Below are 115,343 nucleotides of genomic sequence, written 5' to 3' on the forward strand. Positions count from 1 at the left end.
CATCGTTACGCACGATTCTTTCAATACGATCAATGCGATGATCGTCATTAAATATAAACTTAGCCTCTTCGGTCTCGAATGCAATACTACCACGTCTTGCTCGAGCTTGATCCAGCACCTTGTAAAGTTTAAACAATTCTTCTAACGGATTGACTAATACACTATATTGCTGGCGCAGTTTCTTATCACCTTTAAGGATATTAGCTACTTGCGTATAGGTAAGACGAGCATGCGAGCACATTACAGCCTCATAGAATTTAAAAGAGGTCAATCGTCCGGTTGCAGATAATGTCATTTCGCATGCTATACATAGACGATCCACATGTTCTTTTAGGGAGCATAGATCATTAGATAATACTTCAGGTAACATAGGAATGACTTGCGATGGGAAATAAACCGAGTTACCACGGATACGAGCGTCATTATCTAGAGCAGTATTTGGGCGAACATAATAGCTTACGTCGGCAATAGCTACCCACAGACGCCATCCTCCTCCCCGTTTTTTTTGACAGTAAACTGCATCATCAAAATCACGGGCATCTTCCCCATCAATAGTGATCAGTAACAAGTCACGAAGATTATAACGCTCCTCCTGCGACTTTTCGGTGCACTGCCCTTGCTGGCGAATCGATTGTTCTTCAGCATCCTTAGACCAGGAATGCGGAATATCATGTGTGCGTAATGCAATATCAACCGCAATGCTACTACCCATCGTCTCTCCCAAGACCTCAATGATTTTACCTACAGCCTTGATATGACGTGTTGGGCGCTGTGTTAATTCAATGACAACTATTGATCCTATACGAATACTAGTAATAGATTCTGGCGATATCAGGATATCAAAATTTAACCTACTATCATCTGGCACAACAAATCCGATACCTGCGTCAGTAAAGTAACGGCCAACAATTTTACTATACTTAGGCTCAAGTACGCGTACAATACGGGCTTCACGACGCCCTCTCCGATCTATGCCAACAAACTGAGCGAGCACAACGTCGCCGTGGATGCAAAACTTCATTTGTTCTGAAGAGAGAGAAAGATCGTCACGATCTTTGCTTCCCTCAATACGTACGAACCCGTAACCGTCCCGATGCCCAATAACGGTTCCTTTTTTCAACTCAAGACGTTCTGGTAGGGCATAACACTGACGTCTTGTAAAGATTAACTGTCCGTCTCGTTCCATGGCTTTCAGACGGCGTCGCAATGCTTCTAGATCTTCTTCTCTTCTAAGTTTTAGTTCAGAACCTATTTTCTCTCGGCTTACAGGTGTTTTTTGCCGCGATAGATGCATTAGGATAAACTCACGGCTTGGGATAGGTACTGGGTACTTTTCTGCTTCGAGTTCTCGAAAAGGATCTTCTAACATTGTGGTTCCTCCGTAATCATCAGCAATTTTTGCTGAATTGATTATTAAAAGAGATAAAACTAGTCAAGCGGTGAATTTTCTAAATTAAACCTCAAAAGAACATTTAAATTGACTAAACTAAACCAGATAATCGCAGGTTTGAAGAACATATTACAATCAGCATCACCTTATAATAGGACATATTCATTAGGCAGAAATTAGAAGAAGTTCCTATTAAATATCTATTCAACTTGTTAACAACACGTAAATACTCCTGTTTTTATCTAGTATTTCTAGATATTTATTTTATTGCTGAAATATAGGTATCTTATACAACATCATTTAACAAATAAATAATTAATACTGTATAGTCATAAAAGATGCACTATATAATTAAATGATAATAGCAATCTTATTTTAAATTAAGAATATTCATTTGAATGACTGTACATAAAATAAAATTAGCAAATGCATAAAATACACGACGTTATATAAGTATATCTAATATTTTGACAACCAAGCATACAGAAAAGTTGTTCTTAGATATTAAGACAGTATTTTCTCTAAAATATACTGCCTATCTATATCCAAAATTTTAGAGATTGGAAAATACTCAAAATTTCTTAAGAAGAGTCTATTTTTAGTTCGTTATATCTGAGATACCTATTATTTTCGTAGAAAATATCGTTGAGTAAGAAAATAATTAAAACTAAATCTCCTTTGATCAGCAGTATGCAATTTGATTTATTGTGAGATACTTAATCTTATTGATAACAAGATAGACAAAGCAAAGATCATTGTCTCCTTGAAATCCGCAGCTGAGATTATCTATCTTTTCATATACTTAAAATAAAAGGACTGCAAAATGGGATTATAGAAGAGCGTAATAAATATTATTTTCACACTATATATTAGTAAAAATAATTTTTAATAAATACTGAATAGGTGTAACTAACTAATTAAAACTTAATAAATGATTGCAAAAAGAGATCATATTATCTACTATATCATTGCGTACCTATATAGTAGCAGATATTATATTAGTTAAATCATAAATAGCACGTCTTAGAAATAAAGTGCGAGATTAATTCTTCTCATAAAAATAAACCTTTATCTAGAGATAAATAGTTCTATAAAAATAGAAATGTTGTTTAATTATAGTAAAACCATTCTGCTAGTATAAAATGTAAATAGCCTTAAAGAAGCTACAAAATAAAGATGAAGATTTTTTGCAATCTCATCAATCATTTGTTATTACTTCTACTATATTTATGATCTCCTATCTCTCTCTTAATTAACTGATAGTAAGTCATATGGTTTAAGCAAAAGAGGAAACATCATTTACTAAAAGACTCTACTTTATTTTACTAGATCAAAGGTACTTTGATCTCTAAACAAGATAAATTTAGGTGTAAACTATTTGTCTTAAAATACATTTTAGTCTTCCGTAACATGATTTTATCAATAAAATATGCATATCAATTTGCATCCTACTTTTATAAGTTCTGGCAATGTTCAATCATAGTGCAAAAAAGGTCATCGTCGGCATGTCAGGAGGAGTGGATTCCTCCGTATCTGCCTATCTGCTACAACAACAAGGCTATGAGGTTTCTGGCCTATTTATGAAAAACTGGGAGGAAGACGACACAAGGACATACTGCGCAGCTGCGCTAGATCTAGAAGATGCCCAACAAGTATGCAATCAATTGGGTATAGAACTACATACCGTTAACTTTGCCACAGAATATTGGGATAAAGTATTTAAGCTTTTTTTAACTGCATACAAGACTGGCTTTACGCCAAATCCAGATATCATGTGCAACAAAGAAATCAAATTCAAAGCATTTCTGGATTTTGCAATTAAACAATTATGTGCAGATTATATTGCTACGGGTCATTATGTACGATTGCGGCATCAAGCAACAGAAGGCACTACACAGCTTTTACGCGGGATAGATACTAATAAAGATCAAAGCTATTTCCTGCACACTCTAAGCCATAGTCAAATTGAGCAAAGTTTATTTCCATTAGGTGAATTAACAAAACAAGAGGTACGTCAAATTGCTGAGAGATTGAATATGATTACAGCTAAGAAAAAAGATTCAACAGGTCTTTGCTTTATAGGCAAACGTAAATTCCGTGATTTTCTTGCCCGCTATATTCCAGCCCAACCAGGAAATATTATAACAGTTGATGGTTATAATATCGGACAACATCAAGGACTGATGTATCATACTCTGGGCCAGAGAAAAGGTTTAGCAATAGGTGGTACTAAAAACGGCACTACAGAACCATGGTATGTAGTTGATAAGGATTTGAAGCATAACATTATATTTGTTGCGCAAGGCCAAAACCATCCAAGTCTTTATTCCAAAGGTTTGATTGCTCAACAACTGCATTGGATCGATCGTAAAAGTTTAATTAAACAGTTTCACTGCACTGTAAAAACCCGTTATCGACAGCAAGACATTGCTTGCACCGTAACGCCAATTGATGATCAAAAAGTTAAGGTTTTTTTCGAATCGCCAGTAATGGCAGTTACCCCAGGGCAATCTGCAGTCTTCTATAGTAAAGAAGTGTGTCTTGGGGGAGGTATTATCAAACGGCGTCTTATCTAATAAAACCAAACAGAGTATTAAGATTTAGTCATTCTATTTTCTTGCAGGCAAGTTATCTTAGTTATAAATATATTTTGTATTCTAGTTTTTATTGCTTGACATAGAGCCAATGTTATCAATAATTTGTAATTATATCATTTAAAATAACTATTTTGCTAAAATGGATTAATATATAGCTGTGATTAATGTCTTCATATAGAGTCTAGTAAAAATGTTATATCTGGATCAGATTAATAGATTTGTGATGGTTATATTTAAATAATATCATAACATTAATTATTATCTATCAATAATAACTATAGCTCTAAAACTGAATATCATCGTTACATAAATTCTTGTGTAGTTATTTCTATGAAAATTACATTTATTAGAATATTCTTTTCTCCAGTAAAACTACCTGCAACGCTGATCATAATTTTATAAGTGTGACGCAGTCCGTAGTATTTGTGTAGTTATAATTAGCTATGATACATTATGGAGTAAATTACTAAATTATTTTGAAAGTATCCCGTTTATATGAGTTTATAGCAACAAGCAATTTACTTAACTTGGTAGTGCCTTGCTATTAATTTTAGAAAAGTATTTGCATTATAGATCTTACAGTTAACAGTAATAACGAAAAGATTACTATCTCATCATGCTTGGAGTAGATATTATCAATACCCAATGATTATATGACGGATTATTCTAATCTAATAACTAGTCACAAGAATCAATATTCTTGTATTAATATCAGACATTAAATTAATATAATAATATTTTTAATAAATAGATATGTTTTTTATTCAGATAGGATACTGATAAACTTGCGATTTTTTGCACCTTTGACTTCAAAAGAGACTGTGCCATTAATCAACGCAAATAGTGTATGATCACGACCGCAACCTACATTATTTCCAGCATGAAATTTAGTACCTCGTTGACGAACAATAATACTACCTGCTAATACAGATTCTCCGCCAAAATGTTTTACACCTAACCGTTTTGATTCTGAATCTCGACCGTTACGAGTCGACCCACCTGCTTTTTTATGTGCCATTAATATGCTCTCCCTAATAAATTACATTCTGATTGCAGTGATCTTAACATCGGTGAACCATTGACGATGCCCTTGTTGTTTTCGATAATGCTTGCGGCGACGGAACTTAATAATGGATATTTTCTGAGCACGACCGTGTGCAATAATTTTAGCTTCAACTTGACAGCCAGGAACAAATGGACAGCCTATCTTTACAGTGTCTCCATTAGAGACCATCAAGATTTCGTTAAATTGAATCGTTTCACCCATTGCAATATTAAGTTTTTCCACACGAATCGTTTGACTTTCTCTGACTCGATGTTGTTTACTACCACTTAGGAAAACCGCGTACATATATACTCCGAATGACAGCACTCTTGGTATTTTTCCAAGATACGTTATAAACCCCTGCAATGAAGGGCGGTTGATTATACGCAAATATAATTTATAAAACAAATCATCTTTACGGTAGAAAATAATAAAACAAGTTCGATTAATTCTATTTCTGATAGACGTAATGATTGATTATAATTTAATTTTGTAGATTATTTATATTATAATTATTAATTTATAATGTTAGTTATATATAAAAATAATTTCTAGGTAAATTAAATGAAATATGCTTACCGTATTTTAGTAATTAAATATACTTAATATTCAGCATACTGATTAATATCAGTGGATTAAGTGTTTATTCTGATCTCTTGATAAATGTTAAAACAACTGAGGGCAATGAACACTAGTGATATTCATATTTATCCATTTTGATTATTATCTATTAAATGTTTTTTCATAGGTTTTTGTTAATCTTTTAGTATCTATTCAGTTGATATTTCGCTCATAATTTGTAGCATAATAAATGCTTTTGTTCTTTTTAGGCTTGGTGATTTGTGGTCAAATAAAGACTATATATTATTATCCCGTTTAAACATCCGAAAGAAATTAGATCTACCCAAAAACAAAAAGAGAAGAACTAAATGAATTTTTTATATATTTAAGATCTAAAAACATACGATAATAACGGTCATTACATGCATAACAATAAAAGATACTCTATGGATCAAATAGGATTAAAATAAATCTTATTATACATGAATACTAGACTTTTTGTAAAGTTTCTCGGATCATTACGAGGTCTAGTCCTTAACTATCTAGTATTACTCAGAATATTCTAGATTCGGTTTAACTAAAATATTTAGTAAGATATTTTTAAAAAATTGAAAATTAGACTATAATGTTCATTAAGATCTAATCCAGCAGCTCAAAAACACCAAATAAAAAGATACGTACTGTCTGCCATTTGCTTATTTTAGGGTTGTCTTGCATGAAAAGTGCTTTTAGGAGCATAATCTGTAATACATGCATAAATATCATGAAAAATAATGCAATATTCATAAAAATATTGAGCGGACGTACATATGGATGAAAAGTATTAAATAACATAAAACCCCATAAGACCGACATGAGCAAACGGCCAAGATTAATTCTCATTCTACTTTCCTTGTATCAGAGCACCACGCTTATATAAGCTATAGGAAACTTGGCCAGATACTTTTTTGCGATAAACATTCCAGTGCAGAGGAATATTTTTGGGAGAATTTTCAGTTTCACTCTCAACATATATATAAGCATGTTCAGTTAACCAACCATTATTTTCTAACAGCATCACAGTTTCAGGTAATAATCCTTTGCGGAACGGAGGATCTAGGAAAGCTACATGATACGGTATTCCAGGACATAACAACCATTTGAGGGCGTCAGTATGTTGTACTGTAACTTTATCAGTATTAATCAACGCTACGTTCTTTTTTAATTGAGCCGCAATTATGTGATTATATTCTAATAATGTTGCATGAGCAGCATGGCGAGATAAAGCCTCAAAACCTAAAGATCCGCTACCGGCAAAACAATCTAGACAGCGAGTTCCCTTAATAACTGGAGCTAACCAATTAAATAGGGTTTCACGAATTCGATCTTTAGTTGGTCTAAGGCCAGGCATATCTGGTGTAGAAAACTTTCGACCACGCCATAAGCCACTAATTATGCGTATTTTCCTGCTATTTTGGGATACATATCTCTTTTTCATAATTACAGCATTAAAAAAATTATATAAAAACTTTAATTTATAATTGGATAATTTTATTAAATATATTTAGTTTTTATAGGATGTTACCATTAAATTAGTTGAGTGACCTACAAAAGATAGATATCTCCAAGATACCAGTAGGGATTTCATATCAATTTACTATCTCTTATTGATTGCTTAAAACCACTGAACTGAGGTTTGGCTGCATAAGTTATGTCATTCAAAATTATAGACAATAACTTTCATTTCATTGAACGCAATAGAATACTATTCTAGATCAAAAATATTCATAATATAAACTTGTAAAATTATGTAGACTATATAAAATATCACCCAAATCTTACATACGTAAGATTAGCCTCCTAATTATTATACTGATTTTTATTCTATAAAATGACTAGATAAAAATAAATCTCAGTACACAAAAATTATGGCAATAAGTCATTTTGATCTTTTTTATGCTTTCATATTCTAACTTGTTAGAAACGAATAAAGATAAGACAATATGCTATTTACATACATAAAGTATGCATGAAAAACATCTTATTAGGTTAATAACTGACGCATCTTATATATATCTGATGATATAATTACATCACCATTCTAATACCAATAATTTTGAGTATAATACCGTATTTAAAATAAGTTAGACTATATATTTATCATGATGTAAGTAGTAGGCGTTTTAGCACTTCTAATGTCTTATGTATCTATACATCAATATAAAATATATTAATGCTCTTCTAGGCAGACAAAAAAATTAAATAATACTTAGCCAATTTTCTATCTAACATAAGACTGATATTAACTGTATGTACTCATCTGTCATCATAATTATTCTTAAAAGTATCTTGATATTTAGATTATAAAACTTTTAGAGGTATTTAACTAATTCAGAATACATGAATAATACAACCTATTGGTAATATACGATCTAGGAAAATAAATAAGACAAATAATGCCGAGTATATTTGGAAAAAAATACTCTAAAATAGTATTTTTTATCTTTTTGATCTTAGAAAATAAAATTATACTAAGATATTGCTATTTTAAACATGCTTGCTGTCTTGTGAGACAGCATCTGCTAAATTTAAGAATATCAATATCTTATTCACATCATAATACATTATTAATAACCATTAATATGGTGCCCGGGCTCGGAATTGAACCAAGGACACGGGGATCTTCAATCCCCTGCTCTACCTACTGAGCTACCCGGGCAACTAGATTAGTGTCTTTAATTACAGAGCAATTGTCAACATATATTAGCTACTAACTAAAGTCAGTAGCTAATATATGTTGATTAAGAATCAATTAATCTATAGAGCGCTTAAACTTAATCAGAAATATTATTTTAATAAAATCAGTATTTCACATAATCTTTAAAATCAGACGTTATGATAAATCAGGATATTAAAGATTTTTATAATTAAGAATGAAATATTGCTAAATTGATAATTTAAATTTGACGAAAATATCACACCTAAAAGTATTATGTAGTTCATGACTTGATAGCAAGGACGAGCTGATGTAACCTACATATATTATACGCTATAATAATCTTTATTATTAACAATATTTTCCGACTATCAGCATGATACTATAGATAGTCAATATGTTATAACGAACATCAGGGAATATAATAAATCATATTTATAATCTTTAATCTAAAGAGATCATAAGTATGCAGATTGACCGTCATTATTCTGTCTAAGAATCCAAATATTGGAGCCTACTTATATTCATCAAAGATACCTAAAATATACTATAATAGTATTAATTTGGCTATGCCCTGAATATATAATAGAATTAATATTACAAGCTATTATAGCTGTTTAGAGATTTATTGAGATCATAAAAAGAGTATGCCATTGATATTAAAATAATTAAAAATATTTTGAATATAAAAACTGAAGATTGTAATTTACAAATCAGATCATCAAATAGAATCAATTTATAGTTAGAAGCATGCTTTAATTAAGCTTTTACTTAAATTATATAATATGTCAAGGAGTATCTGGTAGTAAATACTAGTGATGAATAACTGCTTATAATTTGATTTGATCTCTCTCATAAAGACTGATAAGTTCTTTAAAATCTTGCAATCATTCTCGTAACAGAAAAGTCATTTACTATCCATTAAAAATAAATTTACAGAAAACTCTGTAAAATATGCTATAATCCTCTTTATGCGCCTATCTATTTTTATAAAAGAGATGCATGTTTTGAACTATCTAACTCATAATTATCATGTTACTCGTTTCTTAAAAAGTACTCCTAATATTTATGCATTACTTCAGGGCGTTGGTATAGAAGTAGCGTTTATAGGACGATCGAACGCTGGTAAATCTAGCGCTATAAATACACTATCTAACCAGAAGAGCTTAGCACGTACTAGCAAAAATCCTGGTAGCACTAGGCTTATCAACCAATTTGAAGTAACCGATGGAGCACGCCTTATTGACTTACCTGGCTATGGTTACACACTAGCACCAAAACCAAGAAAGAACCAATGGCTTAGAGAACTAGGTGAATACTTAAAAAACAGTCAATGTTTGAAAGGAATAGTTTTGTTGATGGATATCCGACACCCCTTGCAAGGTCTTGATCAGCAAATTATTCAATGGGCCTCTGATTTTGAACGACCACTTATATTACTACTGACTAAAGCTGATAAATTAACTTATACCGCAAGTCGAGATCAAGTAAATATCGTACGCAAAGCCATGTTACCCATACTAGGAGATGCTCCAATTGAAGCATTTTCTTCTCTGAAAAAATTAGGCATAGATAAATTAACAGAAAGACTAAATATGTGGTTTAGCGGACTTATGTTATAAAAAGTATATTGCAAGAAGATATAAAAGAAGATAAAGAACAATACGAATATAGATATACATATGGAGTGATATCAGCGTATTCTAGAATTCTACTGACTGCAACGGATGTAATTTTATAAATCCCAAAATAATATTTTAATTTTATAATATACTATCTTAATAAGATTATGCATTTTACCTCTAACCTCGATAAATATATTTATTTCTCTTGATTTCTCTTGATGATTTTTATTGAAAAACGGCAATAAATATAATTAATATATTGATTAATAGTTTAAAACTCGGATTAAGAGTGAGGTCAGTTATGTTAGCTGCTAACAGCAATATTAAGAGATTTCTATGAGAAAAATAAAAACAAGTATAAATAAAAAATTACATTATATATCAAGGATATATCTAATTTCTATGATTTTCTGTAGAAAACTGATAATTCTATAAATGTCACGTTCAAGATATATCAGTCTAACAACAGCACTTAGTATTACTTCAATAAGTATAAACGAGGTTTAAAAAGGGTAATAATATTCATTTCTACTATAAGCTTCTATTAATATCCAGAAAACAACTTAAATTGAGAGCGGTTAAGTTTTATTTAATTTTTTCCAAAATATTGAGAGGTCTTGCGAGTAATAAAGTTACTATTACGAGGTTACAATAAAAAAGTATTGAATAATTTTAAATTAGTTAGCATGTTATCTTCTAATAAAGAGATATTCATAATCAAAATTCTGAACATAAGAAATGCTGTATTAAATATGTAAGGAGTATGAAGTTATTACATGTTATATATTTTTATAAAATAGCCGTATACTAAGTTATAAGCAGTCTGGATTCTATAACAAGATAATTCAATTGAATTAGCATGACTCATGATTTATTTTACGTAATACAAAGATCATATAATTTCTTATAAATAAAATATATTGCCAAAGTATATGCCTGCCCTTAAGATTTTTAGTCTAAATTACTCTCCTCAATCAATCAAATGATTAATTATCATATCGCATATGCTCAAAGAACTAGTTACGAAATTTACCCTTATATACTTATTACAGTAAAATCTATTTTAGGCTACTAGTATTTCCCGATTAAAATAAGATCAAATATACATAATGCTCACTACTAATCTTATTTTTTCTTATTAGAACATTATCACCTTGATGAATATTTTAATATAGACAGAAAAAGAATCAGTTTTATATACGATTCTCTGGTTTATTAAAGTTAAGAAAATTATCATGGTTCATGCTTTTAAACTATAAAATATTATATATCATTTTATATATAAAAACATATAGAGTTCTAATTTTGGAATGCAGCATAATACACCTTTATTAAAAATATATTATATGCTAAAATTCTATTAATATTCATGAAAGGCTCAGGATATAGAGCATCAATAATATAAGTATATTATCACCCTTAAATTTTGTATTGTATAATATTATTTATCCCTTGCTAACGAATAAACTAATCAGTCATTGATAACAGCAGTTATAAAGTTTAAATTTTAATAAAATTAATTGTTATCCTGCCTAAATTAAGGGGATCAACCCAAGTACATCATATAAATTCACAGCATATATGATGAGCAATTAGCGTTTCTTTATTTAGTAGAGTTATCATTGATAACCCCGCTATTTAACTAATGAAATTAATACTGGTTAGCCAGTATTAAGCTATAATAATTTTATTACTGCTTAGCGCATTAACGTATCATCTTAATTATGAACACAAGTGCAAAGTCACCAACCATAGAACGTTAAAATATGTCATATAATAAATATTATAACGAAATAGTAAAACGCCGCAATTTTGCAATCATTTCTCATCCTGATGCCGGTAAAACTACTATAACTGAAAAAATTCTATTATTTGGAGGAGCCATTCAGAAAGCAGGAACAGTAAAAGGCCGGGGATCAAAACAACACGCAAAGTCAGACTGGATGGAAATAGAAAAACAACGGGGCATTTCTGTTACTACATCAGTCATGCAATTCCCTTATAATAACTGTTTAATCAATTTGCTTGATACACCAGGGCATGAAGATTTTTCAGAAGATACTTACCGCACACTCACTGCTGTTGATAGCTGTTTGATGATCATAGATGCTGCAAAAGGTGTTGAAGACCGCACACGCAAACTAATAGAAATTACACGTATGCGTGATACGCCAATAATAACTTTCATGAATAAATTAGATCGTGAAACTCTAAATTCGATCGAGTTAATTGATGCAGTAGAAAAAGAGCTGCGTATTTTATGTACCCCTATTACATGGCCGATAGGCTGTGGTAAATCTTTTAAAGGTGTTTATCACCTTTATCAAGATACAACCTATCTCTATAAAACAGGTCAAGGACATACTATTCAAGAAGTTTTGATAATCAAAGGTCTAGATAATACAATTTTAGAAAAAACCGTAGGAGAAGATTTTGCTAAACAACTACGGAGTGAATTAGACCTCATAAAAGCCGCATTCGCCCAATTTGATAAAGATTCATTTTTAAATGGTTCACTAACGCCGCTATTTTTTGGTACTGCATTAGGAAATTTTGGTATAGACCATATGCTAGATTCTTTAGTAGAGTGGGCTCCAGCGCCAATGTCGCGTAAAACGGATACTCGCAAAGTTAAGGCTTCAGAAGAGCAATTTACTGGCTTTGTATTTAAGATCCAAGCTAATATGGATCCTAAGCATCGTGACCGTATAGCTTTTATGCGTGTTGTATCAGGACATTATGAAAAAAACATGAAACTTTATCACGTTCGTGCTAGGAAAAAAGTTGTTATAGCTAATGCGCTTACTTTTATGGCAGGAGATCGTACAAATCTGCAAGAAGCATATGCAGGAGATATTATTGGCTTATATAATCACGGTAATATTCAAATCGGTGACACCTTTACTCAGGGTGAGAATATAAATTTTATCGGTATTCCTAACTTTGCTCCGGAATTGTTTCGTAAAATTAGCTTATGTGATCCCCTAAAACAAAAACAACTATTGAAAGGCTTAATACAACTTTCAGAGGAGGGTGCAGTACAAGTATTTCGGCCAATTCATAACAATAATTTAATAGTTGGTGCAATTGGTATGCTTCAATTTGAAGTTGTAGTCTCACGTCTAAAAAGTGAATACAACGTTGAAGCGATCTACGAATTCATCAATATCTCAACAGCCCGTTGGATTGAATGTAATGATGCAAAAAAATTAGAATTATTTAAACGTAAGCATGAACTGCATCTAGCATTAGATGAAAGTGGTAATTTAACATATATCGCACCAACTATAATCAACCTTAATATGATGATTGAACGCTATCCTGAAATAAAATTTAGCAAAAATCGTGAACATTAATTATTTTCGTAAATCATTTTCTATTCAACGTAATATTTGTTAACTTCAGAAGATTGACAATACTATATTTATAAATAGGGAACGAGCGCCTACAAATTATAATCGATACTAGATATATAGCAAAATTACTGTATTGTATCTTTCAGATATCTAATAAAGATGTCATAATCAAAGCCAAAATATAGTCTTGATATATAAGTAAATTATGTATAAAATTAATTAATTTTATACATATCAACTTTATTAAAAGTATATAAGATATATGATAATATCAAGTATATTTATTAATAAACTTGATATTATAGCCTACTCTAAATTCAATATACGGCAACAATAATCGCATGAGATAGCCTAGCTACTTTCTGTGATATTTAACTTAATTAATAAAAGATTGATAATATTTTTATATTTACTGAAAATTATACACTTACCACTTATTAAGAAATATTAAAAAATTAATATTATAATCCCTAAATACATAGATTAGATTTATATGTAAATGCGCGGATTTGCTCTGTATGATGCACAGTGTTATACCATCAAGGAGAGGGGATCCTAAAAATATAATAACCTGTAATTCCGGATCAGATGCATCCCTATTGCAATACATTGGACTTTATGCACAATATAAGATCTTTTATAAATCTTGTGAAGACTTAAGTACAACGCAAAAAAATTACCTTTATTTCTAATATTATATAAAAAAGGAAAAGTAATCAATAATTGGAGTATCTGTAGAGAAATGTATAAACATAAGATAATAATTTCTGTGTAAACAAAACTATATAAGTTTTATATAGTCTATCTTTAGATATGATTAGTTGCTATTAGATAAGCAATAAGTTAAGCGGAAATATGATCTTTTCTTTAGGTGTCACATAATAAATTGCCAAACTATTGAAATAAATAATACTAAATCGTATGCCAGGTATGATAGAAAAGATGCTTCTTCAAGCATTAAATAGATTGTTATCTTTTGTAGAAGATAGGCAAAGTCAAATTTATTTACTAAATGATAGTATTTTTATTTTTAAAAATATTCAATACTAAAAAATATACATCTTATAAATAAAACATGTAATTAAAATTTTTTAATATCAATTAACAAATTTCTATAATAACGATACTTTTATTCTAAATCCATATACTTTACTTTTATACTGTATCATTGAAATCAGATTTGTCACTAAGGTAATTAAGCATATCTTGTAATATACATATACTTTATTGTAGCATACTACTTGTAATTAAAAGCATCAATAAAATTAGTAAATCTCATAATCTTATCCATATCGCACAAATAACTGCTAATAGATATAATCTAGATTTATACGCAGTTCTTGCGGTATTCCAAAAAAAATATTTTCTTCACGACCTAGCAACTCAACTGGAGATCCACCTCCAAACATCTGAAGATGCTTAATAACATCTTGCACCAATACTTCAGGAGCAGAAGCTCCTGCAGTTACACCAATACAGTTTATACCTTCAAGCCATTCATTACGAATGTCTTGGGAAGAGTCAATCAAAAACGACAGTATTCCAGTGCTTCTTGCAAGTTCAGCTAGACGGTTTGAGTTAGATGAATTTTTAGAACCAACTACTAGAACTACTTCAGATGCAGCAGCCAAATTAAGTACAGCTTCCTGACGATTAATAGTTGCATAGCAAATATCATCTTTGCGTGGACCTATAATACTTGGAAAACGTTTTCGTAAAACATTAATAATTTCTTGAGTTTTGCTAACAGATAGAGTAGTTTGGGTCATAAAATAGAGATGATCTTGGTTTTTAACCTGCAGATTCCAGACGTCCTCTTGAGATTCTACTAGATATATCCCCCCTTCCTTATTACTATACTGACCCATAGTACCTTTGACTTCTGGATGTCCCATATGCCCAATAAAAATGACTTCAGTACCGTTACGACTGGCGCGGACTACTTCCATATGAACTTTGGTTACCAATGGACACGTAGCATCAAATAGCATCGTTAAATTTCGTGATTTAGCTTCTGCGCGCACTTTTTGAGAAACACCATGAGCAGAAAAAATTAGAATGTTATTATCAGGAACATCACTAATATTTTCAATAAAAACAGCCCCGAGATTACGCAGACTATTTCCTACATACTCGTTATGCACTACTTCATGACAAACATAAATTGGCGAACCGTAAAGTTCTAGTGCGCGTTTTACAATACTAATCGCTCGATCAACACCAGCACAGAAACCGCGAGGATTAGCTAATAGGATTTGCATTAAATACCTCTTTTTGTCAAGATTAAAATTCCTGAGTTAAAGATTAAAACATTTCATAAAATGATGATGGTTACCATGATTATTTATATAAATAGCATTTAACATACTCTAAACCAGTGCTTGCTATATTCTCTGTCCTTTGGCTACTAGTACCTGTACATTAGTAAAATTACGGCTAGTAAATACCTGGGATACGTGAGTCTTATTATGGAAAATCATTGTGTAACAGATTGCATAGTAACTTGAGGAATTATTGTCCTCTAGAATACTAAAATGAATTTATAGCAATTCATAATCTGTTTTATCCTAAGAGGACTTAGAAACTAGTACAGCAATAAATGTATCAATAGTTATAAGAATCACCATCTGTGGTAAGGTGTATCGAGGATATATAGGGGATATATTATTGTTCTGCATTTTTTGTATGGGTACTAGTAATTTATTGACTTAAACGGCCTCTTTCTTTCAAAAATCATTAATATAGCACCAAAACAAATTGTACAATCTGCAAAATTAAATGTAGCAAAATGCCACACGCCAGTATAAAAGTCGATCATATCAATGATAAATCCATGATAGATACGATCATATAGATTACCTAGTGCACCCCCTATAATTAGTGAACAAGCGATATTTTTTATTTTTTTCTTAGCACTCATTCGATACATCATCAGCAATAATAATCCGCAAACCCCAATGCTAATGCTGGCAAAAACCCATCTTTGCCAGCCACTACAATCTCCAAATAAGCTAAAAGCTGCACCATAGTTACGGACATAATGTAAATTTAAGCATGGCAGCAGTGCTTTAGTTTTACCTAAAGAAAAATTTTGCAGAATACAATATTTGCTAAATAAATCTATTATTAACACAAGCATTACTAACCAGAGCCATCGTAAACCCGTAGACATAATTAATGTTTTCATAGCACTTTCCTCATTACGCAAATTTACGTTTTTCTCCCTTACCTATTACATTAGTCTCACATCTTGGACATAAATCTGGATGTATAGGATTACATCGAATTTTAGTATAAAAATGCCAACAACGTGGGCATTTATAGCCATCAGCCTTTATACAAAAAATCTTTAGTCTTTGAAACATATTGCTTTCCACTGCATCAGCGGGTGCATTTTCTAATGGCTCAACCTGAGCGCTAGACGTGAGCATAACAAAGCGCAATTCATCTTCTAGGCTATTCAGCTGATATAGCAAATTATTATCTACATACAATATAACTCTAGCTTCTAGAGAACTGCCTACACGTTTTTCTTGACGGGCTTGTTCAATCACCTTGTTTACTTCTGCACGCACCTCTATTATATTCGTCCAGAATTCATTATTCATTAACTCCGCATCCATCAACCCAAACAACCCTTGATACCATTCTTCAGTAAAGACAAAATCGGCACGTTCGCCCGGAATATACCGCCATAACTCATCAGAAGTAAAAGATAAAATTGGGGCAATCCATCTCACCAACGCTTCAATAATATGGAATAATGCCGTTTGACAGCTGCGGCGCGAAATACTATCTCTTTTCGTAGTGTACTGACGGTCTTTAATAATATCTAGATAAAAAGCACCCATCTCAACTGAACAAAATTGCAAAACACGTTGAATAACTTTATGAAACTCGTACTTCTCGTAAGAATCCACAATCTCTTTCTGTGCATGCATAGCACGCTCAACTGCCCAGCGATCAAGCACCACCATGTCTTCCGGCTGCACTATATGCAGTTGTGGATCAAAACTATTTAGGTTTGCTAGCAAAAAGCGCGCGGTGTTACGAATACGTCGATAGGAATCGGAGGAATTTTTTAAAACATCATTTGATACTATAATTTCACCGGTATAATCAGTAGAAGCAGCCCAAAGACGCAGAATATCACCACCAAAATTATTCACTACATCCTGGGGGCTTACTGTATTACCAAGAGATTTGGACATTTTCCGTCCTTTAGGATCTACCGTGAAGCCATGAGTAAGCACCTGACGATAAGGAGCCTTACCTTTAATTGCAGTAGATATTATAAGAGATGACATAAACCAACCGCGATGTTGATCAGATCCTTCGAGGTATATGTCTACGATATTGCCATTAAACTCAGGGCGCATATCAACTACTGATACACTAGTTGAGCCAGAATCAAACCATACATCTAAGGTATCAGGTATTTTTTCGTACTGATCGGCTTCTACACCCAGGATATCTTGAATATCTACATCCCACCATGCCTGAATACCTTGTTTTTCTACAAGATTAGCTACTTTTTGCATTAATTCTATAGTCTGAGGATGAAGTTTATGTGTATCTTTATGAATAAACATAGACATTGGCACACCCCAAGTGCGCTGACGTGATATACACCAATCAGGTCGGTTCAATAACATACTTTCTATACGAGCTTTCCCCCATGAGGGGATCCAGCCGCTAAACCCTGTTGTTTTCAGATTAATGCGCTCTATCTTGTCAATTTCCGCAAGAGCCTTCTCTCGAAGTCCTTTCTGATCCATGCTGATAAACCACTGCGGAGTAGCACGAAAGAAAATTGGTTTTTTATGACGCCAACAGCATGGATAGCTATGGCTTATTTTTTCAACATGTAGTAGTGCATCATGCTCTCTAAGAAGTTTTATCACTACATCATTACCCTTAAATATAAAACAACCATCGAGGCTATTTATGCCAGAATACGTACCACTGAGGTAACAACCGTTCGATCCGACAAGATTTGCAGTTTCTAAGCTATATTTCTGACCTATAATATAGTCATCAGGACCATGAGCAGGAGCAATGTGTACAGCACCTGTACCTACTTCAATTGTAATCCCTTCATGTAGAACAATGGGCACACTGAAATCCATAAAAGGATGTTGACATTGTTGTAATTCTAGATCAGCACCCTTACAACAACCTAGTACGGTCCACGAAAGGATACCTAATAGCTTCATAACACTTTCAACCCGATTAGTAGCTAATATTAAACATTCACCTTCAATATTAATCAGTTGGTACTCAAATTCAGGATGAAGAGAAACTGCACGATTTGCTGGCATTGTCCAAGGCGTTGTAGTCCAAATTAGCACGTAACATTTGCCTTCAAAATTTTTTACTCCTAATTTAGTTAAAATTGCTTCTTTATTTATCAAAGAAAAGCGCACGTACATAGATAACGAAGTTGTGTCATAGTATTCAACTTCGGCTTCAGCCAGTGAAGATTCACATTCGGGGCACCAGTGCACTGGCTTGGCACCTTTTATGAGATGACCATTCTCTGCTATTTTAGCTAATGTACGAATTATGTTAGCTTCAGTTTTAAAATCCATTGTCAGATATGCATGATCCCAATCACCAAGGACTCCAAGGCGTTTGAAATCAGCTTTTTGGTCTTCAACTTGCTCGATAGCATATTCTCGACATTTAGCACGGAATTCAGAAGCAGTGCACTTATCTCCTGGCTTACCAATTAATTTCTCAACTTTTAATTCAATAGGTTGACCATGACAATCCCAACCAGGAATATAAGGTGCGTCAAATCCGCTCAGCCCTTTAGATTTAATAACAATATCTTTCAGAATCTTATTTAGTGAGTGACCAATATGAATACTACCGTTTGCATAAGGAGGGCCGTCATGCAAAATAAAATTTTTTTTCCCCTTTTTTGCTTTACGTATCATTCCGTATAGATCACGCTCATACCAATGTTGCAGTATAAAAGGTTCAAACCTGACAAGATTGCCCCGCATAGGAAAACCTGTTTCTGGCAAGTTTAACGTATTCTTATAATCATTCATTAGATCCTCAATTCTGTTTTAAGACGTATTATTATTCAAGAAAAGTTCTCACCTAATATCAATATGTTTAATATGAACATATGATAGCAATTATACTGAACTAGCCAATCCAAAAAATTTACGGGTAGTCAAAACATCATTCGCTATTTGCTGCTTTAATGCCTTAAGAGAAACAAAGCGCTGCTCATTACGCAATTTTGCGCGCAGCACCACATCTAAATGATATCCATAAAGATCCATCATCTTATCTAATAAATGGACTTCTAACTGCTGACTTATGCCTGAAAATGTTGGGCGTATTCCAATGTTTGCAACTCCTGGTAATGGTTCCGGGGCAATACCATAAACATCAACAACATAGACACCTTGCACTGGTGCGACCAACCATCTCAGTCGCATATTAGCTGTTGGAAAACCAATTGTTCTACCAATTTTATCACCGTGCACAACACGCCCAGAGATGCTATATGGGCGACCTAACATGCTTTCAGCCAAAGAAAAATTGTCTTCCCGTAATGCGTGTCGAATGGCAGTGCTGCTAATACGCTTGTTACCTTCCCGGAAACTACTAGATGTTATAACCGTGAATCCTAACTTATCTCCCGACTTTTTCAATAAATCATAGTTACCTTGTCGCTCTGCACCAAAACGAAAATCATCACCTACCATTAGGTATTTTACGCCAAGCTGTTCAACTAGTAACTTTTCGAGGAAGTGATGAGGTAAGGTAGCTGCAAAATCTAGATTAAAGCGAATGCATAGAAGATAATCGACTCCCGCATGTGCTAGATGCTGACATTTATCGCGTAACTGGGTTAGCCGCGCCGGCGCTTTGTCTATTCCGAGTACCTCTAATGTCTGGGGTTCGAAGATCATTACCATAACTGGTAATCCTAAACGATTACCTTCATATTTTAACTGGGCAAGCAGTCCTTGGTGACCGCGGTGCACGCCATCGAAATTACCAATTGTTAAAATACAGCTATAATGACGTGCCCGTAGATTATAAATGCCACGAATTAGCTCCATATCCAGCTCAACATTATAAATCAGCCAATTTATGACTGATACATAAACTAAAATTACCTAGGGATTATAAATATATAGTAACTAGCCACCATAAGTTCAATAGGTTCTGGTTAGTATGATATTATGTCTGCTTTTATACTCTTTATGCATTTAAAAGAGAGATTAAAACGAATATTTCATTCGTATACTGTAAAAATATTCTCTTTAGAAAAAAGTTTATGTCATAATATATGATGTTACGTAAGCATTAAATCAATTTAGAGGGTTTTATGATGAATTGTACTAAAATATTACTACTTAGTTCCCTAAGTCTAGCATCTACTATGCTGGTTGGATGTGCTAGTAATGCTAAAATAGACCAACTGTATACTAATATTCAAAATTTAGACAATAAATGCGCTCAGCTCAGTGACGACATTAACTCAATGCGTAGTGATGTTCAAACTGCTAAAGAAGATTCAGTAAGAGCGAACCAGCGCTTAGATAATATGGCTCTTAAGCACAAGAAATAATATGTAGTGTAACATGGTAAAGCAAGTAGCTAACAAGTGCGACTTGCTTTACTATCTCTTATTACTGACAATTGCCCATAATCAAAATATTATACTACATATAGTAAACCGTTCATATACATGGCGGCGATTATACTACTATGAAAGCTTAAAGAATAGACATTAAAAGAAGAATAAAAGAAGTCACACTAGAATAATAAACTCATAAAAAGCATTTAAATGGTTCAGTGTGTTTTATTAAATAAATGATCCATAACAACTAACCTGCATTTAATCTACCTTATAACATGCAAATAAAATATTATTACTTTTTGAAAGATATTATTTTTATAACGACAATATCTCTTTAGTTATTATCTTAAGTAATAGCTAAATTATAATAAAATCTAGCATAAATATTAGGAAGTATAAGAATACGATCATAGTCTATCATCATTTAATATAAATAATATATTAAAGCAGCGATCTACCTTAGATCTTTAGCAGTTATCTGCATCCTGCAGAAGAAAAATAGTAAGTACTAATTAAGTATAACTATAAAAATAGTGTATTTTCTTGAAATATTGCTTAATTTTTTTTAAAGATTTAATATCAAATAAAATGCATAGTTAAAGGTAGCAGAGATTTACATTTATATGAGATGATATAAACCTATCACTATTATAGTATTTTGTTCTAGAATTACAGAAAATTATAAATATCAGTGAATTTCTTAATAGATTCAAGGGTAGACATATTAAGATTATTACTACTAGTGCTCCCAGAAAAACCGCAGTTATCTCATAAAGACATTCAGATTTAGGTCTCTTTTCGATTATGAGGACTAATAAAACTCACTGATGGTTCTATTGATTAATTATATTTACCGCTTAACTACCGAGTCTGCTTATATTATTACCTACGTTAGGAATAAGCATATTTAATACACATAATGATTTTATTTTAGAACTATCCTTTTGTGTGACTCCGCTTTATATTTCAATACATCCCGTTAAAATTCTATACAAAAATTATGTTAGACAGTAGCAAGTTATACTAAATATATAATATTATGAGGTACAACAATGTAATCATTGATACAATAGCATAAATTCATTACCAAAGATAAATAACCGTTATAATATATCCATATTGACAGATAAAACATTTTTCTATTATGTAAGGCAATAAGAAATTTTCTGTTAGCTAACCTAATGGTCATAATCACTATTTTAGGTACAACTTTCATCATGATGACAGATATTCAGGCAATTCAGATCAAAAATCTATGTGAGTTAATTGATGATATACAAACATTTACGACTTTAGCTTTTGAGATATAATGAGGGTATACACTACATAAAATAACCATAGATATCTCATTAGATTATACTTTTGAGATATAATGAGGGTATACACTACATAAAATAACCATAGATATCTCATTAGATTATAGATGACTACTCTACAGATAAAATTTTTTAGTATTCTTTTCTGATTTTGATGAAGCTAATATTTGTAATAATGATATAAAATTATTCATATGATATTAGATATACTCAAGAGCGAGTGATATGTTACATATTTAAAATTAAAAATCGATATATCCGCTAAACATTGCATAGATTTATTATGTTCTGAAAGTTTTTAGAATGTATTATTCAATTATATTATGAAAATAATAAAACTTTTCAAAAAGTAGTGATAGAATTCATTTTAATAAAGTGGTGAGAATTGTAATGGGTAAGAATATCGTCGTACTAGGAGCGCAATGGGGTGATGAAGGAAAAGGTAAGATAGTAGATTTATTAACCGAAAGGGCTAAATATGTTGTGCGCTACCAAGGAGGACACAACGCAGGTCATACTATAGTCATTAACGGCAAAAAAACTATTCTTCATTTGATTCCATCTGGGATTCTGCGTAAAAACGTAACGAGTATTATTGCAAACGGCGTTGTGTTGGCTCCTGATGCTTTAATCCGTGAAATTACAGAACTTGAATCACATGATATTCCTGTTCGTGAACGTCTTTTAATATCCGAGTTATGTCCGCTGATCCTACCATATCATGTAGCACTAGATAAGGCTCGCGAAAAAGAGCGTGGTATAAAAGCTATCGGGACAACAGGTAGAGGTATAGGACCTGCATATGAAGATAAAATTGCTCGTCGCGGTCTGCGGGTTGGTGATTTATTTGATAAAAAAAACTTTGCAATCAAGCTAAAAACTATTATAGACTACCATAACTTTCAATTAGTTAACTACTATAATGTGCTGCCTATTAACTACCAAATAGTTCTGGATGAAGTGATGTCTGTCGCTGACATCATCACCGCTATGGTGGTTGATGTTTCGGATCTTCTGAACACAGCAAACAAGCAAGGTGCTTCTATAATATTTGAGGGTGCACAAGGAACTCTACTAGACATAGACCATGGAACTTATCCATATGTAACTTCCTCCAATACTACTGCAGGCGGTGTATCTACCGGTACCGGGGTAGGACCATGCTGCATTGATTACGTGCTAGGTATTTTTAAGGCTTACGCCACTCGAGTGGGTTCAGGTCCATTTCCAACTGAGTTATTAGATGAAAAAGGAGAACTCCTGTTTACTAAAGGCAAAGAATACGGCGCAACTACTGGACGTCGCCGCCGCACCGGATGGTTAGACGCTGTTATTCTACGTCGCGCTGTAACGCTTAACTCTCTTTCTGGCTTGTGCATAACTAAAATAGACGTTTTAGATGATTTAGAAAGCATAAAAATATGTATCGGTTATCGCATGCCTAATGGCCATACAATTGACACCACTCCACTGCACTCTGTAAATTGGAAAGGAATACAACCAATATATAAAACTTTGCCAGGTTGGGAAAAGCCTACATTTGGATTAAACGAATACAGTCAATTACCGCAAGCTGCAATAAACTATATTAGGTGTATAGAAGCAGAAACAGGAGTACCAGTTGATATTATTTCTACTGGTCCTGACCGTGCAGAGACTATCATTATAGAAGATCCTTTTAAGACTCAATAATTTATTTCTCTTATTTGTTGCTGAACTATGCAAAATAAAAATAGTTTATTATCATGCATAAATTTTGCTAGAAATATAAAGTATAATTTTAAGAAAGCTCTGATAACTTTTTAGATAAAAATAGTATGAATAAATAGTTATTAAAAAGTATAAATAATTTATTAATAAAATAGCACAATAGTATTATACATCCTTATCCTTTGCTTGAATCATTACAGCAAACGACATCTTTAATTCATATGTTCATCAAGAACGTCATCAAAGACAACGAAAGACTTTAATTTCAATAACCATTAAATAAGGTTTAAACATAAGCCCTGCTATAATTTAGTTGCGATCTAAAATATTATTATAAATATCAACGAACTAGTCTACTCAAAGTATAAAAAATTTTTTAAACATGTAAAATATTCGTATATCCATAACTATTCATGCAAGATAATGTCATCGGTATATTTCAATATATGCGAGCATACTCTAAGAAAAGTATTGCTATCTATGCACATCACGCATAAGAGTAGAGTAAATTGATTGAATTCATATACATAAATGTTTATCATAAAAGAATCATTAGACTCCCTTCAACTAATATTTATCTCATATATGCATCTTATCTTAATATGGCATTATTAGCTTTTCAAATGACTCTAACAGAGCGGGTTAAATAGATAATAAGTGGGAGTGGACAAGCATTAACCACTAAAACTTAGCAATCGCTTACAGAGAGCCAGTTCCTGATTAGAAAAAGATCAATGCCAACAACATGATCTTTTTCTAATTGTCAGTTTAAAGCAATTATCTTCTAAAATAATAATTCTACTGATAGCATTTATTTGTCTGAATATATTTATGAGTGGATAAAAAGTGTACAAAAATTAGAGAACACATAGCATAACAAATAGCGCAGAAAAATATGATACTACATAATTTTACGCTAGGATAACCGTAAGTCTTATATATATCTGGTTAGATCAAGCAAGTGTAGATTTTCAGATCAGTCAACACTAATATTATTAGTCGCAGGATATAGTATGTACAGAGCATTCTATATCTTTAATAAGTTCACGACTTATTACTCAACAGTGATTTCATAAATTGAGAGCACTGATCAAGTTCATGTTAGTGCTATTAGATCTAACATGAAAGATATTCTTGTTGAATGATACTCAATTCAAAAATAATTTAATAGATAAAGTATAAGATTAGGATTGCCTAGAGCATATTTTTGAATTAATTAATAAATTATACTCAATAATAAAGTTAGAAAATGCTTTGCATAAAGTATAAGTTTTTAAATAAAACAAAGATCTTTTGATAAAGAAGTACTACTTCTAAGTATCGCATTATTATTTGTACGATCTTCTTATTTTTAGAAGATTCTAAAAGAAATAAAAATATCTACTGTTAGATATAGCTAGTTTTTAAAATAAATTACCTATAATCCCATATATGTAAATAGTCATAACTTATTTATAAATATGATAATTGTAAAATTACCTAGCTCAGGTACAGATCAATTATTTAAATGAAAAAATCTAATATTAAATGATGATCATCAAAATTATTTTTTCATATCTTTCTATCGATAATATATAATATAATATTTAGTGATATAAGATGCTTATAAATTACTGATCCTAATAAAATATTATTATTTTAACAATTTACGTTATTAAATTACTATATAATATTTTATATTGCGAGGATCCACTGATCTTATAAAAAGAAATATAATAGTAATTAATTTTAATATTAATACATGAAGAAATAATTATATAATATATCATATTATGATCGGTCAAATGTAGAGCTATATAATTACCTAAATTTATCAAAAATATTTTTACTATTATATTTATTAGCAAAATTAATATTTTATTCTACTTATTAACAAATCAAACAATATATCGTTATATAATGTTCATTATAATTCTTAACTTATTTACTACAATAATGATCCTATTCAGGCAAATCAAGAAGAAAAAATTATTAGTTCAATCTTTAAGATAGAAGTCTGTATATAATTATTGTGCAATAGGTTAAAATAATTAGAAGTCATCATAATCTTAGCTTAAAATAGTAATATAAGGCAGGCAATATTCGATAAAGAAGAATCATATAGATTCATATAGATTCATAGATAATGCCACCGCATAATATAATTTTAAATAGCTGATGATAATTTTTCTCTAATTATTATTTTATCGCATCTTAGACAAAGATTCTTAATGTTTACGGACTTAATCAACTTCTGAAGAATTTTTATTATTTTCTTCAATTCACTTATAGACTTCATCTAGATGCATTAAATCATAAGCATATATTATGCTTAGTACTCGAACATTGCAGAAATAGATTCTTCATTGCTTATGCGCCGGATAGCTTCTGCTAGCATACCCGATAGAGTTAGAGTACGAACTTTTTTTAGTGCTTTTATTTCTGCGGAAAGAGGAATGGTATCGCATACTATGATTTTATCGATAACAGAACTTTGAATATTACTTATCGCATTACCGGAGAAGATTGGATGAGTTGCATAGGCAAAAACACTTTTAGCACCACGTTCTTTTAATGCTTCAGCAGCCTTACACAGAGTACCCCCAGTATCTATCATGTCGTCAACTAGCACGCAGTCACGACCAGAAACGTCACCAATAATATGCATAATTTGAGATACGTTAGCGCGAGGACGACGTTTATCAATTATTGCCATATCAGTATCGTTAAGCAGTTTAGCAATAGCACGAGCACGAACCACACCACCTATATCTGGAGAAACTACCATTGGTTTATTCATATTTTTTTGGAGCATGTCGTCTAACAGAATAGGACTGCCAAATACGTTGTCTACGGGAACGTCGAAAAAACCTTGAATCTGTTCCGCATGCAGATCTACAGTAAGAACACGATCTACGCCTACACTTGATAAAAAATCAGCTACAATCTTAGCAGTGATGGGTACACGGGCAGAACGAACACGGCGATCTTGACGAGCATATCCAAAATAGGGTATTACAGCAGTGATACGTCCTGCAGAGGCACGGCGCAATGCATCTACCATGACTACTAGTTCAATCAAGTTATCATTGGTTGGAGCACAAGTAGACTGGATAATAAAAACATCACCGCCTCGTACATTCTCATTTATTTGCACACTGACTTCGCCGTCACTAAAACGTCCTACAGCAGCATCGCCCAGACTAGTGTAGAGACGGCTGGCAATCCGCCGTGCTAATTCCGGAGTAGCATTACCAGAAAAAAGCTTCATGTCAGGCACGAAAACCTCTATATGATTTCTAAAAAATCATTACGGATACATTGAATAAAGGGATATAAAGGTTATTTTATTTACCCTCATAGTAAATTACTTTAGAATAGTATTCAAAGTATAAAGTAAGGTAAATGTCAACTATGAGCACTATGATAAATAGTATATACTATCATAATTATGCTCATTAAAGATAATTCAGTTTAATTATCCTTCCGGTGATCATCATAACTTTATATATAATAGCATTGAAGTAAGAATACTACTATATCAACTAATATACTCTGCAGTATTATATCCAATTTATTTGTTTTGTTTTAACTATTTACCTAGTTTTTATAGAATAATTTTCTACGTAATGATTATAATTATAGTGTTATTAAATAATAACCTATCTGTTTTATTTTAAAATATATAATATCTTTATACTAGTATAATTTACATGGGTTATATTTGCATTATAATAAAGTTTTTTGAATATATGATATTACGTTTATAATCATATTCAAAAACTAACATAGTTCTATATTAATTACATGCTGTTAGTATACTTCTCTGATCTTTCTGTAAATTCTTTTAACATATGTCTGTACAAAAAAATATATTATTAATTTCCCAACATCTTATTTGCTTGCAAGTATACACCTTCTATTTTGTTATTGAGTAATTTATATCTTTATACAGAACTATATAATTTTTACTAAATTTATCTCATATCTTTATGAGAGGTACTGTACAATTAATTTTTCTATTATTAGTAATATGCTAATCATATTTCTGTAGTCAAAATAACCTAGAGTGGTTAGCACAAAAGTTAACTATCCCCCCTGAATATATACTTATACTTACTGATTAATCAAGCGAGGCAATAGATAGGTTAGTAACCTGCTGGTTTTAAACTCTCTTAATAATAAGGAACTAACAAGTGAGAAACGATTAATAATATTGTATCATAGTAACGTTGAAAGATAATATATTCTTCTAAGAAGAACTTGCTTCTCTTAAATCGAGAGTGATCAAAAGAATTATAGAACTATAATCGTCAGCATCATTAATACTTTTATGTATTACCCTAATCATCATTAATACTTTTATGTATTACCCTAATATTGACAGTATGGAATATATTTTAATGATATGAGTTATTCTTTAACTAAGTAAAGAAGATCCAGAAAATATTTAAACTCAAGTACCAAATAAAAATTATTTTGCAGAGTTCATAAAATCTGATCTAAAAATTTGTAGCGGTGAACTATTAACTCCGCGCGCAACAAAAGACGTGATCCAATCTGGTATCTTGCGCTGCACCTCAAGAGCAGAAAACTCAGTCTCAAATTCAGCAAATACACAAGCACCTGTACCAGTTAAACGAGAAGGTGAATATTGTGACAGCGATGAAATAACCCGATCAACATCATAGAAACGTTTTCTAACTATAAGCTCACAATCATTTGTATGCGGGATGCTCATCAGATCCTCGAAACTGCGCACAGGAGAGTTTCTGGTCAATTCCGGATCAGTAAATATCTTTGATGTGGGAATATTTAGACCAGGATGTGCAATAAGATACCATTTTTCTTTAGGATACGCTGGATGTATCAATCTTCCAACACCGTTTGAAAAACATGCAAAACCATTCACAAAAAAAGGTACATCCGCACCAAGCTCGATACTCATCTTGACTAATTCATGATCATTAAAATTAGTCTGCCATAATGTATTAAGAGCTACCAATGCTGTAGCAGCATTAGAAGAACCTCCACCGAGACCTCCGCCTATCGGAATTATTTTTTTAAGTTCAATATCTGCGCCACAATAATCAAAACATTTAGGCAAATTATTACGCAGTAATTTAGCAGCACGTATAATTAGATTCTGGTCATTAGATAAACCGTTAATTTTAGTGAGCAAATTTAGTTTACCGTCACTACGTGGTGTAATAATTAATTCATCGCTATACTCTAAAAATTGGAATAAAGTTTGCAAGTTATGGTAGCCATCATAACGACGATTAATAATATATAAAAATAAATTTATCTTAGCTGGGGAAGGCCACGTACTGCTGCTAGAAATCATTTTTTAAGACCCAAGTATCAATTTTAAGTTTTACGAGTTTATCGTCTTGTATAATATCTAACTGAGTGGGCATTTCAGGATAAGTATCAGAGTTATATTTTAAATATTTTACTTTCCACGTTACACCATCTTTAATCTCAGTAATATTTTGCAACTTATCTTGATTATTGAGCTTAACATAAACAGCATTACCGGGTAATCCTAATATCCATAAACGCAATATTTGTAGAGGTATACGTATACCGGTAAGCTTTTGGATTATTTCATCTGCGCTTTTGCTAAAGTAACTCTTACCTTTGTGATCGGTCAGCCAAATAATTCCTCGAATACTATAAAGAGATATTGCATTACTGAACATTGGATTACTAATTACTATGTAGTAATAATCAGGCGCGCTCTGTTGCCAAAAAAAACGAGCATATAGTCTCTGATGATTCGAAAAATAAGCCAAAGATCCACTAGTTTGGTATTTGACAATTTTTTGTACCTGATTCTTATGCTCGCGCCAGCGCAAGCACTGATAATTGCTGCCTGTAATATTTTTATGTTGTATAATATTACAGGCAGTTAATGAGAAAAAACTAAAGGCTAGCACTATAATAAAAGTTATTTTTTGCACATACTTGTCCGTTCTTACTCTAAGAAATAATTACAAAATTATCCATTATAAATAATAGTATTTTTTATAAAACAGCCTGAGTAATCTCCACATCCCCATCAAGTTCATTAAAAGTTATCCCTTTAATATCACTCTTCTCTAACAATATTATGTCATAATCAAAATGATTCACTATATAACTTAACATCTAGGAAGGGCATTTTAGAATGATAGACTACTATGTCTTAAGAAAGACACAGTAGTCTATCATATAAATAACTATGATAATTATATTAATAATATATTCTACCAATTGCTTATACCAATATTTAGTGCAAAAATCCTATTTTACAAACGCATGTCTTCGCCTTTAATGATTTCTTATTCTTTCTTTTTATAAAAGTAATAAAGATTACAAATAATAACAATTTTTATACTAAGAACGAAACCTATTAATTAACAACTATCATCTTCAAATCATTGGTATAATGATATAGCATGAAATGAGACGTATTCGAAAAGTAGGGAACGATATCAATAATGTTTTATATTGATCTTTTGATCTTTACCAAAGATTATCACTCAGTTAATAATCTATAAGATCTGATAAAATATAAAACCTATACCAATATTCAAGCAGCATGTAAATGCACGACCTTCTTTATTGGGATAAACAATTTTATAAATCATATACAAATGTACTATACAAAACTATAACTAGACTAAGAACAAAAATATAAAGCAGAAAAGATCTAAATGAAATAACCATCATATTATATGATCAATCAAGTTATATTACGGCTCTTGTTCACTTACAATATCAATATTTCTCATTAAAAAACTAGATAAACCTGAGAATACAAAAACTGTAGTGTTCTAGTATTTATAGTTATTACAATCTTCGTGAAATGAACCGATAAAACTATGGATATAACCAAAGAATATCTAGCCGCATACAATTAATTTAGACTATAGTCAACAATGCTAACTTACTTAATAAATAATATTTTAACATATTAAATAAGATTTATATGTACAGTTAGATGGCCTCATCAGGCATCAGAAAGTGAATAACTGTGATACAAAAAATATTTTAGTCTTTAAATATAGTGAACAAGATATTACTATATTAATCTTGCAAAGAATCTTGCTGTTTCACTTACTATATTTCAAAGCATTACTTTAAAAGAATTTTTTCATTTCCTTAGCTATATAATATGAAGCAGACTTCCCTGTATGTCAGACTTATTAATTGCTTAATGTAGAAAACATCAAAATGACCGCAGTATTGCTTATATTACCTTATGGAAAGCAAGACATCTATACTCTAAAATTTTTTCATTAGCATGCTAATAATTCATTAAATAGCATTTCTCATGTACTAGAATTTGAGAATACTTTATCCAAAACTATAAAACACATTATATGAAAGATTCTGTAAAATACATGTAAGCAAGCTAAAATTATGCCTTATTAATCTTCGGATCATAAAATATTACAAAATGTAACAACTTTCAGTTTATTATAACAAGATCTCTATTTCTAGAGAATCAGTGCCCATGTTTATTAAACATAATTTTATCTTCTGGCATTAGTGTGAGGTAATCCATATTATCTAATTCTAAATATCGAGTATATGCAGTTCTTTTCTTTTGTGTGCACGTTATTTTCATCTAAAGATCTTATACAGTCTTTCAAATTTGGTTACAATGATGGATGATTTTGAATGTATGTTAAAAAACTTATCTATGGAATAATTTTTTGCGTACTTCCCATTTATATTGGCGCTAGTTATCTCTTATTCAATTTCTTAGTCATTAGCGGGAGTAAAGAGATCTTTGAGTAATCCTCTAAAGTAAATCTAAAATTAATTATTTAACAAATGTGCAACCATCTCTTTACGTAAATGTTATATGCGTGTATGAAAATTACAACATGTAATCATTTTCAACTTGTAGCATTACAACTAGTAAAATATTAAGAGGTACGTTATATAAAATTAGATATAATTCAAATTAAAAAATTATTTAGAATCCTTAGAAGAGTAAACTCATCATTAGTTTCATCGCTAATCCTGTAGAAATTTTAATAAAAGAGAGGAAGCATGTTTTAAAATTGTTGAATAAATAATTTTATGAATCTTGATGATTCTCATGCTATCAAGATATATTTATAATAAATCAGAGACCTTATTAATCTTAACTGAAATATTTATACAAAATTATTTAAATATCTGACAAGAAAAGCTAAGGACACATCACTAGTATTCATATGATATAGAATAATTGTTACATAACATTTTAACTGAGATAGTATCTTTAAGAATAAACTGCAAATAATTTATTGTGTTATACAAAATAATCAATCTAGCGCTTAATATAAATATGACGCATACGCTACGAGAGCTACAATGCAATAGAAATACTAAAGAATATAACGATACATGGATAAATCCCTGAAGACACACGAAAAGAGGATCTCTCAAGAATTATTCCTATGTAATAAGGTGTTACAATACAAGTATTACAGGGTTCCCCTATAATGGGTGATAATTAGCTTTTCTGAATGAGATAAGATCGTTAAAGGTTAATACATCTAGAGATGAAATCTTCTATAATTGCTAAACTAGAAACTCTACAAGAACGTTATATAGAGTTGCAGGAGCACCTTGCAGATCCCGCTATGATGAAGGATCAGGAACTCTTTCGCGTACTGTCTTGCGAGTACGCACAGTTAAGCGATCTTACTCATTGCTTCCAGAAGTGGCAAAAAGCAAAAGAGAATGTCTACACAGCAGAAACAATGCTTAATGATCCTGAAATGCATAAAATAGCACAGGAAGAAATTTCTGAAAATAATAAAAAAATTATTGATATAGAAAAACAGCTAAGAACCTTAATGTTACCTAAAGATTCTAATGATGAAAGCAACTGCTATTTAGAAATTAGGGCCGGAACCGGTGGAGACGAAGCTGCTTTATTTGCTGGTAAGATGTTCCGCATGTATAGCCGTTACGCAGAATCAAATTATTGGAAAATAGAAGTTATTAATTCTAACGCAGGTGAACATGGAGGATTTAAAGAGATCATTGCCAGAGTTATTGGGTGCAGCGCGTATGGTCACTTGAAGTTTGAATCCGGAGGTCACCGTGTTCAGCGTATTCCTGCTACTGAAAATCAAGGACGCATTCATACATCATCCTGTACTGTAGCTGTCATGCCTGAGATACCGAAACATGCATTGCCAGATATAAATCCTGATGATTTACGAATTGATACCTTCCGCTCATCCGGAGCAGGTGGGCAGCATGTAAATACCACTGATTCGGCAGTGCGGATTACACACCTGCCAACCAGAGTTGTTGTTGAGTGTCAGGATGAACGTTCGCAACATAAGAACAAAGCAAAAGCTTTATCAGTATTGGCTGCCCGAATCCGGGCAGCCGAAATAGCAAAACAAAATGAACAAGAATCCTTCAAGCGCCGTAATTTACTCGGCAGTGGTGACCGTTCGGATCGCAATCGTACTTATAATTTTATACGTGGTCGGGTTACAGATCATCGCATTAACCTTACACTTTATCGTTTAGATGAAATAATGGAAGGTAATCTAGACTTACTCATAGAATCTATCGTTCAAGAATATCAGGCAGATCAGCTAGCATTACTTTGCGAAAAAGACTCATCATGAGATTTGATCAATGGCGTAAGAGGGCTATAGAAAGGCTGTGCTTATATAAAAGAGCCGAATACGACGTTGATGCTCTACTATCTTTTATTACCGGTAAAAACCGTAGCTATATTTTGGCATTTAGTGAGACAGAGCTACGCCTGGAACAAGAAGAACAATTAGAACAACTATTGAGAAAGCGTGAATCTTATGAGCCATTAGCATATTTAATTGGTAAGAGTGAATTTTGGTCATTAAATATAGAAGTATCGCCAGTAACCCTCATTCCACGTAATGATACAGAGTGTCTAGTTGAAAAAGCTCTTGAACTACTTCCAAATCATGCATGCACAGTTCTAGATCTGGGAACCGGTACTGGTGCTATTGCTCTAGCACTAGCCAGTGAGCGACCTGATTGCCAGTTCATTGGGGTTGATTATCTTGTAGATGCCATAGAATTGGCATCACGCAACGCTTCGCGTTTAAAAATTGCCAATACTTCATTCATTAGAGGAAATTGGTTCGAACCTATACAAGGACATAAATTTATGCTAATTATTAGTAATCCTCCTTATATTGACGAACTAGATCCCCATTTATTAGAAAAAGATATTCGTTACGAACCCTTAAGTGCTCTCGTTGCGCCAGAGAAGGGACTCGCATATTTACGCCACATTATAGCATGTGCTCCCGATTATTTGATTGATAATGGCTGGCTTTTGATAGAACATGGCTGGAAGCAAGGCACTACTGTTAGAAACATGCTTAGTGCAAGCGGATTTAACCATATTAGTACAAAAAAAGATTATGGTAATAATGAACGCTGCTCTCTAGGACAAAGACTTAGAATATTAAACACAAAAAATACATAAAATAATCTGCGATACTAAAAATTCAAATGTACAATACTTAAGATATTATTCTTTTTAAGAATCATCTGATTAATCTTGAGTAACTAATAATCAAAGTTTCCTGTAATATTAGACTGAAGAACGAGTATATTCAGCATTAAATCCAATAATTTTAAATCACACTGATAGAACAGCACACTGTAAATAAATAGTTTAAAAATAGATTATAGTACAATATATCACACACTCTAATAGACGGTAGTAATTTAAAATACTGTTCATACAGCACGGAGTTAATGCTTGCTAGAGCGTTATTTATAAATAGTTATATGGATATTTTAAATCTTGTGTTCTTGTAAGTACCATATTTGGATGAATTGCAAATACTCATTGATATGATTTAATCAAAAGTTATTATGATCACTGAAGCGCGCTTAGTTTATGAAACTATTATAATTGCATATAAAATTTAAATACATATTATTATAACGCACTTTTATCATATACTTCGCTAAAAAGTAAGAGTGTTTTGAGTAAAATTCTCTGGTTAATGACAATCTCATACCGAAAATTATACTATAATATTTGCTTGATTTTGAAATTTTATTGTGATTATAGCACGCTATAACAAATAAAAATTGCATCTCTTAGGCCTAAATACCTATATATTATTCTTAGATGTGATGCTTTTGAAAAGCAGTATAGCAATTGTAAGTCAAACCATAATTACTACTAAATATCGGTAATTATACCTCTTACTTGCGAGAGGCAATGAAGTTGAGCTTTTCATAATTATCAAGATTATAATAATTATTTACCTAAAAAGTTTCAAAGATCACCATGAACTAGTTGAGCGTGTGTAGTAGTAAGAGAATAACTACTTTATAGTAGAGATGCATTATATATTGCTTATATCGAGGATCTCATATAGCTATTTTTAGAGATAAAAGTAATCAAAAACTGGTAATAATTTAACTTTGCTTTATATGATCAATCAGCATCTAGATCAGAGATTACCAAACGGATACTTGAATAAAATATTGGATAAAGATCTAGCACTATATCGACTTCCGCAATCTATATTCATATTTCTACTCTGATCCATATATCATTTGCCTATACTGTAGAATGGTAATCCCTACTTTTAAACATTTACGCGGTCGTGGTTATCTGATGAATGCTTTCTTATATGATTGATATTTTTAAAATTAGTATATATATCATTCTATCTTTAATACTTATGCTATTTATTAAATTACTGTGTTTAATGACAAAGCTACTTACCTGGAATAACTTGCCTATCAAATATTTGAACTATGAAAATATCCTTGAGAAGCAATTGTATTATCAGACAAAAATATAGAAGATTATCTTCTGAGGTTGTCATAAAGTAAACCATACTCTTCACGAATTAACAACCCATGAGAAGTGAATCCTGCTAGAAATAAAGATAAAATGCTTTTCAATCACAGACAAGAGATATGCATATAATAAGTAAACTGATAAAACCACCTCATAAAGTAGAAGTACTGAAACAGTAAAGTATCATTTAATTTAAACCCTGAAGATATTACTGATGAAAATGACGAAGACAATTTTTAAGATCGCCTAGTTTGACACCCAGCAGACCGCAATATAATCATATGAATCTGATTTGTAACCGATCAATATTGCTACTGCTGCTCTCTATAATACTAATTATTATAGTTATTAATATTAATCTTAATTTTTTAGAATATAATATTCTGATACAATTTACTCATAAAAATTTTTTCAATATTACTCACGACAATTTTAATAAAAAAAATACGGTATTAAAACTTTATTAACAGAATATTTTATTGCTAATAATATTTTAAGATACATGAAACATAAAGTACAGATCATTGATAAAACATAGAGGGCTTTATCTTGTTATAGCCAGGAATTAACTTTTCTTGAATACCTTAAAATTGCAGCTATACTCATGCGTTTTCGATATGTATAATTAGGATGAGCTGTGTGCCGCATAGATACAAAAGCATATCTTCTTAATCACATATTATTAATAATATACTGGAATTATTACAGAATCAACACAGCACTGCTCTGGAGAGAATACTTTCAGGGTAGATAATCTTATAAGAATAACAGAACAGAAAATACTACATGTATAGCTTATAGCTTAACAAGAAGATATATACTAAAATAATTAATATGTCTGTTCATTAGCTAATATTTAGTAGCTAATCAGCATTTGAGATTGTATTTGAAGGAATTATACATAATTATCCTCGCTAATAATAGAGCAAATTGTAATAATTTAGCCGTGAGGGGATACTATAAAAACAACAATTCAAGTAAACAATAAGGCTTTGCATAGTTCCGTAATTATTCTAAAGTATTGATAAAATAAATAAACTTGTTTTTTAACAGTACTTTACAGAGTTATCTAGTCAAGAGTTGTAAATATCCACAAAAGGCAGGGTAAAAAATGAATTTATATAGGTACGGTCCTAAGTATAACACTTTGAATGTTATTTGATAGACGTAACTTTGTGATAAAAAATTCCCCTATCCTTCAGTAATATAGAGAAATAAAACAATCTATTTTAAGAGCTCTCCTGCAAAAAGAATTACTATAGAAAATGAGATTAGTGCGTCAAGAAGTAAGACATATTTTATGTAAAAGTAATACATTTGATCAAAGTCAATCTATTTTGCCAAATTTGTTATAAAGAAATGAAATATATGCGGAGCTATGCCAATAACTACTCTCTAAGGCAGCTACAACGATAGCATTAGCATCATAAGATCAGATATATACAATATCTATTGCGTGTCAATAGTTATAAGGTCAAACAGATCTCAGAATGTTGTGAGCAAAAGCTGACTTCTTACTGAGTATATGCTGTAATTAATAGATCTCTTATAATTTCATTCTCAATACAATTCAGAATCACATAAACAGTAGTTGCTTGCAATGATGCCTGTAAATTAGAATTTATAACAACATCCTTATAGAAAAACAATTTAGCAGAATAAATGATATAATATCTACAGAATAATCTATATTTTATCTATCTACTATTATAAAAGATATTAGGAATTTTGTATTAAATCATAATACTCTTTTATCTCTCTGAGAATAACATAAGAGAGCGTTAAAAACAAGATTCATGCAGTTTTAAGATATCAGTAAAGTATTCCGCGCTAAATAATTGCGAATAATACTGCACAATATCTATACCACACATAATAAAAAGACATAAAAAAGGTAAATTAACTACTATATTTCCGATATTTATGGACTAAATGCACAAAATATAATCTTATCTATAATTGCCTCACATAACTCCACATATTATATAAAAACCGTATTCCCTTAAATATCTTAATGTTTTTCCCATGTCATAAAGAAGCATAGTGCGGTTACTCAGATACAAATTTATAGAAAATCATGAGTCAAATAAGATCATAAATATGATATTCATGCTTCTTCATTTGATTCCTACTAGAGATAATGACTCCTAAATAATATGAATAAATTGATCGTGATATTATTAGCGTGTTAGTATAATTATGATATTCAAGATCAATAAATTTGATAATAAGAAAAATATGTTATCTTCCTTTATTACTTATATTATCCTGAGGTAATATCATGAGCCTGGCAGTTGTAGTATTTAGTGGAGGACAGGATTCCGGCACTTGTCTAGTACACGCAATAGAAGAATATAATAAAGTGCATTGTATTACTTTTGATTATAACCAACGCCATCATGCAGAAATAGAGGTTGCGCGCAAGCTTGCAGTAAAGCTAGGATCTTCTGTGCATAAAGTGCTAGACCTTCATTTACTCAATCAGCTAAGCATCAGTAGCCTTACTCGTACAAACATTCCTCTACCAAGTTCACAAGAAGATGGTATTCCTAATACTTTTGTACCGGGTAGAAACATTTTATTCCTAACTTTAGCCTCAATTTACGCTTATCAGGTACAGGCCGATGCTGTCATCACGGGAGTATGCGAAACCGATTTCTCTGGTTATCCAGATTGCCGAGATAAGTTTATAAAGTCATTAAATAAAGCGATCACAATAGGTATGGCACGCGAAATAAGCTTTAAAACTCCTCTAATGTGGCTCAATAAAGCTGAAACGTGGGCTTTATCAGACCATTATGAGAAACTCAATATAATAAGAGAAGAAACGCTTACTTGTTATAATGGTATTCAGGGTGACGGTTGCGGTCAATGCGCAGCTTGTAATTTACGTTCGCGTGGCTTGGAATATTATTTAGAAAATAGATCTTTAGTATCCGCTAAAATGAAGGAAAAAATGAGCTTATGATAAGCAATTATATCGAAAAAGAAAAATATTATGTTTGATAATATTTAAAAATATTATTTTTTAAATTAAGATTTGGTATCTATAAATGCAAGCATGTTAAATACATAAATATTTTTATATTAAGGTCTTGCAGCTTCATATAAGCTACTTTTTAAAGAACAGAGTATATTTAAACATATTTAAATATGAAAATAAGTATCATATCTGCTTACGTATGAATACTCAAAAAATTTTATGGTAGTAGACATAGCTGTCTAAGCAGACAATTCTTTTTACCTATTACATTATGCTAAGAAAATAAATATTAATTGATATATCGGCTGATTTATTCCCTGTAAAACATATACTCTAATAATTTTATTTAACTATAAAATAATTCTTTATAAACATATTTAGATTCAATATCATTTCGATAGAAGTATTTTAAATATTTGTGCAGAAGAACCATCAGAGGTTGCTACTTGCTCTATTCAAGAATAATACTTTTTCCAATTAAAAAGAGAATGATCTGCTCATACAATACTAAATGATTTTTTTATCATCCACTTTAATTCTTTTCATAATTTTGGTTAAAATCTAATCACACTTTAATTAATAAAGCAACATGTTGTACAGAAAACAAGTCATGCATTTCTGTACATAATCAATAATACCTATCACACATAATATATTGTCAAGCAGTTGAAAGTCATAATGCATTATCAAGTTCTAGATTAGAATAGACATTCATGAACTCATGGCTCTAGTTACAAATAAACCTCTGAGTCAATAATATAAAAAATCTATTAATACTCAGGTATATAAACTGATAGAAATATACATTTTAAGACGTACGAGATCTTATTTTAACGTGAGATCAGAAGGTATCATTAGCAATTTAAAAGATTAGAGAGCAGCTCTTTTTGGTTAAAAATTATTAAGTCTTTAGCTATGATTATTAAAAATACTGCAGATATAACTTGTTCTGTATTATTGAGTAATATATTAATTTTATTTAATGATATAATCATCCTATATAAACGAGCTACTTACTAATCATATCACGAAATTTAAATTCTCTGGAGAGAGATTATACATAATGAATTTAGTCAGCCTAAAAAGATAAGCATAGTATAATATCTTAAAAAATTATCTGATAATATGACATCTCTTATACATATTTTAAATAGCATTATACTTTAACTACATATTTAATAAAAGATATTATCAAGCAAGCACATAGATATTAGTTAGAAAATAAGATATCGTTAGTTAATAAATAACATTAAACAATGTACAAGTTTCTATGACACCTTAATGGTTCACAATAATGATTCTTATATAATATAATTTATAAGTTGCATACTAGTATTTCTAGTGTCCAAAGAAATAACAAAGTATTCGCAGACAATCAATGCTGTATACTATAACTGTAGCTATTAAAAATAGAAACAAATATCATGGTAATAATACTATCAAACCCTAAAATATATGAATATCAAACATATAACTCTACTGATATATATTAATATCCTTCTGAGGAATCAAAATAATAATTTAACATTATATATTAATATAATATGATAAGTGTCCTAGATTAAAAGAATTGTACTCCCATGATTATCAAGATCATAATAGTTCCAGATACCTACTCGTACACGATCAATAATCAGTTCAACTTACTCATATAATAATCATACTTCTATATAATCACACTAGACAACTATATTTATATAACATCTTCTCAGCCTAAATAATACATGAACTTACTCGTAAGCTAATTAAAAAATCACTTTTTATATTCAACATCTTATCGCGGAAATACTGGTTTTAATTTTATATTATATTCTACCATATGGATAAAAATTATAAAGAGAAGTATCAATATGAATAAAAGATCTTTATAAATACACTGGATTCCAAAGAATCCTAGGTTATTTTATACATTAGAGTGCTGCAATAGGAATAATTTTTAATTTATCGTTTAATATGCTAAATCATTAAGAATGGTGATACTTGGCTACAAATAACCCATTATTTTAATATCTCAAAAATCTTTAGGTAAAATATCTAAAAGACATTTACCTAAGCTATTTCTTCAACTTAGGGGGAAAATCATTAATGAGTAGATCTATCTCTATTGCACTAGCGCAGCTCAATTGGCTAGTAGGTGATATTACAGGAAATGCTGAGCGAATGCTTTATACTCTCGAAGAGCAGCGAAAAGCCGGAGCAGATTTAGTAATGTTTTCTGAACTAGCGCTCTCGGGATACCCACCTGAAGATTTAATCTATCGTGATGATTTTTATATGCTTTGTAAAAAACAGCTAGATTGTCTAAAAGAGGCATCGATAGGTATAGCAGTTCTAGTCGGTCATCCCTGGCGCGAAGGAGAAAATTTATATAATGCGCTTTCTGTATTTTCTGAAGGTCAATTAATTGCTCGCTACTTCAAACAGCACATCCCAAACTATGGGGTTTTTGATGAGAAACGATATTTTTCTCCTGGTCATGATACTTGTGTAGTAAAACTTAGAGGCTATAATCTAGGTCTACTGATTTGCGAAGATCTATGGTTTCATGGACCAGTTAATGATGCCGTTATAGCAGGGGCTGAAATTATTTTATCGATAAATGCTTCTCCGTATAATCAAGAAAAATCTAAAATCCGCGATGCCTTATTAATCAGACACTGTAAATATACCGGATTACCGTTAGTCTATTTGAATCAGATTGGTGGTCAGGACGAGCTTATTTTTGATGGTAGCTCTAAAGTGTTAGATGCATTAGGTAATATCACTCACAGTTTATTAAGTTTTGCTGAACAGACGACCCTCTTTAAAATGCATAATATGCGGGTTGAACCAATGATTAATTTAACTACCCCCCAGTCTGAAGTAGGACAGGTTTATAACGCCCTGGTATTGGCAGTACATGACTACGTCATTAAAAATGGTTTCCAGGGCGCACTTATAGGACTATCTGGAGGAATTGATTCTGCATTAACTCTAGCTATTGCTGTGGATGCATTGGGCAAAGATAAAGTAGAAGCAATAATGATGCCATTCCACTATACTGCAGATATTAGTATCGCCGATGCTACAGAAGAAGCACAAATTCTTGGAGTTGAGTTTAATATAGTCCCTATACATCCGATATTTGATGCCTTTATAAAGCAAATAAGTCCTCTGCATCTCGGTAGCACTGAATGCAACAGTATGGAAGAGAATCTACAGGCGAGATGCCGCGGAGTAGTACTAATGGCATTATCTAACCAAGGTGGCCGTATCGTGCTTAATACGAGTAATAAAAGTGAAATAGCCGTGGGCTATTCTACTCTCTATGGAGATATGGTAGGTGGTTTTGATGTGTTGAAAGATGTAACTAAAACTATGGTATTCAAGCTCTGCGAGTATCGCAATACATTATCTCATGTGATTCCAAAGCGTGTGCTTGAGCGTCCTCCATCAGCAGAACTATCCTGCAATCAGTTAGATCAGGATAGCTTACCTCCGTACGATATTCTAGATGCAATTTTAGAAGGTTATGTTGAACAGGACAAGTCACTGGCTAATTTAGTAGCCGATGGTTTTGAGGAAACAGTTGTACATAAAATCATTCGATTAGTCGATATGAATGAATATAAACGCCGTCAAGCTCCTATTGGACCAAGAATTACGGCTCGTAGCTTTAGTAAAGATCGTCGTTATCCGATAACATCGGGATTTAGGCATAAAATAATCAATAGATAAATTAATTTAAAAAGGGCAAGCGTTCATTCGATAATGAATAATAATAAAGTTTAAATATTCGGTCTAGTTAAATTAAAATCATTGGGATTAATACAAAATCAGGTCATCCAAGAATAACGATATATAAATGTCTAGAGAAAGGTAAATGGCAAACAAATTAGCATTATCATTAGAAGGTATTGAGATGTGGTGCTGCGGATTTATTAATTGGTTCTCTGAATTACTTAAGAAAGATTAAGGTTATATCTTTTAACTATTCCTCAATAGCGAACTATCATCTAAAGACCAGATGACTGTTAGGAAATAAAATATTAAGAAGCACGAATAGTTTCGATGATAATATTATTATATTATATTGATCGAATACAATTGTGCAGATTAATAGAGAAGAAAAATAAACAGAGGAAGATCTAAATCATCATATTATATATCAAAACTTAATTTATTACTTAATTTATTAATACTTATCTTGAATTAGCTGTTGTGAGCCGTATAATCTGTATATTTTCCAGATTAATCATGCCTCACGAGAGTATAATAAAGTAATCTCAATAATCATAGATTACGAGGGAGCATTAGAGATGATAACGTAATTGTAAATACTTGCAGTTGATTATAAACTGCAAATTACTGCTTGATACAATCACTAATGCCATCCTACATCAACTTTTAATATAAAACTGTAATTTAATATTTATTTATTCTTGAAAGTCTATAAGATTAATTGACTAAAGTTATTTCTATGCTATTTACTACAACTAATAAATTAACAATTTATTAAGCAGAAATAGTAGCTTACCTGTAATGAGTAAAAAATGAAAATATTAAAGCAATTTTATTTAATTATTTTGTCATTATGAGATTTGCGCTAATCTCATTTACCTTAAAATGATTAATACTAAGGAACTAGTTTTTCTAATTATAGCAATTTTATTACAGAACATCTATCGTAGAGATTCTCATAAAAGATCTGAATAACGCATTTATCCATGTAAAGACCCAAAATAGCTAAGAGAGGAATACATGTCTGGAGAGGAAATATCCACGACACAAGAGTATATTAGTCATCATCTCACACAGCTCCGGATAGGAACAGGATTCTGGTCAATAAATATTGACTCAATTTTTTTCTCAGTTATGCTTGGCGTAATCTTCCTGGTACTCTTCCGTAAAGTAGCTAAAAATGTAACCAAAGGAGTTCCAGGTAAATTACAATGTGCAGTGGAACTTGTTATCGACTTTGTCGATAGCAGCGTACGAGACATGTATCATCGTGAAAGCAAAGTTATAGCCCCTCTAGCTTTAACTGTATTTATCTGGGTTTTTCTAATGAATTTCATGGACCTGCTCCCGATAGATTTTTTGCCTTATATAGGTCAGCATATTTTTAGATTAAAAGCACTGCGTGTAGTTCCGACAGCTGATTTAAATATAACATTGTCTATGGCCCTAGGCATATTTATATTGATAGTGTTCTACAGCATTAAAGTTAAAGGTTTATTTGGTTTTTTGAAGTCTTTAACTAGAGAGCCCTTTAATCATCCGTCATTGATCCCAATAAATTTCATTCTAGAGGGAGTTAGTCTATGCTCTAAACCACTTTCATTAGGTTTAAGACTATTCGGTAATATGTATGCCGGAGAGCTAATTTTTACCCTTATTGCTGGTCTATTACCGTGGTGGTTACAGTGGGTTCTCAATGTTCCATGGGCTATTTTCCACATCCTTATTATTACGTTACAAGCCTTTATCTTCATGGTTCTAACAATTATCTATCTATCTATGGCATCTGAAGAACACTAACTTTAAATAACAAATACATTTATAATAAAAATGGAGAATCTCATGGAAAACCTGAGTATGGATCTACTATACGTAGCTGCAGCAATAATGATGGGTTTAGCGGCAATAGGTGCTGCGATTGGTATTGGTATTTTAGGTGGTAAATTCCTAGAAGGAGCTGCGCGCCAGCCTGAACTCATTCCTTTGCTACGTACACAGTTCTTTATCGTTATGGGTCTGGTGGATGCTATACCTATGATCGCTGTTGGTATGGGTATGTACCTTATGTTTGCCATCTCATAGCATATCATCTATTATCTTTTAACCTTAGTACCGCATACTAATCAATTATTAAGAGGGTATGTGCTTTGAATCTTAACGCAACAATCCTCGGGCAAGCAGCCGCGTTTATTTTATTTGTATGGTTCTGCATGAATTATGTATGGCCCCCAATTATGGAGGCTATTAAGAAACGTCAAAAAGAAATTCATGAGAGCATTTCAAAAGCAGAACATATACAGAAAGATTTAGAATTAGCACAAATTGACGCGAATAAACAGCTCAGGAAAGCCAAAACAAATGCTCGTTTGATCATTGAACAAGCAAACAAACGCAAGGCTCAAATCATCGATGAAGCTAAAGCAGAAGGTCGGATAGAATTTAATAAAATAATCACTCAAGCTCAGGCTAAAATCTGTGCTGAAAATAAACGCACTCGTGAAGAACTGCGAAAGGAAATAGCTCTATTGGCTATTGCGGGTGCTGAGAAAATTATTGAACGTTCCGTGCATAAAGCTGGTGACAGTGATATTTTTGATAAACTAATTGCTAAGCTTTAGGATAGGAGGAACTGATGTCTGCTTTGATAACAGTGGCGCGCCCCTACGCCAGAGCAGCTTTTAACTTTGCCGTTGAACATCAGAATTTAAATAGTTGGCAGCAAATGCTATTCTTTTGCTCTGAAGTCACCCGCGAAAAAAATGTGGCTCACATTCTTGCTAGAACTTTAACAACAGGAAAATTATCAGATTTCTTTATAAAATTATGTGGGGATCAGCTAGATAAATTTGGCCATAATTTTATTAAAATAATGTCTGAGCAAAGACGATTAATGCTTCTTCCTGAAGTGTTTCGGCAGTTTAATATTCTGCGGGATGTTTTTGAAGATACTATTAAAATAGAAGTGATTTCAGTATCAACCTTGAGTGCAAAACAGATAAGTAAAATCAAGGAAGCCATGGAGAGAAGGTTATCATCTCGAGTGAAAATAAATTGCAAAATTGATGAATCAATTATAGCCGGCGTGATTATTCGCATTGGAGATTTAGTGATCGATGGCAGTATTCGCAATCGTCTGCAGCTCTTAGCAGACTATTTGCAGTATTAAAAGGAGGTCTGGTCATGCAACTGAATGCTAATGAGATAAGCGCACTTATTAAAGAACGTATAGCTCACTTTAATGTTGTTAGCGAAGCTCACAATGAAGGTACTATTGTATCTGTGAGTGATGGTATTATTCGTATTTATGGTCTAGCGGATGTTATGCAAGGGGAGATGATCGCGCTACCAAATAACCGCTATGCTATTGCACTAAACCTAGAACGCGACTCCGTAGGTGCAGTAGTAATGGGTCCTTATACTGATTTAACAGAAGGCATAAAAGTCAAATGTACCGGCCGTATCCTAGAAGTACCAGTTGGTCCTGGTCTATTAAGCCGCGTAGTTAACACAATGGGTGAACCTATAGATGGTAAAGGTTCTATAGAAAATGACGGTTTCTCTGCAGTTGAATCTCTGGCACCTACTGTGATTGAACGTAAATCAGTTGATCAACCCTTGCAAACTGGTTATAAGTCTATAGATGCTATGATTCCAATAGGTCGTGGTCAGCGTGAATTAATAATAGGTGATCGCCAAACGGGAAAAACTGCGCTAGCTGTTGACACTATTATTAACCAACGTGATTCCGGTATTAAATGTATTTATGTTGCCATAGGTCAGAAAGCATCTACTACCGCAAAAGTAGTACGTACTCTTGAAGAACACAGCGCACTGGAGAATACAATTATTGTTATTGCATCGGCCTCTGATTCTGCAGTACTACAATATCTGGCACCATATTCTGGCTGCGCAATGGGCGAATACTTCCGTGATCGTGGTGAAGACGCGCTAATAGTTTATGACGATCTATCCAAACAAGCAGTTGCTTACCGCCAGATCTCTCTTCTGCTCCGTCGTCCGCCAGGACGTGAGGCATTTCCTGGCGATATTTTTTACCTCCATTCCCGTCTACTCGAGCGTGCAGCACGAGTTAACACAAAATACGTAGAAACTTTTACACATGGAAGAGTAAAAGGCATGACCGGTTCATTAACAGCTATACCGATTATTGAAACGCAGGCCGGTGACGTTTCTGCGTTTGTTCCAACAAACGTCATCTCAATTACTGATGGTCAGATTTTCTTGGAATCCAATCTATTTAATGCAGGTATTCGTCCCGCGGTAAATCCAGGAATCTCTGTCTCTAGAGTTGGTAGTGCTGCACATACTAATATCATGAAAAAATTATCCGGTGGTATTCGTACTGCTTTAGCGCAATATCGAGAACTAGCTGCTTTTTCTCAGTTTGCTTCTGATCTTGATGCTGCAACCCGTAAACAACTAAACTACGGGGAAAAAATAACAGAGTTATTAAAGCAAAAACAGTATAATCCTATGTCGATTGCTGAACAGTCTCTAATGCTATTTGCAGCTGAATTTGGCTACCTAGAAGAAATTGAGATAGATAAGATTAATATTTTTGAGGCAGCTTTAATGGATTATTTTAAAAGAGAGCACATTAATCTGATACAGCAGATTAATAAAGTTGGTTCTTACAATTCTCACACAGAAGATCAATTCAAGAATATCTTAAATACCTTTAAAGCAATCCAATCTTGGTAATATCTATTACAGATAATGGCAAGGTTTATTAAACCTTGCCGTCCTAAGGAAAATCATAGATGTCCGGTGCAAAAGAGATACGCAGTAAGATCAAGAGCATCCAGAATACTCAAAAGATCACTCAAGCCATGGAAATGGTAGCCGCATCTAAAATGCGCAAAACGCAAGATCGCATGGCAGCTAGTCGGCCTTATGCAGCAAGCATGCGCAAAGTGATCAGTAACCTTGCGCATGCTTGTGTATACTATAAAAACTACTATTTAGAAGAACATGCAGTAAAACGCATCGGATATCTAGTCATTTCTACAGACCGTGGTCTTTGTGGCGGTTTGAATATTAACCTGTTTAAAAAATTGCTAAGAGAGATCAATGCTTGGAGAAAAAAAAATGTTGAGTGCGATCTTTCTCTGATTGGCTCTAAAGCGATATCATTCTTTTCCTCAATGGATATGAATATAGTTTCCGAAGTGACGGGTATTGGAGATAACCCTTCACTATCTGCGTTAGTTGAACCCGTAGAATTTATGCTAAAAGATTATGATAACAGGCAGTTAGATAAACTATTCCTAGTAGGAAATCATTTTATTAATACTATGTCTTATAAACCGATCATCCTTCAATTATTGCCTTTAATACCGTCGAATGATTGTGATTTAAAGAAAAAAACATGGGATTACCTTTACGAACCAGAACCTAAGGAGCTCCTAGATCTCTTGATCCGTCGTTATGTAGAGTCCCAAGTTTATCAGGTAGCAGTTGAGAATCTAGCCAGTGAGCAGGCTGCTAGAATGGTTGCAATGAAAGCTGCAACAGAAAATGGTGGTGCTTTGATAGAGGAGCTGCAGTTAGTGTATAATAAGGCTCGTCAGGCCGGAATTACACGAGAGCTTACCGAAATAGTAGGTGGTGCTTCCGCGGTTTAAAAAGAAATTTGATGAATTACTTATAGGATGCAATATGGCGACTGGAAACATTATTCAGGTTATTGGCTCTGTTGTGGACGTAGAGTTCCCACAGGATGCCATGCCTAAAGTATACAATGCACTTCAAGTAAAAAACACTACGAGGCTGGTACTAGAAGTTCAGCAGCTCCTTGGAGGTTTTGTGCGTTGTATTGCCATGGGTACTTCTGAAGGTCTACATCGCGGCCTTGAAGTAGTAGACCTAGAACACCCGATTGAAGTACCAGTAGGCAGGGCAACTTTAGGGCGCATGATGAACGTACTTGGTGAGCCAATTGATATGAAAGGTAAGATTGGCGAAGAAGAACGCTGGGCTATTCACCGCTCGGCTCCAGTATACTCGGAATTATCTGATTCACAAGAACTACTTGAAACTGGCATTAAAGTTATGGACCTAATATGTCCTTTAGCAAAAGGTGGAAAAGTTGGCCTTTTCGGTGGCGCAGGTGTTGGCAAAACAGTTAACATGATGGAACTAATTCGCAATATAGCAATAGAGCATTCAGGTTACTCTGTATTTGCCGGTGTAGGTGAACGTACTCGTGAAGGAAACGATTTCTACAATGAAATGACCGAATCTAAAGTATTAGATAAAGTATCACTTGTATATGGACAAATGAATGAACCAGCTGGAAACCGTCTACGTGTTGCTTTAACCGGCCTCACAATAGCCGAAAAATTCCGTGAAGAAGGACGTGATGTGCTTCTCTTTATAGATAACATATACCGTTATACTCTAGCCGGTACCGAGGTATCAGCACTACTAGGTCGCATGCCTTCTGCAGTAGGTTATCAACCAACACTTGCTGAAGAGATGGGTATTCTACAAGAACGCATTACTTCCACCAAAACAGGTTCAATAACTTCCGTGCAAGCAGTATACGTACCTGCTGATGACTTAACAGACCCATCACCAGCAACTACCTTTGCTCACTTGGATTCAACAGTCGTATTGAGCCGTCATATTGCTTCTCTGGGTATATACCCAGCTATTGATCCACTAGATTCAACCAGCCGTCAGCTGGATCCATTAATTGTCGGTCAGGAACACTACGACGTAACGTGTGGTGTGCAGTCTATTTTACAACGTTATCAGGAACTAAAAGATATCATAGCTATTTTAGGTATGGATGAACTTTCTGAAAACGATAAATTAATCGTTTCTCGTGCCCGTAAGATTCAACGGTTTCTATCACAGCCATTCTTTGTAGCTGAAGTATTTACCGGCCAACCTGGTAAGTTTGTATCTATTAAAGAGACCATCCAAGGATTCAAGGGCATCATCAACGGTACGTATGATCACCTACCAGAACAGGCATTCTACATGGTAGGGACAATTGAAGAGGCAATAAAAAAAGCCAATAGAATATAGCTACCTAAGGGGAAGACCAGTATGATTCTTGCTTATACACTCAACGTTATCAGCGCAGAAGAACAATTTTTTTCTGGGCTAGCAAGAAAAATCCAAATTACAGGCAGTGAAGGAGAATTAGGGATTTTACCTGGTCATGCACCATTGCTGACTACTATCAAGACTGGATGGGTGCAGATCCTTAAGGAAGACGGCAAGGTAGAGTGTATATACCTATCTGGTGGTATCCTTGAGGTACAACCTAGATCAGTAACTATATTAGCTGACACCGCTATTCGTGGACAGGATCTCAATGAAAAGCAAGTCATGGAATCTAAGTTGCAAGCGGAGAAAGACATAAATAGCTCACAAAGTGATGTCGACTATATGAAATCATCGATAGACTTGTCCAGAGCAATTGCAAAACTCAAGGTTATAGAATTGACTAAGAAAGAGATATAAAAGACTAAATGAATATACTAAAATTTTAATGTGTCCCTATTACTACAAACAGAAATATTATAAATAATTAATGCTTCAGAGATATCATATATGTTTATACTATTGATGAGATAGCGAGGATTATTATTTATTAGAGATCTTTTGCTCATGATCTAAGTTCATAAAAAATAATCTTTTTCTGGTGATTAAAAGATGATTATAGCAAAATACTTTACCGAACAACGTACTTTTTATATGTCAGAAAGGTAAAAGAACACCCTTATTAATAAAAATATTTTAATAGATTTTATCTAGGTTTTTATGGTTAGATTTGCTGTACCATTAAGAGGATTACACCTGAGAGCTGGTTCATCATCTATTCCTTATGCTATTATACTTATCTGGCTCTTGTCAGGTCTTAAATTTTAGTAACTAGCATGTAAAGCAATACAATTATTATTTTTATTCATTACTGAGTTAATAGTTTCCTCTGCTTGAAGAGTTGGCTGCTTGATTAGAATTAACGTCTTCTCGCTCTTGAGCTTGCTGTTGCTATTTTGATTCAATCAATCAAAAAATTTGGCGGAAGGATAGAGATTCGAACTCTAGGAGCTGTTACACTCGACGGTTTTCAAGACCGCTGCCTTAAACCGCTCAGCCATCCTTCCGATACCTCTTATGTTACTGATCATTAAAATTTATAAGGAGAACTTTATGCAAATTTTGCCTTATAAATGTTAATGATCATAAGGAACATGTCGTATATAATAGCATAAGCCAACTAAATACTTTTAATAAAAAATACAATTTATATGCATAAATATATATAAAATAAATAAGGTTAATGCTGTTTTATTAATCTAATCTTTAAGATAAATGAATTATGATCAGATTATCTAGGTCTTTAAGTAATTCCATTAAAATTATATACAGAATTTTTAAATATTTATATAATTTATAAAAATATTTTATAGATCATGATAGTATTTGTGTCAAAATTAACAGGTATAACTGGTAATTTTACGCGTATTTTCTGCATAAGATTATTTATAAAAAGATACTAATACTCTGCATAGTTGTATTGATTTAGATGGTATATCGAGATCTTACTCATACGAAATAGATGCTATACATTGATTATAAATATCTATTAATATATTTTCTAGATTAGATTAAATTAATTAATAGGTCAAGCAGAGATAATGATCATCTTTACGCCATGTCTTTCTAAGACTATAAATTTTATAAGCGTATCTTTGAAGTCATCCGCTTCTTAAACAAATTATTCATATAAAAGCTTTCCTCATAAAGACTCGGAATAATCATCCTATCGGGATAACATAAAGATTGCAGAAAATATAATCTTAAAAGGTTAGTAGATATCAAATATTTTTATTATACTATTTTAGGCATCTATATCTTTGTAATATCAAAAAATAAATAATATTAAAGCATTATCTGCAAAATAATTCGCGCAGAATAGCGCGATACTTATTACCATAATAACAACAAAATTCGCAAAAACTAGATATATCAATTATAATAATTATTTAAAATAATCACAATCTTGACTACTACTAGCTATCATTACACTAATATTAGGAATACTTAATGACATTTTTTTTAAATAAAATAAGCATACTAAAAATATTAACATATGCACTTTAATTGATAAATTAGAGTTTTAATTAAAATAATTCTTCAACAATAAGAATCGCACTATAAGAAATGATCCAGACTGAGAATATAAACATCATTATACCATCGCTTTAATGATCGATTTTTCTTATAGAAAATAAAAATAAAAAACAAATCGGTAATTCCGTAAAATATTTTATGATTTATAGAAAGAATATGCTAATTATAAATTCAAGATATATAAAAGAAGAAATATATTCTAAAATATTCTTCCTAACAACAATCTTAAGAAAGGGGGTATACAAAACATTAGCTATAAAACAAAATTAATCGGATTATCTTAATAAGATCCTTAAATATCAATTAGGGTGAAAGAAGATATAAAATACACCTGCAAAATAAATAGAGCATATAACATTAAATGAGTTCTTGTATGAGAATAGATGAACTAGGCAGTAAATTTATATTTTGTAGATAAAGAAAAAGACATATGAATCATACAGTAAGATAATGCATGCTTTTACGCATAGAAAAATAATATTGCAGTTTTGAATAAACCATTCAAAATGTCTCAACACTTACGACTGGATACTATAATAACGTGATTTTATATTACTCATAAATTGCTATGAGAATAAAGAGAATAGTAAATTATGGAAAAGATTATACAAGAATTATGATGCTAATTTTAATCTAAAAGATAAACCTTAATTAAAATATAGAAACACGAAATCCCGGGTTTAGAAAGAATTGCGCCGGAGTGTAATCTAGAGATTTTCCCTGCCAATCGTGGACTTTAGCTCCAGCAGCACAAGCAATGGCATGCCCTGCAGCAGTATCCCAAATATTCGTTTGACCAAAGCGGGGATACAGCTGAGCCATCCCTTCAGCAACTAAACAAAATTTCAAAGACGAACCAACGGCAACCGTCTGGTGATCCCCAAGTTGAGATAAATAATCCCTTAATTCATCATCGAGATGAGATCGGCTAACAACTACTAACGGTGGTCTAGCATCTCTAACGTGTATCTTTTCTATTGATCCGTTATTTTTTTTCCATGCTATATTGCGCTCTGCATAATATAATACGTCACTCGAAGGAGCATAAACCACTCCCATTATAGGAATACCATCTTCAATTAGAGCGATATTAACAGTGAATTCACCATTTCTGCTCAGAAATTCTTTGGTTCCATCTAAGGGATCAACTAGCCAATAACGATACCAATGCCGGCGCATTTCCCAATCTGGAGGGTCTTCTTCAGATAGGATTGGAATCTCAGGTGTTATTTTTAACAAACCATCTCTAATGATTTTATGGGCTTGAAGATCAGCTGTTGTTACTGGTGATAAATCATGATCTTTGTGTTTAACATAAAATGGTTGATTGTTTTGATAAATATCTATTATTGCCAATCCAGCTGCTCGTGCTAGTAGAGAAATTTGTTCTAACATATACATCTCTTTAAATAATGAATTATGTGAGGTAGCTACTATCCGATGGATGATGAATTAGACCATATGAACAAAATAAGCAACAAGATAAAATAATAAAAATTACAAAATCTTTAATTTTCTCTGCTTGATGTCTATATTGTTCATTATAATTAAATAAAATACAAATAAATTTCATAATATATCCATATTTTATAAATATATTCTCTTAAGTAATATTATAATGCTAGCAACATAATGCACATACTGCAATTCCCATATTTGCTAAACTGAATATTACAGGCATAATAAGCATGCTAATTATTATATGAACTTTAAAATTCATTTATGAGAATCTTATAAACTTGTATTATAAGTAGTGATCATTTTATGATTTAACTGCATTTATCAAAAATAAAGAGAGGATTTTAAGACTTTCTTAAACAAATAGCTAACATGTATACTAATTTCTTGGATTAAAAATAGTTATCTATCATTAGGATGGATAAATATAAAAATATTATTTTCTATTATAAAAAAATTATTTTACTACTAAACTTATAGTGATCCAGTATATAGCACCAGAAAGCATCATTGCTACTGGAAGAGTGATCATCCAAACTAAAAAAATGTTTTTAATAGTTTTGCCCCGTACTCCTCCACCATCTATAATCATACTTCCAGCAATTGCAGAAGATAGCACTAGAGTGGTAGAAACCGGCATTCCAGTATAACTCGCTACTCCAATTGATATTGCAGTAGTCATCTGTGCTGAAATGCCTTGTGCATAAGTCATATCTTTTTTGCCAATCTTCTCTCCTACAGTAGTTGCTACACGACGCCACCCTACCATAGTACCTAAGGAAAGTGCTATCGCAATAGCAAATATAACAGCAATAGGTGCATACTCTACAGTCTTGAGTATATCTTTGCGTAAATTATGTAGAAAAATCTTATCCTGATCATCAGTTTCATGCATCTCAGCAACCTTACCAACGTTTTCTGCAATGCACATTAATGAGCGACGCATTTCAGTACGCTGATTTATATTTAGTGCATTATAACATTGTAAGTTTTTTAAAATATTTTTGCTATGCTGTACAACGAGAAGTCTATCGGATACATCGCAATGAAAATCATTACTGTTAATTCTTGAACTGCCTGATTGATGTCGATCCATACGAATAATCTTCAACAAAGTTTTCTGATGATTTTTGTAATACTGTTCTAAATGTGCTATTGCATCGTAGGTGCGGACTATCTCATATCCGGTTGCATCCATATTTACCACAAATCCAGCTGGAGCTATGCCAATTAATACCAACATCAAAAGACCAATTCCTTTCTGGCCATCATTAGCACCATGAGAGAAGCTTACACCAATAGCCGATATACCCAAACCAATACGTGTCCAAAACGGTGGTTTACGTTTGCCATCAATTTTTTCACGCTCAATAGGAGTCATGTGAATACGACGGCGTTTTTTAGTTTTGCTCCAATAGTGTCGTAGCAAAAATACAATGATACCAGATAATGCTAAACCGATAAGTGGTGATAGCACTAATGACATGAATATTTCTATAATCTTCTGGATGTTTAGCTCATCTACAGCAGAAGTACCAGTTATCAGCGCATGAGTAATTACAACACCTATGATAGCGCCAATTATTGTATGAGAGCTAGAGGCTGGCAAACTAAAATACCAAGTGCCAAGATTCCATATGATCGCTGCTAAAAGCATAGAAAACATCATTGCCAACCCATGATGGGTGCTTATGTTTAGCAATAAATCTGTTGGCAATAAGTGCACAATCGTATATGCAACACTTAGGCCTCCTAATATCACTCCTAAGAAGTTAAAAAAACCAGATAAAAAAATTGCAACCTGCAGTCGCATTGCGCGAGTATAGATAACTATCGCAACTGCATTTGCTGTATCATGAAAACCATTTATAGCTTCATAAAACAGAACAAAAATCAGCGCAAATATTAACATTAAACTAGTTATCAAGTCCAGTTCTGTGAGCCCATTTAGCATAATAGTCCAGCAATTTCATGATATGAATGTGGCATGTTATCTGTAAAAGTATTAAAGGAAAAGAAAAAATCTATTTATTATTTTTATCATATCAATGATATTGATGCATATTATAGAGTTATCACCTAATAACTATATTGAATCCTTAAAATACTAAAGGATTTTAGCTCCAATCATAACTCGTATGATAATATATATCTATCATTTAGCTTTTGTTGTAACATTAAGTAGAAAAGTTAAATTTTTATTTAAAGAATATTTTGTCTTTAACTAGAACATATTTTTATCTGTTAAAAATGATATTGAATAATATAAGAAAAAATATTTTTTAAGCTATCATGATAGGTATATCATATTTTTTACAGCAACATCCTAACAGGATATTGCTTTTCGATACTCATAAATATCGAGTTTATTTAACTCTCTAACCCCTTACAGTATTCTTATCATTAGTGATATATTTCGATTATTATATTCAGATTTATAATTATTGAAGATGACTTTATGTGTATAAAAGATCATTATGATATTATTATGAAATTTATTCTTATTAAGAAATTGGAAAGGAATAAGAATTATTACATTACAACAATGAAGATCGTATACATTATATTATGTTTTTAACATATTCTTATTAAGCCAAAAATAATCTAGTAAACTAGATTGAATACATAAATATGCAAATGACAAGATTTTATTCTTATTAAAACTATATAAATAAATAAACTATACGTTGCTTAAATATATGGTAAATAATACTTAACAAAAAACTAAAGTCATATGTAATATCAGGAAAAATAATATATCCAAAATATTACTTCTCTCCTCTTTTTACAGATCAATAGAATAATGCACCGTGCTCACCTAAGTTATAGAAAGCATGTAGTATAATCTAGTAAATTAGTGAATAGATGCAGAAATATTTTTGACAAAACATAGAATCATGATTTTCTGCTTATCTTAGTATGTGAAGATCCATAGCAGAGTTGTTAAGAAACAAAAAAGCTATAAAAAACACAAAGTGCGATCATAAAGTCTTTATCTTGGTAGTAGTTAACCAAGACTTTAACATTATATTGTTTTGCTGGTAAAAAGAATGGAGCAGAGTCAGTAATCCTGTTTCTAAATAATTATAAGAATAATACACAACTACATATTACTAGATATATCAATAGCGAAAATAGAGTGGACTAGGCTTTTATGAATATTTTATGATCTTTCTATGTTAAAAGCGTTATCTGCTTCTAATTCGCGGAAATACTTAACTGTTTTAACTTTAAGGTTCATTGTAGATTCTTCATCACAAACAATGATAGCTTTCCGATGTAGCTGCAGAGCACTGATAGGCCACATGTGATTAATATTTCCTTCAACAGCAGCTTGTAATGATAAAGACTTATCATAACCTGTAACTAAAATCATAACTTCTTCAGCATCAAGTAGCGTTCCCAAACCAACAGTTAATGCGTATTTTGGCACTTTATTTTTATCACCATAAAAAAAACGAGAATTAGAAATACGAGTTTCTTCTGTAAGACTTTTGATCCTTGTGCGAGAAGCCAGAGAGGATCCTGGTTCGTTGAATGCAATATGACCATCGTTGCCTACGCCACCCATAAACAAGTTAATTCTACCGTAATTTTTAATTTTTTCTTCATAACCTTGACATTCAAACTCTAGATGAGGAGCCTTACCATTTAGCAAGTGAATATTTATAGGCTGAATATCTACGTAATTTAAGAAATTATTGTATATAAAACTATTATAGCTTTCTGGATCTTCTTCCGAAAATCCTATGTACTCATCCATATTAAAAACAACAACATGTTTAAAGCTAATCTCACCTTTTCGATATAACCTAATTAAATACTTGTAGGTCTGCAATGGCGTGCCCCCAGTGGGCAAACCGAGCAAAAATGGACGTTCTTTAGTTGGCTGAAAAGTATTTATACGGTCTATAATATGACGAGCAGACCATAAGCCAACTTCTTTAGTATTGCTTAACGGAATAAGCCTCATAAAAGATACCTGTCAATAAAATATAACCATCTATATACTTTTAACATATAGATAGGTTTACTAAAATATCATACTATAACAATTCAACAATGATCAGTGTATAAGTATTTTCAGGTCTCATATTTCTAGGTATTAAATTTTTTATTTTTGCAAATACTTATTTCTGAAAGCACTATACATTTTACGTCATACTAATTATTATACAGATATCACTTAATATTAACTAATAATCAGTAATAATATGATAGGAAAGTATTTGATCACTTGAACAGAAATATCTTGAAATGTCTAGCCATATAATAATTATATTATTCGCCTTAATACAGGCAGTTAAATAATGTACTAATGCAATAAGAGGAAACATAAAGAAGGATCATAGTCAAAGAGGATGAATATAAAATGTTTTATTATAGAAAGAATCATGGTAAGAATCAGAGAAGAAAGCATTGATGATTGAATAATGCATTAATTAAGTATTAGGATATTAAAGTATTTTAAAATTATATAACTCATCAATCAAAACATGATCGTGTGTAATTAGAGTAAAATGTCAAAATATTTATATATACAGACTATAAGATCAAATCAAGCATGCTTTATGACAGGCCTATAATTTGCTCTAAAATTATCTAATTAAATTAAATTAATTCGCGTAATTGCTGAAATAAGGCATTTTATAAGAATATTAAAATGCTTCTCGATATAATATCTTTCATAGCATAAAAAAATAAAAATTTACAATCATCTTTTAAAGATAATGTCATGCACATTAAAACTTGTCGATAAAGTTTATTTTAATTAATAATTAATGAAACTAGAAATATTCAAATAACTATATCTAGATAGGAAACACTATTATGACATTATATATTCTCTAATATAATCACTTATCTAAAGAAAAGATAAATAATACGTAGATACAACGAGAAGGATTTATATATCGTTAGATTCGTTACACTACTTGGTAGTCATGGTTTTCTGTAATCAAATTATCTTTATTTCATAATAAGCATCATTTTTATAAGATAAATGAAAAACAAGAATGATATGATAGCAGAAATATATCAAGAGATAATATACTGTAATAAATCCATATACAATTTCTTAATGAAAGCAGATATGCTATCAGGGTCTTACGCAATATCATTACATTAATGGGTGATCTATACGCGTGATCTAATGGATCCTTTTAGTATTATAACTTATACAACTCAATATAGTAATTTTAATAAGGCATTACCTTAAAATATTTTTATACTATAATTGCACACGTGATAAGATATTAATATTTTTTGTTGCCCTATCTATTCATAATAATATCAATAGGTAATATCATTCATTATTGTGACTTTCTAACAAGAACTAATTATATTTATTATTAGAATTAGATTATAGATATTGTTAGTTAGAAGGAAATTGTTCATAAACTAATACAAATACAACAGCTTATTCGCAAAAATTTTATCTCTTTATTAATAAATTCACGATTCTATTAGCACGGCTAATACTCATGAAAAAATAAAAATAAGTCACTTGATACTTGATATCGTTCAGGAATGCTAAGTAAGGTATTAAGTATCCCCCTCTCTTTCGAATGATTATACTTCTTGCTTACTATGTATTATAATTATGAAAAAGAATGTAGCTTAAATAATCTAGCAATATCAGCATATGGCACCACATACTTATTCTTTATATAGATATTATTGATGTTTCAAGCTCAATAATTCTGTTAATAATAGGGATTAAAACTATAATTTTTATTTAGGATACATTCTACAGAGAGTCGCTGTACAGGGATCAGTCTAACTAAATATTTTATTAAAGATTGTTAAAGATCAATCAAGATATAGTAAACCCCCTAAGAAAATAATTTGTGTTAATATTTATTATCCTTATATCAATGATATTAACATCCTTAAAAAATTAACAAGAGCAATTATAATTAATGATTATACATATTTTTGAAAAGTAATATAGTAAAGGCTATATTAACCTGTATAGCAAAAGAGTCAAAAGAAGCAAAAACCAAATAAAAGCATCTTACTACATAAGATATGTAATGTGTAGTTCAAGTATCATAAAATAATTATTTACTGATATTATTATGTGATAATCTTATATCATTTCTAATGAAACTCATAATAATTCTATAAACAAACTACTAAAAATATTGTCTGAATATTAAGTTATAAGTATCACTTGCTATACGTCCAACATGAGATGCTTTATCTAGAGGTATGAAAATCTATAACCTGCTATAATAAGATTAAGATACAAGATGAATAAAATGCTTACCTGTCCCTTAATACTAGTTGATGGATCATCATACTTATATCGTGCATATCATACTCTTCCCTTATTAATTAACTCTGCTGGTGAACCTACCGGAGCAATATATGGGGTGTTAAACATGCTACGCAGTCTCATACTATGCCATCAACCAACCCATATAGCTATTATATTTGACGCTAAAGGCAAGACCTTCCGTGATAAGCTATTCTCATCATATAAATCTCATCGTAGACCAATGCCAGATAATTTACGTGATCAAATAGAGCCGCTACACAAAATAATAAAAGCTCTTGGCTTGCCACTGATGACAATTTCTGGTGTTGAAGCAGATGACGTCATCGGAACTCTTGCGCGTTCCGCAGAAAAATCTGGTCATCATGTACTCATAAGCACTATTGATAAAGATATGGCTCAATTAGTAACCCCTAATATCACACTAATAAATACTATTAACAATAGGAGACTAGGGCCGAAAGAGGTGTATGATAAATACGGAGTACCTCCAGAGTTAATTATTGATCTACTCGCACTCATGGGTGACTCTTCAGATAACATTCCTGGCGTGCCAAATATAGGAGAGAAGACAGCACATGCAATATTAAAAGGTATCGGAAACTTAAAACAAATATACAGAAATTTAGACAAAGTTGCTACATTAAGTTTTCGTGGCGCTAAAAATATTGCTGAAAAATTAAAATTACATAAAGACAAAGCAGAACTCTCGTATCTGCTAGCAACTATTAAAACAGACGTTAAACTCAATACTACTTATGATGATCTTAGAATTAAACCAATAGAGACTACAACATTATATGACCTTTTTAGCCAGTATGAATTTAAAAGATGGCTCGAAAATGCTAAAAATGGATCTTGGTTAAGAGATAAAAAAAAAATAATACAAGCACACCAATCAGAGAAAAATAATAATAAAAATATGCTTGACATTGCTCAAAAAGCTACAGATTTTTTAACGACGCAGAACTATAAAATTATTATAGATGATGTTACACTCTGTGCTTTAATTGCAAGTTTGAAGACAGCTAAGATTTTTGCCTTCAACACTCATACTGACTCTCTAGACGAGATTACTGGCAATCTAGTAGGCTTATCGTTTGCTATTACTCCTGGTTTAGCAACATATATTCCAGTTAGCCTCGATTCTCTTTATGTGCCCGATATTGTAGAACGAGTTAATTATTATAATGCATTAGAAAAATTAAAGCCATTACTAGAGGATATTTACCTCCTAAAGATAGGACAAAACCTAAAATATGATCAGAGCTTGCTGGCGCGCTATGGCATTAAACTGCAGGGTATAGCTTTTGACACAATGATAGAGTCATATAATCTTGATAGTAGCCATGGGTCTTATGATTTAGCTCATTTGTCTGCACGTTACCTCAATAGGACAGCTATATTTTTAAAAAATATTAAGAGAAACAAAGAATATCAGGAGATATCTCATAAGATAACTTTTAAGCAGGATCCTATTTGCAATCTAGAGGCTGTTGATCTGATATTGCAGCTGCATCTTAAGCTCTGGCCAGAAATAAAAAAGATAGCCATTCTTAAAAAAGTATTTACTGAGATTGACATGCCATGTGTTCCAGTACTCTCGCGTATGGAACGCACAGGTGTACTGATAAATCGCAATATCTTAAGCAAAGAATCAAAGAATCTAGGGGATCGGTTATATGAGCTAGAGAAAAGGGCGCATAAAGACGCGGGTGAACTCTTTAATCTTTATTCTACAAAACAGCTACAATGTATTCTCTTTAAAAAACAAAAATTACCCGTTATAAGAAAAAACCTAGGAGGAGCCCCCTCAGCCGATAAAGAGGTGTTAACCAAACTAGCTGCAAAAGGATTTCAGTTACCCAGTATCATTTTAGAGCATCGCAGTTTAGCAAAGTTAAAAGGTAGTTACAGCGATAAATTACCACAAATGATCAACCCAAATACCGGTCGCATACATACTTCGTATCACCAAGCAGTTACTACAACCGGACGCATTTCTTCTAGCAATCCAAATTTGCAGAATATTCCCATACGGAGTGCGGAAGGGCGAAGGATTCGCCATGCATTCATTGCGCCGCAAAACTATAAAATTCTTGCTGCTGACTACTCACAGATTGAGCTACGTGTCATGGCTCATTTATCTGGTGATAAAATGTTGATAGCTGAATTTAATGCGGGAAAAGATATTCACTGTGCAACAGCAGCAGACATGTTCGGAATAAAATTAGAGGAAGTTAGTACAGTACAAAGACGAGATGCAAAAGCTATCAATTTTGGATTGATGTATGGCATGAGTGCATTTGGATTAGCGCGTCAGCTAAATATTACGCATGTTGCAGCACAAAGTCATATAGATATATATTTCGCGCGCTACCCTCAAGTCCTTGAATATACAAAACGCATGCATCAATATGCATTTCATAAGGGTTATGTTGAGACCATAGAAGGACGACGTATGTATCTACCAGATATATATTCTCGTAACCTTGTCCGTCGCAAGGCTGCAGAGCGCTCGGCCATCAATGCCCCAATACAGGGCACTGCAGCTGATATAATCAAACGTGCTATGATTTCTATAGATACTTGGTTAATGCAGCAAAAAACTATATTAGTTCGCATGATTATGCAGGTGCACGATGAATTAGTATTTGAAGTTCATGAGTCAGCAATAGAACAAAGTACAAAAAAAGTTCGTGAAATCATGGAAGCAGATCTACGATTAACCGTTCCAATTGTAGTAGAGATTGGTACCGGCAGAAACTGGGAGCAAGCACACTAGTCTAGTCTTGCTCATAAGGCAAACAGAAAAATGAAAAACAATATATTATAAATCCTTATAAAGCTCTAGTAAGATAGAGCTATACGTTTAGTTTCTTCATGCTATTCAATTTATGACCTATGAATATAATTCATATAAACTTTTTAAGTGCATTAATCAAGAAGATAGTAATATTTACTCTATTTTAGTAATTTTATATACAAAAAATACTAAGAAAGGATCTTAATTAGCTAATTCAATTATTATAATTCTTTGCGTAATATGAGCCCCATAATACGCAAAATCAGATGCCCATAAAATAACAATATTTTTCTCTAAATAATGCTGTAGTTCATTAAATAACTTCGAATATCATATTTTCTTTTCTACAAACTAATTACGCGCTTGCTATATACTTATTGAGTAGTTCATCGTAAAGATAGCTGGAATTTATAGCTAGTATTTATCATTATCGAAGGGTCATGTAAGATCATATTTGTCTGTAAGATGCATCAAAGATGCAATAAAATTTAATACCACCTAATTCTAGAATAGATATGTTGGTCAGCTATACCGCAAGAATATAATATTTTAGATTTCTTTTATAAGCCAATCAACTCGTTAGCATATCTTTATATCATAATGAAATTAGTAGAAAGATGATATACATAGATATACAATGTACAAACAGAATAATTTGTATTTATAAGTATTAAAATCTTAGGTTAGGCGAATAATCTAAAAGATAAATTATTCATTTTTATATTAAGATATCCATGAAAAATCTTTGTCATGACCTTCCTATTGAATATCATGATAGCAATACTCCTTACTATATTTTTATCTGTCTGAAAATAGAAAAACCAAAAATCTTCGATGACAACATAATTAAGAGATGAAACACAATTTGTATCAAAATCTTTTTTGAAAGGAATCTTTTGATGAATTATTGTTAAAATATACACTATTTATCTTAGCTTAACATTATCATTATTAATCTAAAATTTTTGTTAAAATACAGATAAGCAGTCAAAATATTTATTAATTATAAGTAATTCTTAATCAGCTGAATTTATTCAAAAAAATAATACGGAAAGATTTTATTGTTCATTATTCTTGTTGTAGAATATAATATATATCATCTTTTATTATATAAAGGAATTGTTTAGAACAATAGACAATATTTTTCCCGTTACATGCCCTTGCTAGGCAAGAGTATGTAACTTCTATGGAATAAAATTAGCTATTGCAACAATCAAAATAATATAATTCTTTATATTTCCTTGGCAGGATGTCTATAGAGTGCAGAAGAAGAATGCGTGTTTCTGATTTTTTATTCGAACTCCCACAGAATCTCATTGCTCAATATCCAAAGAAAAATCGCAGCTCGTGCCGTTTATTATCTATGGATGGCGTAACCGGAGAATTAGAGCATGGAATATTTACCGATATTTTAGATAAAATAAAATCGGGCGATCTGCTTATCTTGAACAATACTCGCGTAATTCCTGCGCGTTTATTTGGGCACAAAGCCAGTGGTGGCAAGATTGAAGTATTAATAGAACGCCTTTTAGATCAGACTAGGGTATTAGCTCATGTGCGCGCATCTCAACCACCTAAGCCAGGATCTAAAATTATTCTAAGGGATCAACGAGATGAAATTAGCGCAATCATGGTTGCACGCCATAATACACTATTCGAACTTAAATTTGAAGATGATCGTGATGTTCTTACTATTCTGAAATCTGCTGGTCATATTCCTTTACCGCCTTATATAAACCGTCCTGATGAAAACATAGATCGTGAACTTTATCAAACAGTATATAGCACACGACCTGGTGCGATTGCTGCTCCTACCGCAGGTTTACACTTTGATAAATCGCTCATACAAAAACTGCGAGCTAAAGGGGTAAAAATAGTGTTTCTAACGCTACATATTGGCGCTGGCACTTTCCAGCCAGTACGTACAGAAATCATTGAAAAGCATGCTATGCAATCTGAGTATGTGGAGGTTCCGCAAGAAGTGGTAGAGGCTGTGTTAGCCTGTAAAGAGAGAGGGAATAGAATTGTAGCAGTTGGTAGCACATCTGTACGCTCTCTTGAGAGTGCTGCTTCAGCAGTAAACAATCAATTTATTGCACCTTTTTTAAATGAGACTAAACTGTTTATTCATCCCGGATATCAATATAAAGTGATAGATGCTATGATAACTAATTTTCATTTGCCTGGATCAACTCTAATCATGCTAGTTGCCGCATTCGCAGGATATAAAAATACCATGCGTGCGTACAAATCAGCTGTGGAGAAAGCATACAATTTCTTTAGTTACGGGGATGCTATGTTTATAACTCGTCGTAGGAGATAAGAAAAAGGTAAGTCTATTATAAATAGAAAAATATACCATGCAATAGCATAGAATATATCAGTAAATTACAATCATAATCATCTTTTAAGATCCCACAAAGAATCTACGGAAGTTATAATCTGTCTCCCAATAAACTTGAATAAATTTCAAACAACAAGCCATATTGTATGTATTAAGATTAATCTTATCTACCACATGCTTGAATAAATACTTCATGAGTATAATATATTTCACAGTAATATGAAAACCTGAAAAGCATCTGTGAAAGGCTGCAAAATTTTAGGATCAAAATAAATCTCATCAACATAATAATTTTCGGGTTATGAAATAAGAATATATTCTATAAAAATAACCTAAATTTTATACTTCTGATGTAATAAAAAAAAGAAGTGCAATAAACTAAAGAATAATAAATGGCTAATCTCTTCTTAAGAGAATCCGGGATAAAATGATGACTAATAAACTGCAGAGATATGAGATTATTCTACCTACTACAACCAGATGCTCTAATATAGGAAATATTTTCAAACCTACAGCTCTTATATTGGATTCTGGCGTTGGTGGTTTATCTGTACATAAGGAGATACGAAATTCTCTGCCAAATATTCGTTATATATATGTATTTGATAATGCAGGTTTTCCTTACGGGGGAAAAAACAAATCTTTTATTATCGAACGAGTTTTAAAAATTGTTTATGCAGTGCAGAAAAAGCATATTTTATCTATTATTATTATCGCCTGCAATACTGCTAGCATAATGACGCTACCATATTTACGTGAATCTTTTGATATTCCAATTGTTGGAGTAGTGCCAGCCATCAAATCTGCAGCACAGATAACGCACAATGGTATTATAGGACTTTTAGCAACCCAATTAACAATAAGATATTCATATACTCATAATCTTATTGCCCGCTTTGCAGCTCAATGCAACATAAAAATGCTAGGCTCTTCTGAGCTAGTATTTTTAGCCGAGCATAAACTACAAGGTGAAGAAGTTAATAATAATATAATAAAGAAAATTATACAACCATGGCTATCAAGATCTAAGCCGCCAGATACGGTTGTGCTGGGATGCACACATTTTTCTTTGTTAAGAAAAGAAATTGCGGCAGTATTACCTGAGGGTATTAATTTGATTGATTCATGTTCTGCTATAGCACATCGCGTTTCTTGTATTCTTGGCAACCAAGAAAATTATATCAATATAGAAAATAATATAGCGTATGTAACTCAAAATAATAGCTACACTCAAAATCTTTTACCTGTATTGAAGTTTCTAGGTTTCTCTAGAATGATAGAATTACGTCTTTAATTTTTGATTCTTTATTTAAAAATAATTCTTATGCTCCCTCGTTAACATGTAGCTTTCTGCATAGAAAGTTTATTAATTAATAAAATGCATGGTCAAAAAATTTTTAAAATTACTATGAACTATTATGGTTTACGACATTATTTTAATAATATTTAAATATTTGCGTACACATAACAAATACTTTATAGTTATTGAAAGAGCTGTTCAGTCAATGATAAGACCAAAATAATTAAATAACTTACTGATAAATAATAGTTATTTAGCTGATCTTTTGTGCATATAGCATACTATTTTTACATAATATATGCTTTACTTTAATTTTCTATTTGCATACAGCGGAGAATTACATAATATATTATCAATTATATAACTTGACTCTTATAATAAAACTATCAGACGAGACTTAAAAGCGGAAATCACTTAACGGAACACTTAGTCTTGTAATCAGCAATGGCTGCTTTAATAGCCGCTTCAGCTAAAATTGAGCAATGCAACTTAACTGGCGGCAGAGCAAGTTCTTCGGCAATATCAGAATTTTTAATATCTTGAGCTTGATCCAAATATTTTCCTTTCACCCATTCGGTAATCAATGAACTAGATGCTATTGCTGAACCACAGCCATAGGTCTTAAAGCGAGCATCTTCAATTATACCTTGATTATTGACTTTAATCTGCAACTTCATAACATCACCACAAGCAGGTGCGCCAACCATACCACTACCGATAGTTTGATCTTCATTCTCAAAAGATCCCACGTTACGCGGATTCTCATAATGATCAATTACTTTATCACTGTAAGCCATAATATTACCCCTTTAAATTTTAATACTGATCTTAATGCGACGTCCAATCTATGCTTTGAATATCCACTCCTTTTTTGAACATTTCCCACAGTGGAGATAAATCACGTAAACGTCTAATAGATTTGCGAACAAGAGCTATTACATAATCAATCTCTTCTTCAGTGGTAAAACGACCCAATGAGAAACGAATAGAACTATGAGCTAACTCGTCGTTTATTCCTAAAGCACGCAATACATATGACGGCTCTAAACTAGCAGAAGTACAAGCTGAACCAGAAGATATAGCTAGATCTTTTAATGCCATAATCAATGATTCCCCTTCAACATAATTAAAGCTTACATTCAGGATATGAGGAACATTGTGCTCTAAAGCGCCGTTCAAATAAACTTCTTCTATTGTATTCAATCCATCCCATAGACGATTACGGAGAAGACGCAAGCGAGACATTTCGGTAGACATTGTTCTCTTAGCGATATAACAAGCTTCGCCCATCCCAACTATCTGATGAACTGGCAAAGTACCAGAACGCATGCCGCGTTCATGCCCACCACCATGAATTTGGGCTTCTATACGAACACGTGGTTTACGACGCACATATAACGCACCAATGCCTTTTGGGCCATATATCTTATGGCCAGAGAAAGACATTAAGTCGATTTTTACTTTACTCAAGTCTATTGGTAGTTTTCCTACGCTTTGAGTAGCATCTACGTGGAAAATAATATTTCGGCTATGGCATATTGTACCAATTGCTTCTGTGTCCTGAATAACTCCTATCTCGTTATTTACATGCATTATAGAGACTATGATGGTGTCTTCACGAATTGCTGCCTCTAGTTCTTTGAGATTAATAATACCATTACGCTGCGGTGTTAGATACTTAACTTGAAAACCTTCTCGTTCTAAATGACGGCAGGTATCTAAAACAGCTTTGTGTTCAGTTGTACTTGTAATGATGTGTTTGCCTTTATGATGATGGAAATGGGCAACACCTTTGATAGCTAAGTTATTAGATTCAGTTGCACCAGAAGTGAATATGATATCACGTGGATCGGCACAGATTAGATCAGCAATATTATTACGTGCGATATCTACTGCCTCTTCCGCACGCCACCCGAAAAGATGAGACCTTGAAGCTGGGTTACCAAAAGTGCCATCTAAAGTTAAGAATTGCATCATCTTTTCGGCTACCCGAGGATCTACTGGAGTAGTTGCAGAATAGTCTAGATAGATAGGTAATTTCATTATCGTGCCCTGTAAATTACTTCTTAACTTATGAATTTTACAAAATATTTTTAATAAGTATATCGGCTATATTTCACGAAGTTACTTATATAGACAGAACTATATGAAATAATAAATTTTAGTGCTAGCAGGGTTTATACATATCTCATTTCTAACATTCTGCAATATCTCAGCATCATGGAGTATTAAGTAAGTCAATTATAGAGATATTAATTTTAAAGCATGCCAATAACACAACTAAATTCCTTCATAGAATCTGGTGAATAGCATTTAGTAACAGTCTTATGCTATTCCTTACACCTAAATAGTATATAAGTAGATTCATCTAAACCATTGATTATGGTAAATAGCTTTACATATGCTGGATCTACCTGATGACTAAACAGTTATGATCTAACACCTAATCCAGACACTAGTAACTGTCTTAGAAGAAGAATAAAATTCTTATAAATAAGATCTAAGTATACTAACTGGTAGAAATACCGACTAGAAGAACTAACCCTGCTTAAATTATGAAAGATTAAAATTAATTATTTTTATAAGATCAGACAATTCAGATATTAGTCTGATGGAAAACATTAATCTGTAATAAAAATAAAAATACTAATAAATCTTAGCAGCTCTAATCTTCACATGCCTTGGTACAATAGTCAACTATTTAACTGCATATATCTTAACAATAACAAGAAAATAAATAAAGAAATGATGCAAGTAAACAAAACACTGATTCAAGTCTTTTCTTTTAAAAAAGAGAGATGCATAAGTATTATGGATAAAAGAGTTTTTCTATAAAATACTGTCTCAATTAAATAAAGAAAGGTACTAAAATTATCATACATTATGATGATAGAACTAATTTAAATATTGCACCATAATTTTTTAAATATGTTTTAGATCATGTATATTATATTTGCATTCAAGAATGCAAGGGTAATAATAAACAATATTCAAATGGTGCTAACTACCTCTTTTACAGTATGGATAACTGCTTAACATGTTATTATGATAGAGAATAATTTTAAAATTTGTTTAAAAAAGATAATAAAATAGCATTGAATCATATCCAACAGCGGATATGATAAAGAAAGATTCTCATAAAAAAGAAATTAATTCTTAAAAGTTATAGCGGTACGTTTTAAACAAGCCAAATATACTTTGAAGCGCTCTGTTTGAGCTAATACTTCATAAGCCCCAAATACCTTATTAAGGATTCTTGGGTAAGGCAAAAAAGCATTAGCTACAATACAGAGTTTGCCATTATTTTTAAGATGTTGAGGTGCTCCGTGAATTAACTCTTCAGAAACTGTTAAACTTATTTGCATACCATCATGAAATGGTGGGTTAGAAACAATTATATCAAAATATCCGGTAATGTTAGAATATACATCGCTCGCAATCACTTCGCCTCTAATATTGTTAGCAGAGAGAGTCGCATGGCTTGATTCTAATGAAGCTGCACTTACATCTGTAAGTGTGGGCTGAATTTTTGGAAAAGATCTTGCTATTACTGTAGACAAAACACCTGAACCACAACCAATGTCCAAAACTTTTTCTTCCTTATCTAACTTTAAGGAGGAGAGTAGAAGACTGCTACCAGCATCTAATCCGTCGCAACCAAAAACCCCTGGCAATGTTGCAATAGTAAGATCTTTTATATGATATGTACCCCACCAATCTCTAATACTGAAATGAGATCTCTTTTCCAAAAGACCATAATATAGACTACAACGAGATGCGCTATCTATTTTTTGTAAACTCCCAAAATCTCTGATCATACTGACAGAGCTTCTAACACCGGCGCGATTAGCACCAACTATAAAAATCTTAGTGCCAATAGGCAATATAGATAACAAATTTTGTAAATTAAACATTGCTTCCTTCTGATTTTTAGGCCAGTAATAAATCAGAGCATCGCATACTGCAGCCATTTTAGCATCTGCAGTCAGACCAAAATGGCATCTTTTACCCATAATACTGCTGAGTTGCTGCCAATAGTGGTATTTGTTGGTATGAACTATAACATCTGCCGCTTCCAATCGTGCTGGCAAAGTATCTTCTAAATCACCAGAAAAAAGTACTAAGCATAATTTTAATTTCTCACTATGACGCATAATTACTTTGCTTGCAGGAGTAAAAAATGACATTTCACCATTTCCTAGCAGGGATATTGATCATGATGTATGAGTAGGTATGAAATATAAATTAAAATATTAAAACTATTTTATAGAATAAGTTGTATATTAAAATTAATCTCTATAAGAGATTTTTTCAAATTGATTATATACAGAAATAATTTTTTATTAATTACTAAAAGTATTTAGTATTCATTTAATACGAGATTATATATGCTAATCAAGCTTAGTATTATACATTTTCTTTAGATAAGAATTTTTATCAAAGAATATGTGAGCTGACAGAATATTAAGCAAGGAATAAGGAAGACAGTACATTGATAATGTGTATCAGTATTAGCTTAGAGCAGCACAAATATTTTACATATATTAAAAAAATTTAATAAAATACATTATTTATTGTATTTGTATACTAATGTAAATCATTCTTGATAGATACTTTATCTAATCAAGTTAATCTCTTCTATATAAGTCTTTTTAAAAAACTGATAGATCATCCTATATTATACTTAGGGCATATATAAAATTTATATTTTAAACAGACCTTAAGTAAGTTATATCTCCTAAATAATTAAAAAATCAAATTTAGCACTATAATGTTAGATCTCTTGTTCTTCTATTTAACAATAAAAGGGGTGTTAACAATCAGAACATCTCAGAAAGATAGTGCTCTATATATATGAAAAACGCATAAAGGGGTCACTATTTGATTTATATCATTTAATAACAGACAGAGTCAGAAGGCAGTAAGTAAAAATACCCAGAGCAGCCATAAAGCAATTCAACATAGTTAAATATCGCATCAAGTAGGCAGCGATCAAGGATCTTTTTAAGCCTTATGAATGAGGTTATTTATTATAGAAGGGACAATAATATAGTATTTATTTTTCTAATAGATTGAGCTTCAGATAATAATAAGAGCAATGCTTATTGCAAGCTCTACTAAAATAGTATTTATCCCATACATCTTGTCTATAATCTATTTTTAAGAAATATCTGTAATCCATGAGGGAGTGTGCTGATTACTGAAATTATAAATTACTTAATTAATATCTACAAAAATCATCTTGTAGTTTGAATCAATCGTGATTCTCTACGAGAAATATTATAACAAAAGTGGATTCTACTATTTATACCTGTGCTTCTTATTAAGCATTAAAATGCTTTAACAGCTATACTCATTATTGAATATATTCAAGTTTAAAACCGTTTATAAAAATAAAATTTGGTCACGTATGAAGAGACTTTCTCAAGTTAATGTAAAATGTTATAAGATTTGTCTAGATCTCTAAAAGAGAATTTTATTAGAATATGCGCATATATTTTATATTAAAATCTAATATTAGCTAGGTACTATAATTTCTTAGAACGGTTTACATAAAACTTCAATCAAATCTCTAACTGTAATTATACGTAAATTTAAACTATTTAGGGGGATATCTAACAATTTTTATGGTTTAATTAATATAAACTAATGCAGAATTATTAATACATCTCTTGTTATATGAATTACCGTAACTGCACGCTACTAAATGACATAATATTCATCTCTTATAATTCTCTCAGCAATTCTTCTAATTTTAGTGCATATCTATAGTAATTATATAATGTCATTTGAAAAGAAATCTAGATTTTTGTAAGAAAATTTTCGATGATATGATCAATAATTCAATTAAACATTGATTATATAGATATAAGATTATTGTTAATATTATCTTAAGAATCAGATAAGACCATGCAATGTTTATCATAAGAGAAGATATGTTTAACAAATAGTAATTAGTGATCATATCCATTATTTAGATTCGTTGATTTGATGAGATTAGCACTCTTCTAGGATGAGATTCTCTCTACTTACAGACGAGAAAATAGTAAAAGAGAGATAGTATTACTTTATCCACATTAAGCTCTTATTACAAATATACAAACCATAACACACATATGCTGTGATAGAACCATTCCTAGCAGATTTTCAAGTATGCAATACCGATAAAAGAATAACTTCTGGGTTAATTTTTCGGATACATTTTGCAACTAATATTATTATGTTTAACAGGATGCAATTTCCTTGCCTGTATTAGTTTAAATTATAGGAATATAGTGCGTATCAAGATCATATAACACAGTTAATTTAGACTAATAAAGTTGATGATATATGCGTATGATAGATCTTACTAAAGCAATCCTTGTATAAACGATATGTTAATTTAAAAAGTGTACTAAGCAACTAATAAAATAAACAACAAAAATAGTTTTATCTTATTTTGCAATGATAAGGGGTGGAGTCTATAAACTATTTTAAATTAAGTAAGCAATATTATTTGTCTTTCACTCAGATTAAATGCACCAGAATATTCTTCCTAGAAGATAAAGCTATATAAGTACATCACAAAGCAAGAACTTATTCTAAGTTTTCTTGATCTATTTTTTGTTATATTTAGATGATGCTAAAATATTTTATTTCTTTTCCATGAAGAATCTGTACTCTATGTGATTTTGTAATTATAAAAATGAAAAGATTAATACATGATAATAACTTACCGCAAACTTTGTGATAAGAAATCTGAAAGATTTTACTTCCATCAAAATTAGCCACTGATCTTCTTGCAAGAGAATTAATAAATTGTGTATTTTATCATCGATATTTTTATTAAAAATATCTTTGACAACACTTAGTATGGCGTCCCCAAGGGGATTTGAACCCCTGTTACTGCCGTGAAAGGGCAGTGTCCTAGGCCTCTAGACGATGGGGACATAATGTATATAAAATATGTTTTTCTTTTTATCAGTTAGGATCTCAGCAATTTATCTAAATCATCTTTATGAAAAGATTTAGATTAAGCAATACATCTACTATGGATCTATATTTCGCATTTTTATTGCATTGACCACTATTAATAATAGTATCTTAGTGCAATCAATATCTATAGTGTTTTTTGCATAGTGCAGCACTCAAATTTCAATGTATAATTGATGCATTCCTAAGAATCTGTATTCTTTTGTAGCATAGATGCATTTTTGATTAAATATATAATATGAGCAGCAATAATCTTTAAGCACTACATGAATGACTTATTATTTTTATATCTAAGACAGCATAAAATATATTGAACATTTTTCTATTTTTATCTTTCAGTTAATATATTATGTTACTTAAACAAGATAACATGCTTTAACTTGTATATATTTATAATAATTGATATCATTTTTACAACTAAAAATATTTATGAAAAATTAAGACATTTATCTCCACAAAACATTAAGTAAAGATGTTAAAATTGTCTGGAGTGATGCTATTGCATTAACTAATTTATCTCTTTCCAAGCATTAGACAAAAGCACCACGCATAGATACTCATAAAAAATTCCTTAAAATATTATATATATTAGAGTGGATTCCACTAAAATTGTTGAGTTCTGAATATATTTTACTTAGCTTTTTAAGCTTATTTTTAGAATAAATACACTTATATAATATGCTTGATATCTGTATATATGCTTTGAGCATTATCTTTCTACATATTCTTATTTGCTATATCAAAAATATTATTTGATTATGTTCTCTTATAATATATATACCTTACTAATTTTAATACAATTTATTTTATAAGATTAAATGTTTTTAAGCTACTTAAAATATTATCATTACTTAGAGCAGTAATGATTTAAAAAATAAGTATTACAGAAACACTTTGTACAATCTATAATTGTAACATATGACGTATTATATATCAGTACTTATTGGTATATTTTAAATTTTAACACATTATAGTGTACGAACTATCCGCACAGAGGACAAGCATCTCAAGATGCGATAAGGATTGTTATCCTGTGTTATAATTTAGTAAATAGTTGATTTCTATTAAACAAAAAGACATTTCAAAACTAAGCTTATTTTATTTATATTGTAGCACGCTAAAAATAATTATTTATTATTGTCCATGACTCATTACTAAACTCTTTTTTATCTAGATTATATCATCCGATCATTTTATAATAAAGAGTAAAATATTATTTATTATAAATTATTAAAGAGCATTCAGTTAGATAAAATTACGCAAGTAATTGGGCAAACATGATACCCCTTTCTGACCTAGGGTCAAGTGTTTTAATTTCATAATCTTGCAAATTAAGTTTATTTTTGGCTAGATAAGATATAGTGGTTTTAATATCTATTAATCATTAATTAATGATAAAAGCTCTAAGCAATTAATAATTACTTGAATTTTATAGCAATATAACTGCATAGTAAATCGAGATACCTAAGATGTTTATAAATTTATGCGAGTGATTCGCGGAAATTTTGTTTATGTACAAGGCAGATCTAAGCAAGCAATAGATAAATTCAATTGTGATATCAATAAAAGCCAATTTATTTAAAATAAAGCATAGCATAAATATGCTATACGAATTAAAATTCGTAAGGATAAGTTATCCATAATAATCAGATATTAACATTAGTAGAACATCGTCTCTCTAATAATATTAAGAATTCACTAAAGGGTTTATCATGCTTTGCATAATTTAGCAGAGATCAATAAAGGTAAGACTGTTGTAAGAATTTAAATATAAATTTTATAATATTATGATAAATAGTAAAATTATACTTAAACTCCGGCATGTTAATAGATGATATACTTTAGTATTACTATACTAGTGCACTAGAAATACTTAGACATATATAATAATATTGATTAAAATTGGTTATGCGAGAATATAAAAAAATTATATTAAACATTTGATACATCTAGTAAGAAAGCAGTGACTGAAGAGATCAATTATAAAAACAAGATTTATCTTATGGCAACAATTACATGAATTCTCTAGTTAAACATGAAAACTGGAGTGCAGCACGTCTAACATCTTGCCAATCTGTATATTCTACTTCTTTGGTAGTATCAGTCTCTCCATTGGTTATTTTCATAATCAATTTGATTATGGTTCTGTCTAACCAACTATACCTTGGATAACGTAGTGCCCCTGCAAAAACTGAACACTGCTTTGGACGCCATGGTGTAGCCAGCAGGAATTTTTTGGTATAGGTGTTACTCTGAGGAGTACGATGTTGAGGTTTGCGCGCTACAAGATTGACTGCAAAAAATGCACTTTGCATGTTGTTTAACTGACGCAAATTTAACCTAATGAATTCATATAATGCGCGATGGAAATGACCATAGCGAACTGAAGAACCAATCATTACAGAAGTATATTGTATTAGGTTGATGTCCATGGATGAAGAAAGATCCCGAAGATCACACTCGGTTGTCGCAATCAAGATAGAGGATATATAAGAAGCTATGGCCTTAGTTTGTCCATAATAGCTAGTATACAGGATTAATGCTCTCATAATTTATGCCTACAAACTATACACAATTAATATTATAATCTTTAATTTCGCCAGAATGTTGACGTAAACAAAACTAATAAGGTGAAAACTTCAAGCCGCCCAAACAACATAGTAAAAACTAGTACCCATTTCGCTATGCTATTCATGGAACTAAAGTTCTCAGCAACAATACCCAACCCTGGTCCAAGATTATTTAAGGTTGCGACGACCGCAGTAAACGCAGAAAAATCATCTACACCTGTAGCTATGATAGCCATCATGCTAATAATGAAAACTAATATATAAGCAGAAAAAAAACCCCAAACTGCTTCAAGAATGCGCTCGGGCAAAGCGCGGTTACCTAATTTGATACTATATACTGCATTAGGATGCACAAGACGCTTCAGCTCACGGGAACCTTGTAAGAAAAGCAACAAAATGCGAATAACTTTTAATCCACCTCCAGTTGATCCAGCGCAACCTCCAATAAATGCAGAACACAATAAAAGTACAGGTAAGAACAAGGGCCAACGGGAAATACTATCTGTAGTGAATCCCGCAGTAGTTGACATCGAAACCACTTGAAAAAAAGCCTGATTTAACGTTTGTAATTCGTTATCATATATGTGATACCACCAAAGCACTAAGGCACATATAGATACTAACGTTATTTGAACGAAAATGAACATACGAAATTCAGGATCACACCAATATACTCTAAAGGTGCGTCCGCTTAGGAGTGCAAAGTGCAAACTAAAATTACAACCGGATATAAGTAGAAAAAATGCAATAATATTATTTATAGTTGGGCTATGAAAATAACCTATACTAGCATCATGGGTTGAAAAACCACCAATAGCTATTGTTGAAAAACTATGAGAGATAGCGTCAAATACATCCATACCTGCACACGATAATGTCCCGGCGCAGGAAATTGTTAGTAATACATAAATCAACCAAAGAGTTTTTGCCGTTTCAGCAATCCTAGGTCTCATTTTATTATCTTTTAGTGGACCAGGAATTTCAGCGCGATAGAGCTGTAATCCACCGACTCCTAAAATCGGTAAAATTGCGACAGCTAGCACTATAATCCCCATGCCACCTAGCCATTGCAGCATTTGACGATAAAATAAAATAGCCTTAGGTAGAACATCTAATCCTACCAGAGTTGTTGCTCCTGTAGTAGTTAAACCAGAGAAGGATTCAAAAAATGCATCGGTCACACCGAGATTAGGTTGTTCAGCAAATAAAAAAGGTAATGACCCAACGCCGCCTAATACTGTCCAAAATAACACGACGATCAGAAAGCCCTCACGTTGTTTTAATTGATACTTTTCTTTGCGCTGTGGCCACCAAAGCACGAGACCAATCATGAGCGCAACAAAAAAAGTCTCAGTAAAAGCCCAACCAGCACCATCACGATAAATCAACGCAACCAGACCAGGGATAAACATAGTTCCTGAAAATAAAATAACTAGTAACCCTACAATACGTATAATAGCACGAAAATGCATGCAGGCACATTCCTTAATCATCAGTGAAAATAGAATGCAGGCAAAATTATTATGATTTTATTTGATAAGCTTGCGATAAGTATAGCTTAGATATATAATATTTGAATGATCATTGATCATACAACACCAAATGACTGTTAATAAAATACATGTATAATCAATTTGCAATATTTTGCCACAATTCTGCACGCTGACTCAATATATTTTAGATAAAATACAAAATAATTAAAATAATCGTATTAGATACCTATAATATCTTATGATTTTTCTAAAACAAGTTTATTATATTGTTTGAATTATTTATTATAATTTATTACATACACGATGCTTATAAAATACTAACTGCTATTCTAGCACGAATACCTAATTGTCTTAGGATAGACATTGATGCAATATAAAATAAAATATGTATCTCATAAAATTATTTAATAAATTTAATTTTACATTTTTAATAGAAAAAAAAATTTTTTTGCGACACTCAATATCTCTTCAAGAAACTTTTATTTAATGTATTACCTATTAAATTAACTGATCATTTCTCTAGAGTATTTTCATAACTGAGCACAAGATAGAACTAAGCAAATCATATATGATTAACAATTACTAAATAGGTTTGAGTTAGGATTATCTCTAGCAATCAAAATATATGCAAATAAAAAATTATATTTTAGCAGAGCTACATGCATGATAATGTGAAAACTATATAATTTATTATATATTACTTTTATCCAAAAGATCAAAAATTAATAAGCAAACTTGAATACTATTATGCGATTAGTGTGCCACACATAAAATTTTTCTAACTGTAATTGTTAAATTTTTAGGATAAAATTAATATACTATTAATATTTATTAATAAAACTACTACAACGAATAAAAATATTATTAAAATCTTATCTATAAGATATATACTAATATCTTAGTAATAGCACAATTATTAAATCTTATCGATAGCTCTAATCATAAAATTATTACAATAAATAACCATATACCTGCTAATAATTTTAATTTTCAATTATAGGAGCTCAAACCATATACATATTTTTATAGTTGTATAATAGAAGAAACTTCGTTGAAGATTTTTAGTAGGCATACAAGAAAAACAATATGGTTACATAACCATATTGAAGAAATATATTATCATATAATATTAAATTAATATTGGTATTATTTATCAATAATTAATACCTTACTCCCTTTAAATCAACAAGACAATCCTAATTTTAAATAAAATAATTTGAGTAATAATAACAATATCTATTTTATATCTAATACAATCCTAAATACCTACTGATCACAATAAAAATAAAATTATAATTATATTTTATAGGAAAAGATATTGTTTGCTTTTACTAATATTAGTATTTTTATAAAATCTTCTTGAGTATCTATCTTTACTGGAAAACATATTTAAGAATTCTTTTTAGCAAAAATTAATGCGGATACCACATACATTCCAGAACGAAAGATTCTAGTATATTAACTTAAGTAAGTATGACCCCGTAACCTATAGATTGCATAAATGATATAATAGAATTGTAATCTATATCATATATTATAGTCATAGATTTTTAGAAAAATGATTAAATACAATTTACAGGCTTTGGCAATCCAGCTAACTTAGTTGCTTGTTTAGCTGGTCCTTTGGGAAATAAAGAATACAGATAATGACTATTTGCTTTTTCTTCTGGGTACTGATGGGTTATAGCGCTAAGCAAAATGCGGATAGCAGGAGAAATATTAAATTCCAGATAAAAAGCACGTACAAACCTTACCACTTCCCAATGAGCTGCTCTTAGTTCAAGAGATTCTGAAGCAGCTAATAATGGGACTAGTTCTTCACTCCAATCACCGCTGTTGAGCAAATAACCCTGAGGATCAGTCTTGATATAGCGTCCGCAAAATTCTAACATTATTAGATATCTCTTTATAAAGATCTCATGAATTATCAATGATATAAAGATTAATTAATAAAAATATTATATAATAATAGCAATTAGCATAAATCAGTTATTTTAATTTTATTATATGCCTATTAACATAATTTTAATATCAAAAGATATATCTTATGCTTTTATTTGTTAATACACTAGCTTAATTTCTAATGAAATATATTTAGAAATATTATGTATTACGTGAGATACGTACAAAGAAGAGTATGTAAGAGCAATTAGCCGCATGCTCTTTTCAAATATTTTATAAAGTGTAGCATATAAGAGATGGAATAACTAATTACTCTATATTTTATAGAGGAATTTTAAAATAAAAATTAAGATTAATATAAATGATCTTAGACTATTCCATAGTCATTCAGAGAATGATTATATTGGATATAATAAATAATTATAATTTCTTAATTTAAAATACCGCGTTATTCTATTACCATTCTGAAAAAGTTAAATAAATATATTATATAACTATAAATTTCTGGTTTATATTTATATAGATTCCTTTGATTCACCATGAATGACCTGATTATAAAATCTGGATAACCGTGGATCATAAAGAAAGAATTCCTACAGGAATAGATTTTCTATCTTAAATCAATAAATGTTATGTTTATAGCTTTTCATTATATGAATTCTCTTTATTTTAAAATAAAAATGAATTGGCTCATGTAATGTACATGCATTCTATTTGTATCATGTTTATGATACTTGAAAAGATTATATATTATATTCTTAAATCATAATATAAAACATATCATGATTAACTCTAATATTGTCTCTTAAGTATATTTGCCTCTGATTGCAAAATTTAGCAATCATACTTCTATATCAGCAGAAGTACAAACATATCAAATAATACCAATATTTCTCTATCATAAAATATGATAGCTTCATAAATAAGTTTATTGATGATGGACAAATATAATTTTCAATAAAGCGTTATCTTCTATAAACTAAAATTGAATTAATATTTATAATAACCAATATAAACTCTATATAGTGAGATGTAACATGGAGATTATTTATTAAAGTAAATTATACTATATGTATACAATATCGTAGAGTCTCAGATAATAATGATGTAAGACATTTTATTCGATAAATACCATAATCATCAAGGATTAACCATGCTAAAAAACAGTTTATAACTTTTAATATTTTAGACCAAAAGACTAGTCTCTTATTCCGCATCATCTTATGATTATATTCATGCTCAATACTATTACTATGCTCACCTCTATAAAAAACACAGGGATAAAATGAACTTATCTTCTACAAGATAATTGTTAAATATTTTATCTGTGTGACTAAAATATTTATACTATTTCAGTAAAATTATTTTACTGCTTATTCATAAGCTGATGTTTATAAGATACTATATTTTTAGCAATAATAACCATAGTGTTAAAAACACTAGAATGTATGTAGAATATCTTAAAAAGATTTCATATTCATTTTAAGGTGCATCAACTTATAAAATGTAATAACTATTTTAAAGAAAAGAGATGCAGTTTAATATGACAATCTATCTAATATTAAACACTAATGTATAAAGATAGTATAATAAACTGACAAGTATTATCACTTTTAGTGAACTGATTATTTTTATATTTTTTTCATAAGCAGGCTAGCATTAGTCCCACCAAAACCAAAGCTATTTGACATTACGGAACTCAGCTCGCACTTAGTGGGCTCGGTAATAATATGCATATCATGTGCTTGTTTGTCTAACTCTTCAATATTAATGCTTGGAGCTATAAATCCATGCTTAAGCATCAACAAGGTATAAATTACCTCATGAACCCCTGCAGCTCCAAGTGCATGACCAGTCATTGATTTAGTTGCAGACATTGCTGGGGCATTATCACCAAACACTGAATGGATTGCGAGCAATTCTTTAACATCACCTATAGGTGTAGAAGTACCATGAACATTTAAATAATCAACAGTAGTGTCCATATTATTCATAGCCATACGCATACAACGTGCGGCCCCTTCACCTGATGGTACAACCATATCATAACCGTCAGATGTTGCCCCATAACCAACAATTTCAGCATAGATCCGTGCACCACGATCCAGAGCATGATGTAGTTCTTCAACAACTACTATACCGCCACCTCCTGAAATAACAAAGCCATCACGTTTGCTATCATAGGTACGTGATGCTTTTTCTGGAGTTTTGTTATAATGAGTAGATAGAGCGCCCATTGCATCAAACTCACATGCTAGTTCCCAGCATAGCTCTTCACCACCGCCTGCAAAAATAATATCCTGTTTAGATAACTTAATTATCTCTGCTGCGTTACCAATACAGTGAGCAGAGGTAGCACATGCTGAACTTATAGAATAGTTCACACCACGAATCTTAAATGGAGTTGCCAGACATGCTGATACTCCAGAACCCATAGCTTTTGTGACCATGTATGGTCCTACGCCACGGAGACCACGCGAACGCATAATATCCGCGCCAGCAACTTGGTTACGTGGCGATCCCCCTCCGGAACCAACGATCAATCCAGTTCGATCACTAGAAACCATGCTGTCATCCAGCGCTGAGTCTTTAATTGCTTCCTGCATAGATAAGTAAGCATAAATAGATGCATCACTCATGAAGCGCATAACCTTACGATCAATCATGCCAGTAGTTTCCAGTTTGATACTGCCCCATACGTGGCTACGCATCCCTGCCTCTTTCAGTTCAGGTGCAAAAATAACACCAGAACGCCCTGCTTTTAAGGAAGCGAGAACTTCTCTTTGATTATTCCCGATACTGGAAATAATACCTAATCCAGTAATTACTGCACGTTTCATGTCTTAACCTCTTATACATATATATTGTTCATTCGGTTTTTGAAACGCACTGTAACGTATACTTATACACCTAGCAAGTTTGATTGAACTGTGTAGTAGTCAGAGATCAATGACAGTAGCATAGACACAATAACCCTGACAATTTTCAGGTCAATTTATTGAAATTAGCTAAAATAAATCTCTATTGATAACAAAGTCTATATATTCTGCACCAATCATACTTATAATTTCTGATAAATAGCACCAATTTCATTATTCTAGAATTACATTATTATCATATAATAAAGCAATCACCACACTTATGGCTCTGTGATAACTTAGGTGATAGTTCCCATACTCACGATCTTGCTAATAATCGTAATAAGCAGTCAGAGTAACATCGAGATCACATACAAGAAAGTGAGTATCAGTTATTAATGCTGAGGCATTGCACTAAATAAGATATTATTTTGATCAGGTAAAACTCTCAAGTTCAGAAGAACTGGAGAGTTATAGTTCTTCTCGCATGTGTCTCTCAAGTATTTATCGTGCATGGTTCCAAGGAGAACGGAAATCTTAGAACGTGCCTCAGCAATCAAATACTAGATATCACTTGACCCTTAAAAATATAGAATCACACTCTATTCAGATTATTCCCGGACATTCTTATTGAAAAATTTCGCATTGATCCTGATTACTGATAACATAATTTCTATGTTATAGCACTTTTAAAGTAAGTATTTTATTAGAAAATATTTCATTAGTTTGAATAGTTAATTACTGCATTCTGTTAATTTGAGCTACAAGATTTGATTTATGTCTTGCAGCTTTATTTTTGTGGATCAAACCCTTACAAGCGTGACGGTCTACTATAGGTTGCATTTTATGAAATGCATTCTGCGCAGCAGCTTTATCTCCAGTGGCGATAGCCTCATATACTTTTTTAAGAAACGTGCGTATCATAGAGCGACGACTAGCATTATGCTTGCGGCTCCTTTCAGATTGTACAGCGCGTTTCTTGGCAGATTTAATATTAGCCAAAAGTCTCACTCCTAAATATTGTATAAAATAGACGACTATACATAATTTAGCCGTATACTTCTTATAGATTTATGAAAATAAATATATCTTTTATCAAAGATACTAACTCATTTAAAATCTGGGATCTGAAGATACTAATCCTTAGATGTACCCTGGTAAGACATATTCATGCTGACTTATAATATCATAATGAGCAGAAAAAATATTTTTTATCAAAGAATCCTTTATAATCAATATAAATACTAGTCAACAGATACATGCTTTAAGTGAATAGATATAATAATTAACTAGCGTCTAAGAATTGTAGAAAATATAAATGCGTATAAATGTATTATGATTTCCTAATACTATCAGTCTTTACTTGATTAAGGTACGATAAAGATCAAAAGATTATTCATAATAATTCATTAGTTGCAGGGAATATTTCAAAAATCTTTTAAAAAAGATTCATGCTTATGCATATCATGTCACAAATAGAGTATCAAGTAAACTATATACATAATAGGTGAGGAGTCTCGAAAAAACATTATTAGTGTTATTTATATTGCTCATATAATACCTATAATACTTAGAATTGTAGACAGAAAGATCAGAATAGGGTAAGAGGCAAGCAAAGATATTATCACGATAATAAAGATACGCTAGCGCTTATAGTAATTGCATAAACGTCTGGCCAATTATCCTTCTAAAATCAGCTATCACGCATTACGTTTATAGCAATACACATCATTACATCTCATTGGTGCGCATTTTTAAGATAAGTCCAGAGCCATGTAACAGTTAATTAAATTATTATTGAATAATTTAATTCTAATACGCTATATGTATTACTACCATCTACTAGAGTAGGAGCATATTTTATAGATATAAAATAGGTCTACAAAATTCAGAGTATCTGTCAATTTTTGTCGCATTATACTGCTAAGTATAACAGAAAATATTAGCATGAATAAACACTCTCAGGATATTGAGTTATACTAAAATAGTATTTATCTTTACAAGACTGACAAGCCATAAAAATCATATTTACATATTTTTAAACGCTTACAAATAACTACCCGCTAAGTGATGCTAAGTGCTATATATTATTCTTGGGTTAGATTCATAGTTCGCCCCGAAATACCTGGTAAATTATTACTGTTCTTATATGCTTTGGTGATGTATAAATACAGGCAAATGGATTACTAAATAAAACTTTGCTCTCTTCTGGTTAGGTTAAACATAATAAAATATTATAATATGAGCAATATTAATCAGTAAATCACATCCTGTCCCACTACTTCTAATAAGAAGTTATTAGGTACCATTTTTTCTTTATCTTTTTGGAAATACTTAATTAAAGCAGAGACCATGTTAGCATGTGTGAAGGTAAAGAAACAAAAGATTTATACTTGAATGATGCATGCCTTAAAAGATGCTTTGATTGCTAACGCAAATCTGCTGATGCGAGGACTATTACGTGGACTATTTACCTATTTTTTGTAAACTACGCGATAAAGAATGCCTCCTAGTTGGTGGCGGGAAAATAGCGGAACGTAAAGCAAGAATACTGATGGAAGCAGGAGCAATTATAACGGTTAATGCAAGATACTTTACGCCACAATTTGATATCTGGGGTAAGGATGGCAAGATAAAACAAGCATATGGAGATTTCTCTGCTGATTTACTAAGAGGCGTTTGGTTAGTGATAGCCGCCACAAACAATCAGATTATTAATGATCTTGTTTACCAAAAAGCAAGCGCAGGACAAATTTTCTGCAATGTGGTAGATTCACCTAAAAGTGCTAGTTTTATTATGCCCTCTATCATCGATCGATCTCCAATGATGATAGCAATTTCATCTGGAGGAAGATCACCTGTTCTGTCACGTTTACTGCGAGAAAAATTAGAAGCTAATATTCCCCAGCATTTAGGGCCCCTTGCCCGTTTAGCTGGTGATTTGCGCCAACAGGTAAAAGATAAAATTTCTAGTATAACTTTACGTCGTCGTTTTTGGGAAAGACTATTCATGCACGACCGTTTAGCCCAATCTTTAGGTAATAAAGATTATAGAATGGTGCAGAAGCATATTAATCATCTTTTCGAGAAGCCATTAGAGAACAGGGGTGAGGTTATACTAGTTGGTGCAGGTCCCGGTGATCCTGGGCTGCTTACTCTAAAAGGTCTGCAGGAAATACAGAAGGCAGATGTTATCGTTTATGATAGACTAGTGTCTGACGATATCATGCATTTAGTACGCAGAGATGCAGAGCTAATCTTTGTTGGAAAACGCGCTGGTTATCATTGTGTATCACAAAACGACATTAACCAAATGATGCTGCGTAATGCTTGCAACGGAAAACGTGTAGTACGGTTAAAAGGTGGAGATCCCTTTATTTTTGGCCGAGGTGGTGAAGAACTAGAAATATTATCCAAGGAGTGCATCTCATTCTCTGTAGTTCCTGGCATTACAGCAGCCTCAGGATGTTCTGCATACAGCGGTATTCCACTAACCCACAGGGATTATGCGCAAAGTGTACGACTAGTTACTGGTCATGCACGAAAAAATAAATCACTAGACTGGCCTAGCTTAGCTGCCAAAAACCAGACCTTGGTATTTTATATGGGGCGTAACCAAGCAGCTGAAATTCAAACAAATCTAATTAAACATGGTATGAGCATATCCATGCCAGTTGCTTTAGTTGAAAAAGGAACTTCTGTGCAACAAAAAGTAATTACTGGTAAGCTCACTGCTCTTACTGAACTAGCGCACCATGTTGACACCCCAAGTCTTATTATTATAGGAAAAGTAGTGTTATTACGCGATAAACTCAATTGGTTTATGACGTTTTGATTATCAGCAAAATAACATAAAACATAATTAAAGATCATGACTTATGTGCAGTTATCGTCACTTATCTATCAATTTGATAGAAATCTAATGGAATATTTGTTGAGATATCATCAGGTAAAACTTGATTAAACAATGTACAAGCTTAAAATATTTATACAAAAGTGCGTCATAAAAAATCTTTAACTAATTAGCAATAACAGGAATATATAAAGGTATATTACAATATTAAAAAGATAATTAATATCATGTATGTGTAAAAAATAATTTAAGTCTTATATGTCACTCATCCTGCAGTACTTATCATTAAACCCATACTGAAACATTGGTTAAATCTAAGATAAAATTATATACTTACAGTAACTTATCAGGATCATATTTATATGATCTTACGGGGGCAGAATATCTATGCAAGATCTTCTTTTGCAGCTAACCTAAAAAATTGAAGCCCGTAGAAAATTTAAAAATATTTCATGCATTTGAGAATAGTACGATAAAATAAATGCCCATGAAATATATTATCCGCTCATGTTAGATTATACCTTATTGATTTAATCAGTATAAATTTGAGTAAATCCTCTTCTGATTATCTAGGTATAATTATATTGAAAATATTTTTTCCTATAAAATTAATCTATAAATTATTAATTCAACCATCTTATCCATGTATTAGGCAGCGAGCTGAAATAAACTTATGCATCTGATAAAGAAAGAAATAAAATAAGTTAAGAGGGAAATACAATATAAATCAAGAGCCGTATAAGGTAAGCAGTAAATATATAACATAAAACATACATTCTTGTTATGACTTTATATTTTATCTTGTTTTAAAAAGGATGTCAATATCTCATCTTAAGATGAGATATTGACATCCGGAAGAGCTATGCTAATAAATACTTAAATTAGGATTAACAATAATTCAAAATAAATATATACATGTAAACTAAAAATTAGTAAAGCCTAAATTAAACCGGTTCTTAAGTATTCTTAGATAAGTATGCTCAACTATAAAATGAAACAGTATCATAATTTAAAGTGAGCTTTAATAATTTATTTTTACCAATACTTTTACATACATATGTATATTGATAGAGATAGATATCTATCCTATTAAAGACAAGATTATTTCTCTATGAGTGCTGTTTAAAATGTATAATTTTATATCGAATACGAAAGAAAAATTATTCCCAACCTCATGGAGCAATGTAAATATCATGAAATTAAAAAACAAATATCTTAGAGCCTTAAATATAACAAATGTTCAGTATTAAAAGATATCTAAGATATTTAATTGTTCTAAATAAACATGCTTTTGTCAAAGTATTTCTAAAAGAAAAGTACTTTCTTCTAGAGATACTTCTGAATAGTACATACATCAATCAAGAATGAGAAGAGGGGTTACGCACTTTGCTGAGTAGCATGCTCAGCAAACATAATACCTATAGACCCCCGCAGAGCATGCTTGTATTATGACTATACAAATTTTTAGTGGCTCTCAATTCCTCTCCATTATTTTAAATAGAACACATTTTTCCCTGGCTATGACCATAGTTTAACTCATGTATTATTTATTCTTACTCACGATTATATTTATTAATAATATTAGTAGAAAGTCTTAATACTATACAATATTTAGTTATAGTGCTCCACTACATAACAGATGTATGACCAAGACTTCTCAAGTAAGATAAGAATTAATTATTGTAAGCTTAGTTTATTGTCTTAAAAAGTATCAAAGAGCAGTATATTTTCATGTGCTGATAGGATCTAGCATGCGATAGCTAATATATACATAATATCTTAATACAAATAAAACATCAAGAAAACAGGCTAAAATTAATTTTTTTATAATATGCTCTTGTCTAACTATTTAGTAGCACATAATCCTTTGATGTATAAAATTCACCATGATTATGGAGGTTTTAAGTGAAGTATGAATTAGATAAAATTGATGGATACGCGCGTCGCGGTAGACTAATTTTTGATCGTGGCATAATAGAAACTCCAGCTTTTATGCCTGTAGGTACTTACGGTACTGTTAAAGGTGTTACACCTGAAGAATTAGAAGAAACTGGTGCGCAAATTATACTAAGTAATACTTTTCACTTGTGGCTGCGACCTGGAAGTAAAGTAATCAAGTCACATGGAAGTCTTCACGAGTTTATGCGCTGGAAAGGTCCAATTCTAACCGATTCCGGAGGATTTCAAGTGTTCAGCTTAGGTAAAATGCGCAAAATTAAAGAAGAAGGAGTCTATTTCCGTCATCCGATCAATGGGTCTAAAATTTTTATGAGTCCCGAAAAATCTATGGAGATACAGTATGATCTAGGTGCTGATATAGTGATGATTTTTGATGATTGCACTCCGTATCCATCGGATTGGAATTATGCAAATAGCTCCATGAGTTTGTCACTTAGGTGGGCTAAGCGTAGCCGGCAAAGATTTGATGAGCTAGATAATAAACAGTCATTATTCGGGATTATTCAGGGTAGCGTATACGAAGATTTAAGAGATTTATCACTTAAAAATTTAATAGATATTGGCTTTGATGGTTATGCATTAGGTGGATTAGCCTTAGGTGAGTCAAAAAAAGATATGCACCGTATTATTGAGCATATATGTCCACAAATTCCCGAGAAAAAACCGCGCTACTTGATGGGGGTAGGCAAACCGGAAGACCTAGTAGAAGGTGTTCGACGCGGTATAGATATTTTTGATTGCGTGATACCAACTAGAAATGCACGTAATAATCATCTTTTTGTAACCGAAGGTATTATAAAAATACGTAATTCTAAATATAAGGATGACACTACAGTACTAGATCCTGGATGTAACTGTTATACATGTCGTCATTACAGCCGTGCATATCTGCATCATCTTGATCGTTGTAATGAAAGTCTGGGGATAAGATTAAAAACCATACATAACCTTCAGTATTATCAGCAATTAATGTCTGGTTTGCGCCAATCTATTGAAAATGGTAATCTAAATAAATTTATAGATAATTTTTATCAAAATAAGTGTCTTCCTGTGCTATAAAAAATAAATGTAATAATGCTAAGGACGAGTTATAAGTCAATAATGATCATTGACTCATTAACCTCTTCTAGTGCACTCTATGATGACAAATCATATGAAACTTATCAGGATCTTTACAGGATAAAATTATATTTTCTGTGCAGGTGTGGTTTGTTCTATTAATCTTTAATTTATTAGATAGGAGTTATTCATGAGTTTCTTTATTACCGACTCTATGGCATCTTCTGAGGTAACATATAAGGATAGTCCATACTCTTTAGCTATAATGCTGTTCTTGTTTGGACTGATATTCTATTTTATGATCATTTTACCGCAGCAAAAGCGCACGAAAGAACATAAAAAACTAATGCATTCAATTAGAAAAGGCGATGAAATTATTACTAACGGTGGTTTGATAGGTAGAGTTACAAAAGTTACTAACACTGGTTATATTACTATTGAGCTGAACGATACAATTGAAGTGATGATTAAGCGTGATTTTGTGACAGCCATTCTTCCGAAAGGCACGATGAAGGCATTATAATTTTATTACTTTTCGATCTCTTATTAAAAATTATTAACTATAAAAAATTATTTGCAGAAAAACACCATTGATATTATTCACTCAAAGTCATGCTCATACTAATCTAGTCATAATATATAATTAGAATCGGTTTCATAGTCATGACCTGCAAAGAAAAGAATGTTCATGATAATACATCTATATTAATACACTGTATATAGAGACCAGTGGATATCCTGCTAGCTAAAGAGCTATATGCTTATTTATCTGATACCAAAATACATAATAGTGTATATCAAATTTAGTATTAATGATAAAGTGTTAAAATTAAAAAATAGACTCAAGGCTTTGTAAGATTCAAATTACATAAGATTATTAATTACGATAAATCAGAAGAAAGATCGTAATAATGATCTACATACTTTCTCTAATTTCTAGGATTAGATCAATCTATTTTTACTAAGCTTCATGTTCTCTTTTATGTTTTATTTATAAACATAAGTATATACTAAATAACAGCTACTCAGATTATTCGAAATAAAATTTTCAAGTATTATTCAGTAATACATAAATATATAAAACCATACTAAAAGTCGTTCTGAAGTATTATGCTAATAGATGCAATATGAAGCCTCATATTTAATAAATATAAGATATCTGAGGGATATCTTTTATAGGAATCTCTTGATGTCCTACTTAATTGAGAAAATTATATTTATATCAAATCGTTGACAAAAGCTACAGAAATGCAGGTATTTGAGGAACATATTTATTCTTTTTGATCACCAAAGTACTCGATTGATGCAACTAGTCTAATTTTAAAACAGACCCTTTTAAGGACACTGCTGTGTTAAACCATTATCCTTTATGGAAGTATATTATACTGATCGTAGCCCTTACCATTGGCATAATATATGCACTGCCTAACCTTTACGGAGAAGATCCTGCAATTCAGATTATCGACACTCACGATACTATCACAAACGAAAAAGTACTTGTTAAAATTAGTGGTGACCTACAAAAAAATAAAATATTAACTAAATCTATTGGATTAAAGAATGGTGCTATTTTAGCGCGATTTGAAAATACTGACATTCAGCTTAGAGCACATGACATACTAAGAAATGCTCTGGGGGATAGATACATTATAGCATTAAATCTTAAGCCAGCAACACCTAAATGGCTAGAAAAATTTGGCGCAGAACCAATGAGATTAGGTTTAGATTTACGCGGCGGCATACACTTTCTAATACAGGTTGACATGGATACCTATTTGAGTCAATTAAGAGAGCAAATAATGGATGTACTCAGTAGTGATCTAAATCAACAAAATATTAATAATTTCAGTATACAGAAAATTGATAGTGCACCGAGTTGCTTGTTAATTATCTTCTTAGAAGATAGTGCTCGTCATCGAGCTAGTAAATATCTCTCTTCATCCCATCATGATCTGATATTTCAGAATATCCGTAATAACTGTCTAAAAATTACAATCACCCAGGACCGCCTAAAAGCAGAGCATGAATATGCAGTTCAACAGAATATCTGTATATTGCGAAACCGTGTTAACCAACTCGGCGTTGCCGAACCACTAGTACATCGGTATGGTGCTTATAGCATTGTAGTAGAATTGCCAGGTACTCAAGATACTGCACATGCAAAAGAGATTTTAGGAGCAACAGCAACTTTAGAATTTCGCCTAGTTAACTTGAATACTAACATTAATAACACTAAAGATAATTATCTTCCAAGAGATTCCGAAATTAAATATACCCGCGATGGTAGACCTATATTATTGTACAAGCCTGTCATTCTTACTGGAGCCCACATTACAGACTCAACTGCAAGCAAAGATGAATTTAACCGCCCCCAGGTTAATATTATTCTTAATAGCTCTGGGGGTAACATCATGTCAAAATTTACTAAATATAACATCGGCAAGTATATGGCAACTCTTTTCGTGGAGTATAAAGAAAGTGCCAAGAGAGATGCAGTAGGTAAATCTATTTTAACAAAAACAGAAGAAGTAATAAACATCGCAAGCATCCAGTCTCAACTAGGTAATAGATTCCGTATTACTGGTCTAGATAACAACTACGAAGCCCGACAGCTTTCTATGCTACTAAGAGCAGGCGCTTTAGTTGCACCAATTAAAATTGTGGAAGAACGCATCATCGGCCCAACTTTAGGAACTGAGAATATTATTCAAGGTATTAAATCCTGCACATGGGGGTTAATTGCTTCCGTTATATTCATGATATCTTGGTATCGTAAATTTGGTTTAATTGCGATAACGGGATTACTACTCAACTTAGTCCTTATGGTAGGAATGATGTCCTTATTACCGGGGGCAACTCTAACAATGCCTGGAATTGCAGGCATTGTATTAACGCTTTCCATTGCAGTGGATGCTAATGTACTTATTAACGAAAGGATTAAAGAAGAAATAAAGAATAGACATTCTATACAACAAGCTATTTATAAGGGATATCGCGGTGCATTTCAGAGTATAATTGATTCAAACTGTACTACACTAATTACAGCGGTTATTCTCTATGTAGTAGGTACTAATTCGATTAAAGGTTTTGCTATTACCACTGCTATAGGAATTATAACCTCAATGTTTACTTCAATCTTTGGTACACGAGCCATTGTTAACTTGCTTTACGGCGGCAAGAAAATAAAAAAACTGTCCATCTAAGGAGACCAAGTGTTGTTGCGCGAATGTAATGTTGAACAACTAAACTATGATCTTAAAATTATTGACTTTATGCGTTGGGATCTCGTTGCTCTAACAATTTCAGGGCTTATACTATGTACTTGTTTTTTTATAATGATTTTAAAAGGATTTAACTTGGGTTTAGATTTTACCGGTGGCACAGTAATCGAACTGACCTCAAAACAGGCCCCTGACTTAAATATAGTGCGCGATGCAGTAAAAAAAGCAGGTTACCCTAATCCAGTGATACAAAAACTTGGTAATAACCACGATTTAATTATCCGCATTGGGCCAATACAAGAATTAAGCAATAAAATTGTGAACGTTGTAAAAGGGGCTATTAAGGGAGATGTTGTAATTAAGAGCATAGAGTCTATTGGTCCTAGTGTCGACACAGAAATGGCACCTACGTCTATTCTTGCTCTATTAGTAGCACTAATCTGTATCTTATTCTATCTGGGATTACGCTTTGAATGGCGTCTTGCATTAGGAACTATTATTGCTCTAGTCCATGACGTTATTATTACTCTGGGCTTATTATCGCTGTTAAGTATTGAGATAGATTTAAATATTCTAGCATCTCTCATGTCCGTTATTGGGTACTCTTTAAACGATAGCGTTGTTATTTCCGACCGTATTCGCGAAAACTTTCGCAACATAAATCATGGCACGCCTTATGAAATAATTAATGTTTCAATAACACAGACATTGAAACGTACTATTGTAACTTCTGCAACAGCAATAGCTGCAGTTTTAATACTTTATATCTTTGGAGGCACAATGCTGAAAAACTTTTCGCTCACTATGCTTATCGGTATTTCTGTTGGGACTATTTCTTCTATCTATGTTGCATCTGTGATAGCACTAAAATTAGGCATCAATAGCGAACATATAGTTCTACCTAAGATTAAGCAAGAAGAAAACTAATAAGACTTCTATAGTAAAATAATATAATGAGTATTATCAAGGTATCAGAAAGATATTAGAAATAAATTTGACATCTTTTATTAATATGCATTATTTAATCTTATGCATCAAAATGGTTATAAACTAAAAGAAATCAAGTAAATTAGCAGGTAGTAAGACATAGATGATTCTCTAATAAGAGACTTTTTATAATTTTAAGAAATTAAATAAATAATACTCTAAAATATCTTTGTATTGTTTTTCTATGACTACATACATTAATTAATATCAGTAGTAATGGGATCTCAGATCTCAAGTAGCGCTCTAAACTATCTATAATAGTAAAATAAGTATAATTAATACAATAATACCTTATCTCATTAGAGATGAGATATTATTTAAATCAAACATAACTGCATATATATCTAATAATTAGATTCTAAAATTATAAAAGAAGTGTTATCAAACCACGTACAAAATATAATTCAATTATTCTGTCTAATATTTTTAGATTTGTAAGTACTTAGTAAAATATGTACTTATAACATTAAGAAAGTGTAGTAATAGTCATTATTTATGATGCTAATCTCTCAAATGCTAATTTAGCATGATATATTCAACATATAGCTTTATTACTTGCAATAAGCAAGCTAATTAAGCTCGCAAGCTTATATCAATCAGCTAAGTCAAGTGTTATCTTGACGACCATAACACCATCCTGCAATCCAGATAAGACAGCCGATGGTCATCACCCAAAATGGCCATACTCCTACTTTACTTGTCAACAAGGTTATACCAATAATTAATAATGTAGTACTAACCCCAAACAAATAACATGAAATAACCTGGCGATCGCGCTGTTGATCTAAACGTGTAAATATCATGTCAAAATTTTTCTTCAAAGAATTGTTCTGTTGTAGATTATAGTATAATAACTCTGGAAGTTCAGGAATTTTTTCTACCCATAATGGAATTTTTTCTTTCAGAATAAGCAACATGTCTGATAGACCAGAGTGGTCTTTTAGCCATTTTTCCAGAAAAGGCTTAGCGGTTGTCCATAAATCTAACTGAGGATATATCTGACGCCCTAAACCTTCGATATACAGCAAGGTCTTTTGTAACATAACCAACTGTGGTTGCACCTCCATATTAAAACAACGAGCCGTGTTAAATAAGTCATACAGCACATTACCAAAAGAAATATCAGCGAGCGGTTTTGCAAAAATAGGCTCGCAAACTCTACGAATTGCAAACTCAAAGTCTTCGATTTTCGTATTTCCAGGAACCCACCTAGAAGCAACGTGCAGTTCTGCAACTTTGCGGTAATCTCGGTTAAAGAATGCTACAAAGTTTTCTGCTAAATACCGCTTATCATCTTTGCTTAAGATTCCCATAATACCGCAATCTATACTAATATATTGTGGATTTTCTGGGTGTTCCAGGCTTACGAAAATATTTCCTGGATGCATATCTGCATGAAAAAAGCTATCACGGAATACCTGTGTAAAGAATATCTGTACCCCTCGTTCAGCCAGGAGTTTCATATTAGTATTCTGCGCATGAAGAGCAGATAAATTGGAAACTGGAATGCCGTAGATTCTTTCTGTCACCAAAACCTTTTCATAGCAAAATTTAGAATAAATTTCTGGCACATATAACATTGAGCTGTTTGTAAAATTATGTCGCAGCTTGATCATATTTGATGCTTCGTGCAACAAGTTTAGCTCATCCAGTAGAGTTTTTTCATATTCACGTACTACTTCGTGGGGACGCAAGAGACGGCCATCCTCCCTTATTTTTAAAATCCAATCCGCAAGAAAATACATTAAGCTAATATCTGCTTTGATTATAGGTAAAATATCTGGCCTAATAACCTTAATAACAATCTCTTGACCATTTTCTTTTAGTCTTGCTGTATGCACTTGTGCAATTGAAGCCGAGGCTAATGCGTTTTGATCGAAATCTTCAAACCACTGTTCTAGTGAACCCCCCATAGAACTTTCAATCTGCTGACGTGCTAATATACCATCAAATGGAGCTACTCTATCCTGTAATAAAGAGAGCTGCTCTATAATAAGAGAAGAAAAAATATCACGACGGGTAGATAGCATCTGACCAAACTTAATCCAGACAGGCCCAAGCTCCTGTAAGGATAAACGTAGACGCTCTCCCAAGGATTTGTCTTTATGCTTATTATGCATCCAAAATAGCATATGCCGTGCGATACGTAACAGCAGGTTAATACGCATTTGCGGAATGAGTTCATCTAAGCCGTAAGAAAGACATATCTGGATAATCAAATAAAAACGGCAAAGATCGGATAGCATCACAACTTGTCCTCAAATTGAGAAAAACGCTTACTTAAGATTTCTGAATGATGACTCAAAGCATCAATTTCCTTATAAAACCATTCTGTCTCGCAAGATCCCGGAGCTATATTCCATTCTTCAGTTATTATTTGGACCATATGTTCTTTATGACCATCGAAAAGATTTAAAATCTTACGAGTGCTTTTACGCAGAAACATGCTAATTCCCTGAGCTATTATATCCCCTGTATAAGAAGCTAGTAGATCAGTAGGGTCCCATTCAGCTAAATTTATTAATAAAATAAATTGCTGTATTACTTGGATATCTCCTTCAAGCACTAAATCTTCAGAACGTATTAGTTCAGTGAAACAGCAACGCTTATACAGATCCCACAAAACTGACATTCGAACTCTAATAAAAGAATCGACTTCGTATTCCCAAGAACCTATAACATCTACATGCTGATCACTAAAAATCAAATAGAGTACTAAGTCTTTTATGTCTTTTATTACAATACACAACACTTTGCCATTCAAATATTGACGCTTATTTCTTAGGTAATCATCAGAATATAAAATTCTGTTCAATGTTACTTCAACAGTACTTAGAAACAATAACTTTAACATAACAGTTTTTAGTTAAAATTTGTAACCACGATGTAAAGAAACAATGCCACCAGTCAGATTAAAGTATTCTATATTTTCAAAACCAACTTGCTTTATCATCGATTTCATAGTTTCTTGATCTGGGTGCAAACGAATAGATTCGGCTAAATAGAGATAACTTTCATAATTATTAGATACTAGTTGTCCTATTTTAGGCAAAACATAAAATGAGTAAAAATTATAAGCGCTTTTGAGGGGTTCACATGATGGCCTAGAAAATTCAAGAACTAGCAGACGTCCACCTGGATGTAACACTCTATACATAGAGGATAGAGCTTTGTTTTGATTCGTTATATTACGCAGCCCAAAAGCAATGCTGACACAACTAAAATAATTATCAGGAAACGGTAATTCTTCTGCATCTGCTTGGATATAGTATATATTGCCAATAGCACCCTTATTGCGCAATTTATTACGCCCTATATCCAACATTGAATAATTGATATCCGTCAAAATTACTTCACCTTGCTCACCAACAATACGGGAAAATTTAAACGCTAGATCACCTGTTCCCCCTGCAATATCAAGAATTTTTTGCCCATGACGCACTCCGCTACAATCAATAGTAAAACGCTTCCAAAGACGATGAATACCAAATGACATAATATCATTCATTAAGTCATATTTTTCCGCGACACTATGGAATACCTGAGCAACTTTTTCAGTCTTTTTAACAGCGGCGATATCTTTATAATCTAGATGATTAGTTCCTGACACATCATCCCTCATCATATTATCCTAGTTTTAATCGTATTACTGTTAAATATGCGTAATAAAATATTATCGAAAGAAATTTAAAGTGCAATAATCTATTATGGTAGACATTAAAATTCTTAATTATTAAGTCTATTAATTATTATTTTCATAACTTATTTTATGACCATTATCATCATACTGATTATTTCTACATTCATTATTAAATCTGGCTTCATTCACTAGTAAAGGACTAATAGGCTTTTTTACTTCTACTCCTAAAAGACGAAAACTTTCTACGTGTCCTATAAGATTACCGCGTCCTTGAGATAATTTTTTCATTGCCTGATTATAACTTGCTTGTGCTTTATCTAGACTATCCCCAAGCGACTCCATATCATCAACAAACAAACGCATTTTATCGTATAACTTAGATGCACGATAGGCGATCTTCTGCGTATTTTGGCTTTGATACTCATTGCGCCACAAATTACTAATAGTGCGCAATGCAACTAACAGCGTTGTAGGGCTAACTAACATAACATTATTGCGTAGAGCTTCGCTTATAAGTTCAAAATCATAGTTTAAAGCGGCTAAAAAAGCTGGTTCGATGGGAATAAACATTAACACGTAATCAAGAGAACGCAGTCCTGGCAACCCGTGGTAATTCTTGGAACCAAGTTGACGAATATGCGATTTTACTGAAGCAACATGCTCTTCTAAAGATAGGTTGCGAGCTTTTTCATCTTCAGCATTGAAATAACGCTCGTAGGCTACAAGTGACATTTTAGAGTCTATAACGACATCCTTACCCTGTGGTAAGCGAACTACGACATCAGGACGCATACGGCCATTACTGCCTACTTGCACACTTACTTGAGTGTGATACTCATGACCCTCACGCAGACCAGAGGCTTCTAATACACGTTTTAGAACTACTTCTCCCCAACTCCCCTGAGTTCTATTATCCCCTTTTAATGCTCTAGTCAAGTTAATAGTTTCACGGGTCATTTGCTCATTTAATTGCTGTAGATTACGTATTTCATGAGCTAATGTATGTCTCTCACGCGATTCTTGTCCAAAACTGTCTTGTACCTGACGGCGAAAACCTTCTAATTGCTCGCGCAAGGGACTAAGAAGGATATTCAGACTTTGCCTATTTTGATCCTCTACTCTCTTTCCGTTATGTTCAAAAATGCGGTTCGCTAAATTCTCAAACTGATCTTTAAGGCGTTGTTCATTAATAGCAAGCAAACGCCGTTCTTCTATAGCGCTTAACTTAGTCTCTTCCAAGCGAAGCGTTACTTCTTGTAATTTTATCTCCTGCAAACCATTGACTGTGCGCAGCGCACACAGTTTCTTCTTTAATTGTTCACACTCATTACGCCAAATTGATTGCTGATTGATATTATTCTGTATTGTGACAAGCTCAGTGTACAATATTCGTAGTCCTTGAGCTTTTTCACGCTGTTGTTGTAACAGCATATCTTGATGATATTGCTGATATTCAACAATTTTATCTTGATTCAAGCGCAAACTAGATTGCCATCTCATCTTCTGCTGCTGAAATTGTACACTAGTAATTAACCATCCGAATAGGATACCAAATAATAATCCACTTGCCATAGCATACCAGATAGTGGCGTCCATATTGCCTCCGCTTGATACATCTTTCTTGATAATACAGTAGTATTGTATTATATAAGTATTTCAGTAGATGCATCAAAGCTATAAACCATGTTATAAAAATAATATAATCCTAATCCTAAGAAACTATTAATCCCATAGATATACAAAATACCTAGATAACACTAGTAAGTATGTTTTTTGATAATCAAAGCTAGTCTCTAAACAAAATAAAGATATTGTATTTTTTAATATCGAATATAGTGATATAGACATATTAAGGTCTATATAAGTATGTCAATTACTATTTTTTTAAAAAATATTAAAATTGTAGAGGTATTTTAAATAAATTAGTTGTCTTCTGGATGTATTAAAAGTAAAAGATTATTGTATTTATTTATGCATCATTCTAAAAGAATGATAGTTTTAATATAAAATATAGATAATACATTTTTAATATAAAATATTATTAATTTTATCTAGCAAATAATAATTTGTCATAATATTTGCTTCTACTACATTTTGTAAGTAAATTATTTTAACTATTACAATAACATTATAAAATCACGAATATAAAAAAGATAAAATGCAAGTATTCTTGAGCTAGGTGATTTACTATCTCTTGTTCTTTTATTTCTGATGCAACAATATAGTTTTAGATAGTTTGCATCTTGTATTTTAAAATAATTTTATTATCCAGTTCAAAGGCATAAAACATGCAAAACATTAATCCTACTAAAACATCTGCATGGAGCTCGCTGCAGCAACATTTTACAGCAATGAAAGATGTTCATATGCGAGATCTATTTTCTCAAGACCCAGACCGTTTTTCTAAGTTTTCTTTTAATTTCGAGGACCAGATGTTAGTAGATTTTTCTAAAAACCTCATTACAACAGAAACTCTAGAAAAGCTGCAAAATTTAGCTGAAGAGACAGATTTAAAAGGGGCTATAGCATCTATGTTCTCAGGAGAAAAAATTAACCGTACTGAAGAGCGCGCAGTTCTGCACACAGAACTGCGCGCTCTTCCCGATAAAACTCATATCACTGGTAAAACGGCGGAAATTCTGGAAGTACTTAAAAAGATGAAAAAATTCTGTCACTGCATAATTAGCGGCGAATGGCGTGGTTATACCGGTAAACCTATTACTGACGTTGTCAACATAGGAATAGGTGGTTCAGATCTAGGACCATACATGGTTACTGAAGCTCTTAAGCCTTATAAAAATCATCTAAATATGCATTTTATTTCCAATATTGATGGTACTCATATTTCTGAAACGTTGAAAAAAATAAATACAGAAACAAGCTTATTCTTAGTATCATCAAAAACATTTACCACTCAAGAAACCATGACTAATGCTCACAGTGCACGTGACTGGTTTTTAAAATCTAGTGGTGATATGTCCCATATTGATAAACACTTCGTAGCACTATCTAGCAATCGGAAGGCAGTAAGTGAGTTTGGTATTAACACGATTAATATGTTTGAGCTTTGGGATTGGGTAGGTGGACGTTACTCTTTGTGGTCTGCGATTGGATTGTCTATAGCACTGAGCCTTGGGTTTTATAATTTTGAACAAATGCTGAACGGTGCCCATGCAATGGATCAGCATTTTTCTCAAATTCCTTTTAATAGAAACCTGCCAGTTCATCTAGCTCTAATCAGTATTTGGTATAACAATTTCTTCGGAGCTGAGACTGAAGCAGTACTACCTTACGATCAGTATATGCATAGGTTACCATCCTATTTGCAACAGAGCAACATGGAATCGAATGGCAAAAGCATTGACCGTAACGGTGAGCCAGTTAACTACCAAACTGGTCCAATTATCTGGGGAGAGTCAGGGACTAACGGTCAACATGCATTCTATCAGCTGATTCATCAGGGTACTAAATTGGTGCCTTGTGATTTTATTGCGCCGGCAATAACTCATAACGTGTTAGGGGATCACCATAATAAATTACTAGCCAACTTTTTCGCTCAAACTGAAGCTCTAGCCTTTGGTAAGTCTCGCCAAGAGGTAGAAGAAGAACTAGCAAAAACTGGAAAAGATCTATCTGAATCAGCTTATCTTATACCTTTTAAAGTATTCAAGGGTAATCGCCCAAGTAACTCTATTTTATTGCGTCAAATTACACCATATAACCTAGGATTATTAATTGCGCTATACGAACATAAAATATTTACCCAGGGCGCAATATTAAACATATTCACATTCGATCAATGGGGAGTAGAGTTAGGTAAACAGTTAGCTAATAATATTCTGCCAGAATTAACGGGGGCTACGAAAGTTAAGAAACACGATAGTTCTACTAATGGGTTGATTAATATTTTTAAAAAATGGCGTTCATGAAGGAATATGATAGTAAATAAGATAATAAGCATGATGTACAGAGAAGAGAATTTGCTTACATAATTACTTTCATTTCCAAAATATTTACTGTTTTATATTGGTATATGCTCACTTCCTCTTTTTCGCTAATCACTAACCAAGATATTATGCAAATATTCGTGAGGTATGTACCTAGAATAACCATTCATGATCAAGATAAGTATTAAAATACTTAAGAAAACTAGACAATAGATAAATATAAGCAACCGATATAAAATATTTTTTTAACCTACATTAAGGAAATGAGCAATCTTATAACAGTATTTTTTGTTCATGGGAGATCTTGGTAATTACTATATGTCTTAATATTTAAATATGATATCCGCTAAGGTAGGCAAGTATTTATATTTTTATTAAGTATCATTTAGATTATATTAATAAGGCTCTTCTATAGATTATATATAAAATGAACAAACAACTATTACGAAGTTTTTTATACGCATAAAAATCTAAAAATTTAGAAATATAGTTATAATATCACGCTAATCAGGTATTATATATCAAGCATAATTTATAATTATATTTCTAAAATAAGATAATAAAGATCTGGTAAAAATATTATATTAAAAGTTATAACAAGTCTGATTTTACAGATTTATTTCAATTTAAAAACAATGAATTTAAACTTTGATTTTCCTCAGCAACCAACCTTTTCCTTCTAAAAATCGCGTAACCATCATTGCGCATGCAGTATTACTGGTAGAATTCAGCAGTGTTGCTGGTATATCTATAATGGTAGTCATAATCATGATAATTCCTACCAAGTCTGGTGAAAAACCAAAAAGCGAACAAATCATTAGCTCTCCTGTCATGCCGCCGCTAGGAATACCCCCCATAACGGCACCCACTAAGCATGAAGCGCTAATCATAGCGGCAATATTCACAGGATCGCTGATATCTTTGTGAAATAATGTAAACAGAAAGATGATTTTCATCATACCCCCCATCACTGATCCATCTTTATGAATGTTAGCTCCCAGGGGGATTATGGCGTCTGCTATATCATTGGGTACGCCCATTTTCTTAGTTGCCAGAAGATTAACTGGAATACAGGCAGCACTTGAAGAAGTAGATAAAGCAGTTAAAGATGGGGTGAGTATATAAGACCAAAAAACCTTTATACCTAGTTTGCCCCCGGAAATAAATGCATAAATGGTATTTACTCCAAAAAAATAGATACATGTTAATAGTAAATACAATAGAAAAGCATTAAGGTAAATATCAATAATCTGTGAGCCCAAATGACCTACAGTAGTCGCGAAATAGCAACCCAAACCAACTGGGGCTCCATACATAATTATTTTTATAATACGTAGAATAACGATAGTACCAGATTTTAGAAAAATTGCTATGGGTTGACCTTTTTTACCTGATATGGAAGTCGCAAAACCAAATAATAATGAGAAAAAAATCAGAGGTAGTAAACTAGATCTGCTAAATAGCTGAGGAAAATCAGGGACTGTTAGGGTATTTACGATAATCCCACCAATATTTCTTGCTTGAGTGTCTAGCGCGGGTGGAAAATGAGCAATAAGGTTAATTGATTCTAAGTTTTGGAATGGATTATATATTTTAGTGCCAACAAGGGCTATAATGGCTGAGATAAGAGCAGTACTGATAAATACTACACAGACTGTTTTCAGTATGTTTTGTAATCGAGCTACATGCTCCATTTCTGCAATAGATGAAGCAACACTCAGGAATATAAGAGGTATAATTGATACAAAGATCATGTGCAGAAAAAGATCTCCAATTGGCTGTACAATAGCAGTTTTTTCTCCCAAAATGATCCCAGATAATCCACCAATGGCAATCCCTATCAATAAGCAAATAGTTAAACTATAATTATAAAATATTTTCATATTGTCTCAACCTTCAAAAATTTTGAAAACAAATATATATAATAATTGGTTAGATAAAAAATTACTTAGGGTGCTATTTATTAGCATGCATTAAAATTTAAAATGGTTACTATATTTTCTTACATTATTGTGCATGTAGAAATATTTCTTATAAATATTTACATAAAATATAAAGAGAAAAATATATATCTATTACCCTAAAATATTAGGTCATAATAGACCTTAAAAAAAAGATTGATATATCGCAGATCGCTCTATATTATCTTTAATATATATCACAAACTAAAACCTCTGGAGTGATATAATACAGTACAAATAAATACTATCTATCTGAGCTTGAGTATAGGTATATATTTATAATAAAAAAGCATAAAACATTAAAAGAAACATACAAAATTATTACAACTAATTTTTAAATAAAAATAACTTAATAAAGTTACATTCATAATAAATAAGTTATTAAATATAATTAAATACCCTTAAGAATCATACTTATCTGATGTAAGATGCTTCATCTAAAGTATTGTGGATCTCCAATTTATATTGATAATATCTACAATATTTAAGGAGACATAAACATTATAGCTATAATGTTTATGTCTCCTTTCTTCTTTGAGAGATTTCAGATGATGCACACCTCTATCAATAAAGGTAAAACAAATAGACGTACGTTCAATCTAATTTTAGAATACAATTGATTCAACAATCTAAGTACTATATAGTCAATTATCCCTATAACAGTTTTATTTAATATGAATGAGAATAATTAATAGTATAACGAGGAATCTCGATAACTAGATCATGATCTGCTAGTTTTGCCTGACAACTTAGTCGACTCTCTTGTTCTAAACCCCATGCTTTATCTAGCATGTCAGCTTCAAGCTCGCTAATTTCCTCTAAAGATCTAAAACCTTTACGGATAATACAATGGCAAGTTGCACAAGCACATGCATACTCACAGGCATGTTCAATTTCTATTCCATTACGTAGAGCAATATCAATAATTTTTTCCCCTACCTTGGCTTCAATAACTAATCCGGATGGACAGCGCTCTTTATGAGGCAGAAAGACTACTTTAGGCATTTTTAATCTCGTCAATTTATTGTCTAGAAAGTGCTAAATAAATATATGTATCTATCATCTGCGAAGCAAATAATTGCGTCTGTTGCTCTAGTAATTTATCTTATTAGCAATATTTTTAACAGAATCACTAGTCGCAGCATTCCCTAATTCATTTATGGTTTTTAATGCTTCTAAGCTTTAAATCTCTTAGAAATCAGTAATATTTTCTTAAAGCAAAGTGCACAATATATAACATGCGATAAGTTTAACTTGTGTTCCGCTAGTATTCGCGCATAGATATCTCCATTAGCATTTTGCGATAGACTAGTTAACAATGAATATTATTTGATTATGAGTTAAAATATCAGACGGTTTTAATGGAATAAAAGATTATATGCCATTATATTTTCCTTGGCAGTAATACTCAGCAAGCCATCAGCATCTAAGAGAAAAGTCACGGTAAAATAAGGGCACTAATAGATATTGATGAGAGTCTTCTTTAGGGTGAATTGAGCAAGAAAAGCGTTATTTTTAGCTAGTTTGCAAAATTACCTTGTACTGCGTAAATCATCATGTAATATTAACCATCTTGAAACGTATTAAACTCCTTCATGCAAGCTACCTAGATACGTAGTATTTGTGCAGAATTATTTTTTGACCAGCATGTAATGTTTTCTAAACCAAGGAATAAGGAATTAATATCTAATAACAATATGCAGATTCAGGATGATTAAAAACTAAAATATTAGCCTGAATCGCAATTGCCATGGCTGCTACTAGTTCAGTCTGAATAGAAACGAGAGGTGCACGGGCAAAAGTATACTAATGTATTCACCAATGGAACATGGCTCGAACCTCCTATGATCAATACTTGAGTAATTTTGTTGACGTGTAATACTAGTATCTGTCAATGCATATTTGCATGCAATCAAGGTGCCTCTCACCAATATTTCAATCAATTTATTCAACTATTCTCTAGTTATAGATCCTTACATCCTAAAACTCAAAATCGAACTTTGCAATATCACTAGGTGCAGTTTTTGACTATAATAGAAAAATTAAGAAATTGAGTCTTAATATGAGTATCGACACAATCGGTATACACAGATCTATTTCATAAGAAATAGGACCATAAATTATCTAAATAATATCTGCCAAGCCTAGAATCATCAGCAATTGCCAGGACCGAAAAACATCATATCTAAGATGTGGAATACCAATATCGAAAGTATTAGATCCTAGGTCTTAAACTACTATTACTCCTTATTATCCTTGTGATTCTTAGCTATAATAAAGGCTACTTATCTTACTTCATTAAGCAGGCGCAGCACACGAATAATTGCTCGAGGATCGCATTCTTACTGCCCTTATGCTATTTAGCATCAACATAATTAGGAATGGTAATCACCACAACGCCTAGTTCCTCCTCAAGAACTATCTGCGCTCTTAGATAAAGACTTTAATATTTCAGATGAAACTGAGACTAGATTTATTCTAATAGCGGATTTAATCATCAAAGTTAATTTAACTGCACTGGTTTAAATTGATAAAAAAGATGCGGATAAGAATTCTGCACATCTTCTTAAGAATGTTTTAGCAAACGTTTGATGGATCATATTGCTTTAACCAAATTTTAAGAAAATTCCTGAATAGTTTAATAACCAACATGCATTATATCTTTTAAGGTAAAGTAACTCTAGAAAGCAACCAATTAAAAATTATGGGATCAGATATAACTTTTACTTGACCTCCTTGCATAGTATTCACGAATGAATTTGTAGCAACTAAATCAATACCAATAAGTAAACTACGTTTATGAGGCAAAGAATTAAAAACCCTCATATCATTTCTTCTCAAGAAAACCATATTGCAGTTCTGTTAAATAATATTTATTAGAATAACTAATCTTAATAAGATATATTAAATTTTTAAAATTATTTTATAGACCAAGATTTTTTTCTTCTATTTGATTTATTTGCTCTTCGATCTTGTCAAGAAAACGCAGTTCACATAAAGTTTTCAGGGCTGACTTCCATTGCTTTTGTTCTAGCTCAAAAGTCATTTGAGCGTTACGCTTCTTTATCATTTTATAGATCCGTCCCTTAAAATTTATCATCTCTTTTTCAGAATCAGGGAGATGTACTATAGCATCAAGTTCTTCATGAAATTTTAAATACTTAAAAAGAAATGATGCATGACATGCTGTATGGTCTGTATTCTCTAAGTCAAGACCCTGTAAAGAAAGGATATACTGTGCACGCTTTAAGGGGGATTTTAGGGTTTGATAGGCATTATTAATAGTTGCAGCATATGCAATAGCCTGCATGTGCTCATATGCATGATTATTCGTATGGCGATCAGGATGAAATTTGCGCTGCAATGCTTTGTATCGTGAAGCAAGTAGATTGCCATCAAGTAAGTAGCAAACTGGCAACCCAAATAATGTAAAATAATTCATATATCCTCTAATGATTATTCTATAACTCATTAATTTACAGTTGCTTATATATGAGGTTGATGTAACGTACAGAACTTTAACTCAGAAGATATTAGTCATCTGACTTAGACTTTAAAACTAGCGCCACATCCACATTCACTAATAATGTTTGGGTTATGAAATTTAAATCCTTCTTTCAGACCGTCTTGTACAAAATCAACCTGCGTTCCATTAAGATACCCTAAGATTTTACTATCCACAATCAGTTTGACCCCTTTGTCTTCAAATATAACATCATATTCATTAAGTACATCGACAAATTCCAGTACATAAGTCATGCCGGCGCAACCAGATATTCTTACTCCTAAGCGCACACCATATCCCCTGCCGCGATTAGTAAAAAACATATGTATACGCTTTGCAGCCGCTTCACTCATGCTAATAGACATAAAAACCTCGGTTATTTATTTCAAAATTTTCTGTAGAACAAAGCCGAGAAGTTACTTCAACTTAAGCTTACTGAGAGTAAGAAGGACAACATATAAAATATAGTGATTACTTACCCCTTTTAAATAATTAACAAAGGTTTATAGTGTAGTTTAGCATAATTACTGAGCTCTATAGTCTGCTCATCACCACAAACATGGTAGTTTCGTCAAAAAATAATTTTTTAAAAATAGAAATAAGCAAAAGGGAGCATAATATTTATCCTCTGATAAATATTAATTGATATTGTATCATATGAATCCATTTTTAAAATTATTAATGATGATATAGAGCAATCAAGATTAGAAGAAAATACCTACAATAGTATATAAATACTCACATTCTTGCTATATCTTATATATCTTTAGTACACACACAGAACGTGATCACATAACACTCTCATATTGCAGAATACTACTGAAAAGCAATACAATTATAAGACAATATTTTAAAGATAGACGAAAATTGATACAGATCATATGTAAGTTAATCACTATACCTTAATGATGAAATCAATAACCTAAAAATCAATAGATTATGATTTATTAGACTTTATTTTAAAAGTATTTCGATATAGATACAGAAAAACAGGTATTTGATAGACTTCAGAATAAGAAAATTAAAATAATTATTCTCTTATTTCAAAATCAAGGTATCATTTATAATAATAAAATTATCTAATATAGCATATCTTTTATACTTATCTTTGACACAAAGATAGTGATAAAATAGGCCTATAGCTCAAAAACTAATATGCTCTTGTATCTATGAGTTACATATAGATATAAAAATATCTAATAGTATGCCAACCAATATTCCAGAAGCGATACCGCATAATAACCGGTGCAATATTATTGCATGATTAGCAAAATGTATCATGCATAATGATTCAAAAGTTTTAGAAAATAGACGATTTTATTAAATGTAGACTTAGTGATTCGGGTATGATGCCAAATTTTTGATAGTTTTTATTGATATCTTATTCTGTATACAAAATAGTTAAATAACTAAATAACTAAATTAACCTTTTTGGAAAAGGGGTTATCTAGGATCACTATTAAAACTATTTATGTGGTAGCAATAACTAAAATATATAGATATTAAAATGCTAATCACCTTAATCACTAATAACTCTGGAAAATATTTAGATTAAGATAAAGCATAAAATATAAATAAAAGAATCATATATATCATTAAATCAATAATATCCTTGAGCCTTCAGCAAAAAAAAGGTCAGTTCAGCAATGTAAAATCTAACAAAGTAGATATAGAAGAAAATAATTTTTAATTGCATAATTAATAACATACTATTATATAGATTAAATCCATTCTTTAAAAAATTCTAACATCACAGGATATCATTTCATCTGCAAACAAATAAAGAGTTATTAATAAAATGGTTGTCTGCTACTCAAACCATATCAGCAACTCATTGAGAGGATATTAATACTCATTTAAGAAGCAAACATAGCTAGTAATTAAAAATTACTATCAGATAAGATATTAAAATATAATTATTCTATAAATATGAAGATAGTAAACTCCTAAGACGAATAACATAAGATATAATCACGTTTATGTAATAAAATAGCAGTGCAAAAAATTTACTAAAATGACTGCAAGAACCTATTTTGCTACATGTTTTTATACACACATGATGCGTATGAATTAAAATTTAATGCCTTTCTTCTCATTCTCCTATTTAAGGAAATAATATATTATATATATACACATTATTTTAAATGATTTTTCTGAAAATTAAACTTAGGTGATACAATTTAAGTACATAATAATTATTGTCTTATTTAAATACACAAAAATTATTTTTTACATTCATAATAAATGATTATATCAATAATTATGATCTATAACAGGGCAGAATGATATCAACCCTTAGTCATAACTGTGTGCTATAAATATATTTTAATATATAAAGACAATAATATATTTTTGCGCTTTATATAATTATATACAACTAGGTTGTATAACCAGATTTCCGTAAAGAGTAAAATACAAAAATATTTTACAAACTGCAAACCAAGTATCATTACTTTAGTAACCTATAGGATTTCCTAAAATATAGGTTTGATGATGCTTGACAGTATGAACTTAATAGAGATCTACTTGATTAATATACTTAACAGTAGTGTTATTCCACTTAGGAATCAAATATCTTTTCTGCAATCATTTACTTCTTCTATCTTAATAAAAGATTGTTATTTTAACACTAACTTAGTAGAGAATAACCCGATGCCGTTCCACTATCCTTTTGAAGAAAAAAAGCTAGTTACTGCGAACCAACTGCCACCAACTATCATGCTACTCAATGATTGGCAGGTAGTAAGCGTGACTGGTGATGATGCCATTAAATATTTACAAGGGCAACTAACTGCAGATCTTACATCCTTAGTGGAGGAAAAACATATCTTATCTGGTCACTGTAATCCGAGAGGTAAAATGTGGTGCACTTTACGTGTATTTCATAGCTCAGAAGGTTTATCTTACTTGATCAACCAAAGCGTTGCGAATCAACAAATCAAAGCATTAAAAAAATATGCAGTCTTTTCCAACGTAACAATTGCTCCTAAAGATAATGTAATTATTTTCGGCGTAGCAGGTTTTAAAGTCGCTGATCAGCTGAAATCATTCTTCACACAACTACCTGATGCTAAAAAGCCAGCTATTACTCATCAAGAGACAACGCTACTTTATTTGAAGCACCCAGAAGAGCGATATATATTGATTACATCGCAACTAAATGCTGGGATAATTATTGAGAATCTTAAGAAAAAAGTAGAGTTAAATGACAGTAAACAGTGGATGTCACTTGACATAGAAGCCGGATACCCTATTTTCTATACAGTGAACAGCGAAAAATTTCTTCCACAAGCAACTAACCTTCAATTATTAAACGCAATTTGTTTCAATAAGGGTTGTTACAGCGGGCAGGAAATTATTGCTAGAGCTCAATATCGAGGTGCAAATAAACAGGCCTTATATTGGTTGCAAGGATCAGCAAGCCGCCTTCCTCTTCCTGGTGAAGAGGTAGAGCTATATTTAAATACTAGATGGCGCCATATAGGAACGACATTAGCAGCTATCCAGCTCACAAATGGCAGTCTGAATATTCAGGCAATATTACATAAAGATATCGAGAAAGATAGCATCTTAAGAGTATTTGATGATGAAAGAAGCGTTCTAAAAATTAAAGATCTTACATACTAGTTGATAAAGCATAAATGGACTAGTAGTATATATTGCTACATACTACTGATATAAAATAAAAGCTATTTTAAAATTTATTGTTAAGATAACCACTCTGATGCAGAGCTTGCATGATAATATATTCTTTCTATTTATTTTGGGTATTTATAATTTTTCATGTTTAATTTACAGCAGAAAATTTATACCATGATAAACATCATCTATTAAATAGTGGGATTTTTCAAACCAGTGTTAGAAGAATTATTTATATAAATAATCTATGGCTAATATTCATATTTATATTATTACCTATAATTATATAAAAGCAGCATTCCCAGTATGCGATCTAACATCAATCAAGATGCTAAAAATAACTAACAGCAAGAATATCATAATATTAATAATTTACAACCATTTCAATCATTGTTCGCAATAAGAATATCTATAGACCATTTATCTATCCTGATTGGGTCATATATCTTTATAAAGATATTCAATGTATATATGCCATAGCTTTATTAATTAATTATTCATGAGTCATATATAAGATACATTAAATGCATTGCAATGTAAGCAGTCTCCTTATTAAAGGACCCGAAATACTAAAACATTAATGCCTATTATTAATTAATAAGTAGAGTAAGGAAGCACTGTATTATTACATGACATTCTCCAGCGTTGACAATTGTTAATCAACAGAAAAGGAAACCCATTGATATTATATGAAATAATATAGTTGACTGTATTGTCATGACCACAGATTGATTTAATATATATTATATAATAGTAGTATTTTCTAAATAAGGTACTCTCAGATAGAATGCAGTTTATAAAAACTAGTAGGTGTTTTGATGATATTACTAATATAAATACTTGGATTAATTATCAAAGCAAGTATAGTAATATCTACTAGATATGAAGTATTGAAATTATGCATATAATGGTCTATCAAGACTTTTATATTATAAAATTATTTTATATGACATGAGCATTATATTATTAATTAAATATCTCTATAAATAGTGTCTTCCTTATAAAACTAAGGCACAGTTGCTAACTATCAAGATACATCAAATAAATTGTACAACATAATACGATATATTGCTCCATTCTGAAAATATTTAGTATTTATCTCAATAATAAATACATGCATTATTAGTTAATAATATATTGATTAGAATTTTATCAAATAATTATGGGCTCTTATTTGAGTAAATTAATGATTATAATATTATTTAGAAATCACGAAACATACACTAATCTAAAAAGCATATCCATCATCTAACAACTATTAGATGAGTCTAAAGATATCTTTCCTGAAATAACTAATCATATTAATTAATATACATCTTATCTTTATTCGGTAAGTTTTATAAAACATTAAAGAAAAATATTTTAATGGAAAAATAGCACATTAGAGTATTTTAATGTATTGAATCATGCAATAAATTCTTATGTACAATCTTTTTCTTTTATTATTATGATCAATCAGCAATTATTATGACCGACGAATTTTTATCTCTATGTGCTACAATTATAATGAGTATGTTACTTATTTTAAACAAATGAGATAATTAAAATATAACTTTGCTTTATAAAACCATACAATTAGCTGTATGCGCATTCAGGAAGCAAGATAGCCCCCAACATAGTTCCTTGACGCCTTGTTGGGTTGATGCAGAAATTAAATAATACTCTCCTTCCCATTTCAAGTCATATAAGATTTGTTGAACACGTTTTTGTGCTTTTTCGGAGTTTAAAAGATCAATCTTGTTGAAAACTAACCATTGTGGTTTATCAGAAAGTATTTTGCTATACTGAATAAGCTCATTGATAATAATGTTTACATTATGGAGAGGATTGCTTCCATCGATCGGAGCTAAATCAATTACGTGTAACAGTACGTTACAATGCTCCAAATGCTTCAAGAAACGTATACCAAGACCAGTACCATTAGCAGCACCCTCAATCAATCCTGGTATATCCGCGATAACAAAACTCTTTTCATTAGCCATACGCACAACCCCAAGGGTTGGGAAGATAGTAGTAAATGGATAATCAGCTATTTTTGGTTTTGCAGCAGAAACGACGCGCATAAATGTGGATTTACCTGCGTTTGGCATGCCCAACATACCAACTTCTGCCAATAGTAGAAGTTCTAGTTTTAGATATCTCTCGTTGCCTTTGGTCCCCATAGTATTCTGACGCGGAGAACGATTAACCGATGATTTAAAACGGATGTTACCAAGCCCATGCCAGCCACCTTTAGCGACCATTAATTTCTGATCATGACAGTTCATATCTCCTAATACTTCACTAGTGTTAAGATCCGAAACACGTGTTCCAACTGGAACTTTTATAATTATATCATGACCACGTTTCCCTGTACATCCTTGTCCTCGACCATTATGCCCAGATTCTGCCTCAAAATCATGTTCAAAACGATAGTCAATAAGGGTATTTAAGTTTGTATCGGCCATCAGATAAATATCACCACCGTCACCACCGTCACCACCATCCGGACCACCGCGTGGGATATATTTTTCACGACGGAAACTAACACAACCATTGCCGCCATCTCCAGCCTTGATATGAATTTCTGCTTCGTCTATAAATTTCATTGACTATCTCCATATATAATTTTTAAGAAGAATAAAGCCACCCAAAAGAGCTACATAAGAATAAAATTCTTATAATAACCATGAAAATTAATGATATAGCATCTATGTTTGATAATAAAATCAAGTACACCTTCTAAGAAATACGTCGGCAAGTATGAGGATCAATAGAATAACATTTAAGGTAATAAACATTTGATCAGCACTAAAAGCGAGGATATTCTGACTTATGAAAACCTCTGGATCGACTAAATTTTAATATTACTCACTAATAAGAATGTATCTAAAATTAAACCAAGATTTGCAAAATGATAATCAAGATATAGCAGATAAAAAATAAATAATATCAATATGATATCTTATACATTTATCGTATATTCCTAACAACAATGAAAAGTTAAGATAATTTACATATCATAGGTACAGCAGATAATAGTTTTGCAATCTTGAGAATAAGAACATTTTGTTTACCAAATTTTTAAGCACAAAAATGATTTTATCATAGTTTAGTAACTAAACTAAAACTCAAATCTAAAAATTACCTTCTCAAGAAGAATTACATTTCAGACATTATTTTCGTAAAATTTTACCAGCCTGTTTAACGATAGCAATGCATCTAATATATCTGTATTTTACTATATGTGTAGTAAAGTTTAGAACGATCTTTCATCTATACCCATGAAATGAAAGATATTATATTACAAAATAAGAAAATAATAATGTAGCAAGGATCCTTTACGTTAGAGTATAAAACCACTAATTCGGCAGTGGATATGTGTACTATCACAGATCCGCTAAAATACATAAATTCTTTTCAGCAACTGTCAAGAAAGAATTTAAGATCTAGATATATAAGGTATCAGCATATGATAAAAGAGCAACTATTAATTGCAAAGACATGGAAAAACACCTGGGTTCTGGGACGTTTACTGAGAATATCAGTAATGTTTCTGCCGCATTTATCCAATACGAAAATCTATAAATATATAGAAACTAATAAATTATATAGTTTTAAATAATATCTTATTTATTTTCATAAAATAGCTTTTATTTTATTTCTTATATTTTATCTGAATAACTATTTCACCCTTAAATCTTACCGATTATTTTCCTACCATATGCCCATCAAGCCTCTAGTATTAAAGATTTGTAATAACACAAATGACAGGATGAACCATAGAATAAAAATGAATATTCATATGCAAGATATTACGTTTAAGCCAAGCCAAATACTGCGTATAGCCACTAGACAGAGCCCCTTAGCGCTCTTACAGGCATACTATGTACGCGACCATCTAAAAGCATATTGGCCGGATTTGATCGTAGAATTGATACCTATAGCAACTCGTGGTGATATATTATTGGATACTCCATTATCAAAAGCAGGTGGCAAGGGTCTATTTTTGAAAGAACTTGAAATGGCTTTGCTAGATTGCTATACCGATATAGCCGTTCATTCCATGAAAGATGTTCCAATAGTTTTTCCGGATGGTTTAACACTAATAGCTATCTGTCGGCGCAAAGATCCGCGTGATGCTTTTGTCTCTAATAAATATGATAGAATAGAAAACCTTCCTGAAGGAAGCATTGTTGGTACTTCTAGTCTACGACGTCAGTGCCAATTAAAAGCAATACGCCCAGACCTGATAGTAAAAAATATTCGTGGCAACGTAGGTACTAGACTAGCAAAACTGGATAACGGAAATTATGATGCTATAATTCTAGCAGCAGCAGGTTTAAAACGCTTAGAGCTCACAGCACGCATTTGCTGCGAGCTATCTCCAGAACAGTCGCTACCAGCAGTAGGGCAAGGAGCAATAGGTATAGAATGCCGCTTGAATGATCCCCGAACTCAAACATTATTGGCTCCACTTAATCATCTGGATACGGCTACTTGTGTAAGTGCCGAGCGCGCAATGAACAAGCGTCTAGCAGGTGGCTGTCAAGTACCAATAGGCAGCTATTCAGAACTCAATGGAAATGAAATATGGCTGCGAGCTTTAGTCGGAAAACCAGATGGTACTAGAATGATTCGCGGAGAACGCTATGGATCACGTGCTAAAGCAGTAGAACTCGGAATATCGCTGGCCGAAGAGCTATTAGAACGCGGAGCTCGTGAAATTCTAGAAGAAATTTATCAAGGACATAAACCACGATGAGTATTTTAGTCACGCGCCCATCACCTACCGGTGAAGTCTTAGTAAATAAATTGCAAGCACTAGGCCGGTCAGCATATCATGTACCGCTTAATAAATTCATACCTAGCAAGGGGTTAATGAAATTACCAAAGCACCTGGAACAACTAAACTTAGGAGATCTAATATTTGCTCTATCACCACACGCAGTACGCTATGCTCATCCATTTCTGCAAAGGAAAGGAATCCCATGGCCCAGAGCACTTCACTATTTTGCTATTGGACGTCCAACAGCTTTACACTTGCAGAATGCTATTGGCGCATCAGTTTGTTATCCAAAGCCTCCAGAAACTTCTGAATCTTTGCTGCTTCTTCCTGAATTAAGAAACGTAATAGGAAAGAAGGTGTTAATATTACGTGGTAATCGTGGCAGAAGTCTATTACTAGAAACATTAACTAAGCGAGGTGCAGAAGTCACTCTATGTGAATGTTATCAACGTTGCTTTATAAATTATAATGGTGCTGAAAGCAGTGCTTATTGGCAAGCAAAAGGTATTTCAACTATAGTCGTCACAAGTGGCGAAATGCTACAACAACTTCATGATTTAGTGCCTGTTCACGATCGAAAGATATGGCTATTAAATTGCAGATTAATTGTGGTTAGTAAAAGATTAACAACTATAGCTCAAAAATTAGGCTGGAAAGATATTGAATTAGCTCAAAGTGCTGATAATAATTCTCTAATACAAGCTCTTAAGTAAATTACTATAGAAGCGATACAAACATTAAATGTTTATTGGGAAATAAAATCATCATTTAAGATAAATTTAATAATGTAATAGATAAACAACAATATTATAGTGAATAGGTGATAAATATGAAAGAAGAATCTCCTAAAAAAAACAAGATAGGTACCACCGTCACGCTTGCTCTATTGATAGTTATCATCGCATTAACTTCTCTTATGAGTTATCATACTCAAAAACAGGATTTAGATAGGAATGTTAAGAATAATAAAATAAGTAAACAACTAACTATAATGCATCAGAAACAGTTAAGAAAAAATAGTTTTATTAAAACGCTAATGAATCGACAACATAAGATATTAAATCTTCCTTATCACGTGAAAATATCACTATTAAGACAATATAAAAATATACAAAATAAAGTTGTCTACTTTTCAGCAAGTCATCAAGGACACTGGCTTTCTGAAAAATCTGATTTTCTTATTAAAATAAGTAGCTATCAACCTTTCAAAGATCAAGGTATAATTAATGTG

The 115,343-nt window shown here is 31.8% G+C and carries 63 protein-coding genes and 3 tRNA genes (2 of these 66 cut by a window edge); 30 read left to right on the top strand and 36 right to left on the bottom strand.

What is annotated here, in order from left to right; genetic code table 11:
• On the bottom strand, window positions 1–1,369 hold the 5' portion of the coding sequence (rnr, locus tag KTT71_RS03085; protein WP_216782384.1) for a ribonuclease R. The gene continues 1,031 nt to the left of window position 1, outside the view; only the first 1,369 of its 2,400 coding nucleotides appear in the window; the start codon lies at window positions 1,367–1,369; its stop codon lies beyond the left edge, outside the window.
• A 1,490-nt stretch (window positions 1,370–2,859) separates the two neighbouring features.
• Between rnr and mnmA the strand changes: the two genes are divergently transcribed.
• Window positions 2,860–3,966, top strand: coding sequence for a tRNA 2-thiouridine(34) synthase MnmA (gene mnmA / locus KTT71_RS03090; RefSeq protein WP_216782385.1), 1,107 nt, complete (start codon window positions 2,860–2,862; stop codon window positions 3,964–3,966).
• A 781-nt stretch (window positions 3,967–4,747) separates the two neighbouring features.
• Here mnmA and rpmA read toward each other — a convergent pair.
• The 5 genes from rpmA to KTT71_RS03115 form a co-directional block, all read right to left on the bottom strand.
• The gene (gene rpmA / locus KTT71_RS03095; protein WP_216782386.1) at window positions 4,748–5,005 is read right to left on the bottom strand and encodes a 50S ribosomal protein L27; all 258 of its coding nucleotides are present in this window, start codon (window positions 5,003–5,005) and stop codon (window positions 4,748–4,750) included.
• Between the two features lie 21 nt (window positions 5,006–5,026).
• Entirely contained in the window at window positions 5,027–5,338 is a 312-nt protein-coding gene (rplU, locus tag KTT71_RS03100; protein ID WP_216782387.1) for a 50S ribosomal protein L21, read from the bottom strand.
• Window positions 5,339–6,232: 894 nt separating this feature from the next.
• Window positions 6,233–6,475, bottom strand: coding sequence for a DUF1145 domain-containing protein (locus KTT71_RS03105; protein ID WP_216782388.1), 243 nt, complete (start codon window positions 6,473–6,475; stop codon window positions 6,233–6,235).
• A 1-nt stretch (window position 6,476) separates the two neighbouring features.
• Entirely contained in the window at window positions 6,477–7,070 is a 594-nt protein-coding gene (rsmD, locus tag KTT71_RS03110) for a 16S rRNA (guanine(966)-N(2))-methyltransferase RsmD (RefSeq protein WP_216782389.1), read from the bottom strand.
• 1,145 nt (window positions 7,071–8,215) lie between these two features.
• Window positions 8,216–8,291, bottom strand: a tRNA-Phe gene (locus KTT71_RS03115).
• A gap of 995 nt (window positions 8,292–9,286) precedes the next feature.
• On the opposite strand from KTT71_RS03115, the gene yihA reads away from it, so the two are divergent.
• Window positions 9,287–9,910, top strand: coding sequence for a ribosome biogenesis GTP-binding protein YihA/YsxC (gene yihA / locus KTT71_RS03120; protein WP_216782769.1), 624 nt, complete (start codon window positions 9,287–9,289; stop codon window positions 9,908–9,910).
• A 1,769-nt stretch (window positions 9,911–11,679) separates the two neighbouring features.
• On the top strand, window positions 11,680–13,269 hold the full coding sequence (gene prfC, locus KTT71_RS03125; RefSeq protein WP_216782390.1) for a peptide chain release factor 3: 1,590 nt from the start codon (window positions 11,680–11,682) through the stop codon (window positions 13,267–13,269).
• Between the two features lie 1,307 nt (window positions 13,270–14,576).
• Here prfC and ispH read toward each other — a convergent pair.
• The 4 genes from ispH to ribF form a co-directional block, all read right to left on the bottom strand.
• Window positions 14,577–15,530 (bottom strand): 4-hydroxy-3-methylbut-2-enyl diphosphate reductase, encoded by a 954-nt coding sequence (gene ispH / locus KTT71_RS03130; RefSeq protein ID WP_216782391.1) that lies wholly within the window; start codon window positions 15,528–15,530, stop codon window positions 14,577–14,579.
• 431 nt (window positions 15,531–15,961) lie between these two features.
• Window positions 15,962–16,456, bottom strand: coding sequence for a signal peptidase II (gene lspA, locus KTT71_RS03135; protein ID WP_216782392.1), 495 nt, complete (start codon window positions 16,454–16,456; stop codon window positions 15,962–15,964).
• Window positions 16,457–16,469: 13 nt separating this feature from the next.
• On the bottom strand, window positions 16,470–19,328 hold the full coding sequence (ileS, locus tag KTT71_RS03140) for an isoleucine--tRNA ligase (protein WP_216782393.1): 2,859 nt from the start codon (window positions 19,326–19,328) through the stop codon (window positions 16,470–16,472).
• A 90-nt stretch (window positions 19,329–19,418) separates the two neighbouring features.
• On the bottom strand, window positions 19,419–20,357 hold the full coding sequence (gene ribF / locus KTT71_RS03145) for a bifunctional riboflavin kinase/FAD synthetase (protein ID WP_216782394.1): 939 nt from the start codon (window positions 20,355–20,357) through the stop codon (window positions 19,419–19,421).
• A 272-nt stretch (window positions 20,358–20,629) separates the two neighbouring features.
• On the opposite strand from ribF, the gene KTT71_RS03150 reads away from it, so the two are divergent.
• Window positions 20,630–20,869, top strand: coding sequence for an LPP leucine zipper domain-containing protein (locus KTT71_RS03150; protein WP_216782770.1), 240 nt, complete (start codon window positions 20,630–20,632; stop codon window positions 20,867–20,869).
• A gap of 1,718 nt (window positions 20,870–22,587) precedes the next feature.
• The gene (locus KTT71_RS03155; protein ID WP_216782395.1) at window positions 22,588–23,889 is read left to right on the top strand and encodes an adenylosuccinate synthase; all 1,302 of its coding nucleotides are present in this window, start codon (window positions 22,588–22,590) and stop codon (window positions 23,887–23,889) included.
• 2,329 nt (window positions 23,890–26,218) lie between these two features.
• Here the strand turns inward: KTT71_RS03155 and KTT71_RS03160 are convergent.
• The 3 genes from KTT71_RS03160 to lolB all read right to left on the bottom strand — a co-directional run bounded on the left by KTT71_RS03160 (window position 26,219) and on the right by lolB (window position 29,852).
• Complete coding sequence (locus tag KTT71_RS03160; RefSeq protein WP_216782396.1) at window positions 26,219–27,166, bottom strand: ribose-phosphate pyrophosphokinase; 948 nt, start codon at window positions 27,164–27,166, stop codon at window positions 26,219–26,221.
• 1,194 nt (window positions 27,167–28,360) lie between these two features.
• The gene (gene ispE, locus KTT71_RS03165) at window positions 28,361–29,233 is read right to left on the bottom strand and encodes a 4-(cytidine 5'-diphospho)-2-C-methyl-D-erythritol kinase (RefSeq protein ID WP_216782397.1); all 873 of its coding nucleotides are present in this window, start codon (window positions 29,231–29,233) and stop codon (window positions 28,361–28,363) included.
• Window positions 29,223–29,852: a lipoprotein insertase outer membrane protein LolB gene (gene lolB / locus KTT71_RS03170; RefSeq protein WP_216782398.1), complete on the bottom strand. Its 630-nt coding sequence runs from the start codon at window positions 29,850–29,852 to the stop codon at window positions 29,223–29,225. Before lolB ends, ispE begins: the two co-directional genes overlap by 11 nt.
• Before the next feature lie 2,580 nt (window positions 29,853–32,432).
• On the opposite strand from lolB, the gene prfA reads away from it, so the two are divergent.
• From prfA to KTT71_RS03230, 12 genes are all read left to right on the top strand, one after another.
• A complete protein-coding gene (prfA, locus tag KTT71_RS03175) occupies window positions 32,433–33,521 on the top strand; it encodes a peptide chain release factor 1 (RefSeq protein ID WP_216782399.1) in 1,089 nt (362 codons plus the stop codon).
• On the top strand, window positions 33,518–34,372 hold the full coding sequence (prmC, locus tag KTT71_RS03180) for a peptide chain release factor N(5)-glutamine methyltransferase (protein ID WP_216782400.1): 855 nt from the start codon (window positions 33,518–33,520) through the stop codon (window positions 34,370–34,372). Before prfA ends, prmC begins: the two co-directional genes overlap by 4 nt.
• Window positions 34,373–37,994: 3,622 nt before the next feature.
• Window positions 37,995–38,681, top strand: coding sequence for a 7-cyano-7-deazaguanine synthase QueC (gene queC / locus KTT71_RS03185; RefSeq protein WP_216782401.1), 687 nt, complete (start codon window positions 37,995–37,997; stop codon window positions 38,679–38,681).
• A gap of 2,100 nt (window positions 38,682–40,781) precedes the next feature.
• Entirely contained in the window at window positions 40,782–42,413 is a 1,632-nt protein-coding gene (locus KTT71_RS03190; RefSeq protein WP_216782402.1) for an NAD+ synthase, read from the top strand.
• Window positions 42,414–43,436: 1,023 nt separating this feature from the next.
• Window positions 43,437–44,216 (top strand): F0F1 ATP synthase subunit A, encoded by a 780-nt coding sequence (atpB, locus tag KTT71_RS03195; RefSeq protein WP_216782403.1) that lies wholly within the window; start codon window positions 43,437–43,439, stop codon window positions 44,214–44,216.
• Between the two features lie 42 nt (window positions 44,217–44,258).
• Window positions 44,259–44,498 (top strand): F0F1 ATP synthase subunit C, encoded by a 240-nt coding sequence (gene atpE, locus KTT71_RS03200; protein WP_216782404.1) that lies wholly within the window; start codon window positions 44,259–44,261, stop codon window positions 44,496–44,498.
• Between the two features lie 65 nt (window positions 44,499–44,563).
• A complete protein-coding gene (gene atpF, locus KTT71_RS03205) occupies window positions 44,564–45,034 on the top strand; it encodes a F0F1 ATP synthase subunit B (RefSeq protein ID WP_216782405.1) in 471 nt (156 codons plus the stop codon).
• A 14-nt stretch (window positions 45,035–45,048) separates the two neighbouring features.
• Window positions 45,049–45,582 carry a F0F1 ATP synthase subunit delta gene (gene atpH, locus KTT71_RS03210; protein ID WP_216782406.1) on the top strand — a complete coding sequence of 178 codons (534 nt, stop codon included), beginning with the start codon at window positions 45,049–45,051 and terminating at the stop codon, window positions 45,580–45,582.
• A 14-nt stretch (window positions 45,583–45,596) separates the two neighbouring features.
• Entirely contained in the window at window positions 45,597–47,138 is a 1,542-nt protein-coding gene (atpA, locus tag KTT71_RS03215; RefSeq protein ID WP_216782407.1) for a F0F1 ATP synthase subunit alpha, read from the top strand.
• A gap of 59 nt (window positions 47,139–47,197) precedes the next feature.
• Complete coding sequence (atpG, locus tag KTT71_RS03220; protein ID WP_216782408.1) at window positions 47,198–48,061, top strand: F0F1 ATP synthase subunit gamma; 864 nt, start codon at window positions 47,198–47,200, stop codon at window positions 48,059–48,061.
• A gap of 34 nt (window positions 48,062–48,095) precedes the next feature.
• Entirely contained in the window at window positions 48,096–49,472 is a 1,377-nt protein-coding gene (gene atpD, locus KTT71_RS03225; protein ID WP_216782409.1) for a F0F1 ATP synthase subunit beta, read from the top strand.
• A 21-nt stretch (window positions 49,473–49,493) separates the two neighbouring features.
• Window positions 49,494–49,913: a F0F1 ATP synthase subunit epsilon gene (locus KTT71_RS03230; RefSeq protein WP_216782410.1), complete on the top strand. Its 420-nt coding sequence runs from the start codon at window positions 49,494–49,496 to the stop codon at window positions 49,911–49,913.
• Window positions 49,914–50,472: 559 nt separating this feature from the next.
• Here KTT71_RS03230 and KTT71_RS03235 read toward each other — a convergent pair.
• From KTT71_RS03235 to nagB, 4 genes are all read right to left on the bottom strand, one after another.
• Window positions 50,473–50,560 (bottom strand) — tRNA-Ser (locus KTT71_RS03235).
• A 1,681-nt stretch (window positions 50,561–52,241) separates the two neighbouring features.
• Entirely contained in the window at window positions 52,242–52,985 is a 744-nt protein-coding gene (gene cysQ / locus KTT71_RS03240) for a 3'(2'),5'-bisphosphate nucleotidase CysQ (protein WP_216782411.1), read from the bottom strand.
• A gap of 520 nt (window positions 52,986–53,505) precedes the next feature.
• Complete coding sequence (gene pitA, locus KTT71_RS03245) at window positions 53,506–55,002, bottom strand: inorganic phosphate transporter PitA (RefSeq protein WP_216782412.1); 1,497 nt, start codon at window positions 55,000–55,002, stop codon at window positions 53,506–53,508.
• A gap of 1,209 nt (window positions 55,003–56,211) precedes the next feature.
• Window positions 56,212–57,021 (bottom strand): glucosamine-6-phosphate deaminase, encoded by an 810-nt coding sequence (nagB, locus tag KTT71_RS03250; protein ID WP_216782413.1) that lies wholly within the window; start codon window positions 57,019–57,021, stop codon window positions 56,212–56,214.
• Between the two features lie 2,281 nt (window positions 57,022–59,302).
• On the opposite strand from nagB, the gene polA reads away from it, so the two are divergent.
• The 3 genes from polA (at window position 59,303) to murI (ending at window position 65,772) form a co-directional block, all read left to right on the top strand.
• Window positions 59,303–62,113: a DNA polymerase I gene (polA, locus tag KTT71_RS03255; RefSeq protein ID WP_216782414.1), complete on the top strand. Its 2,811-nt coding sequence runs from the start codon at window positions 59,303–59,305 to the stop codon at window positions 62,111–62,113.
• Between the two features lie 1,294 nt (window positions 62,114–63,407).
• Window positions 63,408–64,457 carry a tRNA preQ1(34) S-adenosylmethionine ribosyltransferase-isomerase QueA gene (gene queA / locus KTT71_RS03260; RefSeq protein WP_216782771.1) on the top strand — a complete coding sequence of 350 codons (1,050 nt, stop codon included), beginning with the start codon at window positions 63,408–63,410 and terminating at the stop codon, window positions 64,455–64,457.
• A 448-nt stretch (window positions 64,458–64,905) separates the two neighbouring features.
• Complete coding sequence (gene murI / locus KTT71_RS03265) at window positions 64,906–65,772, top strand: glutamate racemase (protein ID WP_320412171.1); 867 nt, start codon at window positions 64,906–64,908, stop codon at window positions 65,770–65,772.
• 416 nt (window positions 65,773–66,188) lie between these two features.
• Here murI and iscU read toward each other — a convergent pair whose 3' ends face one another.
• The 9 genes from iscU to rpsT form a co-directional block, all read right to left on the bottom strand.
• On the bottom strand, window positions 66,189–66,575 hold the full coding sequence (gene iscU, locus KTT71_RS03270) for a Fe-S cluster assembly scaffold IscU (protein ID WP_216782415.1): 387 nt from the start codon (window positions 66,573–66,575) through the stop codon (window positions 66,189–66,191).
• 31 nt (window positions 66,576–66,606) lie between these two features.
• Window positions 66,607–67,821 (bottom strand): IscS subfamily cysteine desulfurase, encoded by a 1,215-nt coding sequence (locus KTT71_RS03275; protein WP_216782416.1) that lies wholly within the window; start codon window positions 67,819–67,821, stop codon window positions 66,607–66,609.
• Between the two features lie 1,106 nt (window positions 67,822–68,927).
• Window positions 68,928–69,965 carry a 16S rRNA (guanine(1207)-N(2))-methyltransferase RsmC gene (gene rsmC / locus KTT71_RS03280; RefSeq protein WP_216782417.1) on the bottom strand — a complete coding sequence of 346 codons (1,038 nt, stop codon included), beginning with the start codon at window positions 69,963–69,965 and terminating at the stop codon, window positions 68,928–68,930.
• Window positions 69,966–72,631: 2,666 nt separating this feature from the next.
• Window positions 72,632–72,707, bottom strand: a tRNA-Glu gene (locus KTT71_RS03285).
• A 2,055-nt stretch (window positions 72,708–74,762) separates the two neighbouring features.
• On the bottom strand, window positions 74,763–75,299 hold the full coding sequence (gene hemG, locus KTT71_RS03290) for a menaquinone-dependent protoporphyrinogen IX dehydrogenase (protein ID WP_216782418.1): 537 nt from the start codon (window positions 75,297–75,299) through the stop codon (window positions 74,763–74,765).
• Between the two features lie 41 nt (window positions 75,300–75,340).
• Window positions 75,341–76,792 carry a Trk system potassium transporter TrkH gene (gene trkH / locus KTT71_RS03295; RefSeq protein ID WP_216782419.1) on the bottom strand — a complete coding sequence of 484 codons (1,452 nt, stop codon included), beginning with the start codon at window positions 76,790–76,792 and terminating at the stop codon, window positions 75,341–75,343.
• A gap of 1,583 nt (window positions 76,793–78,375) precedes the next feature.
• Window positions 78,376–78,705 carry a TusE/DsrC/DsvC family sulfur relay protein gene (locus tag KTT71_RS03300; RefSeq protein ID WP_216782420.1) on the bottom strand — a complete coding sequence of 110 codons (330 nt, stop codon included), beginning with the start codon at window positions 78,703–78,705 and terminating at the stop codon, window positions 78,376–78,378.
• A gap of 1,641 nt (window positions 78,706–80,346) precedes the next feature.
• Entirely contained in the window at window positions 80,347–81,555 is a 1,209-nt protein-coding gene (gene fabB, locus KTT71_RS03305) for a beta-ketoacyl-ACP synthase I (protein WP_216782421.1), read from the bottom strand.
• 756 nt (window positions 81,556–82,311) lie between these two features.
• Window positions 82,312–82,575: a 30S ribosomal protein S20 gene (gene rpsT / locus KTT71_RS03310; RefSeq protein ID WP_216782422.1), complete on the bottom strand. Its 264-nt coding sequence runs from the start codon at window positions 82,573–82,575 to the stop codon at window positions 82,312–82,314.
• A 1,459-nt stretch (window positions 82,576–84,034) separates the two neighbouring features.
• Here rpsT and cysG point away from each other — a divergent pair.
• From cysG to secF, 5 genes are all read left to right on the top strand, one after another.
• Window positions 84,035–85,408, top strand: a complete 1,374-nt coding sequence (gene cysG / locus KTT71_RS03315) for a siroheme synthase CysG (RefSeq protein ID WP_216782423.1) — start codon at window positions 84,035–84,037, stop codon at window positions 85,406–85,408.
• A gap of 1,923 nt (window positions 85,409–87,331) precedes the next feature.
• Window positions 87,332–88,444, top strand: coding sequence for a tRNA guanosine(34) transglycosylase Tgt (tgt, locus tag KTT71_RS03320; protein WP_216782424.1), 1,113 nt, complete (start codon window positions 87,332–87,334; stop codon window positions 88,442–88,444).
• A 190-nt stretch (window positions 88,445–88,634) separates the two neighbouring features.
• The gene (gene yajC, locus KTT71_RS03325; RefSeq protein WP_216782425.1) at window positions 88,635–88,967 is read left to right on the top strand and encodes a preprotein translocase subunit YajC; all 333 of its coding nucleotides are present in this window, start codon (window positions 88,635–88,637) and stop codon (window positions 88,965–88,967) included.
• Window positions 88,968–89,793: 826 nt separating this feature from the next.
• Window positions 89,794–91,647: a protein translocase subunit SecD gene (gene secD / locus KTT71_RS03330; RefSeq protein WP_216782426.1), complete on the top strand. Its 1,854-nt coding sequence runs from the start codon at window positions 89,794–89,796 to the stop codon at window positions 91,645–91,647.
• Window positions 91,648–91,659: 12 nt separating this feature from the next.
• Window positions 91,660–92,592: a protein translocase subunit SecF gene (gene secF, locus KTT71_RS03335; RefSeq protein WP_216782773.1), complete on the top strand. Its 933-nt coding sequence runs from the start codon at window positions 91,660–91,662 to the stop codon at window positions 92,590–92,592.
• A 665-nt stretch (window positions 92,593–93,257) separates the two neighbouring features.
• Here the strand turns inward: secF and ubiB are convergent.
• From ubiB to rmuC, 4 genes are all read right to left on the bottom strand, one after another.
• On the bottom strand, window positions 93,258–94,898 hold the full coding sequence (gene ubiB / locus KTT71_RS03340) for a ubiquinone biosynthesis regulatory protein kinase UbiB (RefSeq protein ID WP_420885587.1): 1,641 nt from the start codon (window positions 94,896–94,898) through the stop codon (window positions 93,258–93,260).
• A complete protein-coding gene (locus tag KTT71_RS03345) occupies window positions 94,898–95,506 on the bottom strand; it encodes a ubiquinone biosynthesis accessory factor UbiJ (RefSeq protein ID WP_216782428.1) in 609 nt (202 codons plus the stop codon). Before KTT71_RS03345 ends, ubiB begins: the two co-directional genes overlap by 1 nt.
• 12 nt (window positions 95,507–95,518) lie before the next feature.
• Window positions 95,519–96,274: a bifunctional demethylmenaquinone methyltransferase/2-methoxy-6-polyprenyl-1,4-benzoquinol methylase UbiE gene (gene ubiE, locus KTT71_RS03350; protein ID WP_216782774.1), complete on the bottom strand. Its 756-nt coding sequence runs from the start codon at window positions 96,272–96,274 to the stop codon at window positions 95,519–95,521.
• Between the two features lie 120 nt (window positions 96,275–96,394).
• Window positions 96,395–97,888, bottom strand: a complete 1,494-nt coding sequence (gene rmuC, locus KTT71_RS03355) for a DNA recombination protein RmuC (RefSeq protein ID WP_216782429.1) — start codon at window positions 97,886–97,888, stop codon at window positions 96,395–96,397.
• Window positions 97,889–98,580: 692 nt separating this feature from the next.
• Between rmuC and pgi the strand changes: the two genes are divergently transcribed.
• Complete coding sequence (pgi, locus tag KTT71_RS03360) at window positions 98,581–100,221, top strand: glucose-6-phosphate isomerase (protein ID WP_216782430.1); 1,641 nt, start codon at window positions 98,581–98,583, stop codon at window positions 100,219–100,221.
• A 659-nt stretch (window positions 100,222–100,880) separates the two neighbouring features.
• On the opposite strand, the gene KTT71_RS03365 is transcribed toward pgi, so the two are convergent.
• The 5 genes from KTT71_RS03365 to iscA all read right to left on the bottom strand — a co-directional run bounded on the left by KTT71_RS03365 (window position 100,881) and on the right by iscA (window position 106,070).
• A complete protein-coding gene (locus KTT71_RS03365; RefSeq protein WP_216782431.1) occupies window positions 100,881–102,122 on the bottom strand; it encodes a dicarboxylate/amino acid:cation symporter in 1,242 nt (413 codons plus the stop codon).
• A gap of 747 nt (window positions 102,123–102,869) precedes the next feature.
• Complete coding sequence (fdx, locus tag KTT71_RS03370; RefSeq protein WP_216782432.1) at window positions 102,870–103,205, bottom strand: ISC system 2Fe-2S type ferredoxin; 336 nt, start codon at window positions 103,203–103,205, stop codon at window positions 102,870–102,872.
• Window positions 103,206–104,864: 1,659 nt separating this feature from the next.
• Complete coding sequence (locus KTT71_RS03375; protein ID WP_216782433.1) at window positions 104,865–105,026, bottom strand: hypothetical protein; 162 nt, start codon at window positions 105,024–105,026, stop codon at window positions 104,865–104,867.
• A gap of 97 nt (window positions 105,027–105,123) precedes the next feature.
• Window positions 105,124–105,642 carry a Fe-S protein assembly co-chaperone HscB gene (gene hscB / locus KTT71_RS03380; protein WP_216782434.1) on the bottom strand — a complete coding sequence of 173 codons (519 nt, stop codon included), beginning with the start codon at window positions 105,640–105,642 and terminating at the stop codon, window positions 105,124–105,126.
• Window positions 105,643–105,746: 104 nt separating this feature from the next.
• Complete coding sequence (gene iscA, locus KTT71_RS03385) at window positions 105,747–106,070, bottom strand: iron-sulfur cluster assembly protein IscA (protein WP_216782435.1); 324 nt, start codon at window positions 106,068–106,070, stop codon at window positions 105,747–105,749.
• A gap of 2,287 nt (window positions 106,071–108,357) precedes the next feature.
• Between iscA and ygfZ the strand changes: the two genes are divergently transcribed.
• A complete protein-coding gene (ygfZ, locus tag KTT71_RS03390) occupies window positions 108,358–109,332 on the top strand; it encodes a tRNA-modifying protein YgfZ (RefSeq protein WP_216782436.1) in 975 nt (324 codons plus the stop codon).
• Window positions 109,333–110,903: 1,571 nt separating this feature from the next.
• Here the strand turns inward: ygfZ and cgtA are convergent.
• A complete protein-coding gene (gene cgtA / locus KTT71_RS03395) occupies window positions 110,904–111,932 on the bottom strand; it encodes an Obg family GTPase CgtA (RefSeq protein WP_216782437.1) in 1,029 nt (342 codons plus the stop codon).
• 1,196 nt (window positions 111,933–113,128) lie between these two features.
• Here cgtA and hemC point away from each other — a divergent pair.
• The 3 genes from hemC to KTT71_RS03410 all read left to right on the top strand — a co-directional run.
• Window positions 113,129–114,088, top strand: coding sequence for a hydroxymethylbilane synthase (gene hemC, locus KTT71_RS03400; RefSeq protein ID WP_216782438.1), 960 nt, complete (start codon window positions 113,129–113,131; stop codon window positions 114,086–114,088).
• A complete protein-coding gene (hemD, locus tag KTT71_RS03405) occupies window positions 114,085–114,825 on the top strand; it encodes a uroporphyrinogen-III synthase (protein WP_216782439.1) in 741 nt (246 codons plus the stop codon). Before hemC ends, hemD begins: the two co-directional genes overlap by 4 nt.
• 116 nt (window positions 114,826–114,941) lie before the next feature.
• Window positions 114,942–115,343 carry the start of a uroporphyrinogen-III C-methyltransferase gene (locus tag KTT71_RS03410; RefSeq protein WP_216782440.1) on the top strand. 585 nt of this gene lie beyond the right edge of the window, so only the first 402 of its 987 coding nucleotides appear in the window; the start codon lies at window positions 114,942–114,944; the stop codon falls past the right edge of the window.

Origin of the sequence: Candidatus Profftia tarda (genome assembly GCF_904848675.1) — a bacterium.
GTDB lineage: Bacteria > Pseudomonadota > Gammaproteobacteria > Enterobacterales > Enterobacteriaceae > Profftia > Profftia tarda.

Excerpts from the sequence above, each read along its gene's own strand:
- mnmA (WP_216782385.1), top strand. The coding sequence starts at position 2,860 with ATGTTCAATCATAGTGCAAAAAAGGTCATCGTCGGCATGTCAGGAGGA.
- rpmA (WP_216782386.1), bottom strand. The coding sequence starts at position 5,005 with ATGGCACATAAAAAAGCAGGTGGGTCGACTCGTAACGGTCGAGATTCA.
- rplU (WP_216782387.1), bottom strand. The coding sequence starts at position 5,338 with ATGTACGCGGTTTTCCTAAGTGGTAGTAAACAACATCGAGTCAGAGAA.
- KTT71_RS03105 (WP_216782388.1), bottom strand. The coding sequence starts at position 6,475 with ATGAGAATTAATCTTGGCCGTTTGCTCATGTCGGTCTTATGGGGTTTT.
- rsmD (WP_216782389.1), bottom strand. The coding sequence starts at position 7,070 with ATGAAAAAGAGATATGTATCCCAAAATAGCAGGAAAATACGCATAATT.
- yihA (WP_216782769.1), top strand. The coding sequence starts at position 9,287 with ATGCATGTTTTGAACTATCTAACTCATAATTATCATGTTACTCGTTTC.
- prfC (WP_216782390.1), top strand. The coding sequence starts at position 11,680 with ATGTCATATAATAAATATTATAACGAAATAGTAAAACGCCGCAATTTT.
- ispH (WP_216782391.1), bottom strand. The coding sequence starts at position 15,530 with ATGCAAATCCTATTAGCTAATCCTCGCGGTTTCTGTGCTGGTGTTGAT.
- lspA (WP_216782392.1), bottom strand. The coding sequence starts at position 16,456 with ATGAAAACATTAATTATGTCTACGGGTTTACGATGGCTCTGGTTAGTA.
- ileS (WP_216782393.1), bottom strand. The coding sequence starts at position 19,328 with ATGAATGATTATAAGAATACGTTAAACTTGCCAGAAACAGGTTTTCCT.
- ribF (WP_216782394.1), bottom strand. The coding sequence starts at position 20,357 with ATGGAGCTAATTCGTGGCATTTATAATCTACGGGCACGTCATTATAGC.
- KTT71_RS03150 (WP_216782770.1), top strand. The coding sequence starts at position 20,630 with ATGAATTGTACTAAAATATTACTACTTAGTTCCCTAAGTCTAGCATCT.
- KTT71_RS03155 (WP_216782395.1), top strand. The coding sequence starts at position 22,588 with ATGGGTAAGAATATCGTCGTACTAGGAGCGCAATGGGGTGATGAAGGA.
- ispE (WP_216782397.1), bottom strand. The coding sequence starts at position 29,233 with ATGATTTCTAGCAGCAGTACGTGGCCTTCCCCAGCTAAGATAAATTTA.
- prfA (WP_216782399.1), top strand. The coding sequence starts at position 32,433 with ATGAAATCTTCTATAATTGCTAAACTAGAAACTCTACAAGAACGTTAT.
- prmC (WP_216782400.1), top strand. The coding sequence starts at position 33,518 with ATGAGATTTGATCAATGGCGTAAGAGGGCTATAGAAAGGCTGTGCTTA.
- queC (WP_216782401.1), top strand. The coding sequence starts at position 37,995 with ATGAGCCTGGCAGTTGTAGTATTTAGTGGAGGACAGGATTCCGGCACT.
- KTT71_RS03190 (WP_216782402.1), top strand. The coding sequence starts at position 40,782 with ATGAGTAGATCTATCTCTATTGCACTAGCGCAGCTCAATTGGCTAGTA.
- atpB (WP_216782403.1), top strand. The coding sequence starts at position 43,437 with ATGTCTGGAGAGGAAATATCCACGACACAAGAGTATATTAGTCATCAT.
- atpE (WP_216782404.1), top strand. The coding sequence starts at position 44,259 with ATGGAAAACCTGAGTATGGATCTACTATACGTAGCTGCAGCAATAATG.
- atpH (WP_216782406.1), top strand. The coding sequence starts at position 45,049 with ATGTCTGCTTTGATAACAGTGGCGCGCCCCTACGCCAGAGCAGCTTTT.
- atpA (WP_216782407.1), top strand. The coding sequence starts at position 45,597 with ATGCAACTGAATGCTAATGAGATAAGCGCACTTATTAAAGAACGTATA.
- atpG (WP_216782408.1), top strand. The coding sequence starts at position 47,198 with ATGTCCGGTGCAAAAGAGATACGCAGTAAGATCAAGAGCATCCAGAAT.
- atpD (WP_216782409.1), top strand. The coding sequence starts at position 48,096 with ATGGCGACTGGAAACATTATTCAGGTTATTGGCTCTGTTGTGGACGTA.
- KTT71_RS03230 (WP_216782410.1), top strand. The coding sequence starts at position 49,494 with ATGATTCTTGCTTATACACTCAACGTTATCAGCGCAGAAGAACAATTT.
- cysQ (WP_216782411.1), bottom strand. The coding sequence starts at position 52,985 with ATGTTAGAACAAATTTCTCTACTAGCACGAGCAGCTGGATTGGCAATA.
- pitA (WP_216782412.1), bottom strand. The coding sequence starts at position 55,002 with ATGCTAAATGGGCTCACAGAACTGGACTTGATAACTAGTTTAATGTTA.
- nagB (WP_216782413.1), bottom strand. The coding sequence starts at position 57,021 with ATGAGGCTTATTCCGTTAAGCAATACTAAAGAAGTTGGCTTATGGTCT.
- polA (WP_216782414.1), top strand. The coding sequence starts at position 59,303 with ATGAATAAAATGCTTACCTGTCCCTTAATACTAGTTGATGGATCATCA.
- queA (WP_216782771.1), top strand. The coding sequence starts at position 63,408 with ATGCGTGTTTCTGATTTTTTATTCGAACTCCCACAGAATCTCATTGCT.
- murI (WP_320412171.1), top strand. The coding sequence starts at position 64,906 with ATGATGACTAATAAACTGCAGAGATATGAGATTATTCTACCTACTACA.
- iscU (WP_216782415.1), bottom strand. The coding sequence starts at position 66,575 with ATGGCTTACAGTGATAAAGTAATTGATCATTATGAGAATCCGCGTAAC.
- KTT71_RS03275 (WP_216782416.1), bottom strand. The coding sequence starts at position 67,821 with ATGAAATTACCTATCTATCTAGACTATTCTGCAACTACTCCAGTAGAT.
- rsmC (WP_216782417.1), bottom strand. The coding sequence starts at position 69,965 with ATGTCATTTTTTACTCCTGCAAGCAAAGTAATTATGCGTCATAGTGAG.
- hemG (WP_216782418.1), bottom strand. The coding sequence starts at position 75,299 with ATGAGAGCATTAATCCTGTATACTAGCTATTATGGACAAACTAAGGCC.
- trkH (WP_216782419.1), bottom strand. The coding sequence starts at position 76,792 with ATGCATTTTCGTGCTATTATACGTATTGTAGGGTTACTAGTTATTTTA.
- KTT71_RS03300 (WP_216782420.1), bottom strand. The coding sequence starts at position 78,705 with ATGTTAGAATTTTGCGGACGCTATATCAAGACTGATCCTCAGGGTTAT.
- fabB (WP_216782421.1), bottom strand. The coding sequence starts at position 81,555 with ATGAAACGTGCAGTAATTACTGGATTAGGTATTATTTCCAGTATCGGG.
- yajC (WP_216782425.1), top strand. The coding sequence starts at position 88,635 with ATGAGTTTCTTTATTACCGACTCTATGGCATCTTCTGAGGTAACATAT.
- ubiB (WP_420885587.1), bottom strand. The coding sequence starts at position 94,898 with ATGCTATCCGATCTTTGCCGTTTTTATTTGATTATCCAGATATGTCTT.
- KTT71_RS03345 (WP_216782428.1), bottom strand. The coding sequence starts at position 95,506 with ATGTTAAAGTTATTGTTTCTAAGTACTGTTGAAGTAACATTGAACAGA.
- ubiE (WP_216782774.1), bottom strand. The coding sequence starts at position 96,274 with ATGAGGGATGATGTGTCAGGAACTAATCATCTAGATTATAAAGATATC.
- rmuC (WP_216782429.1), bottom strand. The coding sequence starts at position 97,888 with ATGGACGCCACTATCTGGTATGCTATGGCAAGTGGATTATTATTTGGT.
- pgi (WP_216782430.1), top strand. The coding sequence starts at position 98,581 with ATGCAAAACATTAATCCTACTAAAACATCTGCATGGAGCTCGCTGCAG.
- KTT71_RS03365 (WP_216782431.1), bottom strand. The coding sequence starts at position 102,122 with ATGAAAATATTTTATAATTATAGTTTAACTATTTGCTTATTGATAGGG.
- fdx (WP_216782432.1), bottom strand. The coding sequence starts at position 103,205 with ATGCCTAAAGTAGTCTTTCTGCCTCATAAAGAGCGCTGTCCATCCGGA.
- KTT71_RS03375 (WP_216782433.1), bottom strand. The coding sequence starts at position 105,026 with ATGAGGGTTTTTAATTCTTTGCCTCATAAACGTAGTTTACTTATTGGT.
- hscB (WP_216782434.1), bottom strand. The coding sequence starts at position 105,642 with ATGAATTATTTTACATTATTTGGGTTGCCAGTTTGCTACTTACTTGAT.
- iscA (WP_216782435.1), bottom strand. The coding sequence starts at position 106,070 with ATGTCTATTAGCATGAGTGAAGCGGCTGCAAAGCGTATACATATGTTT.
- ygfZ (WP_216782436.1), top strand. The coding sequence starts at position 108,358 with ATGCCGTTCCACTATCCTTTTGAAGAAAAAAAGCTAGTTACTGCGAAC.
- cgtA (WP_216782437.1), bottom strand. The coding sequence starts at position 111,932 with ATGAAATTTATAGACGAAGCAGAAATTCATATCAAGGCTGGAGATGGC.
- hemC (WP_216782438.1), top strand. The coding sequence starts at position 113,129 with ATGCAAGATATTACGTTTAAGCCAAGCCAAATACTGCGTATAGCCACT.
- hemD (WP_216782439.1), top strand. The coding sequence starts at position 114,085 with ATGAGTATTTTAGTCACGCGCCCATCACCTACCGGTGAAGTCTTAGTA.